Genomic DNA, 111,293 nt, shown 5'->3' on the forward strand with positions numbered 1-111,293 from the left:
CCGCCAACCGGGTCTTGCCCACCCCACCCGGACCCGTCAACGTCACCAACCGCGACACCGACAACAACCGCTTGACCTCGGCCACCTCATGCCGACGCCCCACGAAACTCGTCACCTCGGCCGGCAGGCGCACCGAATCCCGCCGGGTGAGCTGGTCGGAGTTCGTGACATCCATGGAAGCCTCGCATCGGCCTCCGCCCGGAGACCGGAGCGCGGCAGAGGCCGGGGACGCTGGGATCGCGACGGCGGGTTGCGTTTTAAACGCTACTCTACGCGGCAGACGCTCTGAATCGGCTTTTACGTCTGCAAATACCGCCGGATCACTTGCCGTCGACGGCGATCACATGAAACGTCCGCCGGCGATCTCCAGGACGGAGCCGGTCATGTAACTCGACAGGTCCGAGGCGAGGAAGAGCGCGACGTTCGCGACCTCGACCGGCTCTCCCGCCCGCCCCATCGGGATCTCCCGCATCTTCCCTTCCCACACGTCCGGCCGCATCGCCTCCGTCATCGCCGTCCTGATCAGCCCCGGCTGCACGGCGTTGACCCGCACGCCCAGGTGCGCGAGCTCCTTGGCGGCGGCCTTGGTCATGCCGACGATGCCCGCCTTCGCGGCGCTGTAGTTCGTCTGGCCGGCCATCCCGACCTTCCCCGAGATGGACGAGACGTTCACGATCGCGCCTCGGCCGCGTTCCCGCATGACCAGCGAGGCGGCGCGGATGCCGTGCCAGGTGCCCTTCAGGTGGACGTCGATCACGGCGTCGAAGTCCCCCTCCGTCATCTTCCGCATGGTGGCGTCCCGGGTGATCCCGGCGTTGTTCACCATGACGTCGAGCCCGCCGTACTCCGCCACGCACCGATCGACCAGCGCCGACACCTGCGCGGCCGACGTGACGTCGCACTCGACGGCGATGCCGCCGACCTCCTTGGCCGCCGCCCGGGCGGCGTCGAGGTCGCGGTCTCCGATCACCACCCGGGCGCCGTTCTCGGCGAACACCTGCGCCATGGCCAGCCCGATCCCCTGCGCCGCCCCGGTGATCACGGCGCTCCGTCCCTCCAGCAGACCCATGGCTCCTCCTGGGTTAGATCCGATCTCCGTGGTCATGCTCGCACGCGGGGTCAGGCGATCCGCTCGAAGACCGCCGCCAGGCCCTGCCCGCCGCCGATGCACATCGTCTCCAGGCCGTAGCGGGCGTCCCGGCGGCGCAGTTCGTACAAGAGGGTGGAGAGGATGCGCGCGCCGGTCGCGCCGACCGGGTGACCCAGCGAGATCCCGGAGCCGTTGACGTTCAACTTGGCCAGGCCGGCCTCGTCGAGCCCCCACTCGCGCAGCACGCCGATGACCTGCGCGGCGAACGCCTCGTTCAGCTCGATGAGGTCCATGTCGTCGAGGCTCAGCCGGGCGCGGGCGAGCGCCTTCTCCGTGGCGGGCACCGGGCCCAGCCCCATCAGGTGCGGCGGGACGCCGGCGACGGCCCAGGACACCAGCCGGGCCTGAGGGGTAAGGCCGAGCGCGTCGGCCCGCTTCCGCGTCGTGACCAGGCAGACGGCCGCGCCGTCGTTCTGGCCGCTGGAGTTGCCCGCGGTGACCGTGGCCCCCTCCACGCGCATGACCGGCTTGAGGGTGGCCAGCCGCTCCAGGGTCGTGTCCGCCCGCGGGTGCTCGTCACGGTCGACGACCCGCACGCCCTTACGGTCGCGAACCTCCACCGGCACGATCTCGTCGGCGAACAGCCCCTTGTCCTGTGCCCGCACCGCCCGTTCGTGGGAGCGCAGCGCCAGCTCATCCTGCTCCGTACGGCTGATCTCATAGCGCTCGCGGACGTTCTCGGCGGTCTCCAGCATGCCGCCCGGCACCGGGTGGTGCTCGCCGCCCGCCGTGACGCGGGCGCGGGCCAGCCGGTCCATCAGCTTGATCTCGGCTCCGGGCCGGTCCCAGCGCAGGCCGGTGGCGTAGTACTCGACGCCGCTCATACTCTCCGCGCCGCCCGCGATGATCGTGTCGCTCACGCCGGTCGCGACCTGCATCACCGCGTTCAGGACGGCCTGCAGCCCCGATCCGCATCGCCGGTCCACCTGGACGCCCGCGACCTCCACCGGCAGGCCCGCGTCAAGGGCGGCGACCCGGCCGATGGCGGGTGCCTCACCGTTCGGATTGCAGTTGCCGAGGATGACGTCGCCGATCTCGTGGGGGTCGACGCCGGTGCGCTCCACGAGCGCCCGGATCACCGTCGCCGCCAGCTCCTGCGCGCTGACGTCCTTCAACGCACCGCCGAAACGCCCAACCGGCGTACGAACCGGTGAACACACCACAACCTCGCGCATATCACCACTCCTCTCGCGCCAACCCTACGTTTCTGGCTCCGAGAGGAGTGGCTCGCCTTCCGCCAGACGGGAACGTCGCCGAGACGCCTCCCGACGCCTCGGCGATCTCGTGGAGGATCGTCGCGCCGCCGCGCGTCGCGGCTCGCAGGAAGCGGACCTGCCCGTCCGGGCAGGCGTCCAGCAGCAGCGCCGTCAGGGCGAGCCGGACGGATCCGCGCGATCTCGCCGGGAATTCCCGGGCGCATGTGCCGCCTCCACCAGCTCGATGGATTCCAGGACGAGACCGTCACCGCCCTCGATCGCCAGGTCGGTGCTGCCGCAGGCCGGGCACATCGCGAACAGGCCGTCCGAGGCCGTGGTCCGGTCGCACCGGCCGCACGTCATCCGCACCGGGTCGACGATCACCTCCAGGTGCGCCCCGTCGGCCACCGTCCCGTCGGAGACCAGGACGAACGCCTGGTTGAGCGCGGGTTCGCTGATCCGCAGCAGCGCCCCGGCCCGTACGCGCGCCCGGCGCACCGGGCGGCCGGCCGCGCGCCGCTCCACGGCGTGCAGGACCGCCTCCGCGATTCCGTATTCGTGCATGCGTGCTCCTCACATCCGCCGGATCTTCGGGTAGTGCCTGAGGCGTTTCACCATCGATCACCCCTCCTTCCGGTCCAGGGCCCCGCCTCCGGGTCCGCGAGCTCATACGAGATCAGGTCGAGGACGAGTTCGGTGGCCCTGGCGACGGCGCCGGCCACCGGCGGGCTCAGGTCCATGCCGGGGGAGGTGTCGGCCGGCTCGCAACCGACGATCAGGACCCGCCCGGTCGGGCCGCCCAGTGTCGCGGCGAGGGCCAGCACGGCCTCGGGCGTCATGTCGTGCGCGTCGACGAAGCCGCCCGTGACCTCGTCGGGGGCGGGTTCGAGCACGTACAGCGTCCCGGGGTCGCCGCCGCGCGGCATCGCGTCGAGCAGGATCGTCATGGCGTACCCGCCGGTCAGCTCGTACGCGAGGTGGATGCCGCCGATGCCGAAGTCGCTGACCTTCACGGTTTCGGGCAGATGCGCTGCGGCGAGCCGGCCGGCGACCACGCTGCCGAAGCCGTCGTCGCCGAGGGAGATGTTCCCGCAGCCCGCGACCAGGATCGTCATGGGCCGCCTCCCGGCCCGGCCTCCTCCAGCAGTCGTTCGACGGCCTCGTCCCAGGTCGCGACGGCGCGGGCGGACTTGTACCGCAGCAGGCTCCGCAGGGTCTCGTGGCGCAGGCGCAGCCAGCCGGTGCCGGGGAAGTACAGGTCGATCAGCTCCTGCCACAGCGCCACGGGCAGCCGGTAGCGCGCCTCGCGGTCCCAGGGCACCGGCGTGACCGCGAACCCGCGGTCCGCGCGGGCGAACACGGTGCCGCTGAACAGCAGCAGGAGCGGGATCTCGCCCTCGTCGAGCGCGGCGAAGTACTTGCCCGCGGCGACCTCCAGGTCGTACCCGCAGGGCACGGGCAGATCCACCTCGGTCGTCCCGGTGAACCCCGGCACCATGGTCGACAGGGTGGCGAGCTGGATCGCCTTGAGCGTCTCGCCCCAGCGGGCGACCGCGCCGAAGACGTCGGCGAGCAGCTCGGCCTCGGTCGCCGTGTACCGCCGCCGCGCCGGTTCGATCCGGATCTGGCAGCGCAGCGCGATGACATGCACGCCGCCCGGCGCGTCGTCGGTGATCCGCAGCCGCAGCACGAGCGTCGGGGAGGCGGCGTACGGGTCCACCCGCGCCCCGACGCATTCGAACCGCGGCTCAGCCATCGCCCGCCTCCTCTGCTGTTACCTCCTCAGACCGAGTTCCCGAGGGCGTGCTGCGTCAGATCCCACAGGACGTGGTAGACGGTCGTCTGCGCTTCCTGGATGCGGAGGACGGACGCTGACGGGATCACGAACAGGTAGTCGAGGGACGACAGCTCGGAGAGTCTGCCGCCCGGGTAGCCGACGAGCGCGATGGTGAGCATCCCGCGCCGGGCCGCCTCCTCGACCGCCCGGAGGACGTTGACCGATTCGCCGCTCACCGACAGGCCGAGCGCGATGTCGCCCGTGCCGCCCAGGGCGGCGAGCTGCCGGGCGAACACCACCTCGAAGCCCACGTCGTTGGACAGCGCGGTCAGCAGCGCGACGTCGGTGGTCAGGCAGAGCGCGGGCAGGGACTGCCCACGCGACGGGTAGGAGAACGCGGCGGCGACCTCTTCCGCGCCGGTGCTGCTGCCGCCGTTGCCGAACGTGAACAGCCGCCCGCCCATGGCGAACCTCTTGGCCATCGCCTCGGCGCACTCCGCGAGCAGGACCCCCGACCGCTCCGCGACCTCGCGCCGGAGCCGTACGATCTCCTCGGCCTTCTCCGCGGTGGACCGGCCGACCTCGCCCAGCACCGTCTCGATCTCGGACTCTCCCGAATACAGGAACGGGTACAACTCCCGCATCCCTTCCGGTGGCTCACTCCCGGTCATTGCCGCTCCCCCCGACCTAGCGCCGATCACCCCGCGCCACCACCGCGATGGCCTCTTTCGCGTGGACCAGGATCGTGTCGCCGACGGCCGCGTCGACCAGCGCGACGCTGACCTCCTCGTGCCTGCCGCCACCGACGTCGGCGACCGCCAGGTCGCCGTCGAGCAGGCGCACCACCGTGACAGGTACGGCCTCGTCGGAACAGGTGATGCACACCTCCTCCGAACACGGGCCGCGCTCGGTCACCCGATCACCTCGGGGCCGAGCAGGCCGGGCTGTTCGAAGAACACGTGTACGAGCTCCCACAGGACGTGGTACGTCGTCACGTGGACCTCCTTGACGATCGCCGGGTCGTCGCTCTGCGCGATCAGCAGGTGGTCGATCGCCGGGCTGTGGCCCAGCATCCCGCCGTCCCCGCCGGTCAGCGCGACGGTGAGCAGCCCCAGGTCGTGGCCTGCCTCCAGGCCGCGGAGCACGTCGACGCACTGACCGCCCGCGGAGATCCCCAGGGCGATGTCGTCCGGTGCCGCCCACTGGCGCACCTGGTGGGCGAAGACCTCGCAGAACCCCTCGCTGCACGCCACCCCCGTGATGGCCGCCGCGTCATTGCTCACCGCGATGGCGGGGAACGCCCGCTTGCCCACGATCACCGGATGCATGAACTCGACGGCGACGTGCGCCGCGTCCGTGCCGGCCATGCCGTTGCCGAAGGCGATCAGCTTGCCGCCGCGGTGAAAGCGGACCGCCATGTCCTGGCACGCGCGGGCCACCCGCCCGGAGTCTTCGGCGAGCATCCGGCCGGCGGTCTCACGCCTCGCGAACGCCTGACTGACCCGTTCCATGGGTGGCGTCACGGTCATGTGCACACTCCATTCCGGATCCGTACCGTCACGCTATGTCCATGTCGCTCTGGGAGAACACCCTGTCTCGCACAACCGGAGGTAAAGCATCCGCGCGGTCGTTAAGTTCTCGGCCACGGCGGTAGCGGGCAGGTCTCGGGGCTGCCACGCCGTGGGCAACATTCGACGTATGCGATCAACGTCCGCTCGGCTGCTGATCCGCGTCGAGGGGATCGTGCAAGGGGTCGGCTTCCGGCCGTACGTCCATTCCCTCGCCCGGCGGCTGGATCTGGCCGGATGGGTGGGCAACGACGCCCACGGCGTCTTCGTCGAGGTCGAGGGGCCACCCGATGCCCTGACGCGCTTCCAGGAGGGGCTGCGCGACGACCCGCCGCCCCTGGCGATGATCCGCCGGATGACCGCGACGCGGCTCCCGGTCCGCGGCGAGCGGGGGTTCCGCATCGCCCCGAGCCGCCGGGAGGACACTCGCGAGACGCTGATCTCCCCGGACGTCGCGACCTGCGCCGACTGCCTCGCCGAGCTGTTCGACCCCGCCGACCGGCGGTACCGCTACCCGTTCGTCAACTGCACGAACTGCGGGCCGCGGTTCACCATCATCCGCGACGTGCCGTACGACCGGCCGGTGACGACGATGGCCGGGTTCGCCTTGTGCGAGGACTGCGCGGCGGAGTACCACGACCCAGGGAACCGGCGGTTCCACGCCCAGCCGACCTGCTGCCCGGCCTGCGGCCCGACCCTGCGCGGCGCGTCGGCCTCCGGGGAGTGGGACGCGGTCGGCGATCCGATCGTGGCGGCGGTGGAGGTGCTGCGGGCGGGTGGGGTCCTGGCCGTGAAAGGGCTCGGCGGCTACCACCTGGCGGTCGACGCCCGGGACGAGCAGGCGGCCCGGCGGCTGCGTTCGCGCAAGCACCGTGAGGACAAGCCGTTCGCCGTCATGGTCCCCGATCTCGAGGCCGCCCGCCGGCTCTGCCTGCTCGACCCGGTCGCCGAACGCCTGCTCACCGGCCCGCGCCGCCCGATCGTGCTGCTTCCCCGGCGGCCCGGCGCGCCGCTCGCGGAGGCGGTCGCGCCGGGCAACCGCGAGCTCGGGATCATGCTGCCGTACACGCCGCTGCATCACCTGCTGGCGCGGGAGCTAGGCCGCCCGTACGTGCTGACCAGCGGCAACGTCTCGGATGAGCCGATCGCCTACCTCGACGCCGACGCGTACGAGCGGCTCGCCGGCATCGCCGACCGGTTCCTCACGCACGACCGGCCGATCCACATCCGCACCGATGACTCCGTCGTCCGCGTCGTACGAGGCCGGGAGCGACCCCTGCGGCGGTCGCGCGGGTACGCGCCGCAGCCGGTCTGGCTCGCCCGGCCGGTGCCGTCCCCGGTGCTGGGCTGCGGGGCCGAGCTGAAGAACACCTTCTGCCTCGCCAAGGGCGATCGCGCCTTCGTCTCCCACCACATCGGGGACCTGGAGAACTACGAGACGCTGCGCTCCTTCACCGAGGGGATCGCGCACTTCCGCCGGCTGTTCGACGTCACGCCGCGTGTCGTGGCCCACGACCTGCACCCGGAGTACCTGTCGACGAAGTACGCGCTGGCGCTGGACGACGTGGAGCTCGTGGGCGTGCAGCACCACCACGCGCACATCGCCTCCTGCCTCGCGGACAACCGGGAGGACGGCCCGGTGATCGGCGTCGCCTACGACGGCACCGGCTTCGGCGCCGACGGCACGATCTGGGGCGGTGAGCTCCTCGTCGCCGACCTGGCGGGGTTCTCCCGGGCCGGTCTCCTGGCCCCGGTGCCGCTGCCCGGCGGGACGACCGCGATCCGGCAGCCGTGGCGGATGGCCGCCGCCCACCTGGACGCGGCGTACGACGGCGCCCTCCCGCCGGACCTGGACGTCGAGGCCCGGCATCGGAGCGGCTGGGACGACGTGCTGGCCGTGGCGAGGTCCGGCGTGAACTCGCCGCTCACCTCGAGTGCCGGCCGCCTGTTCGACGCCGTCGCCGCGATCCTCGGCGTCCGTGACGCCATCAACTTCGAAGGGCAGGCGGCGATCGAGCTGGAGCAGCGCGCCGACCCCGCGGAGACGGCCGCCTATCCGGCCGCGATCGACGACGGAGACCCCCTGGTCATCCGGGTCGGTGACCTGGTCCGTGCCGTCGTCGCCGACCTGCGCGGCGGCGTTCCGGCCGCGACCGTCGCCGCGCGCTTCCACCACGGGCTCGCCGACGCCACCGTCACCGCGTGCCGACGGCTGTCCGCCGCGACGGGGATCGGCACGGTCGCCCTGTCCGGCGGCGTCTTCCAGAACCGGCTCCTGCTGGGCCGGGTCGCCGACGGCCTGGAACGCCACGGCCTGCGGGTGCTCACCCACCAGCGGGTGCCGCCGAACGACGGCGGGATCAGCCTCGGCCAGGTCGCCGTCGCCGCCGCCCGGCACGACCGGCGGCGCTGAGCGTCACGGCCGAAGGCGACTCCCCGGGGCACGCCGGAGAGGGGCGGGCCCGGCGGGCAGGCGCTGGACCACGATCGCCGCGGCGTCGTCGCTCAGGTTGCCGCCGACGTGACCGAGGAGATCGTCATGGAGCAGCCGGACGAGGGCCTCGGGATCCTGGCCCGCCCACATGGGCAGGCGCTCGGCGAGAGGATAGAACTCCCCCGAACCGTCGCGGGCCTCGATGACGCCGTCCGTGTAGAGCACCAGGATGTCGCCGGGTTCGAAGGCGAACGCCTGGGGGAGATGTTCACCGACACCGAGTTCGCCCAGCCCCAGCGGCGGCCCCGTCTGGTCCGGCTGGAGGGTCAGCACCTCGCCGCCGCGCAGCAGCAGTGGTGGCGGATGGCCGCAGTCGATCACGTGCACCACGGGTTCGGCGTCCGGGATCTCGGTGATGGCGGCGGTGACGAAGCACTCTGAACTGTTCGTGTTCGTCTCCGCGAGTTCGGTGAGGTTCCGGCACACGCTGCCTTCCAGGTGCGCCACGAGCCTTGGCAGGGTCGAATGGCGGTGCGACGCCTCGCGGAAGGCGCACAACAGGAGCGCGGCGTCGCCGACGGAGGCCAGGCCCTTGCCGCGTACGTCGCCGATGAGCAGGCGGGTGCCGCCCGCCGTGCGTGCGGCGGCGTACAGGTCACCGCCGATGTGGGCCTCCGCGGTGGCGGCGACGTACATCGACGTGATCCGCAGGGGGCCGATCCTGCCGGGCAGCGGGCGCAGGATGACCCGCTGTGCGGTCTCGGACACCGACCGGACCTGGATGAGCTGCCGCTCGTGACGCTCGCGCAGATAACGGAACACGACCACGAGCGACGAGACCGCCACCAGCGCGGCGATCTGCGCCTGGTGGTTGAGCGTGCCGATGCCGCCGTGCAGGAAGGCGATGACCACCTGCGCCACCACCGCCACGGCGCCGATCAACCCGGTCATCATCGGGCCCCCGAACGATGCCGTGAGCGCGGGTGCCACGACGAGGAGCGGCCCCAGGTGGACCGAGGGCGGGGTCAGGACGTCCGCCACCGTGATCACCAAGATGAACGCGAGGGGTATCACCACCAGTGCATGAGCCGGCTGCCATGCCGGGCGGAGATCGTGCAAGTGTTGCCCGACGCGCACCTTTCCTGCCTACCCCATGGGTAGGGAATCAGGCCAGTCACCGGATGCGCATCGCGCGCGGTGTCAGGCGCGGCCTCGGCGGGGCCGTCACCGGCGTGGGCGACTACGGCCGCGACGCGGCCCTATCCCAGAGCTCGGTCTCGCCGTTGACGTCCCACTCCTGGAAGGCAGCCGCGTAAGCGTGTTCGAGATCCGCCGAACCAGGCCTGTCCGGGGTGAGGGTGAAGTCGGGGTCGATCTGGGCGGCGAGGTCCTGGCCGGTGGCGGCGTTGGCCCAGGCGCGGGCGTTCTTGAGGTGGAACTCGACCGCTTGGCGGGTGAACTTCGGCCAGTCCTTGGGGCGGGCGTCGACGGCGGTCCGGAGTGTGGCGAGCGCGGCACGGTCGCGCTCGGTCAGGTCGTCGAGGTCGAACGGGCGGCCCTGCTCCATGGCGCGGACGGCGCCGGACTGCCCGACGCAGCACAGCAGGGCGTCGCCGACGTGCTCGCGCAGGAAGGCGACGTCCTCGGGGCCGTGGATCTTGTTGCCGATGACCCGGAGGGCGACGTCGTAGTCGGCGGCGTACTCCGTCCACTGCCGGTACACCGCGACGCCCTTCCGCGTGGGCTCGGCGACCAGGAAGGTCAGGTCGAAGCGGGTGAACATGCCGGAGGCGAAGGATTCGGCGCCGGCGGTGCAGTCGACGACGACGTACTCGCCGGGGCCGTCGAGGAGGTGGTTGAGGTACAGCTCGACCGCCCCGGTCTTGGAGTGGTAGCAGGAGACGCCCAGGTCCTCGTCGCTGAACGGCCCGGTCACCATGAGCCTGGCTCCGGCGGCCGGGACGGTCAGCCGGGAGTGGATCGGGTCGTCGCTGCCCAGGCGCAGCAGCCGGGATCCGCGGCCCGGCGGCGTGGTCTTCACCATCGCCGCCGCCGACGAGATCCGGGGGTTCTCACCCCGCAGGTACTCCTTGATCGCGGTCAGGTGCGCGCCCATGGCCGGGATCGCGGCGGCGGTCCGCTCGGGAAGGCCGAGGGCGACGCCGAGGTGCTGGTTGATGTCGGCGTCCACCGCCACGACCGGCGCGCCGGCGGCCGCCAGGTGACGGATGAACAGGGACGACAGGGTCGTCTTGCCGCTGCCGCCCTTGCCGACGAACGCGACCTTCATGCTTCCTCCCGGGTGCGGCCGATGCTGGTATCGCACAACGTAGCGATGTGAATACGATGTGCGATGGCGTTTCGACGGCACCGACTATAGAGGAAACGAAAACCGTTTTCACAATCTCGCGGCCGTCCCTGCCGCGCGGATCAGACGTGGCAGACCGTGCCGGCCGGAGGCGCCTGGCCGGTGATCAGGTAGTCGACCTCGTGCGTACGGGCGCAGGAGGAGTTGTACAGGGCGGTGTGCCCGTCCCCGTCGTACGTCAGCAGCCGGCCGCCGTCGATCTGCCGGGTCAGCGCCTGCGCCCAGACGTACGGGGTGGACGGGTCGTAGGTGTTGCCGACGACGAGGATCGTCGGGGCGCCGGTGACCCGCTCGGGGCGCGGCGGGTTCGCCGCCGGCACCGGCCAGCCGCTGCACCCGGCCGTTACGTCCCACATCTCCGAGTAGCGCCACGTGTGCGGCGCCACCTTCTTCACACGCGTCAGCCGGGCCCGCAGGTCCGCGAAGCCGCGCAGCCGCGGCGGGAAGTCGTGGCACCCGATCGCACGGTACGAGGTGTAGCTCGGGTCGTCCTGTATCCCCTGGGCCAGCGCCGCCGGATTCGACGGCGTCTTCTCGGCGTCGGCCAGGGCCGTCGCGAGCTGGGGCCACAGGAACTTCAAGATCAGGTACGAGTACGTGGCGGCGGTGACCTCCGCGGCGGTGATGGGGCGTCCGCGGGCCGGATCGACGATCTCGCCCTTGTCGGCCCGTGCCGTCAGGGCGTCGAAGTCGGCCACGATGTCCCGGCCGCGGAGCGGGCAGTCGGCCGTGGCCTGGCACCACTGTGCGAACCGGTGGAACTCCCGTTCGATCGCCGCCGACTCGTCCACGGTGTCCCGGGCGACCGAGCGCGTGTGGTCGACGGCGCCGTCCAGCACCATCGTCCGCACCCGACCGGGGAACAGCCGGGCGTACGCGGCGCCGAGCTCGGTGCCGTACGAGACGCCGAGCCAGGAGATCTGTGACTCGCCGAGCGCGGCGCGGATCGCGTCGACGTCGCGTGCGGCGCTGATCGTGTCGACGTGCCGGAGCAGCGGGCCCGTCGCCTGCAGGCAGTCGCTTCCGTGGCGGCGGTCGCTCTCCGTCAGCCGCCGGTACTCCGCCGCCGTCTTCGGAAGGGTGGGGGCGGCCGGGTCGTACACCGGCGTGGAGCAGCGTACGGGGGTGCTGTCCCCGACTCCGCGCGGGTCGAAGCCGATCAGGTCGAAACGCTCGCGCAGGGGCTTGAGCTGCGGCGTTCCGAGCAGCATCCCGCCCTGGGCGACCACCGCGGTGCCGGATCCGCCCGGGCCGCCGGGGTTGACCAGCAGCGACCCGAGACGGTGCGCCGGGTCGGTTGCCCGCAGGCGGTTCAGCGCCAGGGTGATCCGCTGCCCGCCCGGATGGGACCAGTCCAGCGGCACGGTGATGGTGGCGCACTCCAGCTGAGGCGGCGTGTTCTCGGTGTGACAGTCGCGCCAGGCGGGGGAAGGGACGGGGGCGCGTTCCGCCGCCACCGCGGCGGAACCCGAGGTCAGAACGGTGGTGGCGGCCATGGTCGCCGTCACGACGGACGAACGCTTCATCGAAACTCCGGTTTCACGGGGGAGCGGAGGACACGGGGCGCTCGCGGGCACGCGCACTCGCATGCCGCTACGGAGATCGTTACAGAACCCGGGCTCCTGGGGCATCGCTCGCCGGGAGTACCCGGGATCGGGGCGTGCTCCGACCTTCGGCTGAGGCCGCACGGCACCTCCGGCGGACGGATTCGATGCCCGATCGGGGAACCGCGTGTGCCGCTTCGGTCAAGAACGGGTCGGAAGGGGGCGTAACAACCGGGTGCGCCCGAAGCACTCCTTCGTGATCACTACCCGCTGCGGGGCCGGCACCGCGTCCTGCCGGGGCCTGTCGCGGAAAGGCGAGCGCGCATGCTGAAGGCCATCCTGGAGAGCATCGTGATCCTTCTCGGCCCCGAGCCGGATCTTCACCTGGGAGACGACGCCCACGCGCTCGATGCCGACGACTACGGCGATTCTTGGTAGAAACCGGAATTTTCGTGCGATGCGTGCCGTTCGATCACTCCGGGGACTTGGCGGCTTCTGCCGGGCGGTGACGTCGTGATGTCCGCACCAGCGGGGGGTTTGCGAACTCACGAAGCGGGCATGGTGCGTCATTAGCGCGCCGCGCTGTGGACGGTATCCGTCACCCTCTTGGAAACGATCAGTAATCGCGCGATGCTGTGATGGTCACGGGTGCCCCACGGTGTTCCGGACTGGAGGTCCCATGGACGTTGCCCTGGACATGTTCGCGTTGGAGTGTGAGGACTACACCCTCGCCATGCCGCGCGGTGAGGTCGATGCCTTCACCGGGCATATGTTCCGGGGGCGTCTGATCGAGCTCGTCACCACCGCAGACCGGCCGCTGTTGGTGGACATGAGCGGGGTGCCGTTCTTCTCCGCGGCCGGGCTCAACGCCGTGGTCGCGGCCGAGAAGCTGTCCAGGCGGCGGGGCGTCCCGATCGCCTACTTCGGCCTCGTGCCGTGCGTCGAGCGTCCGTTCCGCATCACGGGCGTCGACAAGGTCGCGCTGATCTGCCCGACGATGCAGGACGCCATCTGGTGCGTCGTCCCGCTCAGCGACGTGGAGATCGAAAGCTGGGACCTGCCCGAATAGGGATCACTCCGGGCGACCGCGACCCGCGCCCGGCATCTGTCGTGATCGACCGCTGACGCCGTGGCCCTCCAGGAGTCCCTGGAGGGCCACGGCGTTGGTCGTTACGGTTGGCCGACGTCGGTCGGCCAACGCGGGTGGGCCGGCGCGGTCAGCTCGGCCGGGACTGTTTCAGCGGGGATCGCCCGGGCGGCGGCGGTCGGGCGCCGCATCAAGTGGGCGTCCTCCTTGAGCGTCTCGACGGTCCGATGCGGGGTGGGGGAGACGGACCGCATCCGGCGGCGTCCCATGGCGTACATGACCGCTCCGGCGATCGCCCAGATCCCTGCGATGATCATGAAAGCCCAGGCGATGTCGAGCACGTGGCCGATTCCGAGTGCCGCAGCGAACGACAGCAGCACCACCACCATGTAGCCCGCGAATCCCGCCCCGCCGAACAGCCCGGCGGCCTTTCCGGCCTTGGTCGCCTCCTGGCGCATCTCCGCCTTCGCCAGCGCCATCTCCTGCCGCATCAGCTTCTGCAGGTCGGCGGTCGCCTCGCCGACGAGCCGGCCGATCGAGGTGTCCCCGGACACGGCGGTCCGTCGGATGCCGGTGTCGTGCACAGAGGTCGACATGTCAGCTCACCCGTCCCTTCGGTTCGCGGCCGATCGACTCGGTGCCTCCTCGAGGGTTCGCCATTGCTTCGGCCATACCCGCTGCGCGCCGTTCGACCCCTCGCGGCGTGTCACACGGAGGGGACCTGCCGCCGTGACGGCCAGGTCCCCTCCCGAGCACTCAGGGACGATTCGGTCCCGAGTTCGTCCACTCCGCGATCGCGTACACCTCGTACGAGGAGACCTCCCCGGGCCGGTGGAACCGGTCGGGCATGTCCTGGACCCTCAGGGTGCGGGGTTTGCCGTCGTCGCCCGGAGGGAGTCTCCGGCTGCCGTGCGGCGGCGTCGCCACGAGGTCCCGTACGGCGAGGAGGGTCCCGGTGCCCGGGTCGATGATCCACTGACGCCGGTACGTGCCGAGCTGCTTGGGCGCGGTGTAGATGCCGAGGGGGACCGTCGTCTCCAGCGGCAGGGAGATCACCGTTCCGGTGCGCCCCAGGGGATCGGTCGCCGTGCCGCCCGCCCGGACGCCGGGCTGTGCGGCGAGCATCCGGAACGCCGCCGCCCGTACCTTCGGCGGGGTGGGGGCGTCGGCCAGTAGGTCTCCGGCCACGTCGCTCAGCGCACGGACGCGCTCCTCGCCCCGCAGGGCACCCAGCCGCTCCTTCACGGCCGTCGAAGAGTACGCGTGCCAGTCGCCGCGCAGGGCGAGCAGCCTCTTCTCCAGCGCCTTCGGCTCGGTCGGCAGCTTGGCGATCTGCGCGGGTGTCATGCCGTAGAACCGTCGAACCTCGTTGCCCTTCATCGGTCGCGGATGCGGCGGCCCCACGGGGGACTTCGGGTTCAGGAACAGGACCCCCGGCCCGTCGGCGGTCGGAACTTGGACCGTCATCGGGGATCCCGCCCGCTGCCACTTCGCCTTGTCCTGGGCGGTCCACGGGCGGGCGGGCAGGTCGCTGTAGTTCCTGGATTCTCTGCCGTCGCGTCCGACCCAGCTGTCGTACTGCTGTTTCGACTCGATCTTGTAGTGATCGGCCCTGGTCCTGCCGACCGCGTAGATCGTTCCGTCGATGCGCCTGGTGTGCCAGTACGCGCCGCTCGGCGCCGCCTTCTCCGCGTTGGTCGCGGCGACCAGCAGTGCGTTGCCGCTGGTGCCCGTGCGAAGCGGGACCGTACGGTCGGGCGTGTGCCGGCCCGGGTCCGAGAGGACGGCCACGGATCCAGCGGCCACCGCGCCGGCCGCGACCAGGCCCATCAGCGGCACCATGAGCCGGCGACGGGCGCGCGAGTGCGGCATGGGGCCGGAGCGCCAGTTGGTGCGCAGGGCGAGCCGGTCCGGGTTCTCCTCGCGGGCCAGCGCCGGCCGCATCTGCCGCAGAGCGTCGATCTCATCCATCGTTCTTCGCCTCCGGGAGGGCCTTGCGGAGCTTCTTCCGAGCTCGGTGGATCTTGGCCTTGACGGTGCCGAGGGGCAGGTCCAGCGTTGCCGCGATCTCGGCGTACGAAAGATCGCCCCAGGCGAGGAGCAGGAGGGCGTTGCGGTCCTGGGCGTTCAGCGAGGCGAGGGCCTTGGCCAGCTGAGGGCCGAGTGCGGCGGCCGCCACACGATCGTCGGTCGCCTCGGCCACACCCGCCTCGGCGGGGTCGACACCGGTCCGGGCGAACGCCCGGTACATGCGGGTCTCCTGCCGGTGGTGATGGGCGATCAGTTTGCTGGCGATGCCCCACAGCCACGCGCCGAACTCCGCGCGCCCGTCGTCGAACCCCTCCCGGCGCCGGAACGCGGTGGCGAACGTCTCCGACACGACGTCGTCGGCCAGCGTGGGGCCGAGGCGCCGCTTGATGTAGGCGTGGAGTCGTGGCCCGTGGCGGCGGAACAGTTCGCCGAACGACTCGGGGTCCCTCAGGGAGGCGGCGACGAGTGCCGGATCGTCGGGCTCCTCCCTGGGTTGGCTCACTGCTCTCGCCGTGGCCATGGGCCGCTGTGTCCCTTCATGCGTCACTCTCCGTTTTCGGGTTTGCTGACGCCCTCTCTCTCCCGAAGGCCGGAGCCGGGTTGCGCGCGAACCGCCCGAATCATGCTCTCTATCGACGGCTGAGGCCTGTCCCGGGTCTGGCCGCAGGGCCGCGATCCGCGACCGGATCGTCACCTGTTCGCTCTGCCGGGTGCCGTACCGCTCGGGTACGGTGCCCGGCATGGTCGATGCGTTCGATGTGCGTGCGGAGTTGGCCGGTGTCGAGGACCGTACCGGTGCGTGGCGGTTCATCCAGGGGTTCGCGGCCGCGTGGGCGACACCGCTCACGGACGCGGACGGCTGGGACGACGCGGACCTGAACGCCGCCGAGACGCGGCTCGGCGTCACCCTGCCCGCCGCGGTGCGGGAGGCGTACGCGCTGTTCGGCCGGCGCGGGGATCTGACCAGCAACCAGGACGAGCTGCTCGAGCCGAAGCAGCTGTACGTCCACGACGGGCTGCTGGTGTTCCGCGACGAGAACCAGGGCGCGGCCCGGTGGGGCGTCCGGTTCGACGGCCCGGACCCCGCGGTGTTCATGCGGCCCGACCTGGCCGATGAGGACGCCGAGAGTTGGGAGCCGTGGCTGGACTCCTTCTCCCTCACCTGCGTTGAGATGGTGCTGTCGGAGACCCTGCACGCCGACGAGACGCTCGCCGACTATCGCGAGGTCGACGAGGACGACCTCGAGGTGCTCGAGCGGTACGCCCGCCTGCCCCTCCCCGAGTACCCGTCGGGGCAGCTGCCCGGCTCGCGGTGGTTCGCGGGCCTGGACGTCCTCGTACGGGAGGACCAGCGGGCCTGGATCACGATCCGCGCCCGTTCGGAAGAGGCTCTCGTGAACGCCTGCGAAGACTTCGGCGACGGCTGGCTGGCGTGACCTGGTCGGCTTGACCTGGCAGGGGTGACCTGGCCGGCGTGACCCGGTCGTCGTGACCTTTTCGGCGTGAAATGCCGAACGCCCCCGGCCGAATGACCGGGGGCGCGGACGTCGTGGCTCAGGCGGGGGCGGCCTCCGCGCGGGCCTTGCGCGGGAGCAGGAATCCGAGTCCGAAGGCCAGCGCGATCAGCCCGATGGTGACCAGCGCCGTGGTCTCGGCGGCGTCGAGCGAGTCGCGGCGGTGGGTGTCCAGGCCCGCCGTGGTCAGCGCCGTCACGACCGCCGGTGAGGCGGATCCGCCCGTGGCCCGGCAGCTGGCCGGCACGGTGTCCGGGTCCTTCTCGGCCTCGCGGTCGTGCACGCAGGTCCGGACGCCGGCGACGATCGGGGCCTGGGCCGGGGCGGGCACGCCCGCCCGGGTCAGCGCGGCGCGCAGCCGGGGCGCGGCCGAGGCGTCGAAGTTGTGGTGCGCCTGCGACCCGAGCAGCCCGAAGAACAGGGTGCCGATGACCGCGACGCCGAGCGACATGCCGAGCTGCTGGATGGCCTGCAGGGCGCTGGACGCCGAGCCGACCTCGTGGTCGGCGACCTCGCCGAGGATGATGTCGAACATCGGCACGAAGATCATGCCCATCCCGACGCCGCCGATCAGCAGCGGGGCGATGAAGTCGATGCTGGTGAGGCCGGGGCCGACGTACTGGAAGACGCCGTAGAGGACGGCCAGTCCGGTGCCCATGCCCGCCAGGCCGATGTGCAGGAGCCGGCGGCCGAGCTTGAGCATGAGCGTGCCGCTGATCGCCGAGCCGATCATCGCGCCGAATGCCCAGGGCGCCGTCGTGAGGCCGGCGCGCAGCGGGCTGTATCCGAGGCCGACCTGCATGAACACGCCGAGGGTGAGGAGCGTGCCGCCCATCGCCCCGGTGAAGGCGATCGCGAAGACGACTCCGGAGGCGTACGAGCGCCGGGCGAACACGCCGGGCTCGATCAGCGGCGTCGCGCCCACCCGCTTGCGGCGGATCTGGTACGCGGCGAACAGGGCGAGCACCGGAACCGAGCACGCCAGGAGGGCCTTGGTCCACAGCGGCCAGCCGAGCTCACGGCCCTGCACCAGCGGGAAGATCAGCATGAAGGTGCCGGAGGCGGCCAGGGCGACGCCGGGCAGGTCGAGCCGCGCCGAGCGCACCGCGGGCGGCGTCGCGGGCAGGAACCGCGCCGCGACGGCCAGCGCGAAGGCGCCGATCGGGACGTTCACCAGGAAGATCATCCGCCAGCCGGTGCCGAACAGGTCGGCGTGGATCAGCGTTCCGCCGATGATCGGGCCGAGCACCGCCGACAGCCCCATGACCGGCCCGAACGCGGTCCACGCCTTCTTCATCTCCTCCGGCGGGAACAGGTCCCGGATCAGCCCGAACCCCTGCGGCAGCATCACCGCCCCGAACGCGCCCTGCAGCACCCGCGACACGATCAGCATGGTGGGGGAGGTCGCCGTCGCGCAGGCCACGGAGGCGACCGTGAAGCCCGCGACGCCGATCAGCAGCATCCGCTTGCGGCCGAACATGTCGCCGAGCCGCCCGCCGATGAGCAGCATGACCGCGAGCGCCATCGTGTAGCCGGCCGCCATCCACTGCAGCGTCGCGTACGACCCGCCGAGGCTCGCCCGGATCGCCGGCGCCGCCGTGTTGATCACGGTGCTGTCCAGCAGGTCCATGACGCTCGAGGCGAGGACGGCGGAGAACGCGAGCCACCGCCAGCGGTACGGCGCGGTGGTCTTCTCGTCCGCCGCGAGCGGGGATTCGAGGATTTCGGTCAAGGCCATCTCCTGTGAACGAGGTCGATGGATAAGACGTTAGAGTCCATAGCGGCCACTTCCTGACCGCAATGACCGGAACCCTGAAAGACATGGCGAACACGAGCTCCCGCACCCTCCGGCTGCTGTCCCTCCTGCAGACGCACCGCTACTGGCCGGGCCCCGAGCTGTCCGATCGGCTCGGCGTCTCTCCCCGTACGCTCCGCCGCGACGTCGACCGGCTGCGCGAGCTGGGCTATCCGGTCGTCGCGCACCGGGGCGTGGACGGCGGCTACCAGCTGGCGCCCGGTGCCGCGCTGCCCCCGCTCGTGGTCGACGACGAGGAGGCCGTCGCCCTCGCCATCGGCCTGCGGATGGCCGCCCAGGGCGCCGTCGCCGGGATCGAGGAGTCGGCGGTCCGCGCCCTGACCAAGGTCGTCCAGGTGATGCCGCCCCGGCTGCGCCGCCGCATCGACGCGCTGCGCGCCGTCACCGTCCCCGCGGCCTGGGGCGCCGGCCCGACCATCGACGCGGACGTGCTCACCGCCGTCGCCCAGGCCTGCCGCGACGAGGAGCGGCTGCGATTCTCCTACCGGGCACGGGCCGGCGAGCAGTCCGCCCGCCACGTCGAGCCGCACCGCCTCGTCTCGCTCGGCCGCCGCTGGTACCTCGTGGCGTACGACCTGGGTCGGCACGACTGGCGGAGCTTCCGCCTCGACCGCCTCTCCGACCCGGGCAGCACGGGCGAGCGGTTCCGCCCCCGGGAGCTGCCCGCCGAGGACGCCGCGGACTTCGTCCGGGCGGGCATCGCCACCATGCCGCAGACGTACGCCGTCGAGGTCATCGTGCACGCCCCGGCGGCCAAGGTCCGCGCCACCGTTTCCCGCTGGGGCACGGTCGAGGAGATCGGCGACGACCGCTGCCGCCTGCTGATGACCGTCGACGGCCTGGAGTGGCCGACCATGCTGATCGGCGCGATCGGCGCCGACTTCGAGATCGTCGGCCCGCCGGAGCTCACCGACTTCGTCCGCGAGTGGGGCACCCGCTTCCTCCGCGTCACCGGCTGACGCGGAGGAAGCGCCGACCCGCTCTAGACGGTGGCCGCCCCGGAAAGTCCGGTTCCCGGAGTCTCCTCGGCGAGCGCTGCGGCCAAACGGTCACCGGCGGCCGGATCGTGGGCGGGGAGGACGACCAGCCCCGGGAACCGCGAGCGGAGCTCGTTCACCATCCCCGTCGCCGTGCGCATGTCACGCTTGTTTCCGACGCCCGGAAGCTTGCCGTCCATGAGCAGCCGGTCGTCGTAGGTGAGGTCGCCGACCATGAGAAGCGGTGCGTGCCCGGGCCGGCGGACCAGCATCGACAGGGAGCCGGGCGTGTGGCCGGGCGTTGGCAGCAGCATCAGGCTGCCGTCACCGAACAGGTCGTGCCCGCGGGTGAACGGCGCGAGCGTGGGTTCGCCGAGGCCCTCCATGTCGACCAGCTTCCACCGCAGGCCCGGCAGATCGATGTGGCCGGGCATCAGGCCACGGGCCTCCGGCAGCGGCTTGTGCAGTGACTCCCACTCCGGCCGGCTGACGACGATCTCGGAGCGGCCGAGGTGAGGCAGTCCGCCGATGTGGTCCTGGTGCAGGTGGGAGATGACGGAGGTGTGGACGTCCTCGATCCGGTGGCCGAGTCCCCGCAGCCCGGCCGCCAGGGTGTCCTCGGGGCCGATGTCGAACTTGGCGAGCCGCGAGTAGACGCGCCCGTTGAAGCCGCCGGGGAAGTAGTGCGGGTCCGTGACGGAAGCGCGGTCCTGGCCGGTGTCGAACAGGACGAGGCCTTCGCGGTGCTCGATGACGTAGACGTTGATCGGCCGGGGGGCGGTCCACCGGCGTGAGGAGAACAGCCAGACATAGGTGTTCTTCCGCGTCGGCCCGACGTGCTCGGGGCGGATGGCGACGGTGCCGGTGCTGATGACAGATACGGCGCTGATGGGGTCTGAGCCGCTCATGATGCTCTCCTTGAGGTCGATTACACGACATTAGATGACACGACATCTAGTCTCGTCAAGTGCCCTCAACGGATCAGTTGTCGTGTCATACGTGTCGTGTAACATGACTTGCCGGAGCCGGCGTACCGACAGCGAGGGGCGTGCACGACATGAAGCCGATCGAGGAGTTCCGCTACCTCATCCTCGCCGTTCAGCGGGAGGGGAACCGCCTCCTCGGCGCCGGCCTGCGGCCTCTCGGGCTCACCCCGTCCCAGGCCGAGGTGCTGCGGGTCCTGCACGATCACCAGCCGCTCACGCTGTCGGCCCTCGGGCGGCTCCTGGTGTGCGAGACCACCGCGAGTCCCAGCCGCCTGGTCGACCGGCTCGTGGCCCAGGGCCTCGTCGAGCGGACCACCGATCCGGATGACCGCAGGTTCGTCACGCTGACGCTGACGGCGGAAGGACGCCGACTCGAGCGGGAGATCGTGGCCATCGAGGATCAGCTGTACGCCAGCCTGGAAGAACTCATAGCAGGCCGGCCGCTCGAAGAGGCGCTGGCGTTGCTGCGCAGCGTGGCGAACGCCTTTCCGTCCGGTGAGGCCCTCGCTCGCCGCAAGGGTGACACCTCGCTCGCCGGCTGACTCGGCGGGCGCGGCAGCGAGCACGGCGATGCCGGCACCGCCCCTTGCGGGCGGTACCGGCAGCAGAGATCAGTTGATCGGGTTCGGGGTCCAGTTCGCCTGATCAGTGCCGAGAACGGTCATCCGCTGGTACAGGCCGACGACTCCACCGGTCTTGTTGAGCTTCGCCAGCACCGCGCCGGACGCGGTGATCTGAACGTCGAAGCCGTTGTCTCCGTAGACGTACAGGAGGCTCGGCGCCACGTAGGCGGGGTGCCCCTTCAGCTTCGTGTTGGGACGAGGAAGACCCTTCCACGGCATTCCGGGCTTGCCGGGGACGGCGGTCCCGATGGTGCCGTTCGACTTGGTGATGCTGATTCCGAAGTTGGACGACGGCCCCCCGGCGTTGTACCCCACGATGGCGCTGACCTCACCGTACGCGCCGTTGTTGAGCACCGTCCGATCCGGGCTCAACCCGGCGGGCACACCGCCGACGTGCAGGGGCATCTCGATCGGCCGGTCGTCGCCGAACTTCGCCGACTTGGCGATCTTGTACGCCGTCCTCGTCAGCTCGGCGCTGCTCCCGCTCAGCCCGTCACCCTCCAGGTCGGCCCAGCTGCTCGGGGCGTACTGCCAGCGCAGTTCGAACGACGACTGCCCGGACGGGTTCGGCTTGTAGATCCAGTAAGCGGGGTGGCCGTTGATGGATGCGGCGGGGATCCGCTTGGCCGGGACCTTACCGGGGAGGTAACCCAGGAACGGCTCCTTGCCGCGCTCGTACGCGGTGAGGGTCACCGAGGCCTCGCCCTTCCCCCCTTCCTGCGCGGTGACCTGGAAGAACTTCTCGTGCTGGTGATCGGCGACGTAGCCGTTGGCGTGCAGGCCGCGCGGGAGCCAGCCGAAGGTCGCGCGTGCCACCAGCGGGTCGCTGTACTTGGCCGCCTCCGCGGCGGGAGTGCCGTGCAGGGTGACGGGGGAGACGCCCGCCTGGGTGGCCACGATCGCGACGCCGGCGGCGGCCGCCGCCCCACCGGCGAGCAGCATGACCCGGACACCTCCGAAGCGCCGGCGGGTCCGTACGGCACGTCGTGCGCCGGAAGAGTCGGAGGAGATCACCTTCAGCAGCCGCTTCTCGCCGGTGTCGAGACGCTGCTGGGACGGTATCGGGGCGTCGGTGCGCATCGTGCGCATCAGATCGAGGTCGTTCACGGTCGGTACCTCAGCCTTCATCGGAAATGGTCATGGGGTTTCCGTCGCCGAGGGCGGCGCGGATCTTCTTTCGAGCCCGATGCAGCCGCGATCGGACCGTGCCCACGGAGATGCCCAGCGCCTGGGCCGTCTCCTCGTAGGACAGATCCGCCCAGGCGATCAGCAGCAGAACCTCCCGGTGCGCTCGGCTGAGACCGGCGAGGCCGGCCGCGAGCGCCTGGTGCATTCCAGCCGCCACGATCCGGTCGTCGGCACCCTCCAGCTGACCGCCGTAGGTCTGCACCACGGGGTCGGCGCCGCTGCGGGCGAACGCCCGCAGCATCCTGGTCTCCTTGCGGTGGTAGTGGGCCATCACGTTGGCGGCGATCCCGTACAGCCACGGCCTGGCGTCCGGCCGCCCGAGGTCGTACTTTCGGCGTTTCTCGAACGCCCGGTAGAACGTCTCGGCGGTGACGTCGTCGGCCATGTCGTCGCCGAGTCTTCGGGCGACGTAACGGCTGATGTGAGGGGCGTGCCGCCTGTAGAGCGCGGCGAAGGCCCCGGGCTCTTGCCAAGACTGCTCGATCACAGCGGCGTCGCTCACGCCCTGTCGGGTCGTCACAGTCATACGGCTCCTGTCTCGTGCAGCCGGTGCTCCGGCCGTGCGCGGTGTGCGCTTCACCCGCTTTTCCCCGACTCCGCGAAACGGGTTCCGTTCGGCGCGGACACTCATCGGCATCGCATGGCGATGTGGGCCTTGCCCTGCGCTGTCAGCCGTTGGTGCGGACCTGGTCAGCAAGCCCGAGGAGAGTGCAGGTGATCACGCGACACCCTGCACCACCGCCTTCGGAGGATTCGCCCATGAACAGCATCACCCCGGTCCGCGGCGAGATCGTCATCGACGAGCGTCACCTGTCCTACAGGGATTTCGGCGGCACCGGTCGGCCGCTGCTCGCTCTGCACGGGCACCTGTACGAGGGAGAGACCTGGGGCGCGCTGGCCGAGGCGCTCGCGCCGGATTGGCGCGTCATCGCCCCCGACCAGCGCGGTCACGGCGATTCGGATCGGGCTTCGTCCTACACCCGTGACGACTACGTCGCCGACGCCATCGCCCTGCTGGACCATCTGGGCCTCGACCAGGTCGTCGCCCTCGGCCACTCGGGCGGCGGCATCACCGCCTACCAGCTCGCCGCCCGCCATCCCGAGCGGGTCAGCGCGATCGTCAACGTCGAAGGCCCGGTCTGCGACCTCGACGACGGTCCGAGCGCTCTGTCATTCGTGCTGTCCATGCCCTACACCGCACCCTCGAAGGAAGAGCTGCTGGCGAGCATCGGGCCGCTGGCACCGATGCTCGGCGACAAGCTTCGCGCGACCGCGGACGGTGGCTGGCGGCTCCCCTTCCATCCGCAGGACACCGTCGATTCCGAGAGCGCCACTCGTGGCGACCACTGGGCCGACTGGACGGCCAGCACCTGCCCCGCCCTGTTCGTGCTCGGCCGCAACAGCCAGGTCATTCCCTTGGACGAGGGACGGGAGATCGTCGCCAAGCGCCCCAACACGCACCTCGCCGAACTCGATACCGACCACTTCGTCCACACCGCCGACCCTGAAGGTTTCGCCCTCGCGGTCAAGGGCTTCCTAGCGACCCTCTAACGTCAGACTTTGCCGTCGGTGTTGACGGATGAACCGCGTCAAAACGGACGCCGCACCGTCAACGCCGGAGGCAAGGCGTACATCCCGGCGGCAAAGACGGCATCGCCGCGGTGCCGTCGCCCTGAGCGCCGGTCACCGGGCAAGCGGGCCCGCGAGCCTTTCGAGCTGGTCGACCATGGTCGGTAGGTTCGCGGCGAGCGGATGGACGAGCACGTGGTCGGCGCCGGCGTCCAGGTGGGCGCGGATCCGGGACGCGATCGCCTTCTCGTCTCCCCAGGCGAGGATCGCGTCGATGAGCCGGTCACTCCGGTCGCCGGCGAGGTCTTCGTCGCCGTACCCGAGCCGCCGGTAGTGCCGCGTGTAAGGGGAGTCGACGCCACGCCGGCCGGCGCGGAGCATGGCGCGCAACCCGCCGCGGGCGGCAGCCGGGTCGGTGTCGAGGACGACGATCTGATGTGGGATCAGCAGTCCGCCGGAGCCCAGGGCGGCCCGAGCGTTCGCCGTGTGCTCGACCGGCTGGAGGAACGGGTGGACGCCGTCCGCGCGGTCGGCGGCCAGCCGGTGCGCCTTCGGGCCGAGGGCGGCGAGGACGCGCGGGTACCGGACGTCGGGCAGCAGCCGCTCGGCGGCGGCGTCCATCGCGTCGATGTACTCCCCGAGCCGGGTGAGCGGCCGGTCGCCGCTCTGGCCGCCGAGGCCGAGGATGAACCGGCCGGGGTACGCCTCCGCCAGCGTGGCCGCGCCCGTGTGCATGGCGACCGGGTCGCGCATCTCGATGTTGGCGATCCCCGTGCCGACGACGATCCGCTCCGTGGCGGCCAGCATCAGCCCGTGCTGGACGAGCGCGTCACGACCTGCGCCCGGGGAGGTCGACGGCGGCTCACCGCTCCACAGGGAGCCGTACCCGAGGCGTTCGATGCGGGCGAACTCCCGGCGCTGCACCGAGACGGGGGTCATGAGCAGGGTGGGCGGCGGGATCCACACGCCGAACCGGCCGAGCCGTCGCCGGGTCTCCTCCATGGTCATGACCGCCTCCTCGGGCTAATCGGAGGAAACCTCCGATTGCGGGCTCCACGATACGGAGGCTGCCTCCGATCGGCAACCCTGCCGGAGGTGGTGTTCACAGGGCGCGGCATCGACCCATGCCGCCGCGGTCACCGTTCTTTCGGCGGCTGGACCAGGTCGCCGGGGTCGGTGTTGGCCCCGCACAGGACGACGGCGGTCCGCTCGCCGTCCGCGGGCCGGTAAGCGCCGCCGATCAAGGCGGCCAGGGTGGCGGCCGAGCCGTGCTCGACGGCCAGTCGGTGGTGGTCCCACAGCAGTTGCCTGGCGCGGACGATCGCCGGATCGTCCACGAGGACGGATCGTACGTCGGCGGACCGCGCCCAGTGGAAGGCCGCGGGGAGGACGCGGAGCGAGCCGAGCGAGTCGGCGGCCACGGAGTCCATCGGGACGTCGACGATCCTGCCTGCCGCCAGTGCCGCGTGCAGGGCCGGGCAGCCCTGCGGCTCGGCGGCCACGACCCGGATCCCGTGCTGGTCGGCGGCGGCGGTGATGCCCGCGAACATGCCGCCGGCACCGACCGCGACCACGACCGTGTCCAGGCCCGGGACGGCGGCCGCGAGCTCCGGCAGGAGCGTGCCCGAGCCCGCCGCCGCCAGCAAGGCGTCGGCGGCGTACGCGTCGACCGCACCGGTCCGTTCGGCGAACTCCCCAGCCGCGGCCGTGTGGTCGGCGTCCACCCGTACGTCCGCGTCCAGGGCCCGCAGCCGGCCGACCATGACCGGCGCGGCGGTCTCGGGCAGGAACGAGGTCACCGGCACCCCGTACCGCCGGGCCGCCCAGGCGAACCCGAGGTCGGCGTTGCGGCCCGTGGAGGTGATGATCCCGGCTGCGGGCAGGGTGCCCGCAGCCAGGTGCGCGGCGACGAAGTTGGCCGCACCACGGGCCTTGAAGGAGCCGGTGTACTGCATGAACTCCAACGCCAGGTGCACTCCGCTGCCGAAGACGTCCGAGTCGGCGGGAACGACGGTGACCGGCCGGACCACGCCGGCGATCCGCTCTGCCGCCAGCTTGACATCGTCGTTCGTCAGCGAGTGCACGAGTCCTCCCAGGTAGAGCGGCCGGAGGAATACTGTAGGGCGCGCTCAGTCCCGCCACTGCTCCGCGGGGGACTTGCCCGGCAGCGGCCTGCCGATGAGGGCGAGGGGGACGAAGAAGCCGACCTGGCCGATCGCGATGGCCAGCGTGGCGAGAGCCTTCTCGTCGTAGTGCTTGGACGCCAGGGCGTAGAGCTCGTCGGAGACGCGCTCGCCGCGGGGGTTCGGGGTGTACACGGCCTCGACCAGCGCCAGCGCGGCACGCTCGGCTTCGGTGAAGTACGGCGCGTCCTTCCAGGTCGCCACGGCGGTGATGCGCTCTTCGGACTCCCCGGCTTTGCGCAGGCTGCCGGTGTGCAGGACGGTCAGGTAGGTGTTGCCCACGATCTGGCCGGCGCGCAGTTGCATCAGGCTGATGGTGGTCTGCGGGACCGTACCGTTCCCGGTGGCCTTGAACAGGGCTCCGGTGACCGGCCCGAACTCGGGGACGAGCTTGACGGGGTTGGGCAGCCGCGACTCGGTGGTCATGACGGGTTTCCTCTCTCGATCTTCGATCCGGTTCCGCTGCTATGACGGATCCGGTGGAAGGGATGTGACGGGTTTTTGAAGGAAGTACGAGGGAGAGCGGTCAGGCCCAGTTCTGGCCGGCCGGCTCCTTGATGGTGGCGTTGAGCCGGTTGAACATGTTGGTCACCGCGATGTTGAGGACGATGGCCGACAGCTGCTTCTCGTCGAAGTGGTCGGCGACCTGGTCCCACAGCTCGTCGGGCACCGCGTCACCGGAACGGTCGGCGATGTTGCGGGTCATCGCCTCGGCCAGCGCGAGCGCGGCCCGTTCGGCGTCGCTGTAGAACGGCGCCTCCTGCCAGGCGGCCACGGTGCCGACGCGCTCCTCGCTCTCCCCGGCCTTCTTCAGGTTCTGCACGTGGGCGTGGACGCACGCGCTGCATCCGTTGATCTGGCTGGCACGCAGCGCGGTCATCTCCAGCAGCTCGTTCGGGGCGCCACCGGAGTAGATCCCCTTGAAGATGGTCTGGATGCCCTTGAGACCGTCCGGCAGCACAAAGGCCGGGTTCTTCATTCGTGCCTGCATGTTCGTTCCTTTCAGCTGATTCGCAATCAGTCGGTGTGGCTGACCAGCGGCCAGTCGTTGTCGATGCGGCCCGCCTTGGTGAGAAGGCCACAGAGGACACCGAGCACCACCTGCGCGACGATCTCGACGCGCTGTCCCGGTGCCAGGTCCGCCAGGTCGGCCGCGGCCAGGTCGTCGTCGGTGACGTCCCCGCCGGTGCGCAGCAGCGCGGTCGCGAACGCCAACGCCGCGGCGGAGACCGGATCGTCGGACTCGCCGGCGCGGGCGCGAGCGGCTTCCGCGGCGCTCAGCCCGGTCAGGTTGACGCCCAGGTAGGTGTGGGCGGACAGGCAATAGTCCGATCCGTACTCCTGGGCGACCAGCAGCGCGATCCGCGCCCGTACCGGAGCGGGCAGGTCGCCGCCGTCGCGCAGCGCGACGATGAAGCCGAGGTAGCCCCGCAGCGTCGCCGGGCTGTTGGCCATTGCTTTGACCATGTTCGGCGTGACCCCGGCCGTACGCTGCATGGCGGCCATCAGGTCCGCGGTCTCAGCGTCGGCGGTCTCAGGCTCGATCAGCGGAAGTCGCATGCCGATGAGCATCCAGGGGCCGGTTGATACATTCGCGATGCGTTTGCGATGGATGCCCAGTTAGACGGGCTATGCCGCACGGGGGTGGGGGTTTGGGGCTGCGGTTCACGCTGCTCGGACCGGTGGAGGTGTCCGCCGACGGACTGCCCTTGCCCGGTCTGGCTCCCCGGCACCGTGCCGTGCTCGGCTATCTGCTGCTCAACGCCGGGAAGGTGCTGAGCGCCGACCGGCTCATCGACGCCGTCTGGGGCCTCACCCCGCCCGACACCGCCCGTGCGCAGATCCATGCCGCGATCACCGCGATCCGCCGTGTCCTGCGGGCGGCCGGTGCGGCCGACGTACTGACCACCCGCCCGTCGGGCTACGTGATCACCGCCGGTCCGGACCGGCTCGACCTGGCCGAGTTCACCGCTCGCGTCACCGCCGCGACGGTCGAGGAGATGCGAGCGGCGCTGGCACTGTGGCGAGGGGAGCCGTTCGCGGACGTCACCGCCGACTACGTACGCGAAGCACGCACCCTGCTGGAGGAACGGCGGCTGTCCGCCGTCGAGCGGCTGGTCGATCTGGAACTGGCGTCAGGCCGCCACGAGGATCTCATCCACGAACTGACCAGGCTGGTGGCGGCGCACCCGATACGGGCACGGCTCACCAGCCAGCTCATGCTCGCTCTGCACCGTTCGGGACGGCAGGCCGACGCGCTGGCGGTGGCGCGGAACTTCCGCACCACCCTGGCCGAGCAGCAAGGGCTCGATCCAAATCGCTCTTTCATCGCCCTCGAAGACGCGATCCTCCGCGACGACCTCCGGCTCTACCAGCCCGCCCAGCCGCAGCCCGGGGACGCTGCGCCCGCACCTGTACCGGAGCCGCCGGACTCTGCGCCCGCACCCGTGCCGGAGCTCCCGGTCACCGACTCCGCGCCCGCACCCGTGCCGGAGCTCCCGGTCACCGACTCCGCGCCCGCACCCGTGCCGGAGCTCCCGGTCACCGCCCTCGCCGACTCCGCGTTCACGCCACCCGGCGCCGGTCCGTCGCTCACCTCGCCCGCGCCCGAGGGACCCGCGCACCGATCGCCCGAACCGGACACTGCGGGCGCTCGGCGCGCGTATTACCTGCCGTACGACACCTCCGACTTCGCCGGGCGGACCGACGAACTCGACTGGCTCGCCCATGCCCGGCCGGGGGTGGTGACGCTCGCGGCTCTGGACGGAATGGCCGGCATCGGTAAGACGACGCTGGCCATCCGCGCCGCGCACCGGCTCGCCGACCGGTTTCCGGACGGGCAGCTGTTCGTCGACCTGTACGGACATACGGCGGGTCAGGAGCCGATGGACGCGGGCGCGGCGCTGGAGATCCTGCTGCGGCAGCTCGGGGTCCCGGGCGAGCGCATTCCGGTCTCGGTCACCGACCGGTCCGCGCTGTGGCGGGCGGAACTGGCCGGCCGCCGGGTGCTGGCCGTTCTCGACAACGCCGTCGGCACCGATCACGTACGGCCACTGCTGCCCGGCGCATCCGGCAGCCTGCTCCTCATCACCAGCCGACGGCGGCTGACCGATCTGGACGGCGCACAGACGCTGTCGGTCGACCTGCTGCCTCCCGCCGACGCGGTCGCGATGTTCACCCGCATCGTCGGCGCCCGGGCGGAGGCCGAGCCGGTAGCCGTGCTGGACGTGCTGCAACTGTGCGGATTCCTCCCGCTGGCGGTACGGATCGCCGCCGCCCGGCTGCGCCACCGGCCCCGGTGGACCGTCGCGTACCTGGCCGACCGGCTGCGCGACCAGCGCCGCAGGCTCGCCGAACTGGCCACCTCCGAGCGCGGTGTCGCCGCCGCGTTCAACCTGTCCTACGAGCAGCTCGACCCGGCCCGGCAGCGCATGTTCCGGCTCCTCGGCCTGCACCCGGGCCGCGACATCGACGCGAACGCCGCCGCCGCGCTCGCCGACCTGCCCCCGGAGACGGCCGAGGACCTGCTGGAAGATCTGCTGGACGCGCACGTCCTGCTGCAGCACGAGCCCGCCCGGTACACCTTCCACGATCTGCTGCGGGCCCACGCCCGTACGATCGTGCTCGCGACGGAGACGCGGGACGAGCAGCGGGCCGCGCTGGCCAGACTGTCCGAGCACTACCTGCACGGGGCGCGCCTGGCCGTGGACGTCCTCTTCGACTACGGGCGGAGCCGGTCGCCCCGGGTTCCCGCGCCGGACGGGTCGATCCTGTCGTTCTCCGGCGAGGCCGAGGCGACCGCCTGGCTGGAGGCCGAGCGGGCCAACCTGCTCGCGGTCGGCGCCCACACCGCGGAACACGGACCACCCATCACGGGCGACCTGGCGACGACGCTGCGGCCCTACCTCGACGCCCGTGGGCACCCCAGTGACGCCCTGACCCTGCACACCCACGCGCTGACCGCGAGTCGCCGGCTCGGCGACAAGGCGGGCGAGGCCACCGCACTGGTCGACCTGGGCTGGCTCAGCTACCGGCTCGGCGACCACGACGAGGCGCTGGCCCGCTCACGACGGGCTCTGGAACTGGCCCTCGAATGCGACGATCTGTATGCGGCCTCTCGTGCGCTCAACACCATCGGCAACGTCCACCTGCGCAGACGCGAATACGACCGGGTCCATGAGCACTTCGAGCACGGGCTCGCCCTGAGCCGCCGGATCGGCAACCAGGTCGGCGAGGCCCACATCCTGGGCAACCTGGCCCGCAGCTACCAACAGCAAGGCCGCTACAGCGAGGCCAGCGACCACCATCGGCAGGCCCTCGACCTGCATCGGCAGGTCGGCAACCGGGGCGGCGAGGCCCGCACTCTTGACCACTTGGGCGTCGTGTACCGAAGCCAAGGCCACTACGAGCAGGCGAGCGACCACCATCAGCAGGCATTGAAGCTCTACCGACTGCTCGGCAACCGGACCGAGGAGGCCTCCGCCCTCAACGGCCTGGGCGAGGTGGCCCGATCCATGGGCCGGCCCGACGAAGCGGTCTCCTGCCACGAGGTCGCCCTCAGCCACGCCGTCGAACAGGGCAACCGGCCCGAACAGGCCCGCGCCGAGCACGGGCTGGCACACGCCCACCGCGACCTCGGCCAGCCGGACACGGCACGCGTCCACGCCGAACGCGCCCTCTACGTCTACACCGGCATCGGCGTTCCCGAAGCCGACGAGGTACGCGCCCTCCTCACCGACCTGAGCTGACCGCTCACGCGGTAGGGACAGACACCGATAGGCGCCAGAGCCAGACGGGCCGTCCGGCTCGGTGTGGTCGATTTCATTCGACACCGCATCCGCGCTGCGGGAGGCTGCCCGCGATGACACGACGCACCGACACGCCTCCCGCCTGGGACGAGCGCACGCAACTGGCCACCTTCCTCGATTACGCCCGTGACACGGCCCGAGCCAAGTGCGAGGGACTGTCCGCGGAGGACGCCCGCAAGGCCCCGCTTCCGAACTCACCCTTGATGACGATGTGCGGCCTGATCGGCCATCTCCGCTGGGTCGAGTACCACTGGTTCCAGGTGATGTTCCTGGGCGAGGAGCCCGAAGGCCCCCTGACGGAGGCAACCGACGAGGACCCGGACCCCGAGATGCGACAGGCGATCGACATCCCGCTGCCCCGCCTTCTCGCCGAGTACGAGGAGCAGAGCGCCCGCTACCGCCGCCTGGTGTCCGACCATGACCTGAACACGACGGCGAGCCGCCCCTTCCGGGACGGCCGTCACGCGGACCTCCGCTGGATCGTCCTCCACCTCATCGAGGAGATCTCTCGCCACAACGGCCACCTCGACATCGTGCGCGAACTCGTCGACGGGCGGACCGGCGTCTGAGCACACGCTCGGGTGACAACGGCGGCGACCTCGACGCACTTGCCGCCGTTCGCACCGGAATCAAGGAGTCGGTGACCACACAAAGGGGGTCGTGGTGGTCACGGCCTGGAACCCGAGTGCGCGCAGAATGGGCGCGCTGGCGTCGGAGGCGTCCACCTGGAGGTAGGTGACCCCGCGGGCGGTGGCGAGCCGGGCACGGGCGGCCACCAGCGCGCGATAGATCCCCTGCCCTCGCCATGCGGGCAGCGTCGATCCGCCCCAGAGCGAAGCGAACTCCGTGCCCGCTCGAAACACGAGCCATGCGGCGGAAACGACCTCGCCGTCGGCCTCGGCGACCATGACCGCGATCTCAGCCGGCGCCGCGGAGATTCGCGCGATCAGGTCGTCGGCGAGCCAACTCTGGTTCTGGCCCCAGACGATGGACTCCATCGCCGCTATGCGGTGCATGTCAGCATCTGTGGTGACCTGGCGCAGGCGGACGCCGTCCGGCAGGACCGGCGCCCCGGCCATCTCGTCGGCGCGACCGATCATGACGGTCTCCTGCTCTTCGGGGACGAAACCGGCGGCCCTCAGGCGGTCGACGAGGTCGGCCGGTCGGTCATGCCCACGGGTCTTCCACTCCACCGCCTCTCCGCGTGCGGCGAAGTAGTCGCGTTGGCGCCGGATCAGCCCGTCGAGGTCAGAGCCACGTAGTCCCACGTCGCGCGGGCAGCTGATGAACCCGCGGAATTGGCCGACGATCCGCAGCAACGGCCCGTCCTGCTCGTATCGGACTCCCTTTGGAGGGGTGGGCGGTTCTCCTCGCATCTGGTCGTCATAGGCTGTGAGGAGATCGTCGATATCGGTCACGCGAATAGACCATACGGTCCACGTCAACCGGGTTTTTCCGTCCCGCCGCGATCGCCGGCGCTGAGCAGTCGGGAGGCGACTCATCCGGCGTACGCGACAACGCCATCACGATCCGCAAGGTCTGACCCCCGCCCCTCAGGCACCCCCTGGCGGTGTCTGAGGCGAAGGGGCCGCCTTTACGGTCGGGTGGCGACGACAGCGATTTCGACGTAGTCGCCGCCGTTGGCACCGGACCGGCTGGACTTATGCCATCCGCTGATGGTTGCCGTGAGCATGGCTCCGCCGATCACGGTCGGGTGGTGACGACGGCGACCTCGACGCACGTCCCGCCGTTGGCACCCGAGCGGCTGGACTTACGCCATTCGACGTTCTGCTGTTTCACAGCTCCTCCTGAACCTGCCGGATTAGATCCAACGACGCGGATACCGGCAACGCGACGACGCGTAGGGCCTCGTAGGTTTCGGACATCGTTTTGACTAGTTCTGGCTTCTCGTGGAGGTGATTGCTTGCCGGATCTTCACTGTAAGCCAGGTCTGGCGAGCCGTCGAAGCTAAGAATTAAGAAGCTTGAGGTGAGGCCCGCGTGCGCCCCGGTGGCATGAGGGATCATCTGTATGTTGATTCCTGGCCGGTTCGCCAGTTGGGCCAGTCTGTCGAGTTGGGCGTGCTGTGTTTCTTTGTCGCCGATTGCGCGGCGGATGACCGACTCGTCGATGATCGCCCACAGCATGGGTGGCTTATCGCGATTGAGGATTTCCTGGCGTTCGATCCGCGCGGTGACCAGATCGTCGATGACTTCGGGCCGGGCGGCCGGTAGACCCGCCGTGAGCAGGGCGCGGGCGTACTCCGGCGTCTGGAAGATGCCCGGAACCACGACGACATCCCACATATGGATGCCTGCGGCCTGCCGCTCCGCTTCGATGTAGTGAGCGAACGACTGGACGGGGTGGGTCTCGTGTTTGAGGAGGCCGTGGAGCACCATGAGTGCTCCGCCGGTGCTCAGGGCCTGGTCGCAGCGTTCGACGAAGTCGCGACGGGGGGCCTTCTGGGCGGTCTCGACGTTGCTGATCATCCCTTCTGAGTAGTTGATCAGCTTGGCCAGGTGGCCCTGGGTCATGTTGCCGGCGGCGAGTCGGTAGCGGCGTAGTTCGGAACCGAGCGCGATCAGCGTTGGACTGCGCATCTATGTCCCTTTCTGTACTGCTTTCCGGGGGGTTCACGGAGCCTCACTTCAGTGCGCGGCGAATTCATGAAGTGAAAGGCATTCCATGCTGGGTATCGATGCCAGCACCAAGCGTAGTTACCCGTGGTCAGGATGGTGGCGAATCGGCGGAATCGGAGAGATCACGAGGGGCGGTGCCGGTTGTGCGTCGAGTAGAAGAACGTCGTATCGCATGGGAGCGCGGGGAGATTAGAGGAGTGCTGCTGGGGGAGATACGACTCCCGATAAGACCCGAATCGGCGACGCCCGCCCGCCGTTTTCTCACGGCGGTCTCTCACGCGTGGGGGATTCCCGACGCCGCCGACACCGCCGAACTGCTCGGCTGCGAGCTCGTCACCAACGCGGTCCGCTACGCCGCCGCGATGCCGGGGTCGACGCTGCGGCTCCTGCTGATCCGGGACGGCGACCGGTTGCGCGTCGAGGTCCACGACCCGTCCGGCGCTCCACCGGCCGCCAAGGATCCGGCGCTCGACGCCACGAGCGGGCGCGGCCTCCTCATCGTCGGCGCGCTGTCCACCGACGCCGGCTGGCACCCCACCGCGCACGGAAAAGCGGTCTGGTTCGAGCTCCTGCCCCGCTGGCCATGACGGTGTTCCTAAGGCCACGCCGTGGATCGGATGCGGATACCAACCTCCTAACGGATACTTCGGTCATGACTGTGCTGGAGACGGATCGACTCATCATGCGACCGCTGACGGGCGACGACTTCGCCGATTACGCTGCGATGCTGGCCGATCCGGAGGTCGCGGGAGGGCTGGCGGAAAGTGTCGGCACCTCACCCGCCGACGCTTGGCGAAGTCTCGCCATGTTCATCGGCCACCGGGAGATCCGCGGCTACTCCCACTGGGCGCTCGTCGAGAAGGCCACCGGCCAGTTCGTAGGGCGCGCCGGGCCCTGGCAGCCCCACGGGTTTCCGGGGCTGGGAGTCGGCTGGTGCCTGGCACGAGAACACTGGGGAAAGGGCTACGCCACAGAGGCGGCCCGCGCTTCTCTGGACTATTGCCGCGAGGAGTTGGGCGCACAGGAAGTGATCTGCGTCATCCTGCCGGACAATCCCCGTTCCATAGCCGTCGCGGAGCGGATCGGCCACCGCCACCTGCGCGACATCCAATACCGCGGCCAGACCGTCCACGTTTACGGCCAGCACTTGGGCTCGGCCTCTCGATGAGCCGGGTCCGCTGACGCCGAGTGGCGGTTGTAAGGGCGACTACTTGTCTGACTGGGCGAGCTCGGCTCGGATCAGCTCGAGCAAACGCCCGACCCAGTTGCGTCCTTCGCCGGGACCGCGATCGGTCCAGAACGGTGACTCGGAGATGCCGGTGTAACTGATCCGCGCGTCCGCGGTGGACAGCAGAATCTCGGCCAGCTCGGGATGCTGGGTGAACTTGGCTCGGAGCAGGTCGGCCATGACGGCGGTACGGGCCATGGCCCAGTTCGGCCGCAGAGCGCAACGGCCGCCGGTCTCGTGCGCATCGTGGACGGTGGCGGCGTCCCGGATCCGGTCGTGATCGGAGCGGTCGGCGGCCGCGACAGCCCAATATCCATGGATGATCGTGGGGTAGGTCTGGCCGTTGTAGGAGAACGGGGCCGGGAACTCGTTGCGAAGCGCCCACAGGTCCGGATGTTCCGGCGGCTCGGTCGACGGATTGACGCGCTCATGCAACGTGATCGCCGCTGCCCCGGCCTTTACCGGATCGTCCGCGTACAGGACCGCGTAATGCTCACGGCTCTGTTCCACTCCTCGATCGCCGGCATTGAAGTACTCCAGGACCGTGCGATGCATCTCCGCGGTGGCGATCGGCCCGTCGCCGCCCACCGGCTCACCGATATCAGTGACCAGTTGCCGCAATGGGATGTCCTGCCGGTCCATGTCACCCAGCACGTACACCCGCTTGTGCGGTGGGATCGCCAGGTACGCCTCCCTGACCAGCAACCGGTTGTCCTCGGTAGGTTCCCGCTGGTAGCGCTTGATCGCCTCCCAGCACAGCTTCGAAGTGGTCGGCCGACCGTTCAGTGCTTCGATCTCGTCGCCGACCTCGCCCAGGAAACCCTCGTTCGTGATTGGCTCCGGATAGCGGGCCGACCACCGCGGCGTCTGCTTGGGGCGCTCCGGCACTGAACGTTCAGGATCTCTGAGAGCGACCTTTCCGGACTCGAGCCTCCGGCGGAGTTCCTCAAGGTCGAACGTCTCCCCGCACCTGATCAAACCGTCCGCGTAGGCGACGAGGTCGTCCATGTGGTAGCCGGAATAGCCCTTGACCCAGACGTGGCACCACGCCCCGTCGATACGCTCCCCATCCACCAACCGGTACGTCGGCCCCTTCCACGCCATCCACGTACGGTAGCGCTGGAATCGGTCCCGCTCGCACACAAACCCTCCGGCCGTACCATCGCCACCTGCGGAAACGCCCGCGTGGGCGAGAGTTTGTGTGCGAACGGGTCCAGGGACGTGGCTCGACGACTCCCCGCGCCGCCGCTTGTCCCGCCGCGGCACCGCCCGGTTCGCCGCTCCAGGCTCCGGCGCCCCGCCCGAGCCGCCCGCCCGAGCCGCTTGCCCGCGTAGCAGGCAGGCATAGGGCTGGGGGCCTAAGGGCGGTTAGGGCCGTGGCCACTGTCGACGGATGGGCACGGCGACGAGACTCCTTGATCACCCGAATTGAGGAGTCCCCCCATGAGTAGGTCTCGTCGTACGGCCATCGGCGTCGCTGTTCTCAGCGCCGCCCTGGTCGGGCCCCTCGGCGCCGCAGCCCAAGCGTCCGCCGCCCCCGCTCCCGCCAAGGTGTCCGCCGCCTCCGCTCCCGCACAGGTCCAGATCCAGGCGGGCAAGCAGCTGTCGATCAAGAGGCAGATGCAGCAGCGCGACTGGTGGTGCGTCCCGGCGGTCGTGCGGGCCATGCTGTCGATGCACCGCAGCGGTTCGAGGCTGCCGACCCAGTCCCAGCTCGCCGGCCACATGCACACCACGAAGAAGAACGGCACCACCTCCCGCGCCGCACTGCAGACGCTCAACCAGGTGGCAGGCCGGCACATCTACGATTTCAACACCGCCGGATCCTCCTCACGGCTCCTGTCTGAGATCAAGGCGTCCATCAACCGCAAGCACGGCGTCTACGCCTCGGTGTGGAGCAACCACACGCCGTGGCAGAAGGGTGGCAGCAAGGAGGGTCACGCGATCCTCGCCTACGGCTACTCGGGCAACACCATCTTCTGGTGGGACCCGGCCGACAACAGCAACCACAAGGCCTCGGCGGCCGCCTCCTACTCCGCGCTCAAGGCCCGCGGAATGACGTTCGTCACCGGCTGATCCGAGGACCGGCGACCCGCGTCTCACCCTTGGAGGTGAGCGGGTTACACGATCTCGTCGAGGTGGTCGGCGTAGTATCCGATCGCCCTGCGGTACGACTGGATGCGCGGGTCGCCGCTGGTCTCGGCCAGCACCTTGAGCAGGCTCCCCACCGCGTCGCGGGACTCGCCGAGGTTGTAGGAGGCCATGGCGAGGAAGGTGGTCAGCGCCGCGTCCCCCGGAAACTCCGCCAACCCTCGGCGGAACATCGCCGCCGACGACTCATAGCGGCCCAGCACCCGGTACGTGCTGCCCAGCCCCAAGAAGGCCCCGTGCCGGTCCTCGATCGACAGGCCGGAACCGTTCAGCGCCCGCTCGTAGAAGGGGACCGCCTCCGCCTCCAGTTCGAGCACGTCGTGCGCCCACGCGGTCTGATAGGCGATCTCGGCGTCTTCCGGGTATCGCTCGGCGAGTTCCAGCAGCCGCACGCGGGCCTGCTCGGCCTGCCCCTCTTCGCGGAGCAGCACGGCCTGCGACAGCGCGGAGTCGCGATCCTCATCCATGTAGACGCACGCTGCCAGCCGTCATCCGCCGACGCAAACCGCGCTCCGCCACCGAGCACGCCGTACGCGCCGGACCGCCTCGCCCGAGTTCGGCCCATTCGGCGGTCTCCGTACGGCACTCCTCCCGAGCACAGCGGCGCCATCAGCACTGGAGCGGTCCACGGTAGCCCCGGGCGCTGGCTATATTTACCGCCGTTCATGATCAAACCGGGGGGTAAGGGGCAATGCGGATGAGAGCGGTCACCAGGGACAGAGCGCGCGTCGCCATGGTGGCGGCGGCCGGGGTGGTGACCGCCGGGGTCGCGGTCGCGATCGGCGGGACCGGGTCGAGTCAGGCTGCCGCGGTCCGGTCGGCCGTGGTCGCCGGATCGGCCGCCGCGCAGCGTCACTCCGAGCGGGTCCTCTTCGACGGCGGGCGTGAGGCGGTCGGCGGGGTCAAATACCACTCGTTCCGCATCCCGGCGGTGGTGCGTACCAAGAAGAACACGGTCCTCGCCTTCGCCGAGGGCAGGGTGAAGGGCAGCGCCGACTACGGCGACATCGACCTGGTCTACAAGCGTTCCACCAACAGCGGCGCCTCCTGGTCCTCGCTGCGGCGGGTCGTCGGGTCGGGCGCCGGCACGTGGGGGAACCCCACTCCCGTGGCGGACTTGCGCACCGGCAGGATCTGGCTGTTCATGTCGTGGAACTCGGCCCACTACAGCGAGACCGGCGGGCACGGTACGACCAGGATCACGCAGTGGGGGCAGCGGAAGGTCTACCTGTCGAGCAGCCGCGACGACGGCCTCACCTGGAGCAAGCCCGTTGACATGACGGCGAAGCTCAAGCCGAAGAAGCTCGCGAACGGGAAGACCTGGGCGTGGGACGCCGTGGGCCCGGGGACGGGGATCCAGACGACGGTGAGCCACCCCGGGCGGCTGATCGCCCCGGCGCAGTTCCGCAACATCTACAGCGACGACAGCGGCCGGACCTGGAAGGTGCGGCGCATCGTCCACAGGTCCACCAAGGCGTACGAGGAGCAGACGGGCGAGTCCACGATCGCCGAGCTCGCCGACGGCACGCTGTACCGCAACGACCGGCCACTCAAGAAGTACTGGGCCACCACGAAGCGCCGAAGAGTGGCCCGCGGGACCATCGAGGGCGGATTCACGGCGTTCGCCCCCGACAAGGCGCTGCTGGAGCCGACGAACGGCTGCGGCGCGTCCACGCTGCGGTACAACGTCGGCAAACCGTCCCGGTTGGTGTTCCTGAACTCGGCCAGCACGAAGACCCGGACGCGGATGACGGTGCGCATCAGCTACAACGCCGGCCGAACCTGGCCGATCGCCCGTGCCTTCGGTGACGCGCCGTTGCCCGGGCAGAGCAGTTCCTACCAGGAAGGCGGCTACTCCAGCATGGCGACGCTCGCGAACCACCGCATCGGCGCCCTGGTCGAGGTCAACGAGAACGTGAACAGCGCCTCATCACACCGCTCGATCGCGTTCCGTACGGTCGACCTGAGCTGGATCCTCAATGGCAAGCGTGAACCGTCGTCCTGACGGGCGACCGCCACGCGTACGCTCCCACCGGCCGTGACCCGGGGGCCTGAAACCGGTCAGGCCGGCAGGGAGTCCAGTTGCTCCAGGAGCCGGGCCTTGCCCGATCGGTCCAGCCAGGTGGCGAAGTTCATGAGGCCTGGGTGGGCCTTCCGCAGGGGCGCGACGTCGGTGTCGAAGTAGCGTTCGTTCGCCCAGGTGAACACCTTGGCGGCCTCAGGGGCGTGCTCCCACAGGGTGTCGAGCGGCACCCGGGTGTGCGGTACCGGGCGGCCGGCCGCCGTGCTCAGCGCCGCGGCGATCTGCGGGGCGGTCAGCCTGTCTCCGGTGATCTCGATGGCCCTGCCCACGTATTCGTCCGGGTTCGCGAAGGCCAGCGCGGCGAACGCACCGATGTCGTCGATGGCGATGAGCTGCATCACCACGCCGTCGTGCCAGAAGACGTTGAGCGAGCCGTTCTGGAAGAACCGGGCCGGGCTGGTGAAGTCCTCCATGAACCCGGCGGGGCGCAGGATCGTCGCGGGGAGGCCCAGGTCGCGGATGTGCCCTTCGACCTGCCATTTTTCGATCGGTCCCCAGCCTCGCTCCAGGTAGAAGCCGTTCTGGCTTTCGGCGCCGCCGACCGAGGAGTAGACCAGGTGCCGTACGTTCGCGGCCTTGGCGGCGTCCGCGACGTTCTTGCCCTGGGCCAGTTCGTTGGGGTTGGCGGACTGGACGCTGTAGATGCCGTACGCGCCGCGTGCCGCCGCGTCGAGGGAGGTGCGGTCGTCCAGGTCGCCGCGGACGAGTTCGGCGCCGGCGGCGGCGAGTGCGATGGCCGTCGGCGCGGTGTCGTCTCGGACGAGGGCGCGGACCCGCCAACCGGCGGCGAGCAGGTGGCGGGCGGTGGCGCCGCCCTGGTTCCCGGTGGCGCCGGTGACCAGGACGGTCTTGTCGCGAGTGTCGATGGCGGTGTTCATGGATCGCTCCTGTTCGCACGGGGTGCCGCTGTGTCGACGTGACCATATGACTATTTTTGAAATTTGGTCAACTACTAACCGAAGATTGACTAGATTCGCCATCTGGTCATATGGTCCGCGTGTGAGCGCCTCTTCCGAACGACTCCGGGACCCCCGGCAGCGAGCCGAACGAGCCGCGAGGATCCTTGACGCGGCGGCCGATTTGCTGCTGCGCCACGGCTACCGGCGGGTGACCATCGACGACGTGGCCGCCGGAGCCGGCATCGGTAAGGGCACCGTCTATCTGCACTGGAAAGCGCGGGAACAGCTGTTCGGTGCGGTGTTCGCGCGCGAGGTGCTCCACGCGGTGGACGAGCTATGCCAGGCCCTGCGGCAGGACCCGCGGACGTGCCTGCTGCACCGCTTCGCCCACACCTACTTCCTGGCCATCGTGAACCGGCCGCTGCTGCGCAGTTTCCTGCTGGGCGACCCCGAGTTGCTCGGCAAGCTGACCGCCTCACCCGACACCGCACGCGATGACCGGCACAGCAGCGTGATGCGCGGATACTTCGCGTTGCTCGCCGAGCACGGCCTGCTGCGCGACGACCTGAGCGTCGATGAGGTCGGTTACGCCTACCAGGCGACCTTCGAGGGCTTCCTGCGGGCCGAGGGCGCTTCGCCGGTGGACGGCCCCGAGCAGCGGGCCGACCTCCTCGCGCGAACCGTTCGGCGCGCGTTCGAAAGCGAGTCACAGGCCTCCGACGCCGCCGTGGCGGACCTGGCCGCCGCCACCATCGCGCTTCTGGGAGACCTGATCGACGCCGACCGCGCCGAGTTCGGCATCCCCGAGGCCTGACGACGGCGGAGGCAAGCCGGATTTCGGGCGGTGAACCCGAACCGTTCTGACAGCGAACCCCGTACGCACCCCCGCCGCTCGCGACGGTCGCGCGCCCGCCGTGACCCTCGCGCGGTGGCCGGAAACGGCTCTATCGGTGATCGCTTCCGTTCATTAGACTCACGCGCCATACAGGGTCCTGGGAGGCGATCATGAGTCAGTCCCCCGACGAACCGGAACCGCGCGAAGAGCCCACTTCCGTTCCTCCCGACCGGCCGGCCCCCGGATCGCCGCCCTCGCCCGGGGCGCAGCATCCCCCCGCCGGATCCCAGCAGCCCCCGCCCGGATCGCCGCAGCCGCCCGCCGGATCCCAGCAGCCCCCACCGGGACCGCCGCAGCCGCCCGCCGGACCGTACGCCGGTCCGCCGCCCTGGTCGTACGGGCAGGGACCGTGGGGCAATCCGCCGGGGCCATGGCCCGCCCCACCGGAACCCCCCGGACCGCCGGGAGCCCCCGGACCGCCGCCCCTGCCGGGAACCTGGCCGCCTTTCGCCGATCCCGCCGAGCGGGATCGCCTCGCCGTCCACCTGATCTGGGAGGGCGTGCTCGCCCTCATCGCCGTCGTGCTCATCGCCGCCACTCTGGTGATGACGCCCCATCAGAATCTCACCGCCGCGTTCTCCCAGGCCGGGTACCTCGGGCTGGCCGCCGCCGGGCTCGCGTTCTCGATGCGGACGGCCTCGCCCAACCTCGCCGTCGGCCCCATCGCCGGGTTCACTGGCGTGCTGACCGCCTCACTCGTGACCCAGCACGGGTGGGGGAAACCGGTCGCCATGATCACGGCGGTCCTGCTCGCGACCGTCATCGGGTTCGTCCTCGGCCTGCTGGTCGCCGTCTTCTTGGTGCCGGGATGGGCGGCGACGTTCGGCGCGGCGACCGTCATCCAGGCGGCGATCCTCGGGTTGACCTCCAACCGCGGGATGATCCCGCTGCGCCTGGGGAGCGGAAGTTACCCCACCGCCCTGTGGTTCGCCCTGTTCGCCCTGGTGTCGGTCGGCGGCGGCGCGCTGTGGCTGGTCCCTGCCGTGCGCACACGGCTCGGTGCCGGCCGGGACCCCGGCGGCCTGCGCGTGTGGGACGGTCTGGGGGCCATCGCCGGCCTCACCGGATCGAGCTTCCTCGCCGGACTGGGCGGTATCGCCCTGGTCATGCGCCTTCAGGCGGCCGACGCCGCGAACGGCGCGAACCTCACCGTGTCGGCGTTCGCGGTCGTGCTGCTCGGCGGTACGAGCGTGTTCGGGCGGCGGGCCGGCGTCTTCGGCACTCTTCTCGGCTTCATGGTCGTCGCGCTCATCGGCACCCTGATCGTCTACAACAACGTCTCCTTCTGGGTGACGAGCCTCGTCACCGGTCTGATCGTCCTGGCCGGTCTCGGCGTCAACCGTGGGCTCGAGAGCATCACCGACGCTTGGAACAGACCGCGTCCCACGTCGCCGTCGCCGCCCACTCCGCCGCCGCCGCCCACTCCGCCGCCGATGGGCGCTCCGGTCGCCTGACCGCGCCGGGGGCGGTCAGGAGGAGCCGGCGACGATGAGGCCGGACTCGTACGCGGCGATGACGGCCTGGACGCGGTCGCGTAGGCCCAGCTTGGCGAGCACGTTGCTCACGTGCGTCTTCACCGTGTGCTCGCTGACGACCATGGCCGTGGCGATCTCGGAGTTCGACAGGCCACGGCCTAGGAGTACGAGCGTCTCCTTCTCCCGGCTCGTGAGCGCGTCGAGGCCGGTCGCGGGGGAGACGTCCGAGCGGGGCCGCCGCGCGACCAGGTCGGAGATCAACCGGCGGGTCACCGTCGGGGCCAGCAGGGACTCGCCCACCGCGACCACGCGGACGGCGTGGACGAGGTCGTCCCGGCGTACGTCCTTGAGCAGGAACCCGCTCGCGCCGGCGTACAGCGCGTCGTACACGTAGTCGTCCTGGTCGAACGTCGTCAGCATCAGCACCCGGCTGGAGGAACCGGCGCAGATCCGCCGCGCCGCCTCGATGCCGTCCATGCGCGGCATCCGGATGTCGAGCAGCACCACGTCCGGGGCGTACTCGGTCACCGCGGCGACCGCCTCCGCGCCGTCGGATGCCTCGGCCACCACCGTGAAGTCGGGCTGGGAGTCCAGGATCATCGCGAAGCCGCTGCGCACGAGCTCCTGGTCGTCGGCGATGACGATGCTGACGGTCACGGGGCCACCACCGGCAGGGTCGCGGTGACGGTGAAGCCGCCCGTGCCGCCGTGCGCGGAGGCGGTGCCGCCGCAGGCCAGGGCGCGCTCCCGGATCCCGATGAGCCCGTGGCCGGAGCCGCCGAGCGTGCCCGAGCCGGTTCCGTCGTCCCGAACAGTGATCACGAGTGACTCTCCCCAGTCCAGAGTGACCGCGACCTTGGTGGCGGCCGCGTGCTTGAGCGTGTTGGTGAGCGCCTCCTGCACGATCCGGAACGCGGCCACCTCGGCGTCGGCCGTCAGCCGGCCCGCGTCGCCGGTCACCGCGTAGGACGCGGCCAGCCCGGTTTCCTTGACCTGGGCCACCAGCGAGGGGATGGCCGCGGCGGTCGGCTGCGGGGCACGGATGCCGGTGTCCTGCTCCTCCTTGAGGACGCCGAGCGTACGGCGGAGCTGCGTCATCGCGTCCCGGCCGGCGGCGGCGATCGCGTCGAACGCCTTCTCCGCCCGGTCCGGCATCGTACGCACCGCGACCGGCCCCGCCTCGGCCTGAACGATCATCAGACTGACGGCGTGGGCCAGCACGTCGTGCATGTCCCGGGCGATGCGGGCGCGTTCGGTGGCCACCGCGCGGGCGGCCTCGGCCGCACGGTCGCGTTCCAGCTGGCCGGCACGGTAGGCGAGGTCCTGCAGCCGCTGCTCCCGGCGCTGCGCGAGCGTGCCGAGGACCAGGGCGGCCGAGCCGGTGAGCAGCCCGATCAGTGCCGTCGTCGGGCTCTTCATGGTGGCCACGCTGGTCACGGTGACCAGCACGACGGCGAAGATCCGATGCCACTTCCGCCCCACCCAGGCGAGCGAGTAGAGGGCCACCAGGATTCCCCAGGCGATCGGCTCCGACGGCCCGTCGTTCCGGATGTTGTACGCCATCAGCGACACGAAGATGGCGAGCAGGCAGAGGATGGGGAACCGCCGCCGGAGGACGAGCGGCAACGAGGCGCCCGCCATGAGCACCCAGACCCACGGTGAGAACGGACCCGGCTGCTCCGGCCGCGGGATCACCAGCGGGGCGTACAGCACGGCGAGCACGAGCAGGGCGACCCCCGCATCCGCGACGTACGGCCGCACGCCAGGGGACAGGCGGTCCCACGCCTTGAGCGCACTCACGTGAGCATCTTCCCAGTGTCCGGCTTCATACATTCTGTCGGTGAAAGCCGTTGGCTCGTCACACGAGTGCGTGGGCGGCGCGGTGCGAACCGCGGACGGCCGGCGGTGCGAGCGCGAGGACGTAGAGGACGCCGGTCGCGGGAATGTAGTCCAGGCTCGCCGCCGCGGCGACCGTGCCGGCCAGGATGAGGATGGGCGTCCACCAGGGAACGACCCGCGCGTTCACCACGGCCGCCACGATCGTGAGCCCGAGCAGCCCGACGTAGAACAGGATCGGCACGATGGTGTAGACGACCGGCATCACGCCGGGGACGTCCTGGATCTGGTCGAACATCCGGCTCTTGTCGGCGGCGTCGCGGGCGAGCAGGCCGACGACGATGTCGATGCCGATCTGCGTGATCGAGGCGGCCAGCCCGATCAGGCCGATCGCGGCGAACGCCGTGGCGGTCCGGCCCGGAGCGAGCCGGCGCAATCCGAGGATGACCGAGCCGAACAGCACGAGACCGGTCAGCATCAGCACGTGGCCGAACGTCCAGCCGAAGCGGCTCTGGCGGTCGATCAGACGGGCCACGCCGTACGCGCCCACGAGCGCTGGTGCGGCGACGAAAGAGATCCTGCTGATGTTCACGGCGACTCCCGAGGACGTGGGGTGATGCCGCAATCCTCGGGATCTCCGGCCGCCGGGGGATCGCCGGTGCGAGCCATCTTCCGGCCTCCCCCGTACGACCGATCCGCCTCCCTCGCGTGCCGGAGGAAGGCGGATCGGCCCGTACGAGCGCGTCAGATCCAGTGGTTGTCGTGGCGCAGGTAGAACGCGGCGCGTTCCTCGTCGCTCATCCCGTCCAGCCCCGCGGCGAGGCCCTCGAAGTAGCCTTCGCGCGGCGCGCCCGGGGAGAAATGCAGCAGCATCGAGGCGGGTTCCCCGGACTCATTGCGAAAGGCGTGGATGCCGCCCGCGGGCACGTGCACGAAATCGCCGGGAACCGTGTCGATCCAGCGCTCGCCGTTGTAGATGCGGACCGTTCCACTGAGGATGTAGAACGACTCGGAGATCGACCGGTGGAAGTGCGCGCTCGGTCCGCTCGGCTTCGGCCCGAACTCCCAGCGATACATGCCGAACAGCCCGCCCGTCGACGCACCGGTCGCCAGATAGTGCACGGTGTTGCCGGACCGGTAGGTGACCTCGGGCTCGTGGTCGGCCGGCCGGTAGGTGGCGCTGACCTCGCCGTGCTCGCCCTCGTAGCGCGCCGGTGGATAACTCACATCGTCTCCTTCACGTTCGAGCCGACATCGCTGGATGATCGATCAGGGCCCAGCCCATCGTGACACAGCGGCGTTCAGCCCAGGCGAGACGCTTACCCGGCGCGCCAGCGGCGAGGGGCTGTGGTGCTGGCGCGGAGGACGACCTCGCCGGTGATGCGCTCGACGCGGCTGCGGCGGGCGGGCTCGCGGAGGGCGAGGTTCATGACGCGCTCGCCGAGCTCTTCGAGCGGCAGGGCGACGGTGGTCAGCGGCGGGACCAGGTCGCGGACGATGGGGATGTCGTCGAAGCCGGCCAGAGAGACCTGGCTCGGCACGTCGACGCCGTGGTCGCGGAAGGCCGACAGGGCGCCGATCGCCATGACGTCGGTGAGGGCGAACACGCAGGTCGCCCGCAAGCCGCGGCGGAGCAGCTCGGTCGCGGCGGCGTAGCCGCCGTCGCGGGTGAAGGACTCCCCGATGATCTGGTCGTCGGGGAGGTCGACCCCGGCCTCGGCGAGGGCGTCGCGGAAGCCGCCCAGCCGGTCGGACACGGTCGTGAGCGTGTGGGGCCCGGTGAGCACGGCGAAGTCGCGGTGGCCCAGGTCGAGGAGGGCGCGGGCGAGGGCGGCGGCGCCCTCCCGGTTCTCCGGCTGGACGGTGTCGACGCGGAGGCTGCGGTGGCGGCTGAGGACCGCCACGCGGCCTCCGGTCCGCAGGTACGGGTCGAGCTCGGCGCTCATCGCCCGCTCCCACTCGCGGTCCTCGAAGCCGGAGCCGATCAGCAGGATCGCGCGGGCGCGCTGGGCGCGGAGCATGGCGACGTAGTCGACCTCCCGCGCCGGGTCGCGGAACGTGCTGGCGAGCATGACGAGCAGGCCGTGCTCGGCCGCCGTGCGGGTGACGCCGCGGGCGATCGCCGCGAAGTACGGGTCGCTGACGTCGTGGCAGATCAGGCCGATCGACTGGCTGGAGGCGCGGGCGAGCGCTTGCGCGTGCGCGTTGGGCGCGTAGGCGAGCGCGGAGGCGGCGGCCAGCACGCGTTCGCGCAGGTCGGCGCGGACCTGGGTGGTGCCGTTGAGCACGCGGGAGGCGGTCGCGAGGGAGACCTCGGCCCGCCGGGCGACGTCCTGCAGTGTGACGTGCGCGCCTCCGGCGCCCACTCCTGGGTTCAGGGTGCCGCCGGCCCCGGCCCCTGCCGCGCCACTTCCGCCGCTCGCGATGCCGCCTGCGCCTCCCGTGCCATCGGCGCCTATTGCGCTGCTTCCGTCGCCTGTCACGCCATCCCCTGAGTCGCTGCTGTCGGCCGTGCCGTCGGGGCTCACGTCGGGGGTCGGACCACGGGCGGCTCGGCTCGGCGCGCGCGTCGTCGCTCGGGTGCTTCTGGTCGGCCGCTCCGGCCTTTCGTCCCCCATTGTGCGCCCTCCTGGCTCCAGCATGCCGTGAGCGTGCGACCCAGATCGGGATCGGGACCCCTCTTGACCGCACCGTACGCCGTCCCTACGGTAGCAGAAAGCGCTTTCAGAATGCGCTTTCTGAGCCCGAGCGCGGGTCCGAGCACGGAGGAGCTCATGGTGAGTCAGAGCACCACGTCCAGTGTTCCGGTGGCCGGAGTCGCCGAGCGTGACAGACCCGGGCCGGGCGAGCGGTTCCGCGAGGCGGTCCTGCGGTCGTGGCGGCCCGTGGCCCTGCTCGTCGCCTGTTTCGTCGCCTGGTGGGTGATCACCGCCGCCAAGCTGGTCGAGGCCTACCTGGTGCCGTCGCCGGCCAAGACGTTCCAGGTGATGAGCGACAAGGCGGGCTACATCTGGCACCACACCTGGGTCACCACGTACGAGACGCTGCTCGGCTTCGTCATCGCCGCCATCATCGGCGTCCTCGCCGCCGTCGTCATGGTGTACTCCACGGCGATCGAGAAGACGCTCTATCCCGTCCTGCTGTTCGCGCAGGTCATCCCGAAGGTCGCGATCGCGCCGCTGCTCGTCGTCTGGCTCGGCTTCGGCCTCGCTCCGAAGGTCGTCGTCGCGGTGCTCATCGCGTTCTTCCCCGTCGTCATCTCGATGGTGACCGGGCTGAAGGCGGTCGACCCGGAGATGATCCAGCTGTCGGCGACGATGGGCGCGGGCCCGCTGCAGACCTTCGCCAAGATCCGTTTCCCGGCGTCGCTGCCGCACCTGTTCTCCGGGCTGAAGGTCGCCGTGACGCTCGCCGTCACGGGTGCCGTCGTCGGCGAGTTCGTCGGGGCCAACGAGGGCCTCGGATACGTGATCCAGCAGGCCAACGGCAACCTCGACACCCCCATGCTCTTCGCCGGTCTGCTCGTCATGTCCCTGATCGGCGTCGTCCTGTTCGTGCTCGTGGAGTTCGCCGAGAAGCTGCTCCTGCCGTGGCACGCGAGCCGTCGCGGCTCCGCCGTGACCACCACTTACTGACCCACCGCGTACGACGCCCCGCGACCTGCCTGACGGAGACCTGACCAACCCGACGGAGACGATATGAAACTGCGCAGCCTCGCCCTCGCCCTGGTCCCCATCGTGGCGCTCACCGCCGCGTGCGGGGGAGGGGGCGGCAAGTCCAAGAGCGCCTCGGGCAAGGAGCTCGACAAGGTCACGCTGACCCTCAACTGGTACCCCTACGGCGAGCACGCGCCGTTCTACTACGGCAAGAAGCAGGGCATCTTCGAGAAGCACGGCATCGACCTGGAGATCAAGGCGGGGCAGGGCTCGCAGAAGACGGTGCAGGCGACCGGCGCGGGCCAGACCGACTTCGGCTGGGCGGACACCCCGGCGCTGCTGGCGGGCGTCAGCCAGGGTCTGCCGGTCAAGAGCATCGGCGTCTACATGCAGACCACCCCCGCCGCGGTGCAGTTCTTCTCGGCCAAGGCGATCAAGACGCCCGCGGATCTGAAGGGCAAGACCATCGCGGCGACGGCCGGCGACGCCCCGTCGCGGACGTTCCCGGCGTTCCTGAAGAAGAACGGCCTGAGCGATTCGGACGTCCACCTGCAGAACACCGACCCGGCGGGCAAGATGGCCGCGGTCATCTCCGGCAAGACGGACGGCCTCATCGGCTATGCCAACGACCAGGGCCCGACGATGGCCGCCAAGTCCGGCAAGCAGGTGTCGGTCCTGAAGTTCGCCGACTTCGGGCTCAACTTCTACTCCAACGGCCTGCTCGTCGGTGACCGGAAGCTGAAGAGCAGCGCGGACCTGGTCAAGCGGATGTCCGCGGCCACGAGCGAGGCGTGGGCGGCGGCCGAGAAGGACCCGGCGAACGCCGTCGCCGCCATGCAGGGCGCGTCCCAGCAGCTCCCGTCGCCGACGGTGCTGACCCAGCAGTTCCAGACCACGCTGTCACTCCTGCACACGAACGCCACCAAGGGCAAGGCCCCGGGCGTCAACACCGACGCCGACTGGCAGCAGACCATCGGCGTCTTCACCCAGGCCGGTCTGATCACCAAGGCGCAGCCGCCGTCGGCGTACTGGGACTCATCCGCCGCCCCGCAGGGCTGACCGACCACGGAAGAGGTGACGACGATGGCCGGGCCCGGGAGCACACGGGAACGAGGATCAGTGACCGAAAAGGAAGCGAGCCGCGGCGGCAGTGTCCGGCTCGAGGACGTGGCCGTACGGTTCCGTACGAAGAAGAAGGACGTCACGGCGCTGCGCGACGTGTCGCTCGACGTGGCCGAGGGCGAGTTCGTCGCGATCGTCGGCCCGTCGGGCTGCGGCAAGTCGACGCTGCTCAAGCTGGTCGCGGGACTGCTCAAGCCGTCGTCCGGCGACGTACGGCTCCGGGGCGAGGCCGTCACGGGTCCGCGCCATGACATCGGGTACGTCTTCCAGCGGGCCGCGCTGCTGGAGTGGCGCAGCGCCCGGCGCAACATCCTGCTGCAGGCCGAGATGCGTCGCATGCCCGCCGCGCGGGCTCGCGAGCGCACCGCGGAGCTGATCGCGATGACCGGGCTCACCGGGTTCGAGGACGCCTACCCGCACGAGTTGTCCGGCGGCATGCAGCAGCGGGTCGCGCTGTGCCGGGCGCTCCTGCACGAGCCGCCGGTCCTGCTGATGGACGAGCCGTTCGGCGCGCTGGACGCGCTCACCCGCGAACAGCTGAACATCGAGCTCAACCGCATCTGGCGGGAGACGCGGACGACCGTGCTGCTGGTCACGCACTCGATCGCGGAGGCCGCGTACCTCGCCAACCGCATCGTCGTGATGACCGACCGGCCGGGCACGATCGCCGAGATCATCGATGTGGACCTGCCGGACGAGCGCGACTACGCCGAGACGATGGCGCGGCCGGAGTTCGCCCGCGCCACCGGCCGTATCCGCGACCTGCTCGGCGCCGCGTCGGCCGCCGACTGACCGGACCGACCACCCCGGCCACCGACCGAGCCCTCGGCCGTCGGACCGGCGACGCCGGTCCGACGGACACCGAGGCACCCGCAGAGAGGAACACACAGGGATGGCACGCAGGTCCATCGGGATCGTCCTGAACGGCGTGACCGGCCGGATGGGGTACCGCCAGCACCTCGTCCGCTCGATTCTGGCGATCCGCGACCAGGGCGGGCTGACGACCGCCGACGGCACCGTGCTGTGGCCGGAGCCCATCCTGGTCGGCCGCAGCGAGGCCAAGCTGCGCGCCATCGCCGAGCGGCACGGGCTCACGGAGTGGTCCACCGACCTCGGCCAGGCCCTCGCCCGGCCGGACGTCGACGTCTACTTCGACACGCAGATCACCAGCGCCCGGGCGCCGGCCATCCGGACGGCGATCGAGGCGGGCAAGCACATCTACACCGAGAAGCCGCTCGCCGAGGACGTCGAGGAGGCCCTCGCACTGGCCCGGCTCGCGGACGAGGCGGGCATCAAGCACGGCGTCGTGCAGGACAAGCTGTTCCTGCCGGGCCTGCTGAAGCTGAAGCGGCTCGTCGACGGCGGCTTCTTCGGCCGCATCCTGTCGGTGCGCGGGGAGTTCGGGTACTGGGTGTTCGAGGGCGACTGGCAGGAGGCGCAGCGCCCGAGCTGGAACTACCGGGTGGAGGACGGCGGCGGCATCATCGCCGACATGTTCTGCCACTGGCGGTACGTCCTCGACAACATCATCGCGCCCGTACGGTCGGTGCAGGCCCTCGGTGCGATCCACATCCCCGAGCGGGTCGACGAGGAGGGCAAGCCGTACGCCGCGACGGCGGACGACGCCGCGTACGGGATCTTCGAGCTCGAGGGCGGCGTCATCGCGCAGATCAACTCCTCGTGGACGACTCGGGTGTTCCGCGACGAGCTGGTGGAGTTCCAGGTCGACGGCACCGAGGGCAGCGCCGTCGCCGGGCTGCGCCGCTGCCGCGTGCAGCACCGGTCGATGACGCCGAAGCCGGTGTGGAACCCCGACCTGCCCGCCACCGAGGACTTCCGCTCCCAGTGGCAGGAGGTCCCGGACAACGCCGAGTTCGACAACGGGTTCAAGGCGCAGTGGGAGCTGTTCCTGCGGCACGTCGCCGACGACGGCGAGTTCCCGTGGGACTTCTACGCGGGCGTGCGCGGCGTCCAGCTCGCCGAGCTGGGCCTGCGCTCCTGGAAGGAAGGCCGCCGCGTCGAGGTCCCGGAGATCGCGAAGTGAAGATCGACCTGCCTCGCGCGGACGGCTCGATCGTCCCGTACACGCTCGGCGAGCCGCGCGCCCATCCGCGGCCGACGGCCCCGGCCACGTCGCGCGTCGCGTACGCCGCCGCGCACGTCGTCGTTGACCCCCTCGCCGACCCGGAGGCGATCGACTGGGAGACGACGCTGAGCTTCCGCCGCCACCTGTGGTCGTACGGGCTGGGCGTCGCGGAGGCCATGGACACCGCGCAGCGCGGCATGGGCCTCGACTGGCCGGCGACGCGTGAGCTCATCGAGCGCAGCGGCGCTGAGGCGCGGGCCTGCGGCGGGCGGATCGTCTGCGGCGCGGGCACCGACCAGCTGCCGCCCGGCCCGGCGCCGCTGGACCGGATCGTCGCGGCGTACGAGGAGCAGCTCGGCGTGATCGAGGCGGCCGGCGGGACGCCGGTCATCATGGCGAGCCGCCAGCTCGCCGCCTCGGCCGAGGGCCCGGACGACTACGCCGACGTGTACGGACGGCTGCTCGGCCAGGTCGCGCGGCCTGCCGTGCTGCACTGGCTCGGCCCGATGTTCGACCCGGCTCTGGAGGGCTACTGGGGCTCGGCCGACCTGGACGCCGCCGCGCACAGCGTCCTGGCGATCATCATCGAGCATGCCGACCGGGTCGACGGGATCAAGGTGTCGCTGCTCGACGCCGACCGCGAGATCGCGCTGCGCCGCAGCCTGCCCGACGGTGTGCGCCTCTACACCGGCGACGACTTCAACTACCCGGAGCTGATCCGCGGCGACGACGTCGGGCACAGCGACGCGCTGCTCGGCATCTTCGACCCGATCGCGCCCGCCGCGGCGGCGGCGCTCGGCGCGCTCGACGCCGGGGACCTGGAGGCGTACGAGCGGATCTTCGGGCCGACCGTGCCGCTGGCCCGGCACATCTTCGCGACCCCGACGTACTACTACAAGACCGGTGTGGTGTTCCTCGCCTGGCTGGCTGGCCATCAGACGCACTTCCGGATGGTCGGCGGTCTGGAGAGCGCCCGCTCCGTCCCGCACCTGGTCCGCCTCTTCGAGCTGGCCGACCAGGCCGGGCTGCTGCCCGACCCGGAGCTCGCCGTGGCCCGCATGCGCGCATGGCTCACCGTCCAGGGGGTGCCCTCATGAGCGAGCGAATCGAAAGCAGAGCGTGCCCGGTCACTCCTCCGACGCCGGGAGGTCGGCCGGGGCCGGGAGGTCGGTCGGGGCCGGTTGGTCGGGAAGAACAGGCTGGTCGGGCAAGGAGCGAGGCCGCATGACTGTCGAACGGTTCAGCCTGAACCAGTGGACGACGCGGTACTGGCCGCTTCCGGACCTCGTCGCGGGCTGCGTCGCCGCCGGGGTCACCGGCGTCGGGCTCTGGCGCGAACCGGTCGCCGAGTACGGCCTGGCCCGTACGGCCAAGCTGGTCCGCGACGCCGGGCTGACCGTCACGTCGCTGTGCCGTGGCGGGTTCTTCCAGCTCCCGGGCGCGATCGCCGACAACCGGCAGGCCATCGAGGAGGCCGCCGAGCTGGGCGCGCCCTCCCTCGCGCTGGTGAGCGGCGGGCTCCCCGAGGGCTCCCGGGACCTCGACGGCGCGCGGGTGCGGGTGGCCGAGGCGCTCGCCGAGCTCGCCCCGTACGCCGGGCGGTACGGCGTGCGGCTGGCGCTCGAGCCGCTGCACCCCATGTACTGCTCCGACCGGTGCGTCGTGTCGACCCTCGACCAGGCCCTCGACCTCGCCGCGCCGCTCCCTTCCGACCAGGTCGGCGTCATGATCGACACCTACCACCTGTGGTGGGACCCGGGCGCGTACGCCGCCATCGCGCGGGCCGGGGCGGAGGACCGGATCGCGCTGTTCCAGGTCGCCGACTGGATCACCCCGCTGCCCGAGGGCGTCCTGACCGGGCGCGGCATGCTCGGGGACGGCTGCGTCGAACTGCGCCGGTTCCGTACGGCCGTGGACGAGGCCGGCTACACGGGGCCGATCGAAGTGGAGATCTTCAACGAGGAGCTGTGGGCGATGCCCGGAGCCGACTCCCTGTCCCTGTGCCTCGACCGCTTCACCGAGCACGTCACCTGACATTTCTCGACCTCGCGCGTCAGCGCATCCTCCGCCGAAACCGCCCCAGACCCCCCGGAGGAAACATCGGATCTCTGACCCTTGACGCTCGATAAAACCTCATCTACGTTCGGGAAAGCGCTTCCAGAAAGCGCTTTCACCCCACGACCCCATGGGTGGCAGGATGACGAAGTTCAGATGGTGCCTTCTGACCGTCGTCGCTGTTCTCGCGGCCCTCATCATGCCGCAAACAGCTGCGCAAGCCGATGACCTACAACCCGTCAAAGACCCGATCCCCGAACGCCCGATAACCTCCGACCTGGGACTGGTCCTCCAGGAGTACGCCCAGTTCCCGAAGTCCGAGCCGACCCCCGCGCCCGTCGACCCCCGCCTGGTGCGCTGGGCGCGGATCAACTACATCGGCGAGGTTCCGGACGGTTCCGGCCGTATGTACGTGCCGGACCTCAACGGCAACATGTACATCGTCAAGAACGGCCAGCCGCACGTCTACCTCGACGTCAAGGCGGCCTTCGACCCGTACTTCTTCTCCGGGCGCGGCCTCGGCCAGGGCTTCGGGATCGTCGCCTTCGACCCGGATTTCAAGAAGAACGGCAAGTTCTACACGGTCCACAGCGAGCTGGCCTCCAGCACCACCAAGGTCCCGGACCTGACGCCGCAGCCGAACACTATCTACCACGGTGTCATCGACGAGTGGACGGCCGACGACCCGTCGGCGGACACCTTCCACGGGACCCACCGTGAGGTGCTGCGGCTCGGCTTCGCCGGGCAGATCCACGGCATCCAGGAGATCGGGTTCAACCCGAACGCCCGGCCGGGGTCGAAGGACTACGGCAAGCTGTACGTCGCCGCCGGTGACGGCGGGCAGGGCCAGGCCGCGGGCAACAACGACCCGCAGAACCTCGGGGTCCCGCAGGGCAAGCTCCTGCGCATCGACCCGCACGGCAACAACAGCGCCAACGGCAAGTACGGCATCCCGGCCGACAACCCGTTCGTCGGCAAGCCCGGTGACCTCGGTGAGATCTACGCGTACGGCTTCCGCGACCCGCATCGCTTCGGCTGGGACACCGGCGGCAGCCATCAGCTGTTCCTCGGGCACATCGGCGAGCACACCATCGAGGGCGTCTGGGACATCCGCGCCGGTGACAACGCGGGCTGGCCGAACCGCGAGGGCCCGTTCAGCTTCGTGAAGAACGACCGCTGCGACCTGTACACGCTGCCCGCGGACGACGCGAAGTACGGCTACGACTACCCGGTGGCCGCCTACGACCACGACCCGCCGGCCGGCTGGAACTGCAGCAGTGACATCGGCAAGGCGATCTCCGGCGGCTACGTCTACCGCGGCCACAAGCTGCCCGAGCTGTACGGCAAGTACATCTTCGGCGACCTGGTCGACGGCAGCGTCTACTACACCGAGCAGAGCCAGATGCGCCGCGGCGGGCCGCGCGCGCCGATCCACCAGCTGCAGACGTTCGACACGAACGGCAACCGCCTGACGATGCAGCAGTTCGCCGGCGACAAGCGGGTCGACCTCCGCTTCGGTCGCGACAGCCACGGCGAGCTCTACATGATCTCCAAGGCGAACGGCAAGATCTGGAAGGTCGTCGGCACGAAGCACTTCGCCTCGGGTCCGGTCGGCCACACCCACGTGGGCGGCACGGCGGGCGCAAAGAACTGGGCGCCGATCACCCCGTCGAAGTGGAAGTTCGAGGGCAACCAGGTGATCCTGGCCGAGGCCGGCGAGCAGCGCCCCGGCCCGCGTCGTCCGTTCGAGTACGCGGTCCTCACCAAGGGCCCGAAGTTCGGCACGGAGCGGATCGACGCGGACGTGCGGATCGACACTCCGACCGATATCAGCAACCGCGATGTGATCATCGTGTTCGGCTATCAGTCGGACACGCAGTTCTACTACGCCCATCTGTCGCAGAGCAACGACATCTACCCGCACAACGGGATCTTCGTTGTGAACAACGCCGACCGGCTGCGGATCGAGGACCAGTGGGACCCGCTTCGGTCGCGCGGTGCCGATCCGTCGATCACCGACATGAACTGGCACCACGTGACGATCATCCGCCACGTGGACACCGGTGAGATCGCGGTGTACCTCGACCACTCGAAGAACCCGCGGATGACGGCGGTCGACAAGACCTTCGCGTCCGGCCGGGTCGGATTCGGGTCGTTCGACAACATCGGCCGGGTCCGGAACTTCCAGGTCACCGGCACGGCGGTAGGCGACTGATCCCGGGCCCGGGCCGCCGTCCGACCGGTCCGGCGGCGGCCGCGGCCCGGGCCCCCTCTGCATCCCGGCGGTCACCTGCCCCTTGGCGGTGGCCGCCGGGATCCCCAGACACACGTGGAGGGAACGATGACAGATCTCAGCGAGGCGGCGGCCGCCGGCCGCCGTCGGCCCGTACGATCCCGGCGCCTCGGCGCGGCCCTCGCGGCCGTCGCGCTGTGCGCGCCGCTCGCCGCGGCCGCGAGCGCGGCCCAGGCGGATACCGGTACGACGGCCCAGGTCCGAGGACACCACGGCGACGGCAAGGTGCTGCCGAGCCTGCGCCAGAACCTGGTCGCCTACTACGACTTCGAGCATCCCGTACGGGGCAACCCCGCGCAGGAGCGCGACCAGGGGTCGTCCGGCACGACGATCAACCTGATCAACGGCGGCGGCGCGATGCGGGTCCGGGACAGCGCCTATCCCGGTGCCGGGCATGCGATCCAGACCCAGCAGATCAACCCGACGACGTTCGGCAATGACGACTGGAAGGCCGGGCTCTACTCCACGACCGGGGTGCCGACGCTACGCGCGTTCAACCACACCACGGCAATGTCGATCATGGGCTGGTTCAAGACGACCGGCACGAACCCGAGCCCGAACACCAACACCGCGGACCCGTCGGACTCCTTCGGCGCCGTCGCGCTGACCGGTGTGCTCAGCGGAGACTCCCAGGGCCACAACGTACGGGGTCTGCTCGAGATCATCGACGTGTCGGGGACCAAGCGCCTCGTCGCCCTCGGCCGTCGCGTCGACGGCAGCAGCTCCCAGACGTTCGCCGCGAACGAGGACTGGCACAGCATCCTGCCGATCGGCAAGTGGGTCTTCCTCGCCGCGTCGTTCGACTACGACAACGGCACCATGAAGCTGTACAAGAACGGCAAGCCCATCGACGGCTTCTACGTGCTGCCAGGAGACCCCTGGGGCGTCGAGGGGCCGCCGGAGCCGGACTACACCTCCGCGACCGACCCGCGCGGGATCAAGATCGGCGGCGGTTACCCGCAGAACACGCAGGAGGACAACCCCTGCAACTGCCGGTTCGACAGCCTGATGTACCTGAACAAGGTCGTCACCGACAAGGAGGTCTGGCAGCAGTACCGCCGGGCCGTCTCAGGTCGGCACTGACCACCATCCCCCGCCAGAACCGCGCGGTGAGCCCTTCCCCCCGGGGGCTCACCGCGCGGTTTGCGTCGTCAGGGACGGCCGAAGCCGACGAGATGTGCCTGCCAGTAGCCGGCGACGGAGCTGATCATCACGTTCTCCCCGGTCCGGGGGGCGTGGATGAAGCGGCCGCTGTCGACCATCATCCCGACGTGCCCCAGACCGTCGAGGAAGATGAGGTCGCCGGGCTGCACGTCGCCCTGCGCGACGTGGTGGACCGCGTTGTACTGGTCGGGAACGACCCGGGGGATGCTGACCCCGGCGGCGCGCCAGGACATCATCGTGAGACCGGAGCAGTCATACCCCTGGGGGCCGGTGCCACCGGAGATGTAGGGCTTGCCGAGCTGTGCGTAGGCGTAGTTCAGGGCCGCGCGCGCCGAGCCGGACGCCGGACCGGTGTACGACCCGCCTATCTTGCCCTTCGGAGCGCTCGTGGACTGGCCGAGCTTCTTCAGGAGGGCCTTCTGCTTGGCGATGGCCTGGTTGACCGCCGTCTTCTGCGCCTTGAGCTTCGCGACCTTCTGCTGGACCTCCTGGGCAGTGGTCTGCGCCTCGGCCTGGTCGCGCCGGAGCCGCTGCGTCGAGGCGAGGAACGCGGTGAGCTCCTGACCCCGGTTGCTGGCCAGGTGCGTGAAGGTCGACATCTGGTCGAGTGCGGCATCCGGGTTCTTGGAGGCCAGGACCGCGGTGGCCGGGTCGGACGTGCCGGTCTTGTACTGGTCGGCGGCGAGCTGTGCGACCCGCGCGTGCAACTGGTTGAAGCGGGTCTGCTCGGCCTTCGTCTCGGCGTTCATCGACTTGAGTCGCTTCTTGGCGGCGTCGAGCTCGGTCTGCGCCTTGTTGCACTGGTCAACGATCTTGTCGACCTTCGCGTTGAGCTTGTCCAGCTCCTTCTGCGCGGCGGCAGCCGACGGTTTGGCAGGCGCGGCGTGGGCGGTGCCGACCGTCGTCAGCGAGACGGCCACCGCGAGCGACGCGGCCGCGCAGACGCGGAGCGATCGCCGCAACCGCGAGCGGCCGGTGGCGCGAGCATGCGTCAGGGGGTGGGAGGGCGCCACAGAGTCCTACTCCTCTCCTTGCCGCCTTCCGGGTCGGCGATCGAGGCTCGGGCCGGAGCCACCCCGCCGGAACCTCATCGGTTCCGGACGCGCCTCGACGACTGTGATTTCCCGGGTTCCCAAGGGGATTCGGCGGACGGCTGTGCTTCCTGTGAAGCCGGGGGCAGCCGGGCATTCGGTAGTTTAGAGCTGATGAGGTGCCGTTTGCCAATCAATGTTTCGTTAACCTTTTGCGACGACGATGCCGCTCATTCCATGACTCTTGCCGACAAAGCCCGTCCGCGCGTATCCGGGGAACCCGGACGAAACCATCAGGCAGCGCTCAGCTTCGCCCCACCATGGAACGGGAGGACTCGGACCGGTCCACGGCGGCGGGCGCCCGGCGCCACCGGGTGAACGACAGGCGGACCAGCACGGGTGCCAGGGTGACGACGGCGAACAGCCGCACGCTCTGCACGCTCGACACGAGCCCGACGTCGGCGTTGGTCGCGACCGAGGTGGCGAGGACCGCGTTGATCCCGCCGGGGGTCGTCGCGAGGTACGCGTCGGCGTACGACAGGTTCGTCAGGCGGGCCAGCAGCCATGCGAGCAGTGCCGAGACGACGCTGATGACGATCGTTCCGCCCAGCATCCAGGGGAGGAGCCGGCGCGCGTGCCGGAGAGAGTCCGGGCGGAACCGCAACCCGATCTCCAGGCCGATGCAGGTGAACACGAGCGTCTGCAGCAGCCCGGCCGGCCGGAATCCGTGGGCCGCTCCGGAGAAGGTCGCCACGACGGTCACCAGCATCGGGCCGAGCACCATCGGTGCCGGCAGCGACAGGCGCCGCCCCACCTGGCCCCCCAGGACCGCCACGGCGCACAGCACCAGGAGCCCGGCCGGCTGATGAGCCCCGGCCACCAGGTGCAGCATCTGCGGGCTGACGGGCGAGTGCGGCTCGGCCGACCCGGCGCCGCCGTGCAGCAGGGGCCCGGCCAGGGGGACGACCACCGGCGCGGTCACCGCGATCATGGCGACCCGGGAGTACTGGGCGATGGCGACGAGCCGGGTGTCGGCCCCGAGCTCGTCCGCCGCGACCAGCATGGCGGCCGCGCCGCCCGGCACGGTGGCCAGCGTCGCCGTCCGCCGGTCGAGCAGACCGGTCCGCTCGATCCGCCGGGCCACCCCCACGCTGAGCAGGACGGTCACGGCGGTCACGATGGTGAGCGGGAGCATCGCCGGCGCGGCCGCACGCAGCGCCGCCGGTTGGATGTAGCCGCCCATCAGCACCCCGGCCATGGCCTGGGATATGCGGTATGCGCGGCGCGGCAGGGTGGCGGTGACGAGCCCGGACAACGCGAGGAGCATGCCCAGCAGCAGCCCGGCGAGCATGTACGGCCCCGGCACCCCCGCCGTGTGCGCTCCCGCGCCGATCAGGAAGGCGGCGGCGACGACGACGCACCAGCCCCAGGCCGGCAGCGGACGTCTCACCCGGGCGCTCGGCGGGCCGACCGTTCCGGACGGCCGGGCCTGTACCTTCCCCATCGACGACACATGTTCACTGTGTCCATCGACGCGGCCGTTGATGGTTATGACGGCGAACGCAATGGCCTATGAAGATGTCGCGCTAGGCCAAGATAAGCCCGCTTACACCGTGTTCCGTCTTAAAAACGGAGGGAATTCGACCGGGGTGGCGGCGCTTCGGCCCTCAAAGCGCGGTTCTTCGGCTTTCGGGGTATTCGGCTAGTGATGGTCGTGGGCCGCGTGGTCGTGGCCGGCGTGCTCGGCGTCGGGTGAGCCGCCCATCATCTTCAGCATCGGGATGCCGCCGGTCCGGACGAAGCGGACCAGCAGGACGGCGGTGAGGAGAAGGAAGGCGATGTTCAGCCACGTCGTGTAGTTCCACGAGACGCCCGCCTCCATCACCACCGCGTGGCGCTTGCCGGGAACGAGGCCGGTCACGCCGAAGACCAACTCGATGAGATAGCCGGCGACCACCATGGCCACGTAGAAGGTCCCGGTGATGAACAGGGCCATCCGGGTGCCGTAGTACTTCCGGTAGATCATGATGATCGGCAGGATGATCAGGTCGGCGAAGATGAAGGCGACGACGCCGCCGAAGCTGATGCCGCCGTTCCACAGCACCGCGGCCAGCGGGACGTTGCCGATCGAGCAGACGAAGCTGACCACCGCCACGAGCGGACCGACCAGCGGTCCCCAGATCTTCGCCGCGAGCGGGTGATCGACGAGGAAGAAGTGCTGCCAGAACGAGTCGGGCACCCATGCGGCGATCGCCCCCGCGATCAGCAGCCCGATGACGAGGTCTCGCAGGATCGCCGCCCACTCCATGACGAACACGTGCGCCACCGAGGTGAAGCCCTCGCCCGACAGGAGCCGCTGCCAGAACGAGCCCTCCCGCTGAACGGACATGTCCATCGCGGCGTGGCCCTCCATCGAGCCGGCCACGCCGCGTTCGGCCTGCTCCCGGGCCGCGCGTAGCAGCCGCTCGCGCAGGAACAGCCGGAACAGCACCGCCAGGACCACGATCATGATCGGGCCGCCGACGAACTCGGCGGCGGTGAACCGCCAGCCCATGAGCAGCGCCAGGATGATGCCGAGCTCGATCACGAGGTTGGTCGAGGCGATCTCGAAGGCCATCGCGGCGATGAAGCTCGCGCCCTTGCGGAACAGCGAGCGCGCCAGCGCCACTGCCGCGTACGAGCACGACGACGACGCGACGCCCAGGCCGGCGGCGATCGTGAGCGTACGGGGCCGCCCGTCGCCGAGCAGCCGGACGACCGTGGACCGTCGCACCACCGCCTGGACGATCGCCGACAGCAGGAATCCCAGGATCAGCGCCCAGAGGATCTCCCAGGTCATCGACCCGGCGATCGCCAGCGCGTGACGGATCGCTCCCATGCTCTCCCTCTTTTCGCCGGAGGTTACGGCCCATCCAGATTCCGTACCATATACCCCTATGGGGTTTATTGCCATACCGGCCGGGGGCCGACAGTGATTGGGACGTACCACGCCTCCGGCCGGATATGCCCGCCGCCTGTCGGCGGATCAGCAGTCCGGGCTCGACAGCAGGAGGGAGGCCACGCGTTCCGGGTCGTCGGGCATGGGAACGTGGCCGCAGCCAGGCAGGATGACGTGCCGGGCCGCGGGGAGGATCTCCCGCGCGCGGAGCGCCTGCCGCGGCGGCAGCAACCGGTCGTCCTCGCCCCAGCCGATGGTGACGGGCACGCGTGGCCGCGGATCGGGGGCGAACCGGTAGTGGCGCGTGTAGGGCAGCGTGGCGGGAAGGGCGGCCGACGCCGCGAACGCCTCGGCGGCGGCGCGGGCGTCGGCCGGGGACAGCCGGGCCGGGCGACCGTAGTACGGGCGGAAGAGCAGCATCCGGAAGGCCGCGACGCTCGCGAGCGCGGGCCCGACCGGCCCGGACAGGCGGGCGAGCCCCCGGCTCAGCCGCAGGGACGCCATCGTGGAACGGATTTCCCGGGTGTTCCAGAAACCGATCGGCGACAGCGCCACCGCCGACGCGACCTCTCCGGTACGTGCCAGCTCCAGGGCGATCGCGCCGCCGAGGGAGTTGCCCGCGACATGGGGGCGGTCGAGGCCGAGCGCCCCGATCGCCTCCCGTACCGCGTCGACGTACCCCGCGACGTCGTAGCGCGCGCCGGCCGGCAGCGACGGCGACTCCCCGTGCCCGGGCAGGTCCAGGGCGATCACCTCCCGTTCCTCGGCGAGAAGGTCGCGGACCGGACGCCAGGTCCGGCGGTCGAGGCCGACTCCGTGCAGGAGCACGAGCGGCGGGCCCGTGCCGGAACGGTCGTGCGCGAGCATGGGACTCCTCTCGGGAGCGGTGGTCGGGCTCAGTGGGCGTGCGGCATGCCGGTCGACCGGGGCCTGCCGGGCGGGACGAGCCACAGCGCGAGCACCGCGGCGATCGCGGCCGCGACGGCGAACACCGCGTACGCGTCGGTGAAGCCGCCGATCACGGGGACGGCGGACAGGCCGGCCGCGGCGATCGTGGAGGCGACGGCGACGCCGACGGCGGCACCCAGCTCGTGGAAGGTGTTGATCACCCCGGAGGCGAGCCCGGCCTCCTCGTGCGTCACGTGGGCCAGCGCGGAACTCGTCGCGGCGACGAAGACCGGCCCGACCCCCACGGTCGCGATGACGATCCCCGGGAGCAGGCCGGTGAAGACGCTGCCGTGCCCCGAGAGCCCGGTGAGCAGCCCGGTCCCGAGGGCGATCAGGCCGAGGCCGCCGACCGCGACCGGCCGGGTCCCGACCGTGCCGACCAGCCGTCCGCCCAGGTGCGCCCCCAGCCCTGTCCCGAGGGCCGCGGGCAGGAAGAGCAGGCCCGTCTCCAGGGCCCCGATGTGCCGCGCGTGCTGCAGGTACTGCGAGCCGAGGAAGAACATCGAGATCAACAGGCCGGAGGCGACGAGCATCAGGAACGCGCCCGCGGCGACCGGACGGCGGGCGAGCATGCCGACGTGCATCAGCGGGTGCCGTACGGTCCGCTCGACGAGGGCGAAGACCGCGTAGAGCACGACCGCGGCGGCCAGCGCCGCCAGCGTGCCGGCAGCGGACCAGCCGGCGTCACCGGCGTGGATCATCCCGTAGATGAAGGAGGCGGTCGCGGCGGTGACCGTGAGGGCGCCCAGCACGTCGAGCCGTCGTGCGCCGCCGCCGGAGCCCTGGGCGGGGACGGTGGCCGGGAGGGCGCCCAGCACGGCCACGCCGACCGGGACATTGACGAAGAACGCCCAGCGCCAGCCGGGCCCGGCGGTGAGCACGCCGCCGGCCAGCACGCCCGCCGCGAACCCGATGCCGCCGAGCGAGGCCCAGACGCTCAGCGCCTTGGTGCGCTCGGCGCCGTGGAAGGTGGTGGTGATGGTCGACAGCGCGGCGGGTGACAGCAGCGCCGCGCCGATCCCTTGGGCGACGCGGCCGCCGAGCAGGGACGCCTCGTTCTGCGCGAGACCCGTGACCAGCGAGGCCACCGTGAAGACCACCAGCCCGGTCAGCATCATCCGGCGGCCGCCGAAGGCGTCGGCGAGCCGTCCGCCCAGGAGCATCAGGCCGCCGAAGAACAGCGTGTACGCGGTGACGGTCCACGTCAGCGCCGTACGGCCGAGCGCGAGGTCGCGGCCGATGTCGGGGAGTGCGACGTTCACCACGGTGACGTCGAGGATCAGCATGAACTGGGCGACGCTGATCAGCGCGAGCGCCGCCCAGCGGCGGGGAGCGACCGGCGCCGGGGGACTGGCGTGGGCCGGGTGCGGGGAGTGCGTCGGATGTGCCATCGAGGGCCCTTCTAACGGTCGGACGTACCGCGGCGCGCGGCGAACAGGGCGACGAGCAGGCTGAGGACGGCGACGCCGGCGGCCGTGAAGAATTAACTCGAACATCTATGTTCGAGTTAACGTACCCCTGACGGGTATGCAAACACAACACCCCTGTACGACTTCCGCTAATCTCCTCGCATGGGGCCGAGCACGCGGCGCGAAGCCGCCGAGGGCCGGGCGGGCGGTCCTCGCCGCCGGGCCGACGCCGAGCGCAACATCGCGGCGATCGTGGCCGCCGCCACCGACCTGCTCGCCCGCGACCCGGACGCGAGCATGACCGACATCGCCCGCGCGGCCGGCGTCGGGCGGGTGACGCTGTACGCCCACTTCCCGTCCCGGGAGGAGCTGATCCGGACGGTGCTCGCCGCGGCGATCGGTCACAGCATGGGAGCCGTCGAGGCGGCGGCACCCGAGGAAGGGTCACCCGCCGAGGCATTCGCCCGGCTCATCCGTACGTGCTGGCCGATCCTCGACCGGTTCGGCGGCCTGCACGAAGCGGCCCGGCGTGCGCTGCCCGCCGAGGAGGTGCGCCGCCACCACGACCTGCCGATGGGGCGTGTCGAGCGGCTGATCGTGCGCGGTCAGGAGGCCGGGTCCTTCCGCGCCGACCTGCCGGCCGAGTGGCTCGTGACGACGGTGTACGCCCTACTGCACGCGGCGGGCGACGAGGTCCAGGCGGGACGCCGCACCGCCGAGGAGGCGGGGGACCTGCTGGAACGGACCCTGTCAGCCCTCCTGCGCGCCGACGCCTCCTCGTAAGCGGGTGTGTCCTCCCCCGCACAGGCACTCAGCAGTCGATTCGCGTCACCAAAGCCGGGGAGACGCCGGGCTGCAGGTCGGACTTGGCGACACTCTTAACCCAAGGGCGGATTCCAGGCGAAGGCGGTCCCCGTCGCCCTCATGAGGAACGGTGTGGGAATGGCGGACGCGATCGTGTCGCGCAGGCCCGCTGCCGTGCGGTTGCGGGTCTGCAGGAGGCGTCCGAGCCTGCCCGATGTCCGCGCCATCCGCTGGGTGCGAGGGCGGCGGAACGCGTCGTAGGCGCTCAATCCATCGACGACTCCTGATCGTTCAATGGTGGCGGCAAGGGTCACGGCGTCCTCGATCGCGAGGCAGGCTCCTTGACCGATGTCGGGTGTGACCGCGTGAGCGGCGTCACCGAGCAGGGCCACGCGGCCGTGGACGAAAGTGCGCAGCCTGGCATGCAGGTAGTACACGTCGTGGCGCAGCAGGGTGTGTTCCGGGGTTGCTGCGAGCAGCTGGGGGATCGGGTCATGCCAGTCCCGGAATCGGCTGGCCAGCCGGCCCAGGTCGTGTTGGGGGGCGGCGTGCTCCGGGACGCTCTCGCAGGCGAACCAGTAGACCTGGCCGTCGTTGATCGCGGCGATGCCGAATCGGGCGCCGCGTCCCCATGTCTCGGTCAGGATCGGTGGTATGCCCAGGGCTGTAGCCCGCTCGGCGGGGACAATGCCGCGCCAGACGGTATAGCCCGCGTAGTCGGGCCCTGGATAGCCGGGCAGCAGTGCCGCGCGTAGTGCGCTGCCGACGCCGTCGGCGGCCACGACCAGGTCGGCCGTTTCCGAGACCGGGCCGTGTGGGGTGTGGAAGGTGACCGTGGTCGCGTCGGCCGCGTTGGTGATCCGCGTGGCACGGTGGTCGGTGCGCAGGTCGGAGGGGTCGAGGCCCGTCATGAGCAGGCGGTGCGCCTCGGCGCGGTGCAGGGCGTAGAACGGTGCACCGTAACGTCGTTCGATGCCGGTGGCGGGAATGCGCGCCACGCGCCTGCCCGGTCGTAGACGGATCTCCAGCCCGTCCTGCTGCATGCCGCGATCACGCAGGGCCGCTCCCAGACCGAGATGGTTCAGGGCTTTGACGGCGTTAGGTGCGATGCCGAGGCCGGCCCCGACGGGCCCGATGGCCGGCGCCTGCTCATAGACCGCAACGCGCCATCCGATGCGCTGAAGGGCCTGGGCCGCCGCCAGGCCGCCGATCCCCGCGCCGACGACGATCGCCTTGCTCGTCCTCATGCTCGCTACCTCTCGCCGATTCAAACAGTCGTTTCAAACGATCGTTTCAATCGACTGTTATAGCATGTGCCTTCTTCCGGTGACACGAGGAGGCGCGGTGGCCGGATCTGACCAGGAGCACACGGCGCGGCAGTCGGCATCCACGCGAGAGCGGCTGCTCGAGTCGGCGACTCGGCTGTTCGGCGAACGCGGGATCGAGGCGACGTCGCTGCGGGCATTGACCGACGCAGCCGGAAGCAACATCGCCGCGGTCAACTACCACTTCGGGTCGAAGGAGGGACTCCTGCGCGCGGTCGTCGACCAGACGATGCGAGCCGTCAACGATGAGCGTGCCCTGCGGCTGGACGAACTCGAATCAGCCGCTCGGCCAATGTCGATAGCCGCCCTCGTGCGTGCCTTCGTCGAACCAGGCATCGGTCTGGTGGAGGGCCACGGCCATCGCGGATCCGATGTCGCGCGCTTCATCGGCCGCGTGATGAGCGAGCCGGACGCGCGGGTCCGACAGATCTTCGCCGAACAGGTCGAACCGGTCGAGGGGCGCTACCTGGCCGCGTTCGGCCGAGCCCTTCCCGATCTCGACGAGGATGGTGTTCGGTTCGTCTACACCAGCATGCTCGGGCTGCTCAGCGTCCACCAGTCAGGCTCGTTCACAACGCTTTGGGCGCCAGAGGAAGGCAGCGGTACGGCGGCGAGCGGACTCGGGATCGTCGATCGAGAGCGACTGGTGGCGTTCATCACGGGCGGGATTCTCGCCACCCTTACGGCTAGAGCCACCACCGTCCCGTGAGGAGGGCGGGTTTCTCGTTCAACAGGGCGGCTCTACCGCGTCCAGCCAACCCTGCGTCAGAGCCGGGCCACTGGTCAGCAGAAGAACCGCATCGCGGCGAGCCGGCCGCCCGCCGTGCGACGCGGGACGGGCGGGATGAAGGTCAGGCTCTCCGACCGGCGGTCGTACGACGCGGGACGGGTCCCGACCCCTGCGGAGGCGGGACCCGTCGCGGATGTGTCAGCGGGTGGGCTGGAAGCGGCGCAGGCGCAGGCTGTTGCTGACGACGAAGACGCTGGAGAACGCCATCGCGGCGCTGGCCAGCATCGGGTTGAGCAGACCTGCGGCGGCCAGCGGCAGGGCGGCCACGTTGTAGGCGAACGCCCAGAACAGGTTGCCCTTGATGGTGCCCAGCGTCCGGCGGGACAGGCGGATGGCGTCGGCCGCGGCCCGCAGGTCGCCGCGGACCAGCGTGAGGTCGGCGGCCTCGATCGCCACGTCGGTGCCCGTGCCCATCGCCAGGCCCAGGTCGGCCTGGGCGAGGGCCGCGGCGTCGTTGACGCCGTCCCCGACCATCGCCACGGTCTTGCCCTCGCCCTGCAGCCGCTTGACGACGTCGACCTTGTCGGCGGGCAGCACCTCCGCGATGACCTCGTCGATCCCGGCCTCGGCCGCGACCGCGCGGGCCGCCGCCTCGTTGTCGCCGGTCAGCAGCACCGGCGTCAGGCCGAGCGCGCGCAGCCGGGTGATCGCCTCCGCGCTGGTGTCCTTGATGGTGTCCGCGACGACCAGCACCGCGCGCGCCTCGCCGTCCCAGCCGACCGCGACGGCCGTCCTGCCCTCCGCCTCGGCCGCGGCCTTGGCGCGCTCCAGCGCGGCGGGCAGGTGCTGCGACCACTCCTCCAGCAGGCGCGTACGGCCGACCAGGACCGCGTGGGCGTCGACGATGCCCTGCACGCCGAGGCCCTCGACGTTCGCGAAGTCCTCCGGCCGGGGCAGCGCGCCGACCCGCTGGACGGCGCCCTTGGCGATGGCCTGGGCGACGGGGTGTTCCGAGGCGTCCTCCAGCGCGCCGGCCAGCCGCAGCACCTCGTCGGCGTCCTGACCGTCGGCGGTGACCACGTCGACCAGGCTCATCTTCCCCGTGGTGACCGTGCCGGTCTTGTCCAGCACGATCGTGTCGATCCGGCGGGTCGACTCCAGAACCTCGGGACCCTTGATGAGGATGCCGAGCTGTGCGCCGCGTCCCGTACCGACCAGGAGCGCGGTCGGGGTGGCCAGGCCCAGGGCGCACGGGCAGGCGATGATGAGCACCGCGACGGCCGCGGTGAAGGCGGCGGCGACGCTGCCGCCGGTGCCGAGCCAGAACCCGAGCGTGGCCACCGCGAGCGTGATCACGATCGGCACGAAGATCCCGCTGATCCGGTCGGCGAGGCGCTGCACCTGCGCCTTGCCGCTCTGCGCCTCCTCGACCAGGCGGGCCATCTGCGCCAGCTGCGTGTCGGAGCCCACCTTGGTGGCCTCGACGACCAGGCGGCCGCCCGCGTTGACGGTGGCGCCGACGACCGTGTCGCCGACCCCGACCTCCACGGGCACGGACTCGCCGGTGAGCATGCTCGCGTCGACCGCCGAGCTCCCCTCGACGACGACCCCGTCCGTGGCGATCTTCTCGCCCGGCCGTACGACGAACCGGTCCCCGGCCTTGAGCTGCTCGACCGGGACGCGCTCCTCGCGCTCGCCGCGCAGCACGGCGACGTCCTTGGCGCCCATCTCCAGCAGCGCCCGCAGCGCGGCGCCGGCACGCCGCTTCGACCGCGCCTCGAAGTAGCGCCCGGCCAGGATGAACACCGTCACCCCGGCGGCCACCTCCAGGTAGATGTTCCCGGCTCCGGAGGCGCGCTCAACGGTGAAGGTGAACGGGTGCCGCATGCCCGGTTCTCCGGCGGTGCCGAAGAACAGCGCGTACAGCGACCAGCCGAACGCCGCGAGCGCGCCCAGCGACACGAGCGTGTCCATCGTCGCCGCGCCGAGCTTGAGGTTCTTGTACGCCGCGCGGTGGAACGGCAGGCCGCCCCACACCAGCACCGGGGCGGCGAGGGCCAGCGACGCCCACTGCCAGTTCCGGAACTGCAGCGCCGGGACCATCGCGAGCAGGATGACCGGGACGGCCAGGGCGGTACTGACGGCGAGCCGGTCGCGCAGGGCCCGTACGGGGGCGTCGTCGGAGTCGGCTTCTTCCTCGGCCGGCTCTGGCGTGGGGAGTTCGGCGGTGTAGCCGGCCTTCTCCACCTGGGCGATCAGGTCGTCGGGGGTGATCTCGGGGCCGAAGCTGACGCTGGCCTTCTCGGTGGCGTAGTTGACGGTCGCGGTGACGCCCTCGAGTTTGTTGAGCCGCTTCTCGATGCGGTTCGCGCACGACGCGCAGGTCATGCCGCCGATCGCCAGCTCGACACGATCGGGTGTCGTGTGCGTGGTGGTGCTCATCACCCCTCCTAGCCTTCGTGGTGCTGGTGATCGCCGGAGGATTTCGAGTGCTCCGTACCCGCGCCGGCCGCGACGGTGAACTCCGCGGTGTGGACGGTCCCCTGGTGCTGGAAGTCCAGGTAGAGACGGTAGGTGCCGGCGGACGGTGCCTCGGCGTAGAAGGTCACGGTCGGGCCCGGCTTGGTCTTCCCGTCACCCGGCTCGCCGTCCGGGTGGACGTGGAGGTACGCGAGGTCGCCCTGGCGCAGCGCCACGAGGTGCCCGTACGCGGCGAGGTAGGGCTGCAGGTCGGTGACCGGCCGGCCGTCCCGGGAGATCGTCAGATCGAGCCGGCTCGCGCGCCCCGCCGTCAGCGCCCCCTTGAGGGTGACGGTGTAGCCGTCGACGGTGGCGGTCGTGGCCGGTGCGGGCAGCGGCCTTGGCGCGGCGTCGCCCGCGACCGCGGTGTCGATCCCGAGGGTCAGCGGGTCGGCGCCGGCGGGCTTGAAATCGGCGAACGCCCGGTACGTGCCCGGACCGCTCAGCGGAGAGGCGACCCGCCACGTGCCGTCGGCGCCCATCGTCGGGTGCACGTGCCGGAAACCGGACAGGTCGCGGCGGACGACGATGAGGTGCATCCGCTTGTCGTGCTGCGTGTCGAACGCGGTGACCGCCCGGCCGTTCGGCCCGATGATCCGGAATGCGAACGCGCCGGTCGCGTCGGGCACCGTGGTCAGGGTGTAGCCCCGGTCGGACACCAGCAGGCCGCCCGGCAACGCGCTCCGGTGGCCGCTTCCGTGATCCATGCCGCCGTGCGCGGCGTGCGGTTTCTCCTCGGCCCCGACGGGGCCGGCCAGCCGGCCGGCCCCCAGCGCCGTGCCGAACACCGCCGCCAGCCCGAGGCCGAAGATGCCGAGCCTGGCCGGTGTGTTCATCGCTGTCTCCTCTTGCTCCGGTCGTCTCCGGAGCCGCTCGCTTCGATCAGGAATCGACGACTTCGTAACCGGCCTCGTCCACCGCGTCGCGTACCGCCTTGTCGTCGAGGGGGGCGGTGCTGGCGACGGTGACCACGCCGGAGGCCAGATCCACCGTGACGTCGGTGACGCCGTCGATGGCGCCGACCTCGGCGGTGACGGCCGAGACGCAGTGGCCGCACGTCATTCCCTTGACCGCGTACTCGGTGGTGGTCATTCCGTTCTCCTCACGTGTCGTTCGAGGCCGGGGTTCCGGCCGAATCCCAAACCTATACCCATCGGGGGTAGGGCATGGCAGCGACCATAACATACCCCCCAGGGGTGTCAAGGAGTGATGCGTTCGCGAGGAGGCGGTGCTGGGAGGACGTCAGCCCATCTTCGTGATCACGCCGACCCGGGTGAACAACGTCTGGTTCGCATCGCCCTTGTAGCCGGTGAGGGAGAACCACATCTGGGTCGACGACTGGAGCACCAACTGGGCGTTGCTGCCATTGGGGCAGTCACCCTTGGTGACGCCCTCGACCAGGTTGACCGTGCTGGGATTGGGGACCGCCTGCGGGGCCCAGGCGTTGCTGACCTGCAGCCGCGTGGTGCACCGGTAGGCCGCGTAGTCGGCGGTCGCGGACGTCGCGCCCGCCGCGATGGTGATCCGTACGCTGCTCTTGCCGCCGGGGGACTCGGTGACGGTGCCGGACCAGGTGCCCGCCATGGTCGCCGGGAACGCGCTGGGCAGCGGCGCGGACGACGACGGCGAGGGTGTCGGGGTGTGGTCCGCCGCGTGGCCGGTCTGATGCGTGGTGAGCACGATCGGGACGGCGACAGCGGCGGCGGCCAGGACGACACCGGCCGGAATGCCGTACACGACGGCCGGTCGCCGCGAACGCGGCCGCTGATCCGGCGGCATCGCGACGGTCGGGGGCAGGTACGGGGTAGGGGTACCCGGCTGCCATGACGGCAGCGGCGCGAGAATCGCCGGCCCGCCGGGTGCCTGCGGCGTCCGGCGGCCGAGGAGCCGGAGCAGGACATCCTGCGCACCGGGGCGCGCCGCCGGATCCTTCGCGAGGCAGTCGGCGACGATCCCGCGCAGCGGCTCGGCGAGGTCCGCGAGGTCCGGTGGCTCGTGGATGATCCGCCTGATCACCTGCATCACGCTGTCCTGCCCGAACGGGGAGCGCCCGGTCGCGGCGAAGACGATCACACAGCCCCACGCGAAGACGTCCATCGGCGCCGCGGCCGGCGCACCGCTGATCTGCTCCGGCGCCATGTAGGCGGGCGTACCGACGACATGCCCCGTGAGCGTCCCCGCGGCGTCCAGCGCCCGGGCGATCCCGAAGTCGATCACGCGTGCGCCGTCGGGGCCCATCATCACGTTGCTCGGCTTGAAATCCCGGTGGACGACGCCTGCCTCGTGGATCGCGGCGAGCGCCGTCGCGGTCGCAACCGCCAGCCGGTGCAGCGCCGAGCCGACGCGCGGCCCCTGCTCGGCGACCAGCCGCTGCAGCGAGGGCCCCGGGATGAACTCGCTCGCGACGTACGGCGGGGTCCCGTTGAAATCGACCTCGATGACCTCGGCCGTACAGAACGCCTCGACCCGCTGGGTCGTCTGGATCTCCTTGACGAAGCGGCCGAGCTGGGAGACATCGTCCGGCCGTGAGTGCAGGACCTTCACCGCCGCACGCCTGCCGGTATCGTCCTCGCCGAGGAAGACGACCCCTTGCCCGCCCTCACCGAGCCGGCCGATCAGGGTGAACCGTCCAATGGTCGCCGGATCGCCCGGCCGCAGCGCGTCAACGTCGGACATCGCCCCGCCCTCCCGCTCCACGCCCCGGCGACGCGGCCGGAGCAGCGAAAGCCGGAGCACCGCGATTTTATCGATCAGCGGCCGGATAGGGCATACCACCGCGTCCCCCGACACACGCCACATCCGAGGAATTGACCTTCATGGCGTCGCATCCCATCACTCGCCCGAATCGCGGGACACCGCCCGTCTCTGGGATGTCGGGTTTTTCGGGGTGAGCCGCACTCCGAGGCGTGTGCTGGGCTCCTGTGGCAGGTGTGATGAGTGTGGTTAGACTCGGCTGCTCTTTGGCGATCGAAGGACACTTATCGGCAGGAAGAGGGACCTTGGTGGTCGAGGCGTCTGGTTCGCGAGCCGGTTCTGACTCTCTGTGTCTGGTCGCAGCGGCACCGTCGGTGACGCCCTGGTCGTTGCGGAGCGATCACGAGGAACTGGCCGCGGGCGGGGTGGACGCGGTGTTCGCCACGGTCGCCTCCCTGGAGGACACTGCGACGGCGGTGACCCGTGTCGGACAGTGGCTGGGCGTACACGACGATCCGCGCCATCCGGCACGTGTTGTGACCAGCGCGGCGGAGATCGTCGCGGCCAAAGCGGCGGGGCAGACGGCGGTGGTGCTGCATTTCCAGGGTACCGAGCCGTTGGGCGGTGATGCCGGGTTGGTCGGGGTGTTCGCGCGGCTGGGGGTTCAGGTGATGCAGTTGACCTACAACTACCGCGCCCAGGCCGGGGACGGCTGCTGCGAGCCGGGGGACGCCGGGCTGAGCCGTTATGGCGGCATGCTGGTCGACCGGATGAACGAACACCGGGTCGCGGTGGACGTCGCGCACGCCGGCGTGCGCACCGCTTTGGACGCGGTCGATCGAAGTAGCCGCCCGGTGATCGCCTCGCATGCGAACGCCCGTGCGGTGTGTGACAGCCCTCGCAACCTGCCGGACGAGCTGATCACCGCGATCGCCGCCACCGGTGGTGTGGTCGGGCTGTGCGCGTTCCAGTCGTTCATCACCGCCGCCGGGAAACCCTCCCTGGAGCAGTTGGTCGACCACGCGGTACACATCGCCGAACTGGTCGGGCCGGAGCATGTCGGGCTGGGCCTGGACTTCGCCGACGAAAGCGAAGAGGAGTACGACTTCTTCGGGTACGACGAGCGGTACTACCCGCGCCCGCCGTGGGTGTGGCCGGACGGTCTGGAATGGCTGCACCACGCCCGCAATATCGGGCCGGTGCTGGCATCCCGCGGGTTTACTCCCGCTGAGGTCAACGGAGTCCTCGGCGGGAACTTCCTGCGGGCACTCGCCGCAATCTGGGGCAACTGAACCACCGGACGCCCTACCCCGACGACCTCACGGATGATGGCCTCGCCCGCCGCCCTGACCGCCGAGCCGTGATGAGCGACCGGCGCAAGGAGCCGGATGTGCCGCCGTGATCGCCGAGGATTACCGGTGCCAGAGCACCAGAGACCCTCGGCGATCAAGCGATGACTGCCAGAAAACGGCTATTCGCTGCGGCCGACGGTGAGTGTTGCGACCTGCACGCAGTTGCCGCCGCCGGTGCCGCCGCCACCGGAGAAGCTGCTTTTTCGCCATTCCATGCGTGCGAGCGGCGGGGGGTTCGCCATCCGCGTCTCCCTTCGTGATCAAGCGATAACTGTGTAGCTCTGAGGGCTACTCGCCGGCTTCGTCTTCGTGGATGAGTGCTGCGACTTCAACGCACTGACCGCCGCCTTCACCGCCGCCGCCGGAGTGGCTGCTCTTGAGCCAGCGGATCCGGGACGGTCGGTTACTGTCAGCCATCCTGATTCCTTCCTGCTCAAGCGAACCTCTCTGCGGCTGACGCCAACAGATCCACCGATTCGCTGGGGGAGAGGGCCCGGTGGATGAGGCTTCCGAATCTGAGGGTACAGCGCCGTACGCCTTCCACACTTTCTACGTATATCGAGCCTCCTATTCCCTCGGTGTAACCGATGTCGGGGATGGGCTCGGGTAGTGAAAGGATTGTGAACGGTCCTCCGAGGCCAGGGCTCGCTCCCGCTGCTTTGGGAAGCACCTGCACGGTGAGGCTTGGCGATTCTTGAGCCTCGACGAGACGGCGAAGCTGACCACGCATGATCTTCGTGCTGCCGACAGGACGTTCCAGAATCGCCTCCTCCAGGATGACGTGAAACTCCGGAGGGGTCGTCTTGGAGAGAATCTGTTGCCGCGCCAGCCGAGCGGCGACACGCCGATCGATCTCGTCCGAGTTGAGGTCCGGCTCGAGGCTGGTGATCACCGCGCGAGCGTAGTCGCCGGTTTGGAGGAGGCCGGGGATGAGCAGCGTTTCGAATTCCCGCATCTCAGTGGCGGCGATCTCCAGGCTGAAGAGGGGATGGAAGTCCTGCGGGAGGTCGCGGCGGTAGGTGAGCCACCAGCCACGTTCGTTGGCGGTTTGGGTGAGGTCGAGGAGCTGCTTCCGGGTCTTCTCGTCGGCCTCATATAGATCGAGGAGTTGTTCGACGTCGCGGGGCTTGACCCCTTGATGGCGGTTCTCGATGCGGGAGAGCTTCGGTCGGGACCAGCGGGCGTGTTTCTGGCTGAGTTCGGTGACGGCCTGCTCGATCGTCAGGCCGGCCTGCTCCCGGAGCTGCTTGAGCGATTCCGTGAGCTGCCACCGGCGGACCGTCGCGCTGACCAGGTCGTCATTGTGATGGCTCATCCGATTTCTCCCTTTCGATCGGGGCTCGCGCTACCGCCCGTCATCACCGTTCGTGAGAATCCGTTGACAATCTGTAATTCCACTCTATGGTTAGGCGATGCGTAGCGAAGTCGTTACGCACAGTAGAGGGTGATCGCTGATCGTTTCAGTCGATCATTGGAAGCCGGGCACCGGGGACGTATCTGCCGGTCAGCGACTCCGCCCTCGGATGACGCAACGGCGTATCACTGGAGGTGGCGCCCATGTCCGTGACCGACACGGCGAACGAGCCGCATGACGCGGAGCCCTATCTGCGCACCCTCGGCGCACGCCTCCGCGCATTCGGCTGGCAGGAGGAACTCACCCTGCCGCAGGGCGGCAGCCCGTACCTCTGTGTCATCAACCCCACCGCTCCCGTGCTCAACGAAGAGATCACCGCAGCACCGACCGTGCCGGGGCTGTGGTGGTTCTGGTGGAGCTGGGGCGAACGCATCGCGTGCGTGGAGAACCTCGACCTCGTCATCGCCCGGATCGCCACGGTCCTGCGTGCAGGCGGTCGCTGACCAGCCCGCGGCCACTCCCCCTGAGAGGGCTCAATGTTCAAAGACTTCCGGCCCTGGCGCTGGAGCACTGTCATTCGAGGCATGGCCAAAGCCCATCCGAGAGGCTGCCATCAATCGGGCTCGACAGGCGGACTGCCCGTACGGCGGGTGAGCCTAGAGTCTCCGCCCGGCCAGCCGCTGGCGAGCGACGACCGTCATCGATGGTGTCGGCTCGACGGCGAGCAGGAGGCCGTACGAACCGCGCGCGCACTGGTAGGCAACGCACTTCGGGCGTGGGGGCACACCGACCTGCTCGACGACGCGACGCTGGTGGTCTCCGAACTCGTCACGAATGCGCTTGTCCACGCGTCGCCGCCGGTCACGCTGACCGTCACGTACGACGGCAGGCTCGTCGTCGAGGTCGCCGACGCCTGCCGGGACCTGCCGGTTGCGGGGCGTCCCGGCAGTAGCGGACGTTTCGGCCTGTGGATCGCCGAGGAACTCTGCGATCTCAGCGTCCTGCCCGGTCCCGATGGCAAGGTCGTCCGAGCCGTATTCGCTTCGGAGCCGGTTCCGGCCGACGAGGGACCGGGGCGATGAATGTCTTTCGGGGTTACCGTCAGGACATGCGAGCCGACGGCCGTGACTCATCGGGGGCAGGCGACCGGGAAAGTCCTCGGCCGGAAGACGAATATCCACAACATGTGGATGATGTCGCGGTGTTGGGTCGAAACGGCCCCCAGGCCGAATCATGGGCGGCCGTCGACTACAGACCGGGCGCGCCACGCTTCGAGGTGGAGCAGTACGGTCCCCGGCGGCTGTGGGATGAGGCTGAAACGGCGTATCTCGGCTGGCTGCGTGCCGGCCGTCCCGGTCTCGAACGTCTCGGAGTCTCCGTCACGACCAGCGGAGACCAGCGGTTCTGGCTCGATTCACCTGACCATCCGATCGGCTGATCGCCGTCGGCGTGATGTCAGCCGAAAAGGCGGACGAGGGCCCCTGCCCAGGTGTTCAGGAAGCCGACGGAGCTGTGCACGGCCCAATGCTGGGTGAGGTAGCCGACGGCCTCGATCAGCGGGGTCCACACGACGGCGCAGAACAGACTCGCCACGATGGCGGCGCCCCAGGACGGGCTGGGATCCGGCTTCAGGCCGCCCGCGCCGTACGCGATGCCGACCGCGCCGAGGATCAGCGCGCCGATCACTGCTCCCGCGAAGAGGTCTCCGACGAGCGCTCCCACGATCAGTCCGACGAAGACGCCGATGAGGGTCGTTATCGTCCCCATGGCCAAGGAGACGCCGGTCACCATCTCATACCGCGTGATCGCGAACCTGACGATGGAGAAGACGGTGACCACGCTCAGGGGCAGGAGAAAGGCCGCGGCGTAGTAAGGGGCGTGCACCGCCGGATGGGCGAAGCCCATGCCGAGGACCAGTGGGGTTCCGACCAGCGACAGCCCGGTCAGGACGAGGGCGATGTTGCGCCACAGCTTGGAAGCACGGCTCCGATCGTCCTGTCCGGCCTTGGGCATCCCGCCGTTCAGGGGCGAGTCGGCCTGCAACGTGCTGGACTGCGGTGAGGCGTCACCCGGTCCCGCCGTCGGGGCCTCGGAGAGGCGTTCTCGCCCGGATGTGGGCGGTGGCGTGCCGGCCGTGGCTTGACCGCCGTCGGGTTCGGGCCCGGTGCCTGCGGCCTCCGCGGTGACGGTCGGCGTTCCGACGGCTCGTAGTCGTTGCAGCGCTTCTTCCGCCGGCGGTCGTTTCGTCGCGTCGGGAGCCAGCATGTCCTCGATGAGTTCGCGCAGTGCCGCCGCGCGGTGCATCGAGATCGGCCGTTCGTACAGCGTGGCGTGGACCGTCGCGGCCGGATTGTCGCGGTGGAAAGGCGCCTTTCCCTCGACGGCGTAATAGAGGGTGGCGGCGAGGGAGAACAGGTCCGACGCCTCGGTGGGGCGTTGTCCCCGAAGGCGTTCCGGGTCGATGTAGCCCGGTGTCCCGATCAGTGCGCCGCTGCCGGTGAGCGTCGTGTCGTCCGCGTGCACAGCGATGCCGAAGTCCACCAGCGTCGCCTCGCCGGTGGCGTCGATCAGGATGTTTCCCGGTTTCAGATCGCGGTGCAGCACGCCATGACCGTGTACGAAGCGGAGTGCTCTCAGCAACTGTTCGGCGAGATCGGCGGTGCGCTCCTCGGTCAGTGGACCGTCCTCCCAGACGATCTGTTTCAGGGGGCGTCCTTCGACGAGGTCCATCACCAGCCACGGAAGGCCGTCCACGGTGATCAGGTCGCGTACGGAGACGATGCCCGGATGCGGCGGCATTCTGGCGAGGGTCCGCCCTTCGCGGCGAGCGCGCATCAACAGGTCCTCGGGGATCGCACCCCCCGCCGGGATGATCATCTGCTTCAGGGCGACATCGATCTCCAGGTGCTCGTGATGGGCGCGCCAGACCGTTCCCATCCCGCCGGTGCCGAGCCGTTCCTTCAGGAGGAACCGGCCGTCGATGACATCACCGGCGCGATGTTCCCCGCCCACCTGCGCTCCTTTTCTCCTCGCACCGCGCCTTGGCGGCCCGCTCCGCCGGAGTGTGCTCCTGAACCTTGCATCAGCCCCGTACGGAGCGCAAGGGAATGCCCGCCCTTGCCCCGATCAGCCGAGGAGGTGAGCCAGTCCTCCGGCCCAGCCGTTGAGGAAACCGGCGGCGCTGTGGCGTGCCCAGTGTTGCGTGAGGGCGCCCATGATCTCGAACCCGACGATCCACAGGGTGGCGATTGCGAGCGCGGCGATCACGCTGGTGGCCCGGGAGTCGGAGTCGCCCGGATCGAAGAACACGCGCCCTCCGATGAAGACACCGAACACTCCGGACACCACCGAGCCGACCACCGCGCATGCGAAGAGGTCCCCGGCGAGCGCTCCCACGATCAACCCGAGGGGAAGGCCGGCGATGTTCGTCAGCGCCGCCGCGAACAGCGGCCTCGCGAGCTCGCCTTCGAAGCGGGTGATCGTGATCCCTGCGCTCGTCAGGACGGCCGTGAGGCTCAACGGGACCAGATAGGCCGCCATGAGATAGGACGCGCTTCCGTCGAGCACGTAGCCCATGCCCAGCGTCAACGGCAAGAGGAATGCCACGGCGCCGAGTGCGGACAGGACGACGGGGTGCCACGACCGTCGTGCATCAGATGGCTCCGTCATTGCGGCGGCTTCGCCGGTGGTGGCGGAAGCCGTCGGAGACCGGGTCGATCGGTCGGCGGGTTCTGGGCCGGACCGGCCGCGGGGAACGTCCTCTGTCGTTTTGAGGGCTCCGGACTCCGCCGTCCCGTCTTCGACGCTCGGCGAAACCCGGTGATCGGAGATCGGCGACGCCCGTACGACACGTAGCCGGTCCAGAGCCTCTTCCGCCGAGGGGCGGTCGGCGACGGCGGGTGCCAGCAGGTGCTCGATGAGTTCGCGAAGTGGCCCTGGATCCGGCGCGAACAACGGCCGTTCGTAGAGCGTGGCGTGGAGCGTGGCCTCCGGATTGTCGCGACGGAACGGAGCCTTTCCCTCGACGGCGTAGTAGAGGGTGGCGGCCAGGCAGAACAGGTCGGACGCCTCGGTCGGGGGTTGCCCGCGCAGGCGTTCGGGATCGATGTAGCCGGGTGTCCCGATCACCGCGCCGCTGCCGGTGAGCGTCGTGTCATCGGGGTGTACGGCGATGCCGAAGTCGACGAGCTTCGCGTCGCCGCGCGCGTCGATCAGGATGTTGCCCGGTTTTAGATCACGGTGCAGCACGCCGTGGCCGTGCACGAACCGGAGGGCCGTCAGCAGTTGCTCGGCGAGTTCGGCGGTGCGTTCCTCGGTGAGCGGGCCGTCCTGCCAGACGACCTCTTTGAGCGAACGGCCCTCGATGAGCGCCATCACCAGCCAGGGAAGGCCGTCCACGGTGATCAGGTCGTGCACGGTAACGATGCCCGGATGGGGGGTCAGTGACAGCCGGGCGAGTGTCCGGCCCTCTCTGCGGGCGCGTACCGACAGTTCCTCGCGGATTCCGGCGCTGTCGTCCGCCGGGAGGATCGTCTGCTTGAGGGCGACGTCGATGTCCAGATCGCGGTGATAGGCGCGCCATACCGTTCCCATCCCGCCGGAGCCGAGCTGTTCTCTGAGGACGAATCGGCCGTGGACCACATCTCCGGCGCGATACTCGCCTCCCACTCGCGTTCCCTTCACGCGGCCCCGACCCGCTGCGCCGGAGATCACTACCGACCTTGCATGAGCGCCTGACCGAGCGCAAGCGCGAGAGCCGGTCGCGTATGTGGCACCGGTGGCCGGTTCCCCGGGCGCCGGCATTCGCCACCCGGGCGAGGTCCCCGCCGCAATGGCCGCGCCCGCCGACGGGTATCCGGCCGTGGCTCGCCTGCTGCGCTCCGAATAGGGTCTGCGGTCCTAACGGGATATGGGTCCACAGGATCAATGCGATGCGCGGGACGGGGACTTCGGGTTCATACCGCTTCCGCGTAGGCGGCGATATCGTGTCGCGACGGTAATCGCCGTTAAAGCGGGCCGATTGTGTGTTTCCTCGAACGAATCGGGTGATCTCCCGCCGGTCGAGCGTTTTCCCGGTCAGTCGGCCGGCACCCATTGGGAGGAAATCGTGAAGCGTCGGTGGATCGTCCCTGTCGGGCTCGCGGTCGGAGCCTCGACGCTCCTCTCCGTTCCCGCGGCGGAAGCGGCGAGCTGGGGAGCGCAGAGCAGCAGTGGCGTCAAATACGAGACGTGCACGAGTGCGCGCAGTTACAAGAACGTCGCCTACGTGACCTGCATCCAGCACTCGTCGGGCTTCAACAAAGCGCGCGTCGTGATCCGGGTTTCGGTATCGGCGAAGCGCTCCGTCAAGGGCAACCCTTATCTGAGGGTCATCGGCCGTTCGCACAATGTCAGCGCGCCGAGCTGTTCGGGAACTCTGGCGAAAGGCGCCAAGAAGCAGTGCGCGACGGCCTGGCTGAACGCGACGCGCATCGTCCAGTTCGGTGAGGGCACGATCTGGATCTCGGGCAGCAGGCGGCCCGGGATACGCGTCCGGGGAATGCACTTCTGGGGCAAGAAGCAGGAGAACGCCGAGAAGTACTGCGGCCCGGCCTCGGTCCAGGCGGCCATCCACACGATGAAGGGCTCGGCCCCGTCCCAGTCGACGCTGGCGGGCAAGCTGAAGACCAACACGTACGGGTTCACGCCGCCGAACAAGCTCGCTCCGGCGCTCAACGCCTACAAGCCGAGTGCGATCGCCTCGTACCACCTGTACGACTTCGGCTCGACCGGCCAGTCGACCGAGTACGCTTTCCGCCAGCTCTGGCGGTCGGTCGAGTCGGGCAACCCGGTGGTGTACCTCGTCGACCCGAGCAAGCTGCCCTGGTCGAGCGCGTCGGGCACCCGGGTGCGCCACTACATCGAGTTGCACGGGTACTCGGCGGTCCAGGACACGGTCGACTCCAACGTCACCGGCGGGTGGAAGGTCGACCGTTTCCAGGCGTTCGACCCCGCGAGCGGCTCGGTGCACAACATCACGCCGATCCAGCTGCTGAACGCCTCGGTGGCCTCGGACTACATCGACGACGACATGGTCTTCGCCGCCAAGTAACGGGTCGGCCCGTGGCCGCCGTGGTGTCACGGTGGCCACGGGCCCTCGCCGGAGTGATCGCCGAGCATCTCCGGTGTCAGGACACCGATACCTCTCGGCGATCAACCACCCTCGTCAGCGGTACGTCCACGGCTCCTGCCGGTGGCCGGCCGGGTTGCCCTCCCGGTAGGCCTGGTGCCGGTGGTGGCGTACGGCGGTACGCGAGACGCCGAGCAGCGGCGAGATGATCGCAACGCCGATCAGGAGGTAGAACGCCGCGGTCTCCACCTGGGTGAGGAGCTTCTCGTTGCCGAGGAACACCTGCAGGACGACGAGGACCATCGCGAGTGAGGCGATCCAGGTGAAGAACTGCGAGGCGCTCGGAGTGGTCGCCATCAGCAGGTGAAGGAGGCCGGTCGCGATCAGTGTGACCAGTGCCGCCGCGATCGGGAACGCGACCATCGCGTAGTCGGCGGACTGCCGCAATCCTCCGGGGCTGATCACGGGAGCCTGGAGCACGCGGTGCAGCACCAGCACCCCGACCAGCGCGACTCCGGCGGCGACCAGCGCCGTCGCCGCGCCGCCCGCCCAGAGCCGACCTGCGTCGGCGCGGGTCTGCTCGTCCCACGAATAGTCCGTCGAACTCATCGTTCACTCCTCGTCGGAGCGACGGCCGGGGGGCGGCCGCGCCCCTCGTCGGGGTCCGGGGAACCTCGCCAGGTTGTCGAAACGTCACGCTGCGTGTCAACACAGAAGGCTCTTCTCGGCACAATCCGCCCAAAAGTCACACTGGTAACGGCAAGATCATGGGGTCCTCCGCCGTCGACGCTTGTCTTCACGGCGTCCCGCGGACCGTACCGCCAGGGCCACGACCAGGATCGGGACGGCGGCCAGGGCGAACAGGCTCCCCGGGCCCATCCAGGTGGAGCCGAGCGCGTACGCGGCGTAGGTCAGCACGGCGACGATCTCCGAGCCGAAGCCGGCGACCGAGGTGACCGTGGCACGGGACTCGTCGCCGATCTGCTCTTGTAGGCGCGCGTCGGCGTTGCTCATCGCCCATTCGAAGACGCCGAAGGCGAGGGCGACGGGCAGCAGCCCCGCCGCCCGGCCGCTCGCCGCGCCGGCGGCCAGGCATCCGGCGGCGAGGACCAGCAGGCCGGCCGTCCACCGCGTGCCGCGTCCGGCGAGCCAGCCGCCCGCCGTCATCCCCGCCGTCACCAGCAGGACGAGGAGCGGGACGACGGAGGCCGGGGCGCCGGTCGACCCGGCGAGCAGCGGGACGTACTCGTCGAGGGCGCCGGCGGTTCCCATCAGCACCGAGACGATCAGCAGCGACCGGCGGACCGCGGGCGTACGGCGGACCTCGGCGAGGCCGGCGCGGAGCACCTCCCGATACCCGGGGCCGCGCTCGGTGCGGCCCCGCGAGCCGGGCAGCGAGCGGGCGGCCGTCGCGCAGAGCAGGCAGGCGGCGACGCTCGCGATCCCCGCGGCGCGGTGGCCGCCCAGGGCGACGACCGGCCCGGCCAGGCCGGTCGCGGCCATGACCGCCAGCATGCCCATGGCGTGCGTACGGCCGAGGATCCGCGGAAAGGCGTCGGCCGCGCCGTGGCGCGTGAGTTCCTCGTACACGAGGGCCTGCAGCGTCCCCGAGCGCAACGCGCCGCCCGCGCCCCAGAGCACGAAGCCGAGCGCGAAGGAGAGGTACGACGGGGCGAAGGTCCACAACGCGAAGCCCGTACCGGTGAGGAGCGGGGCGATCGTGAGCAGTGACCTGCGGGAGAAGACGTCGGCCCACAGGCCCGCCGGGATCTCCAGGACGAACGAGGTCACCGACCAGATGACGAACAGCGACGAGATCGCGGCGGGAGACAGCCCGGCCTTGGCGAACAGCACCGCGTAGACCGGATACAGGAGGACGAAGTCCTCGAGGAACGCGTAGGCGTACAGCCGGCGCGCGATTCTCGACTCAGGTGAAGATCAATGTCGTCGTCGCATGGCCGTAGCGTACGACAGCGTCGTCCGCGCGGCCATCGGGTTTACGCGCGCCGCGACCGTAGATATCGGGCACATTATTGACGACGATCAGAGGAACGCCTAAGGTTAGTTTGACCTTTCGAATCGCAGGTGAGTCGGCGATGAACCTGGACGACGAGCGCCGCGTATCCCCCGAGCCTTGGACGCTCACCCCGCGGGGATGACGGTATGGGACGCCCCGATGCCCGCGCGCCGCGGCGGGCCGCCGTGGCGGCCGACGACCGCGGATTCACGACGATGTTCCCCGAGGCAGAGCGGCTGCGCCCGGAGATAGCGCAGTCGTGGCGGCGCTCGTCGCTGTCCGGGCTCCGGCCGGACGCGCCGGCCGACCGGTTCACCGTCCTCGACGTCGACCTCCGCAGCAGGCTACTCGTGGCGGCCACGCCGGTACTCGACGCGATGGCCGAGGAACTGGCCGGAACCGGCTTCTTCGTCGCCCTCGTCGACCAGGAGTCGCGGGTGGCCGCGCTGCGGTTCGGCGAGCCGTCCGTGCGGGCGACGATGGAGGGGCTCGGCGCCGCCGTGGGGCGCTCGTTCCGCGAGGAGACCACGGGCACGAACTCCATCGCCACCGCCTTCGAACTCCGCCAGGGCATCGCCGTACGCGGCCGGGAGCACTACCTCGAGGCGTTCAAGCGGCTGAGCTGTTACGGACATCCGCTGATCGACCCGGCGAGCCGGCGGATGATCGGCGTCCTCGACATCACCTGCCAGACCAAGGACGACAGCCCACTGCTCGCCCCGTTCCTCCTGCGCGCCGTACGGGACATCGAGCGCCGCCTGCTGAACGGCGCGCGGGAGGCCGAACGCCGCATGCTGGCCGCGTTCCAGGCGGCCGCGCTGCACAAGCCCCACCCGGTGCTGATGCTCGGCAACGGCATCGTGCTGGCGAACCCGGCGGCGATCGAGACGCTGGACGGCGCCGACCACGCGCTGCTGTTCGGCCTGGCCGCCGACGGGCCGTCCGGCCGGCCGGCGACGCGGGAGCTGGCGCTGTCCTCCGGGCGTACGGCCCGGGTCGCCTGGTCGCGTGACGGCGACAGCGGGGGAACGCTGTTCGAGCTGTCCTTCCCCGATGACGGCGGGGAGCACGTGCCGCGTTCGGCGCCGCGCCGCGACCGGTCGGACCGGGAGCTCGAACGCCACCGTGAGCGACGGCTGCCCGTGCTCGTCCGCGGTGAGCCGGGCTCGGGACGCAGCACCGCCCTCCGGTCGCTGGCGGGACCCGCCGCACCGGCCGTCCTGGACGCCGCCGACATCGATCGGCGCGGCGAGCGCGCCTGGCTGGCCGACCTGGAGCGCCTGGCGGGCGAGCACGACGGGCTGGTCGCGATCGAGGCCGTGGAGCTGCTGCCGGAGCCCGTCGCCGCGAAGGCGGCCCGCCTGTTGCGCACCGCCAGGGCGTGGTTCGCCCTGACCGCGTCGTCCGCGGCCGAACTGGGCGGCGAGCGAGCCGCCCTCGCGGCGCACTGCATCGCGCGCGTGGATCTGCCGCCGCTGCGCGCTCGGCGCGACGAACTCCCCGAACTGGCCCGGGTGATCCTGGCCCGGCACACGGGAGGGAGACTGCGGCTGACGCCGACGGCCCTGGAGGTCCTCGCCGGTCACTCCTGGCCGGGCAACCTCCGGGAGCTGGAGGAGGTCCTCCGGGACGTCGCCGCGCGGCGCTCCACCGGGGACGTCACCGTACGGGACCTGCCGCCCGCCTATCAGGGCAGCCGCCGGTCACGCCGGCTGACCCCGCTGGAGCAGGCCGAACACGACGCGATCGTCGCGGCGCTGCGGGCCGGCGAGGGCAACAAGGCGCACGCGGCCCGGCAGCTCGGCATCAGCCGGACGACGCTCTACAACCGGATCCGCGCACTCGGCGTCGCGCTCTGAACGCCTCGGCCGGAGTGATGAACGGCCCGGCGGGGGTGACTTCCCTTACTCGGCAATGGAGATCACGGTTACCGGACCTCCAGGACGATCTTGCCGTCGACGCGCTGGCCGGTGAGGCGTTCGGTGGCCTTGCCGACCTCGGTCCAGGGCAGCACGTCGTCGATCGGGGAACGCAGCCGACCCTGGCTCACGAGGCCCACGAGCCGGGCCAGCATCGGACCGCAGTCGGTGCCGGCGGCCATGAAGCTGCCGAGCCACAGCCCCTGCAGGCGAGCACCGGGCGTGTGGTAGAAGTCCACGGGGTCGAAGCCGGCCCCGCGATCGAGGCGGTGACCCCGCCAAGAGTGCGTCGTCACATCAGGACGACGGGCTTGACCGTGACGCCCTTCTCGGAGTCCTCGGCGGCGCGGTTGATCTCCTCGAACGGGTACGTCCGGATCAGCCGGTCGAACGGGAACCGGCCGCGTCCGTACAGGTCGATGAGCTGCGGGATGAACAGCCTGGGGACGCTGCCGCCTTCGACGATGCCCCGCACGGACTTGTCGAACAGCAGTGCCGACATGTCCAGCGACACCTCGGTGCCCATCGGGGCGGCGCCGATGACCCCGCAGGTGCCGCCGAAGTTCAGGACGTCGACGGCCGTGCGCAGCACCGCCGGACTGGCCGTGGTCTCCACCGTGAAGTCGGCGCCGCCCCCGGTGATCTCCATGATCTGCTCGACGAGTCCGTCGGCCGCGCCGTGGAGGCCGTGCGTGGCGCCGAGCTCGGCGGCGAGCGCCAGCCGCTCGGGGACCAGGTCCACCGCGACGATCGGGCCGCAGTGCGCGACGTCGGCCGCCATGATCGCGCTCAGCCCGACCCCGCCGGCGCCGAAGACGACGATGGAGCTGCCGGGCGACGGGGCGAGCGAGTTCAGCACCGCGCCCGCTCCTGTCTGGACGCCGCAGCCGAGCGGAGCGGCGAGCTCCAGCGGCAGGTCCCTGGGCAGCGGCACCACCGCGTGCTCGGGCGCCAGCGCGTAGGTGCTGAACGACGACTGGCCGAAGAAGTTCGCGTTGATCGGCGAGCCGTCGCCCAGACGTACGGTCGCGGAGCCGTCGGCGCGGCGGCCGCCGAAGTTCCGGGGGAAGAAGTCCGTGCAGTACGAGGGCCGCCCGCGCAGGCAGTTGCGGCAGGTCCGGCAGAAGTTGAAGGACATCGCGACCCGGTCGCCGGGCCGTACGGAGATGACGTCGGAGCCGACCTGCTCCACGATGCCCGCGCCTTCGTGGCCGAGCACGACCGGGGGCTCCGGCGGATACCACTGGTCCCGGACGATGAGGTCGGTGTGGCAGATCCCGGAGGCCACGACCCGGACGACGACCTCATCCGGCCGTGGCTCGTCGAGGACGACCTCGCGCAGCTGGAACGGTGAGCCCTTGCCGGGCATCACGGCTGCGGTGGCGTACATGACATTGCCCCCTATCCCGCCAGGTAGACGGACTTGAGCTGCTGGTAGGCGGTGAGCCCTTCCGGGCCGAGTTCGCGGCCGATGCCGCTGTCCTTGACGCCGCCGAACGGCGCCACCGGCTCGGGCAGGTAACCGTTGACGCCGATGGTCCCGGTCCGGACCCGCGCGGCGACCGCGACGCCCCGGTCGGGGTCGGAGGTCCACACCGAGCCGCCGAGGCCGTAGTCGGAGTCGTTGGCGATCGCCACGGCCTCGTCGACGTCGGCGTACGGGGTGATCGCCAGCACCGGGCCGAAGATCTCCTCCTGGGCGATCGTGGCGCGGTTGTCGACGTCGGCGAACACCGTCGGCTCGACGAACCATCCCCGGTCGCGGCCGGCCGGCCGCCCGCCGCCCGCGGTGAGCCGGGCGCCGTCGCTGCGGCCCTTGGCGATGTAGGACTCCACCCGGTCGCGCTGCCGGGCGCTGACCATCGGGCCGATCTGCGTCTCCGGGTCGAGGGAGTCGCCGACCCGCAGGGCCCTGGCCAACTCGGTGACGGTGTCCACGACCTGGTCATACCTGCTGCGCGGGGCGAGGACACGCGTGCCGAGATAACAGGTCTGGCCGTTGTTGAGCAGGCACGCCCCGAACAGCTCCCGCAGGTGCCCGTCGAGGTCGGCGTCGTCCAGCACGATCGCCGCGGACTTGCCGCCGAGTTCGAGCGTGACCGGCCGCAGCAGCCGGCCGCAGGTCTCGGCGATCGACCGGCCGGCCGCCGTCGACCCGGTGAAGGCGACCTTGTCGACGCCCGGGTGCGCCACCAGGTGGGCGCCCAGCTCCCGCCCGCCCGTGACGATGTTGACGACGCCGGGCGGGAGCTGCGCGTGGATCACCGCCTGCGCCAGCAGGTAGGCGTCGAGCACGGTCTCCGGAGACGGTTTGATCACCATGGCGCATCCGGCGGCGAGCGCCGGCGCGATCTTGAAGGATGCGAGCGTCTGCGGATAGTTCCACGGCACGATCGCCGCCACGACCCCGATCGGCTCCCGCCGGACCAGTGCGGACCCGCCGAGCAGCCCCGTCCGGGTCTCCTGCGTGGGGGTCCGCCGGATCAGGTCGGCGTAGTAACGGAGCACCAGGGCGGGCATGCCCGCCTCGATCTGCCGGGCGATCGCGATCGGCATGCCGTTCTGGCCGCTCACCCGGGCGGCCATGTCCTCCGCCCGCGTGTCGAGCGCGTCGGCGAGGCGCTCCATGGCCTCGGCCCGCGCCTCGGGCGGCCACGCGGCCCAGCCCGACGGGTCCTCGAACGCCCGGCGCGCCGCGGCCACCGCGTCGTCGGCGTCGGCCTCGACGGCCTCGGGGACGTCCCCGATCTCGTCCTCGCTGTTGGGGGACCGGACGACGATCCGCCCGGTGCCGTGAGGCTCGGCCCATTCGCCGCCGATGAACAGGGAGTCGTATCGCAGTCGCATGGCGTCCTCCGTTTCGCCGGGAGAGGCCGGGCCGTCGGTGACGGCCCGGCCGGCTTCCGCCCGAAGCCATGGTCAGGCCGTCGGCGGCCCGCTAACTGTCCAATTTCTGGACACCGCCGCACCCGGTCGCGTCAGGGGAGAATGCCGGTCATGCCCAGGTCCACGACGACGGTGACGCCCCCTGCGGCGGCCCTTCCCGCGAACGAGACGAACCGCTACCTCGCCAAGGTCAAGACGTCCCTGGCCCGCCGGTGGTCGCACACCCGTATGAAGGAGCTGTACGACCAGGCCGACCTCGCCAGGTACCTGTGGGCGCTGGAACGGGAGGCGGAGGCGCTCGACGTGCTGCGCTCCGTCACGGCGGCGGTGCCACCGCCGAGCGGGGATCCGAACTACAACGTCTGGAGCCCGGTCGTCACGATGAACGCGCTGGAGGCGCGGATCCGCCGCCTCGCGGGCGACGAGACGGGGGCCGGGACGGCGGCCGCGCGGATCCTGGCCGACCCCGGGCTCGCACCGAACCGCGACTTCATCACGGGGGAGATCGCCGACGCCCCGGCCGCGCTGGACGAGGCGAACGCGGAGACGTCGGTGAAGTGGGCGTGCCACAAGCTGTCGCGGCGAACCGGCTCGCTCATCCACCTCCACGAACTGGCCGTCGCCGGCCACCCGTACGGCCAGTGGTACGACGCCAAGGAGGTGGACCGGCTGATCGTCGAAGGGCGCGCGCTGCTGGCCGCCCGGCTGCGGGCGGCGGCCTGACCCTCAGGTGACCAGGTCGTGGGCCGCCTCGGCGAACGCGCGGACGCGAGCGGTGGCGCCGTCGGCCCGCCACAGCAGACCCCAGAGCAGCGGTGGGGCGTCGCTGAACGGGACGTAGACGACGTCGGGGCGCGCGTAGTAGCGCCTGGCGTGCGCGCCGACCGGAAAGACGCCCTGGCCCGCGCCGATGAGGGTGAGCACCTCGTTGAACGTGGATGCCGAGGGACCGGGTTCGATCGGCCGTCCAGAGGGCGTGGTGCGCGGGGTGCGGTCCTCGCGCAGGGCCCCGGGCAGCGTGCCGGGGAGCTGGAGCAGCTTCACCCGGGCCAGGTCCTCCAGGGAGACCGACGCGCGGCCGGCGAAGGGGTGTTGGGAGGGGACGGCGAGAATGCGCGCCTCGGAGACCAGGACCGGGCCGGTGGCGATGTCCGGCTCGTCGATGGGGAACGTGCCCATGGCGAGGTCGACCTCTCCGGCCCGCAGCCAGGGCATCAGGTCGATCATCTGCGCTTCGCGAAGCTGAACGTCGCAGTCGGGATGGCGTCCCCGGAAGAGCTCGGTCGCGCCGACGAGCAGCTGCCCGCTCGCGGCGCCGACGAAGGCCACCCGGAGCATCCCGGTGAGGCCGCGGCCCGCGACGACGGCCTGCTCGAACGCCGCGGTGATCTGGTCCCAGGCGGGCCGTACCCCCTCGTACAACCGCTGTCCCGCCGCGGTGAGCTCCACCCGGCGGCTGGTGCGGTTGAACAGGGGCACTCCGACGCGGCGTTCCAGCTTGGCGATGGTCTGGCTGATCCGGGCAGTGGACACGCGCAGGCGCTCGGCGGTGCGGCCGAAGTGCAGCTCCTCGGCGAGGGTGAGGAACGCCTCCAGCTCGTGTCGCTCCATCATGACCGTTAAGTCTAGCTTGACGATCCTTGCGCAGAGCCGCGTTGATCGCGCCCTTCCCGCAGACGAGGGTGGAACCGCTCGACCACCCCTCTGACCTGCATGGGAGTCAACGATGTTCGTCACCGACGAGTACGCCGTGTCCGCCCGGCCCGGCGATGCGGACGCGACCGTCAAGGAGTTGCGGGATCGCGCCGAGATCCTGGACGCGCTGTACCGGTTCGGCCTCGGCCAGGACCTCAAGGACAAGGAGCTGTTCGCCTCGGCCTTCGCCGCCGACGCCGAACTGGACTTCCGCCCCGCGGCCGCCAGATGGGGCGGACGGCCGCCGGTGATGTCCGGCCGGGACACGATCGTCACCACCATCCTCGCCATGTTCACCGGCCGGGTGGACACCACCCACCAGGTCACCAACCCCCGCGTCGCCGTCGACGGCGACACCGCCCGGCTGACCGCCCTGGTGGAGGCCCAGCACCTGCTCACCGCCGACCACGGCACGTTCGCCCTGCTGAAGAACCCCTACGACGTCGAGCTGGTCCGCGACGGGGACCGCTGGGTCATCCGCCGGATGCGCATCGAGAACGCCTGGTACACCGGCGACCCCACCGCCATCTTCGGCTGACCGGACCGGTTCTCGCTGACCTCTCCTTCGAGTCCTACGGAGGCATCTCCTCATGCCCGAATCTCACGAGACCGGCTTCCGCCGCCCGGGTGCGGCACTGGCGCTGCTGGCCTCCGCTCAGCTGATCATTTCTCTCGACTACAACATCGTGTACGTAGCGCTACCGGAGATCGGCTCGGCGCTCGGATTCTCGGCGCAGACGCTGCAGTGGGTGGTGAGCGCCTACGCCGTCGCCTTCGGCGGGTTCCTGCTGCTCGGCGGACGGGCCGTGGACCTGATCGGGCCGCGCCGGATCTTCGTGCTGGGGCTGGTCCTGTACGCGGTGTCGTCGCTGGCGGGCGGCCTGGCCACCGCGCCCCTGCCACTGGTGACGGCCCGCGCGGTGCAAGGGCTCGGCGGCGCGCTGCTGTTCCCAGCGACGCTCACCCTGGTCTCCACCGGCTTCGCCGAGGGGCGCGAACGGAACCGCGCCTTCGCGGTGTGGGGTACGGCCGGCGGCAGTGGCATGATCCTCGGCTCGCTGCTGGGCGGGGTGCTGACCGACACGTTCGGCTGGGCCGCCGTCTTCTTCGTCAACGTGCCGCTGGCCGGCGTCGCGGCCCTGCTGGCCCTGCCGCTGGTCCCGCGCGGCGCCGTGCGGAGGACCGGCCGCCGGTTCGACCTGGCCGGGGCCCTCACCGCGACGGCAGGGACCACGCTGGTGGTGTTCGCCCTCGTGCAGGGACCGGAGTCCGGCTGGGGCGCGCCGGCCGTGGCGGGTGCGGCCGTGCTCGGCGTGGTGCTGCTGGCGCTGTTCGTCGCGATCGAGGCCCGCAGCACCGACCCGTTGCTGCCCCTGCGGCTCCTGCGCGGCCGCGACCTCGGCACCGGTGTACTGGTCACCTTCCTCTACATGGCGACCTTCGGCACTCTGCTGTACTTCCTGACCGTCTACTTCCAAGTGGTCCACGGATACGACGCATTGCGCACCGGCCTGGCCTTCCTGGTGCCGATGGCCGCGATCGTCGCCGGATCGCAGCTCGGCGGGCGGCTGGCGACTTCCCGCGGCACCCGAACCGCCATGATCGCCAGCCTGGTCGCCGGCGGCATCGGGACCGTCATCGTGGGTGCGAGCCTGACCACCGACGGCTCCTACCTGGCGCTGCTGCCCGGCCTGATCGTCCTCGGCGTCGGCCAGGGCGCCGGCTACACGCTGATGTTCGGCGCCGCGACCGCCGGGACCCCCGCCGACCAGCAGGGCGTCGCCTCCGGGGTGGCGTCCACCGCGCAGCAGGTCGGCGGGGCGGTCGGCCTCGCCGTCCTGGTCGCGATCGCGGGTGCCCACACCGGAGGACAGGTCGGGCCCGCGCTGCGTGCGGCCACCACCGACGGCCTGCGCACCGCCGTCTTCGTCGCGTCCACCGGGATCGCGCTCACCGCCCTGGTCGCCCTCGGCTTCACCCCCACTCGCCGCCGGACGGAGCACGCCGACGTGCTCGAACACGTCGCGGCCTGATCCACCACGAGAGAAGGAACATCATGAATTCCCTGATCGCCCTGCGCTCGGTCGTCCGCGGCCGGGTCCTGCTGTCCGGCGACCCCGGCTTCGACGCCGCCCGCCGTCCCTGGAACCTGGCCGTCGAGCAGCCGGTGGCGGCCGTGGTCGAAGCCGTCGACGCCGACGACGTCGCCGCGCTCGTCCGCCACGCCCACTCCGCCGGACTGGGCGTCGCCACCCAGCCGAACGGGCACGGCGCCACCGGCCGCACCGACGGCACGATCCTGCTGCGCACCCGGATGCTGGACACCCTGGAGATCGATCCGGCCGCCCGCCGCGCCCGCGTCGGGGCGGGCGTGCCGTCGGGCCGGGTGCAGGCCGCCGCCGCACCGTACGGCCTGACCGGCCTGCCCGGCAGCTCCCCGGTCGTCAGCGTCACCGGCGTCGCCCTCGGCGGCGGACTGAGCTGGTTCGGCCGCAAGCACGGCTGGGTCGCCGACAGCGTCACCGCCTTCGACATCGTCGACGCCGAGGGTCGGCGGCGGCACGTCACCGCCGACACCGACGCCGACCTGTTCTGGGCACTGCGCGGGGGAGGCGGCGACTTCGCCATCGTCACCGCCCTGGAGCTGGCCCTGCACCCGGCCCCGCACCTGTACGGCGGCCGGATCCTGTGGACGGCCGAGCACGCCCCGGACGTGCTGGACGCCTACCGGCGGATCGCCGCCACCGCCCCCGACGAGCTGACCGTCTGGCTGGACCTGCTGCACTTCCCCGGCGCGGACCCCATGGTCGCCGTCGACGCGACCTACCTCGGCGACGCGGACGAGGCGCGCGACCTGCTGAGCCCGCTGGACGGCCTCCCCGGACCGCTGTCGGACGGCAGGCGGGTCATGCCGGTCTCCGAACTCGGGACCATCACCGCCGAACCCACCGACCCGGGGGCGGGCCTGTCGCGCGGCGAGCTGCTGACCGAACTCGACGACGTCGCGGCCAAGGCGCTGCTCGCCGACCCGATCGCCCCGCTGCTGAGCGTGCAGATCCGGCATCTTGGCGGTGCGTTCACCCAGCCGTCGGACAGCCCGCACGGCCCGCTGACCGAGCCCTACGCGCTCTATCTGTTCGGCATCCCGACCGACCCGGCGACGGCCCAGGCCGTCGCGGACCGGCAGCGCGTACTCGCCGAGGCCCTCCCGGTGAGCGGCCGCAAGCCCCTCACCTTCCTGAACCCAGGGGAGACCGTGGCCGACGCGTTCGCCCCCGCCTCGCTCGCCCGGCTGCGCGACGTCAAGCACCGGCACGATCCGCACAACGTGTTCCGCAGCAACTTCCCCGTGCTGCCCTGACGGCCGGCGGCTCCCGTCAGGCGGTGGCGGCACCACGTGGCGGGACGTCGGTCACGCCGAGACGACGGTGCTCGATGTGACTGACCGCCTCGTCCAGCAGCGTGGCGACGTGGTTGTCGTACAGCTGGTAGACGACGCTGCGGCCGTGCCGGTCCCCGGTGACGAGGCCGAGATGGCGCAGGTAGCGCAGCTGGTGGGAGACGGCCGAGCGCTCCATGGCGATCGAGTCGGCGAGCTCGCCGACGGCGCACGGGCCCTGCCGCAGGCGGCTGAGGATGCGCAGTCGGCTGGGCCCACGCCGCCCGGCCCGCGACCCCCGTTCCCGCCGGCTCCGGCTGACGCGTCCTTGCGCGCGTCAGCCGCAGGGTGCCGGCCGGCACGTGTCAGGCCCGGACGGTCCTGAGGGCGCGGGCCCAGGATTCCAGCTGCTCGAACAGGACGACCGCCGCGTCGTCGTGCTGCTCACCGGGCTTGAACACCGAGAAGTTCTCGAAGTCGGTGAAGAGCGAGAACGACAGCTGCTGGCGTACGTGGGCCAGCTGCAGTTCGCTGGCGACGGCCCGCAGGTGTTCGATGGCCCGGGCGCCGCCGAGGGATCCATAGGAGACGAAGGCGGCGGCCTTGTTGTTCCACTCCCCATAGAGGTAGTCGATGGCGTTCTTCAGGACGCCCGAGGTGGAGTGGTTGTACTCCGGGGTGACGAAGATGTACCCGTCGAACTCGGCGATCTTCGCGGCCCAGGCCTTGGTGTGCTCGCCCTGGTACTGGCCCATGGAAGGCGGGATGGCCTCGTCCAGGTGCGGCAGCGGGTAGTCGGCCAGATCGACCAGCTCGTACTCGGCGCCGGTGCGGGCGCCGGCCCGGTCCACCACCCAGTCGGCGACGGCCTTGCCGTTACGGCCGGGCCGGGTGCTGCCGAGGATGACGGCGATCTTGAGGTCACTCATGTGATGTTCTCCTTCACGAGCCGGTCGGCCGGGTGGCGGGCCGGCGGGTGTACGGCGGGCGCGAATCGCGGCGTCGACCTGCAGGTCACGGCCTGCCAGGCCGTTGAGCGCGATGATGTTGTCGACTCACTTGAACTTTCAATCGTCACCCTAGGGAGCCTCGCATGAAATTTCAAGTGTCGTTGTTTGAAGTTTCAAGTGAGCTAGACTCGCGGGCATGTCCGAACGCCTGCCCGCCTCGAACGATCAGCCGCGCTGGCTGAGTTCGGACGAGTTGGACACCTGGCGATGGTTCACTTTCCTGCTGTACCGGCTGCCCACCGCGTTGGAGGCCCAGCTGCGCTGCGACGCACAGCTCAGCTTCGTCGAGTACTACGTCCTCGCCGCGCTGTCGGAGCGGCCGGAGCGCCGGATGCGCATGAGCGACCTGGCGGTTCTCGCCTACTCCGAGCTGTCTCGTCTCTCCCATCTGATCAGCAGACTGGAAAAGCGGGGCTTCGTCCGGCGTGAGCCGGACCCCACCAATGGCCGGTACACCCACGCGGTCCTGACGGACGCCGGCTACGCCCACCTCGTCGAGGCCGCACCGGGACACGTGGCCGAGGTGCGCGAACTTGTCTACGACGTCCTTGACCCGGCCGAACTGCAGGGTCTGCGCACCGCTGCCCAGAAGATCATCGACCGCATCGACTCCCGGCAGTAGGGCGACCGTTCATCGCAGGGCGGGTCGACGTGTGATGCGCCTCTACGTCGGACCTGCTGGTCTCTCTGGGGTGAGTTCCCGAAGCGTGCCGAAGAAGACCGCCGCGCTGTCCTCCCAGGTGGGGAACTCCTCCGCCCGCAGCCGGGCCGCCGCGGCGAGCCGGTCGCGCAGCCCGGCGTCGGCGCACAGCCTCGCCAGGGCGGCCGTCAGGGCGGGGACGTCGCCCGGTTCGACGATGAGGCCTTCGCGCCCGTCCCGGGCCAGGTGGGGGAGGTTGCCCGCGCGCCATCCGACGACGGACAGCCCGGCGGCCATGGCCTCCCCGTACACCGTGCCGTACGGCTCGCGCAGGCTCGGCAGGACGAAGACGTCGGCGTCCCGGTAGAGGCGGGCGACCTCCTCCTTCGGCAGGCGCCCGTGGCGGATGACCCGTCCGGCCAGGTCCCGCTCGCCGAGCCGTCGCCGGACCCGCGCGGCGTACGCGGGGTCGGCGTCCTCGTCGCCGGCCAGGTGCAGGCGGGCGGCGCCGTCGGGGAGGGCCGCCACCGCGTCGAGCAGGTCGAGGACGCCCTTGCGGGGCAGCCAGTTCGCCACGCACAGCAGCGCGGCGCCGGTCCCGGCGCGCAGGTCCGCGGCCGGACCCGGGGGTGGCTCGGGAACGTCGCGGCCCGGCGGGACGACGACGAGGCGGTCGCCGAAGCCCTGCCGGGCGAGCTCCGCGCCGAGCGGTTCGCTGGCGACGAGTAGCCGGGCGGCCCGCCGGTACGTCCACCGGTCCAGCACGGCCTGCGCGAGCGCGCGCGGCCGGCCGTGGTCGATGCCGCCGGGCGGCTGGTGCAGGATCGCGGCGACGGGCAGGCCCGGCGGCATGCGCACCGGTGCGAGGAACGCCGCGCAGATGCTGTCGATCAGCATCACGTCGGGGCGCTGATCGCGGACCGTCCGCAGGACCCGGCGCGCGGCGAGGGCCGGGAGCGGGAACGCCACGGACGGGAAGGAAGCGAACGTGAGCCGGGCGTCGTACGCCGGCGCGAGCTCGGCCATCCGCCGGTGGTAAAGGTAACCGCCCGTCATCGCCAGCGGATCGCCCAGAGTGACGAGGGAGATCGAGACGGTGCGGGTCATTCACGTGGCTCCGGCCGCTTTCGGGGCCGACGGTGTGTACGGCGGTGGTGAACGGTATCCGCTGATGCTGGCCCGGGCCCTCGCGAGCGGCGTCGACTGCGAGCTGGTGACGTTCGGGCCGTACGCTCGCCTGATCCGGGAGCCGGGCGGCCTGCGGATCCGGGTGCTTCGCCGGCGGGGGTGCTGGCGCGGGCATCCCGCGCACCCCCTCGCCCTGGGCCTACCATCGGCGCTGGCCGGCGCCGACGTCGTCCACACGCATCAGCTGCGCAGCGCGCCCAGCCGGCTGGCGGCTCTCGTCCGGCGACGGCATCTCGCGGTGACCGACCACGGGCTGGGCGGCGGCGGATGGTGCGGGCTGCTGCCGCGCCTGTTCGAGCGGTTCCTCGTCGTGTCGCGGTTCTCCGCGCGGACGCTGAACGCCCCGCCCGGCCGCACCGACGTCCTGTACGGCGGCGCGGACCCGGCCTGCTACCGCCCGGACCCGCGCGCCGACCGCGCCGGGGTGCTGTTCGTCGGGCGGATCACCCCGCACAAGGGGCTCGACCGGCTGATCCGGGCGCTGCCCGACGACGCCGAGCTGACCGTCGTGGGCAGCGGCGGGCACGATCCGCGCCCGCCCGAGTCCGGCTATCCCGCCCTGCTCGTCCGGCTCGCCGCCGGGAAGCGCGTACGGTTCACCGGTCCCGTCGACGACGCGGAGGCGGCCCGGCTGTACCGGGAGGCCGCCGTCCTGGTGCTGCCGTCGGTGCACCGGACCTGCTACGGGCGGACGGTGGCGATCTCCGAGCTGCTCGGCCTGACCGCCCTGGAGGCGATGGCGAGCGGCACACCGGTGATCTGCAGTCGGCTCGGCGGGCTGCCCGAGGTCGTCCGCGACGGAGAGACCGGGTTCCTCACCGAGCCGGGCGACGTCGGCGAGTTGCGGGACCGCATCCGCACGCTGCTCGCGGACCGCCCGCTCGCCCGCAGGCTCGGCGACGACGCCCGGCAGCTCGTCCTCGAACGCTTCACGTGGGACCACTGCGCGCAACGCTGCCTGACCGCCTACGCCACGATGCTCGAGTAGCCGCCGAACGCCTCCGGCGACTCCCAGACCCGTACGGACAGGGTCTCCGCGCCGGCCTTGCGCACCGTCTCGGCGAGCGTGTCGTGCGCCCAGCGCGCCAGCACCTCGACGGTGACCGCCGCCGCCTCGGGCGGGCGGATCATCTCCAGGTCCCGGTCCTCGATCCCCCCGAGCATGTCGGTGAGCGCCGCCTCCAGGACGTCCAGGTCGCAGACCATGTCCTGCTCGTCCAGGCGTTCGCGGCCCACGACGACCTCGAACCGGTAGTCGTGGGAGTGCGGCTCACCCTCCGGCGGCGGTTTGCCGGGCATCTGGTGGATCGCCCGTACCGTCTTGTTCAGCCCGACCTCGTACCCCATCAGCCTTCCCTTCCGTACGACAGCGCGGCGTGCATCAGGCCCTCCTCGCCGCGGTCCAGGGCCGCGAACGCATCGGCGACCCGTTCGACCGGGAAGGTGTGGGTGGCGAGCGCGTCCAGCGGCAGCCCGGCCAGCAGCGCGGCGGCCTCCCGGCGGCGGCGCTCGATCGTCCAGCCGACACTGAGCGCGGCCGGGATCGTCGAGACCTGCGTGCTGCGGATCGTCAGCCGGCGGCGGTGGAAGTGGCGGCCGAGCGGGAGCGTCGCGTCCTTGGTGCCGAGCCACGAGGCGATCAGCAGGGTGCCCTCGTGCGCGAGGAGGGCGAGCGCCGGTCCGGGCGCGTCCGGGCTCCCGGTGGCGTCGACCACCGTACGGGCGCCCGCGCCGCCGGTCTCGCGCCGGAGCACCTCGGCCAGTTCCTCCGGCGCCACGGCGCGCAGGCCCAGCGACGCGGCGAGCTTCCGGCGCCAGGGGAGCGGATCGGCGACCACGACGCGCGCGCCGGTCCGCTCGAGCAGGAGGGCCGTGAGCGTGCCGAGAACGCCGAGGCCGAGCACGACGACGGTGTCGCCGTAGCCGGGGGCGGCGTCCAGAGTGACCTGCAGGGCCGTCTCCACCAGCGGGAACAGCGTGGCCACGCGCGGGTCCACCGCGGGCAGGCGGATCAGGGAGTCCTCCGACGCGGTGAACACGTCCTGGTGCGGATGGAAGGCGAAGACCAGGTCGCCGTCGTCGGAACGGCCGACGCAGCTGTAGCCGTAGACGAACGGATAGCCGAAGGTGCCCGAGAGGGCGTCGATGCTCTCGTCGAGGGCCGTCTCCGGCGGGACCTCCCCGCGGTAGGCGAGCAGTTCGGTGCCCGAGCTGATCCCGGAGAAGATCGTCTCGACCGTGACCTGCCCGGGTTCCGGGGACTCGACCTCGCGTTCGCGGAGCTCCACGCGCCGGGGACCGACATGCAGAACGAACCGGGCTTTCACGGCGCGAGCCTACCCTTCCGCGGACTCTGGAAAACAGAGACCTCCGGCTGACCCTTTGGGGCGTCACCTCCCGTGATCGCTAAGGTGGGGCGGAATGGGTGGATGGTCCGGTGCGTAGGGGGATGTGGTGGAGTCACTCGCGCCCGGAGATCCTGCGCAGATCGGCCCGTACGAGCTGATTGGTCGTCTGGGGGCCGGCGGCATGGGACGGGTCTATCTCGGCCGTGCCGCCGACGGGAGGCAGGCGGCGATCAAGGTCGTCCGGCCTGAGCTGGCCGATGAACGAGACTTCCGCCGCCGGTTCGCCCGGGAGATCAAGGCGGCCCGCGCGGTCGACGGCCGTTACACCGCCTCGGTCCTTGACGCCGACCCAGATGCCGAGTCGCCGTGGCTGGCGACCGCCTACATTCCCGGACCGTCATTGGCCGATCACGTCGCCGACGGCGGGCCGATGGGTGAGGAGGACCTGCGCCGGCTGGCCACCGGCCTTTCGTACGCGCTCAGCGCGATCCACGCCGCCGGCCTCGTCCACCGGGACCTGAAACCCTCGAACATCCTGCTGGCCACCGACGGGCCGCGGGTCATCGACTTCGGCATCGCGCGGGCGGCCGAGGCCAGCGCGCTGACCCGCACCGGCGTGACGATCGGATCCCCGGGCTACATGTCACCCGAGCAGATCAACGGCGAGGCGGTGGAGACACCGAGCGACGTGTTCTCCCTCGGCGCGGTACTGGCGTACGCGGCGACCGGCCGGTCCCCGTTCGGGGCGGGCGCAACCCCGGCGTTGCTGTACCGCGTCGTGCACAATGCCCCGGATTTGACCGGAACGCCGGACGCCCTGATGCCGCTGATCGCCGCATGCCTGGACAAGAACCCTGCCGCCCGGCCGACCGTCCGCCAGATCCTGGCCACGGTGGCGCCACCGGTGATGGTCGCCCCGACCATCGTCGAGCAGGCCGACACTCGTGTCGCGACCAGGACGCTGCCCGTGACCCCGGCCGTCAGCCGGCGGCGGATCCTTGCCGCCGGCGGCGCGGCCGCGGTCGCCGTGACCGCCGCAATCACCGCCCCAGCGCTCTTGACCGGCCCCCGCAAGCACCTCCGTAAGAAGAGCCCCAGCCCGGCTCCGGTCGACACCCACCCGGTCAACCCGCCACGGACCCTGTGGCAGCGGCCCATCCCCTCCGAAAGTGAGGTGGCCGCCACCCGCGACGCCATCGTGGTGACCGAAGGTGAATCCGATGGGCTTCTGCTCGGCCTGAACCCGGCGACCGGCGCGCAACGCTGGAAGTGGACCGTCTCCAACAACAGCGCCATCGGCGGGGTCGTCGTGGTCCAGAACACGCTCTATGTGGCCATGGGGTGGCGGACCTACGCGCTCGAGGGCTCCAGCAGGAAGCGGTTGTGGTCTCCCGAGGTGGACTTCTCCGAGTTCGGCGTCTCGAACACGGCCGTGGTGGGCTGGGCTGATGACGGCTCTGGCTCCGGCTCCTCGACGCTGACCTGTCTGGACGTGGCCAACGGCCACCGGCGGTGGACATACGGCGGGGGCACCGCCGACAAGCTCTGGATCAGCGTCTCCGACAAGGTCGTGGCCTTCGCCGACGAGCCGAATGTGAGCGCTCCGAACGTCTACGCCGTCGATACGGCCACGGGTAAGGAGCGGTGGCGGTTCGCCGCCGGCAGGGTCCTCGGCCAGCCGCTCGCCACCGACAGGGCCGTGTACGTGGGCGGTCAGGAATCAACGCCCTTCTACGCGCTGGATGCCGAGACCGGTCAGGTCCGCTGGAAGGCCGCGTGCGGGCAGAACATGCCGGCGCCGGTGGCCGACCAGTCGACGGTTTACGTCATCGATGGCAGCGCCAACACTCTGCACGCGTTCAATGTCACCGACGGCTCCGAGCGGTGGAGATTCGACGGCAAAGAGTTCCGGGGCCTGTGGGGCCCGTTCAACGGCGTCGTCTACCTGACCAGCCTCTACGACATGACCTACGCCCTGAACGCCCAAACCGGACGTCTCCTGTGGAGCCACCACGCCACCAAGCCACAGCGGGTCGACGTCACCGGCGATGGCACCATCGCCCTCACCTGCTACACAGCCATGGATAAGAACACGGTGTACGCCCTGCGCGCTTAGCAGACCCATCGCGTATCACCAGGGGACCTGAACCACGGGCCGCCGGCGGGCGTCTGTTCTGTCGGAACACGACGGCGAGAGGCGGTTTCCATGGTGTCGAGGCGTGCCTTCCTGTTCGGCGGCGCGGGCGTCGGGGCGGTCGCGGTCGCCGGAGGGGTCGGGGCGGTCCTTGTGGAGGAGGACGTGCTGCCGGGCAAGGTGGCGTTCGACCGGGCCATCGGGCGTTGCGGGTCCGTGCCGAGCCCTCCGCCCACCCCCGGCGTGGTCCAGACGCAGACCTTCTCCTCGCGTCGGCGGGGCACCGACGTCACGGCCGTCGTCGTGCTCCCGGCGGGCGTCACGTCGCTGCGAGGACTGCCGGTCGCGGTGGCACTGCACGGCAACGGCGGCAGTGGGGCCTCGGCCGCCGCCGGTCTCCGGCTCGACCGGTACCTGACCGAGGCCGTGCGCACCGGCAAGGTACCGCCGTTCGCGCTCGTCGCGGTGGACGGCGGGCCGAGCACGTACTGGCACCGGCGCGCGAGCGGCGAGGACCCTCTCGGGATGATCGTCGATGAGCTGCTGCCCCGGCTGCGCCGGCAGGGGGCGTCGACGGACCGGTTCGGGGTGATCGGCTGGTCGATGGGCGGCTACGGCGCGCTGCTCCTGGCCGAGACGGTCGGCGCGCCCCGGATGGCCGCCGCCGTCGCCTCCTCGCCCGCGCTGTTCCCGTCCTATGACAACGCGCGCCGGACGAACCACCAGGCGTTCGACGACGCGGCCGACTTCGCGCGCAATGACGTGTTCGCGGGCCTGGATCGGCTGAGGGGCGTTCCGACCAGGGTCGACTGCGGCACCAGCGACCCGTTCGCGCCGATGGTCCGCCGGCTGCGGGCGCGGCTGCACCCAGAAGGGGCGATGAGCGGCGGATGCCACGACGGCGCGTTCTGGCAGCCGCACCTGCCGGACCAACTGGCCTTCCTCGGCGGTCACCTGCACGCCCGCTGACCGGGCGGTGGCCGTAGGCAGGTTTTATGGCTTCACGACTCCAGCGTGCGGGCGACGGCGTGGGCGACCACCTGGGACAGGTCGCCGGTCCGCTGGTGGATCTCCCACTGCTGTTCCGCGCCGTTACCCCGCTTGAGGACGCCGAGCAGGAGTCCTTCGACCGGGACGAGGTCGCCCGTGTCGGCGAGCACAGGCGTCGTGTGGTCGAGCAGTGCCCGTACGACGGTCTCGGCGGGGGCGGGGTGGCCGGTGACCGGATGGACGAGCTCGTGCCGGAGACCGGAGCGGGCCGCCCGCCAGGTGGCGAGCTTGAGCTGTGAGGTGCGCACCGGCGAGGCCGCCTCGCCCGCCCGCCAGGCGCGCGCGGCGGTCTCCACGAGCGCGGCGACGAGGGTGGCGACCAGCACGGCGTCGTCGATCAGGAGGCAGACGTCGGCGATGCGGATCTCGATCGTGGGGTATCGGCAGGACAGCCGCGCGTCGAAGTAGACCATGCCCTCGTCGAGGATCGCGCCGCTGTCCAGCATCGCCGCGATCGCCGCCCGGTAGGCGGCCGCCGTACCGAACAGCTCGGTCGGGCCGGAGGACGGCCAGCGGCCCACGACCTGCCGGCGGTAGCTGGCGTAGCCGCTGTCGGTGCCCTGCCAGAACGGGGAGTTCGCGCTCAGCGCCAGCAGGGGCGGCAGCCAGGGGCGGATCCGGTCGAGGACGGCGACGCCCTCGTCGGCGGACTCGACCCCCACGTGAACGTGACATCCGTTGATCAGGTGCTCGTCGGCGGTGAGGGAGTACTCCTCGGCCATCCGCAGGTAGCGCGCCTTGGGCGTGACCGTGGGCCGGACCGGCAGCGGGGAGGTCGCGAGCGCGGCGAGCGCCACGCCCTGACGCCGTGCGGCGGTCGCCGCGAGGTGGCGTTGCAGGCGGATCTGGTCGGCGAGCTCGGTCATGGACGAGCACGGGCGGGTGCCGGTCTCGAGCTGTTCGCACTGGAACTCGTTCTGGAGCAGGCCGCCATCACCTCCGTGGGGCTCCCGCCGGATTATGGCGTCGGCCGCGGCACGGGGCCGTCCACTGATCGGGTCGACGAGGAGGAATTCCTCCTCCACTCCCACGGTGCGAATATTCACTATGTCCTACTCTGCTGGTTTTCAGCGATGGAAAAGTAAAGGCATGGCAGTTCCAGTTCAGGCCGCACCAAAAAGATCCCCCGTGATCGTCGATCAGCGCCCCCGTGACAACGTCAGAGTAAAACGGCGGAACGCTCCAATTAACGGAAATCCTTGGATTAGCAGCTAAATAGCACTGATCGGCCATTGATTGGCGAACAGGAGTGGCGGGAGGGGCGGAAGCGACTAGGCGGACGGTCCCGAGTGCACCGGTTTGCCGGGACAATCGGCGGCATGTGGTTCGGCATCCTCGGTCCCCTGGACGTCCGGTCGGCCGAAGGGGAGACGATCTCCGTGGGCGGTCCCCGGCCGCGTGCGCTGCTCGCGATGCTGCTCCTGCACGCGGGCCGGGCGGTCGGCGTGGAGCAACTGGTCGACGGCCAGTACGGCGACGAGCCCCCGGCCGGGGCTCTCAACGCCGTCCAGGCGCAGGTGTCCCGGGTGCGGCGTCACCTGCCGCCTGGAATGCTCGAGTTCGACGGGATCGGATACCGGCTCGCGGTCGACCCCGACGACGTCGACGTCCACCGCTTCGAGCGGCTGGCCGGGGAAGGGCGGAGGCTGCTGGGCGCGGGCGGCCACGCGGACGCCGCCGCGATCCTCCGCCGGGCGCTCGGGCTGTGGCGCGGCCCGGCACTGGCCGACCTGCCCTTCGCGGACGCGGACAAGGCCCGCCTGGAAGAGCTCCGGCTGGCCGCGACCGAGGACCTCGTCGAGGCGCAGCTGGCCCTGCCCGACGGGTCACCGGTCGCGGAGCTGCGGCGGCTGGTGGCCGAGCACCCGCTGCGGGAGCGGCTCCGCGGTCAGCTCATGCGTGCGCTGAACGCCGCAGGTCGGCCCGCCGAGGCGCTCGCGGTGTACGAGGAGACCCGGCACGTGCTCGCCGAGGAACTCGGCGTCGACCCCTCCCCGGAGCTGGCCGCCATCCAGCTGGCCCTGCTGCGCGCCCAGGAGCCGGAGCCGGTGCCGCACCGGCGGCCGACGGCCCAGCTGACGAGCTTCGTCGGACGCGAGCGCGAGCTCGCGCGCATTGAGGAGCTGCGGGACGCGCGGCTCATCACGATCCTCGGGCCCGGCGGCGCCGGCAAGACCCGGCTGGCGATCGAGGCGGCGAGCCGCGGCCCGCGCGAGGCGGTCTTCGCGGACCTGTCCCCGCTGGAGGACGGTGACCAGGTCCCGCAGGCGGTCCTCGGCGCGCTCGGCCTGCGCGAGACCGGATTCCAGTCGCTCGAGGCGCCCGATCCGATCGCACGCCTCGTGGCGGCGATCGCGGACCGGGACCTGCTGCTCGTCCTCGACAACTGCGAGCACGTCATCACCGCCGCCGCGGCGCTGGCCCGCCGGCTGCTGGGCGAGTGCCCGGGGCTGCGGATCCTGGCCACCAGCCGGGAGCCTCTCGGGATCACCGGCGAGACGCTGGTGCCGCTCGCGCCGCTGGACGTCCCGCCGCCGAACTCCACGCCCGCCGACGCCCCGGACTACCCGGCCGTGCGGTTGTTCGCCGACCGGGCGGCGGCCGTACGGCCCGGCTTCGAGGTCGGACCCGACAACGCCGAGGCCGTCACGCGGATCTGCGCGGCGCTCGACGGGCTGCCGCTCGCCATCGAGCTGGCCGCGGCCCGGTTGCGCACTTTCCCCGTGGAGGAGATCGCCCGCCGCCTCGCCGAACACGACCGCTTCCGCCTGTTGTCGCGGGGCGACCGTACGGCCGCGTCCCGGCACCAGACCCTGCGCGCGGTCGTCGAGTGGAGCTGGGACCTGCTCGGCCCCGACGAGCGGGTGGCGGCCCGGCGCTTCTCCGTCTTCGCCGGAGGCGCGTCGTTCGAGGCGATCGAGGCGGTCTGCGGCATGGACGCGGCGGACACCGTGGTCGACCTGGTGGACAAGTCGCTGATCGAGACGGACGGCACCCGCTACCGGATGTTCGACACGATCGCCCTGTTCTGCGCCGAGCGCCTGGCCGAGACCGACGAGCCGGAGCGCGTGCGTGCCGCCCACGCGCGCTACTTCCTTGACCTGGCCCAGCGCGCCGACCCTCAGCTGCGCCGGGCCGAGCAGCTGGACTGGCTGGCCCGGCTCTCCGCCGATCATGACAACCTGATGGCCGCCCTGCGCTGGTCCGTACGCCATGACCGGGAGACGGCGCTGCGGCTCGTCGCCGCACTCGGCGCGTACGGCTGGCTGAGCGGGCGGCGCGGCGAGGCGGGGAAGGCCGCGGCCAGACTCCTCGAGACGCCCGTCGAAGGGCTGGACGAGGAGTACATCGCGTGCGTCGTCCAGGCCATGCCCCGGCCCGGTCCGGAGCACTGGAAACGGGCGGAGACGATCATAGGGACGATGGACCGGCCCCTACGGCACCCGTTCACCGCGGCCCTGTGGGCGATGACCGCCGGGCCGCCGGGGCCGGCCGGGCGCAGCGACCGCCTGCTGGAGGGCGACCCGTGGATCCAGACGCTGGAACAGCTCGGCGTGACCCTGATGATCCTGCTCGGCGGCGATCCGGCCGAAGGGGAACGCCGGCTCGCGGACGTGCTGACCCGCTTCCGTGCGATCGGCGAGCGATGGGGGACCGCCCAGGCGCTGGACTGGCTCGCGGTGATCGCGGGCCGGCGCGGTGAGTGGCCGCGCGCACGCGACCTCTGGCACGAGGCGCTCACGCTGCTCGACGAACTCGGTGCGTACGAAGAGACCGTCGACGTCCTCGTACGCCGGGCCGAGGCGCTGATCCGGGAGGGCGACCTTCCCGCCGCGACCGACGATCTCCGGCGGGCCGAAGAACTGTCCCGAAAGGCCGGCCGTGCGGACGCGCCGGCGTCGGTGCATCTCGGGTTCGCGGAGATCGCCCGGTTCGGCGGCGACCTCGCCGAGGCCAGGCGACGGCTCGATGAAGGCCTGCGCGTCTCCGGAAACGTGAGCTTCGGCGCCGAGACGACACAGCCGTGGATGTTCACCGCGCTCGGCCGGCTCGCCGAGGCCGAAGGGGACGACGACGCGGCCCGGACCTGGCATCACCGCGCCGTCGCCGCCGCACGGGAGTCCCCGATGGCCGTCGACCTCGCCGACGCCGTCGAGGGACTCGCCGGGATCGTCGTACGGGGCGGGGCAGGGGAACGCGCCGCGGTCCTGCTGGGGGCGGCGGTCGCGCTGCGCGGGACGGCCGTGGCCCGCGACCGGGACGTCGACCAGGTCGCCGCCCGCGCCCGCGACCTCGTCGGCGCGGAGGCGTTCGCCGCGGCGTTCGCGCGCGGTGCCGCGATGTCCCGCGCGGAGGCGCTGACAGTCGTCGACGAGGCTGTCAGCGGATAGCGGACGGACTGTCAACGCCCCCGGCGAGAGTCGGGGACATGAAGAACACGACAGTCCTGATCTCCGGCGCGAGCATCGCCGGCCCCGCCCTCGCCTACTGGCTCGAGCGCTACGGCTGCACCGTCACGGTCGTCGAGAAGGCCCCCGCCCTGCGCGCCGGAGGCCAGGCCGTCGACTTCAAGGGCCCGACCCACATGAAGGTCCTCGAGCGCATGGGGATCCTCGAGGAGGTCCGCCGCCGTCAGACCGGCTCGCACGACACCACCTTCATCGACGCGGACGGGCGGCCGCAGGCGGTCATGCCCGCCGAGTTCACCGGTGGTGCGATCGAGATCCAGCGCGGCGCCCTGGCCGCCCTCCTGTACGAGCGGACGGCGGCGCGGTGCGAGTACATCTTCGGCGACTCGATCACCTCGCTGACCGAGACGGCGGCCGGCGTGCACGTCACCTTCGAACGCGGCGCGCCGCGCACCTTCGACCTCGTGGTCGGCGCGGACGGCATCCACTCCAACGTCCGCCGCCTGGCCTTCGGCCCCGAGGATGACTACGTGCGCTTTCTCGGGCACTACTACGCGCTCGCCGACATCTCCGCCGGGGGCGCCGCGGCGCAGAGCGTGATGTACAACGAGCCGGGCCGCATGGTCTCGCTCTGGGGCAACAAGGCGTCAGCGTTCTTCGTCTTCGCCTCCGAGCGGCTCGAGTACGACCGCTGGAACACCGACCAGCAGAAGCAGCTCCTCGCCCGCGCCTACGAGGCTGCGAAGTGGAAGACCCCGGAGATCGTCGCCGCGCTGCCGAACGCCTCCGACTTCTACCTCGACTCGATCAGCCGTGTCGAGATGGACCACTACGCCAAGGGCCGGGTCGTCCTGCTCGGCGACGCCGCGTACGGCAACACCCTGGGCGGCTTCGGTACCGGCCTGGCCATCGTCGGCGCGTACGTGCTCGCCGGGGAGCTCGCGGCGGCCGGCGGCGACCACCGCGTGGCGTTCCAGCGGTACGAGGAGGAGTTCCGCGGCTACGCCAAGATCGCGCGGAAGGGCAACGCCGGTCCGTTCCTCGCCCCGCCGACCCAGGCCCGTATCACCATGCGGAACCAGATGTTCAAGCGCCGGTTCCTGCTCAAGTCGATGCTGTGGATGACCGACAGGTTCGCCTCGAACATCGACCTCAAGGACTACCCGGCCCCTCCCCCTGGTCACCGGCGCATGGCCCCGGCACACCAGGTATGACGACGGACCACGTCAGGCCGGGAAGGCGGCAGAACGGTCGCCGTCCCGGCCTGATGACCAGCGCGCGACGCCTATGTGGGGAGCTCGGCGATCCGGCGGCGCAGGTGGTCGGCCTGGGGGTCGTTCATCCCGATCGCGAGCGCTCGCTCGTAGGCGGTGCGCGCCTCGGCGGGCCGGCTGAGGCGGTGCAGCAGTTCGGCGCGGGTGGCGTGCCACCACGGATACTCGTCCAGGCCCGGGATCGCGTCGACCAGGGCCAGGCCGGCCGCCGGTCCGTCCAGCTCGGCCACGGCCACCGCCCGGTTCAGCCGTACGACGCCGGTGTCCTGGACGGTGAGCAGCACGTCGTACCAGGAGATCACGGCGTCCCAGTCGGTCGCGGCGTACGAGGGGGCGAGCGCGTGGCACGCGGCGATCGCGGCCTGCACGACGTACGCGTCCGGCCGTTCCGGGGTGCGCCGCAACGCCGCGCCGACCAGCTCGACCCCCTCCTTGATCTCCGTGAAGTCCCAGCGGCCGCGGTCCTGGTCGGCGAGCAGGACCGGGCGGCCCTCGGCGTCGACGCGGGCCGCGCGCCGGGCGTCCTGAAGCAGCAACAGCGCCAGCAGGCCGAGGACGGTCGGCTCGTCGGGCATCAGCTCCGCCAGGAGGCGGGCGAGCCGGATCGCCTCGGCCGTCAGCGGGGCGCGGACCAGGTCGCCGCCGGAGCCCGCCGTGTACCCCGCGGTGAAGATGAGGTAGACGGTGGCCGCGACTCCCGACAGCCGCGCGGGGAGCTCCTCGGCGGGCGGCACCCGGTACGGGATGCGGGCCCGCGCGATCTTCTGTTTCGCTCGGGTGAGGCGCTTGGCCATCGTCGCCTCGGGCACCAGCAGTCCGCGGGCGACCTCCGCGGTGGACAGTCCGCCGAGGGTCCGCAGCGCGAGCGCGACCTGTGCCTCCACCGCCAGGCAGGGATGGCAGCAGGTGAAGACCAACCGGAGGAGGTCGTCGCGGACGACCTCGGGAGGCTCGGGATCCGGAGGGATGAACGCCACCGCCTCCGCCTCCTTCCCGGCCCGGCGCGCCTCGCGGCGGATGACGTCGATCGCCCGGCGTTTCGCGGCGACCACCAGCCAGGCGCGCGGGTCGTCCGGCACGCCGTCCCGCGGCCACGTCTCCAGCGCGCGGACCACGGCGTCCTGCACCGCGTCCTCGGCCAGGTCCACGCTGCCGGTGACGCGGATCAGCGTGGCCAGCACGCGGGCACCCTCCTCGCGTACCAGCCTCGCCGCCGCGCCACCGGCCTCCATCGGTCAGAACTGGATGACCGGACGGACCTCGACCGCGCCGTCCCAGGCCGCCGGGATCTTGGCCGCGACCGCGACCGCCTCGTCCAGATCGGCGCATTCGAGCACGTAGAAGCCGGTCAGGGCCTCCTTCGTCTCGGCGTACGGCCCATCACTCGTGATCACGTCGCCGCCCTTGCCGCCGGAGACCCGCACGGTCGTCGCCGTGGCGGTCGGGTACAGCGCGTGGCCGCCCTTGATCACATCGGCGGCCGCCTTGCCGAACTCGTTGTAGTCCTTCGTCTCCTCGGCGTGCTCCGGCTGCGTCCAGTCGACGTCGCGCGTGTAGGTGAGGGCGATGTACGTAGGCATGACCGACTCCTTCGGGTTCTGGGCCGACTCCGGTCGCCGGCCTTCACTCTAAGGACGTACGGCCGGATCCCGGCAGGACACCTCGCGACGACGAATTCCCCGGGATCGCCGGGCCGGTCCTCAACCCGCCGCCGCGTCGCCTGATCCCGGTGCCGGGGAGGACAGGACGCGGTCGACGAGCGCGTCGACGTAGGCGGCACTGAGCGGGCCGACGCCGAACAGGACGCGGACGTACATCGGGGCCAGGATGTGGTCGAGGATGTCCAGGCCGTCGGGGGCGTGTTCGCCGCGTGCGCGGGCGCGGGCGAGCATGCCCTCGAGTTGGCGGCCGCGCTCGGCGAGGAAGCGGCCCCTGGCCTGGACGCCCGCCTCGCCGGCCGTCGACAGGGCGATGACCAGGCGCAGCACCGCCAGGCCGTCGGGGCCGGTGACGTCACGCGCCACGTTGGCGGCGTAGGAGCGCAGATCGCCCTCCAGGGTGCCGGTGTCGGGAATCGGGGAGGTGTCGGTGAGCCAGGTGATCGCCACGTCCGTGAGCAGGGCCTCGAGGGTGCCCCAGCGGCGGTAGACGCTCGTGTCGGCCACACCGGCGCGGGCCGCGACGTCGCCGACGGTGAAGTTGCCGTGGCCGCGCTCGGCGACCAGGTCGGTGACCGCCTGGTGTACGGCCGCGCGGACCCGGGCGCTGCGCCCCCCGGGTCGGCGGGCCCGCTGCTGTTCCGTCACGCCCTTCAGTTTAACGCAGCTGCAACTTGCGTTAAGAGTCGGACGAGACCTATCGTGCTGCTAACGCAGCCACCGACTGCTTTAGTGGGCGACCGTGGGAACCCCTCTTCCGCAACCCCTGGAGAACGCCATGACCAGCGTGATCGACCAGATCGACCGGGCCGTCACCATGACCGCCGCCATCGTCGAGGGCATCGGCCCCGACCGGCTCGCGGCCTCGACGCCCTGCGAGAAGTGGGACGTGCGCACCGAGCTGAACCACCTGGTCGGCGGCATGCGGATCTTCGCCGCCGAGCTCACCGGGACCGACGCCGGCGGCGCCCACGAGGACGACTGGCTCGGCGCCGACCCGCAGGCCGCCTACGCCACCGCCGCAGGCCTCGACCGGGCGGCGTGGCATCGCCCGGGTGTCCTCGAGGCGACGGTACGGCTGGGGTTCGGCGCCGTCCCCGCCCCGATGGCCGCGCTCATCCACCTGACCGAGGTCCTCGTCCACGGCGCCGACCTGGCGGTCGCCACCGGCCAGGAGGCGCTCATCGACGAGCCGGCCTGCGAGGAACTGCTCACCGTCATGTGCGGCATGGACTTCAGCGCCTTCCGCCGCCCCGACATGTTCGGCCCGGAGGTCCCCGCTCCCGCCGACGCCCCCGCGCACCGGCGGCTTCTCGCCTTCCTCGGCCGGCCGCTTTGACGCCCCGGATCAGCCGGGGTCGGCGGGATCGAGGACGCGGTAGCCCACGCCAGGCGAGGTGACGACCACGGGCGGGTCGCCGAGCTTGCGGCGCAGCCGGCCGATGGTCACCGGGACGGTGTTGGTGAACGGATCGGCGTGCTCGTCCCAGACCTGTTCGAGCAGGTCCTCCGCGCTGAGGTACGCGGGCGCGGCGCGCAGCAGCGCCTCGAGGACCCCGAACTCCTTGAGGGACAGGTCGAGCCGGCGGCCGTCGCGGACGACGGTGCGCCGTACCGGATCCAGTTCGATCCCAGCCGCGCGAAGCGTACGGGCCCGAGCGGCGGGCCGGCGGCGCGCGAGGGCGCGGACGCGCAGGACGAGCTCGGGGAAGTGGAACGGCTTGGCGAGGTAGTCGTCGGCCCCCAGGCTCAGCCCGCTGACCCGGTCGCCGGGCGCGCCGGCGGCGGTCAGCATGAGGACCATCGCCCGGTCGTCGTTCTCGGTGATCATCTGGCAGAGCACGTCACCGTGGATCCCCGGCAGGTCCCGGTCGAGGACGACCACGTCGTACGCGTTGCGGTCGAGCTTGGCCGCGGCCTCCAGCCCGTCGTGGGCGACGTCCACCGCCATGCCCTGGTCGCGCAGGCCCTCGGCCAGGACGTCGGCGAGGGACCGGGCGTCCTCGACCACCAGCACCCTCACGCCGGCCCGTCCGTCCGCTTCGCCATCAGCGTTCTCACGGCGGCCCGCCGATTCGCCCTGCCACCATGCGCTCTCACGCCGGCCCGTCCGTTCGCTTCGCCGCCGGCACTCTCACGTCGGCCCATCCGTCCGCTTCGCCACCAGCACCCTCACGCGGGCCCGTTCGCTTCGCCGCCGGCGTTCTCGCGCCGGCCCGCCGATTCGCTCTGCCACCATGCGATCTCACGCCGGGACGCCCGCCCGCTCCGCGCCGACCACCGACGGCAGCGAGACGCCGACGCGCAGGCCGCCGTCGGGGCGGGCGCGCAGGTCCAGAGTGCCGCCGTGCGCGGTGGCGACCGCCGCGACGATCGACAGCCCGAGCCCGGTCCCGTCGCCCGTGCCGGTCCGGTCGGCGCCGAGCCGCCGGAACGGCCGGGTCAGCCCGGCGACCTGCCCTGGGTCGAGCACCGCGCCGCCCGTCTCGACCACCAGGCGCGCGTTCTCGCCGTCGGCTGCGGTGGTGACGCGGATCCAGCCGCCGTCCTCGTTGTGGCGAATCGCGTTGTCGATGAGGTTGTCGACCATGCGGCGCAGGAGCGCCCGGCTGCCCCGTACCGGTGTGTCGCCGTCCGCGGTCTCGTGGACGGTCAATCGCCGGGCGGTGATTTCCGAGGACCGGGCGGCCACCGCTTCGGAGGCCACATGGGCGAGCGAGAGGATCGCGCGATCCGGGAGGTCGCCGTGCTGCGTCCGGGCGAGCACGAGGAGACCCTCCAGCAGGCGGTCGACCTGGTCGAGCTCGCCGCGTAGCCGGTCGGCGAGGGCGACCGTCTGGGGCGGCGCGGGCTCCGGCTTGGCCACCGCCACGTCCAGCGACGCCCGCATGGTGGTGAGCGGAGTGCGCAGCTCGTGGGAGGCGTCGGCGACGAAGCGCCGCTGGGCCGCGAAGGCGTCCTCCAGCCGTTCGAGCAGCTCGTCGATGGTGTCGGCGAGGTCCTTGACCTCGTCGGCGGGACCGGACACGGCCAGCCGCTCGTGCAGGCTGTCCGCGGTGATCCGCCGCGTCGCCGCCGTGATCGTCCGCAGCGGGCGCAGCACGCGGCCCGCGATCAGGCGTCCCAGCACGATCGACACCACGGCCATGACGGCCAGCGCGATCGCCGACCCCGCGAGCACCTGGCGGCCCTGGGCCGCGTGCTGCTCGGCCAGCTGATTCTGCAGCCAGTCGATCTGTTTCCGGGCCTCGGCCAGCGCGGCCTCCTGGGGCACCGGCTCCGGGCCGGGCACATGTGTGCTGACCTGTCTCGACCCGAGGGTCACGACGTTGGCGATCACCAGCAGCCCCACGCCGGACAGGAAGAACACGACGCCGTACAGGGCGGTGAACCGTGACCGTACGGTGCGGTCCGGCAGGCGGAACGACCGGGTGAGGCGGCGGACCGGCCCCATCGACATCACCATCTCCTCCGTCCGTGCGGGCACTCAGCATGCCCGGCCCGCCCTAACAGCGGGATAACAGCGCCCGTTCGGCCCGCGTTACGGCGTCCGCTCCAGGATCGGCCCGGTTCCCTCACAGCCGAGCGAAGAGGACGGGACAGTGCACAGGGAAGCAACCATCGAGGTCAACGGCCTGCGAAAACGCTTCGGGCCGACCGTGGCGCTGGACGGGATGTCGTTCACGGTGCGGCCGGGGCGGGTCACCGGGTTCGTCGGGCCCAACGGCGCCGGGAAGTCCACGACCATGCGCGTGATCCTCGGCCTGGACGCGGCCGACACGGGCACCGCGCTGGTCGGCGGCCGACCGTACGGGGGTCTGCGTGATCCCCTGCGCCACGTCGGGGCGCTGCTGGACGCCGCCGCGCTCCAGCCGAGCCGTACCGCCCGCAACCATCTGCTGTGGCTGGCCCACTCCCAGGGCCTGGGCACCAGGCGGGTCGACGAGGTGATCGAGCAGGTCGGGCTGCGGTCCGTGGCGCGGCGCCGGGCGGGCGGCTTCTCGCTGGGCATGCGGCAGCGGCTGGGGATCGCCGCGGCGTTGCTCGGCGACCCGCCGGTGCTGATGCTCGA

109 protein-coding genes (1 of these 109 running past the window's edge) are annotated in these 111,293 nt (G+C 71.0%); 42 read left to right on the top strand and 67 right to left on the bottom strand.

Annotation, left to right across the window (positions count from 1 at the left end):
- Positions 1-340: 340 nt before the first annotated feature.
- The 8 genes from fabG to ABEA24_RS00040 all read right to left on the bottom strand — a co-directional run bounded on the left by fabG (position 341) and on the right by ABEA24_RS00040 (position 5,652).
- A complete protein-coding gene (gene fabG, locus ABEA24_RS00005) occupies positions 341-1,069 on the bottom strand; it encodes a 3-oxoacyl-ACP reductase FabG (protein WP_345427947.1) in 729 nt (242 codons plus the stop codon).
- A gap of 50 nt (positions 1,070-1,119) precedes the next feature.
- Entirely contained in the window at positions 1,120-2,325 is a 1,206-nt protein-coding gene (locus tag ABEA24_RS00010; RefSeq protein WP_345427949.1) for an acetyl-CoA C-acetyltransferase, read from the bottom strand.
- A 192-nt stretch (positions 2,326-2,517) separates the two neighbouring features.
- Positions 2,518-2,910, bottom strand: coding sequence for a hydrogenase maturation nickel metallochaperone HypA/HybF (locus tag ABEA24_RS00015; protein WP_345427951.1), 393 nt, complete (start codon positions 2,908-2,910; stop codon positions 2,518-2,520).
- A gap of 47 nt (positions 2,911-2,957) precedes the next feature.
- Complete coding sequence (locus ABEA24_RS00020; protein WP_345427953.1) at positions 2,958-3,461, bottom strand: hydrogenase maturation protease; 504 nt, start codon at positions 3,459-3,461, stop codon at positions 2,958-2,960.
- Positions 3,458-4,102, bottom strand: coding sequence for a DUF6084 family protein (locus tag ABEA24_RS00025; protein ID WP_345427955.1), 645 nt, complete (start codon positions 4,100-4,102; stop codon positions 3,458-3,460). Before ABEA24_RS00025 ends, ABEA24_RS00020 begins: the two co-directional genes overlap by 4 nt.
- 26 nt (positions 4,103-4,128) lie before the next feature.
- On the bottom strand, positions 4,129-4,794 hold the full coding sequence (locus tag ABEA24_RS00030; RefSeq protein ID WP_345427957.1) for a D-sedoheptulose-7-phosphate isomerase: 666 nt from the start codon (positions 4,792-4,794) through the stop codon (positions 4,129-4,131).
- 16 nt (positions 4,795-4,810) lie between these two features.
- Complete coding sequence (locus ABEA24_RS00035; protein ID WP_345427959.1) at positions 4,811-5,038, bottom strand: HypC/HybG/HupF family hydrogenase formation chaperone; 228 nt, start codon at positions 5,036-5,038, stop codon at positions 4,811-4,813.
- A complete protein-coding gene (locus tag ABEA24_RS00040) occupies positions 5,035-5,652 on the bottom strand; it encodes a D-sedoheptulose-7-phosphate isomerase (RefSeq protein ID WP_345427961.1) in 618 nt (205 codons plus the stop codon). Before ABEA24_RS00040 ends, ABEA24_RS00035 begins: the two co-directional genes overlap by 4 nt.
- Before the next feature lie 169 nt (positions 5,653-5,821).
- Between ABEA24_RS00040 and hypF the strand changes: the two genes are divergently transcribed.
- Positions 5,822-8,104 (top strand): carbamoyltransferase HypF, encoded by a 2,283-nt coding sequence (hypF, locus tag ABEA24_RS00045; protein WP_345427963.1) that lies wholly within the window; start codon positions 5,822-5,824, stop codon positions 8,102-8,104.
- 3 nt (positions 8,105-8,107) lie between these two features.
- On the opposite strand, the gene ABEA24_RS00050 is transcribed toward hypF, so the two are convergent.
- The 3 genes from ABEA24_RS00050 to ABEA24_RS00060 form a co-directional block, all read right to left on the bottom strand.
- Positions 8,108-9,202: a PP2C family protein-serine/threonine phosphatase gene (locus ABEA24_RS00050; RefSeq protein WP_345427965.1), complete on the bottom strand. Its 1,095-nt coding sequence runs from the start codon at positions 9,200-9,202 to the stop codon at positions 8,108-8,110.
- Positions 9,203-9,365: 163 nt separating this feature from the next.
- Positions 9,366-10,415: an ATP-binding protein gene (locus ABEA24_RS00055; protein ID WP_345427967.1), complete on the bottom strand. Its 1,050-nt coding sequence runs from the start codon at positions 10,413-10,415 to the stop codon at positions 9,366-9,368.
- 140 nt (positions 10,416-10,555) lie between these two features.
- On the bottom strand, positions 10,556-12,019 hold the full coding sequence (locus ABEA24_RS00060; protein ID WP_345427969.1) for an alpha/beta hydrolase: 1,464 nt from the start codon (positions 12,017-12,019) through the stop codon (positions 10,556-10,558).
- A 697-nt stretch (positions 12,020-12,716) separates the two neighbouring features.
- Between ABEA24_RS00060 and ABEA24_RS00065 the strand changes: the two genes are divergently transcribed.
- On the top strand, positions 12,717-13,106 hold the full coding sequence (locus tag ABEA24_RS00065; protein WP_345427971.1) for an STAS domain-containing protein: 390 nt from the start codon (positions 12,717-12,719) through the stop codon (positions 13,104-13,106).
- A gap of 101 nt (positions 13,107-13,207) precedes the next feature.
- Here ABEA24_RS00065 and ABEA24_RS00070 read toward each other — a convergent pair whose 3' ends face one another.
- The 3 genes from ABEA24_RS00070 to ABEA24_RS00080 all read right to left on the bottom strand — a co-directional run bounded on the left by ABEA24_RS00070 (position 13,208) and on the right by ABEA24_RS00080 (position 15,657).
- Positions 13,208-13,720, bottom strand: a complete 513-nt coding sequence (locus tag ABEA24_RS00070) for a phage holin family protein (RefSeq protein WP_345427974.1) — start codon at positions 13,718-13,720, stop codon at positions 13,208-13,210.
- 160 nt (positions 13,721-13,880) lie between these two features.
- Positions 13,881-15,095, bottom strand: coding sequence for a CU044_5270 family protein (locus ABEA24_RS00075; protein ID WP_345427976.1), 1,215 nt, complete (start codon positions 15,093-15,095; stop codon positions 13,881-13,883).
- A complete protein-coding gene (locus tag ABEA24_RS00080) occupies positions 15,088-15,657 on the bottom strand; it encodes an RNA polymerase sigma factor (protein ID WP_345427978.1) in 570 nt (189 codons plus the stop codon). Before ABEA24_RS00080 ends, ABEA24_RS00075 begins: the two co-directional genes overlap by 8 nt.
- Before the next feature lie 238 nt (positions 15,658-15,895).
- Between ABEA24_RS00080 and ABEA24_RS00085 the strand changes: the two genes are divergently transcribed.
- Positions 15,896-16,591, top strand: a complete 696-nt coding sequence (locus tag ABEA24_RS00085) for a hypothetical protein (RefSeq protein ID WP_345427980.1) — start codon at positions 15,896-15,898, stop codon at positions 16,589-16,591.
- Between the two features lie 118 nt (positions 16,592-16,709).
- Here the strand turns inward: ABEA24_RS00085 and ABEA24_RS00090 are convergent, their stop codons facing one another.
- Positions 16,710-18,401: a DHA2 family efflux MFS transporter permease subunit gene (locus ABEA24_RS00090; RefSeq protein ID WP_345427982.1), complete on the bottom strand. Its 1,692-nt coding sequence runs from the start codon at positions 18,399-18,401 to the stop codon at positions 16,710-16,712.
- A gap of 89 nt (positions 18,402-18,490) precedes the next feature.
- On the opposite strand from ABEA24_RS00090, the gene ABEA24_RS00095 reads away from it, so the two are divergent.
- Positions 18,491-19,444, top strand: coding sequence for a helix-turn-helix transcriptional regulator (locus ABEA24_RS00095; protein WP_345427985.1), 954 nt, complete (start codon positions 18,491-18,493; stop codon positions 19,442-19,444).
- A 23-nt stretch (positions 19,445-19,467) separates the two neighbouring features.
- Here the strand turns inward: ABEA24_RS00095 and ABEA24_RS00100 are convergent, their stop codons facing one another.
- On the bottom strand, positions 19,468-20,370 hold the full coding sequence (locus ABEA24_RS00100) for an N-acyl homoserine lactonase family protein (protein WP_345427987.1): 903 nt from the start codon (positions 20,368-20,370) through the stop codon (positions 19,468-19,470).
- 149 nt (positions 20,371-20,519) lie between these two features.
- On the opposite strand from ABEA24_RS00100, the gene ABEA24_RS00105 reads away from it, so the two are divergent.
- Entirely contained in the window at positions 20,520-20,990 is a 471-nt protein-coding gene (locus ABEA24_RS00105) for a MarR family winged helix-turn-helix transcriptional regulator (RefSeq protein ID WP_345429589.1), read from the top strand.
- A gap of 69 nt (positions 20,991-21,059) precedes the next feature.
- Here ABEA24_RS00105 and ABEA24_RS00110 read toward each other — a convergent pair whose 3' ends face one another.
- The gene (locus ABEA24_RS00110; RefSeq protein WP_345427989.1) at positions 21,060-22,178 is read right to left on the bottom strand and encodes a hypothetical protein; all 1,119 of its coding nucleotides are present in this window, start codon (positions 22,176-22,178) and stop codon (positions 21,060-21,062) included.
- A gap of 10 nt (positions 22,179-22,188) precedes the next feature.
- Positions 22,189-22,785, bottom strand: coding sequence for an RNA polymerase sigma factor (locus ABEA24_RS00115; RefSeq protein WP_345427991.1), 597 nt, complete (start codon positions 22,783-22,785; stop codon positions 22,189-22,191).
- A gap of 233 nt (positions 22,786-23,018) precedes the next feature.
- Here ABEA24_RS00115 and ABEA24_RS00120 point away from each other — a divergent pair, with 233 nt between their 5' ends.
- Positions 23,019-23,810: an alpha/beta fold hydrolase gene (locus tag ABEA24_RS00120; protein WP_345427993.1), complete on the top strand. Its 792-nt coding sequence runs from the start codon at positions 23,019-23,021 to the stop codon at positions 23,808-23,810.
- A 132-nt stretch (positions 23,811-23,942) separates the two neighbouring features.
- Here ABEA24_RS00120 and ABEA24_RS00125 read toward each other — a convergent pair whose 3' ends face one another.
- The 5 genes from ABEA24_RS00125 to ABEA24_RS00145 form a co-directional block, all read right to left on the bottom strand.
- On the bottom strand, positions 23,943-24,836 hold the full coding sequence (locus tag ABEA24_RS00125) for a TIGR03620 family F420-dependent LLM class oxidoreductase (RefSeq protein WP_345427996.1): 894 nt from the start codon (positions 24,834-24,836) through the stop codon (positions 23,943-23,945).
- Between the two features lie 128 nt (positions 24,837-24,964).
- A complete protein-coding gene (locus ABEA24_RS00130; RefSeq protein ID WP_345427998.1) occupies positions 24,965-25,912 on the bottom strand; it encodes a pyridoxal-phosphate dependent enzyme in 948 nt (315 codons plus the stop codon).
- A gap of 45 nt (positions 25,913-25,957) precedes the next feature.
- Complete coding sequence (locus tag ABEA24_RS00135) at positions 25,958-26,437, bottom strand: carboxymuconolactone decarboxylase family protein (RefSeq protein WP_345428000.1); 480 nt, start codon at positions 26,435-26,437, stop codon at positions 25,958-25,960.
- 100 nt (positions 26,438-26,537) lie between these two features.
- The gene (locus ABEA24_RS00140; RefSeq protein WP_345428002.1) at positions 26,538-27,002 is read right to left on the bottom strand and encodes a carboxymuconolactone decarboxylase family protein; all 465 of its coding nucleotides are present in this window, start codon (positions 27,000-27,002) and stop codon (positions 26,538-26,540) included.
- Between the two features lie 26 nt (positions 27,003-27,028).
- A complete protein-coding gene (locus ABEA24_RS00145) occupies positions 27,029-27,571 on the bottom strand; it encodes a carboxymuconolactone decarboxylase family protein (RefSeq protein ID WP_345428004.1) in 543 nt (180 codons plus the stop codon).
- A 92-nt stretch (positions 27,572-27,663) separates the two neighbouring features.
- On the opposite strand from ABEA24_RS00145, the gene ABEA24_RS00150 reads away from it, so the two are divergent.
- Positions 27,664-30,759, top strand: a complete 3,096-nt coding sequence (locus ABEA24_RS00150) for an AfsR/SARP family transcriptional regulator (RefSeq protein ID WP_345428006.1) — start codon at positions 27,664-27,666, stop codon at positions 30,757-30,759.
- Between the two features lie 113 nt (positions 30,760-30,872).
- Positions 30,873-31,388 carry a DinB family protein gene (locus ABEA24_RS00155; protein WP_345428007.1) on the top strand — a complete coding sequence of 172 codons (516 nt, stop codon included), beginning with the start codon at positions 30,873-30,875 and terminating at the stop codon, positions 31,386-31,388.
- Positions 31,389-31,448: 60 nt separating this feature from the next.
- Here the strand turns inward: ABEA24_RS00155 and ABEA24_RS00160 are convergent, their stop codons facing one another.
- The 4 genes from ABEA24_RS00160 to ABEA24_RS00170 all read right to left on the bottom strand — a co-directional run bounded on the left by ABEA24_RS00160 (position 31,449) and on the right by ABEA24_RS00170 (position 33,419).
- On the bottom strand, positions 31,449-32,237 hold the full coding sequence (locus ABEA24_RS00160; protein WP_345428008.1) for a GNAT family N-acetyltransferase: 789 nt from the start codon (positions 32,235-32,237) through the stop codon (positions 31,449-31,451).
- A gap of 176 nt (positions 32,238-32,413) precedes the next feature.
- Positions 32,414-32,512, bottom strand: a complete 99-nt coding sequence (locus ABEA24_RS53360) for a DUF397 domain-containing protein (protein WP_425551122.1) — start codon at positions 32,510-32,512, stop codon at positions 32,414-32,416.
- 11 nt (positions 32,513-32,523) lie between these two features.
- Positions 32,524-32,619, bottom strand: a complete 96-nt coding sequence (locus tag ABEA24_RS00165; RefSeq protein ID WP_345428010.1) for a DUF397 domain-containing protein — start codon at positions 32,617-32,619, stop codon at positions 32,524-32,526.
- Complete coding sequence (locus ABEA24_RS00170) at positions 32,616-33,419, bottom strand: helix-turn-helix domain-containing protein (RefSeq protein ID WP_345428011.1); 804 nt, start codon at positions 33,417-33,419, stop codon at positions 32,616-32,618. Before ABEA24_RS00170 ends, ABEA24_RS00165 begins: the two co-directional genes overlap by 4 nt.
- A 236-nt stretch (positions 33,420-33,655) precedes the next feature.
- Here ABEA24_RS00170 and ABEA24_RS00175 point away from each other — a divergent pair, with 236 nt between their 5' ends.
- Complete coding sequence (locus tag ABEA24_RS00175; protein WP_345428013.1) at positions 33,656-34,045, top strand: ATP-binding protein; 390 nt, start codon at positions 33,656-33,658, stop codon at positions 34,043-34,045.
- A 65-nt stretch (positions 34,046-34,110) separates the two neighbouring features.
- Positions 34,111-34,626: a GNAT family N-acetyltransferase gene (locus tag ABEA24_RS00180; RefSeq protein ID WP_345428016.1), complete on the top strand. Its 516-nt coding sequence runs from the start codon at positions 34,111-34,113 to the stop codon at positions 34,624-34,626.
- Positions 34,627-34,665: 39 nt separating this feature from the next.
- Here the strand turns inward: ABEA24_RS00180 and ABEA24_RS00185 are convergent, their stop codons facing one another.
- Positions 34,666-35,790, bottom strand: coding sequence for an NADAR family protein (locus ABEA24_RS00185; protein WP_345428018.1), 1,125 nt, complete (start codon positions 35,788-35,790; stop codon positions 34,666-34,668).
- 339 nt (positions 35,791-36,129) lie between these two features.
- Here ABEA24_RS00185 and ABEA24_RS00190 point away from each other — a divergent pair, with 339 nt between their 5' ends.
- On the top strand, positions 36,130-36,762 hold the full coding sequence (locus tag ABEA24_RS00190) for a C39 family peptidase (RefSeq protein ID WP_345428020.1): 633 nt from the start codon (positions 36,130-36,132) through the stop codon (positions 36,760-36,762).
- Between the two features lie 44 nt (positions 36,763-36,806).
- Here ABEA24_RS00190 and ABEA24_RS00195 read toward each other — a convergent pair whose 3' ends face one another.
- Complete coding sequence (locus ABEA24_RS00195) at positions 36,807-37,304, bottom strand: tetratricopeptide repeat protein (RefSeq protein ID WP_345428022.1); 498 nt, start codon at positions 37,302-37,304, stop codon at positions 36,807-36,809.
- A gap of 230 nt (positions 37,305-37,534) precedes the next feature.
- Between ABEA24_RS00195 and ABEA24_RS00200 the strand changes: the two genes are divergently transcribed.
- Positions 37,535-38,842 carry a sialidase family protein gene (locus tag ABEA24_RS00200; RefSeq protein ID WP_345428024.1) on the top strand — a complete coding sequence of 436 codons (1,308 nt, stop codon included), beginning with the start codon at positions 37,535-37,537 and terminating at the stop codon, positions 38,840-38,842.
- Positions 38,843-38,898: 56 nt separating this feature from the next.
- On the opposite strand, the gene ABEA24_RS00205 is transcribed toward ABEA24_RS00200, so the two are convergent.
- Complete coding sequence (locus ABEA24_RS00205; RefSeq protein ID WP_345428027.1) at positions 38,899-39,798, bottom strand: NmrA/HSCARG family protein; 900 nt, start codon at positions 39,796-39,798, stop codon at positions 38,899-38,901.
- Between the two features lie 121 nt (positions 39,799-39,919).
- On the opposite strand from ABEA24_RS00205, the gene ABEA24_RS00210 reads away from it, so the two are divergent.
- A complete protein-coding gene (locus ABEA24_RS00210; RefSeq protein ID WP_345428029.1) occupies positions 39,920-40,633 on the top strand; it encodes a TetR/AcrR family transcriptional regulator in 714 nt (237 codons plus the stop codon).
- A 191-nt stretch (positions 40,634-40,824) separates the two neighbouring features.
- On the top strand, positions 40,825-42,168 hold the full coding sequence (locus ABEA24_RS00215) for an ABC transporter permease (protein ID WP_345428031.1): 1,344 nt from the start codon (positions 40,825-40,827) through the stop codon (positions 42,166-42,168).
- A 15-nt stretch (positions 42,169-42,183) separates the two neighbouring features.
- Here the strand turns inward: ABEA24_RS00215 and ABEA24_RS00220 are convergent, their stop codons facing one another.
- The 5 genes from ABEA24_RS00220 to ABEA24_RS00240 all read right to left on the bottom strand — a co-directional run bounded on the left by ABEA24_RS00220 (position 42,184) and on the right by ABEA24_RS00240 (position 46,507).
- A complete protein-coding gene (locus tag ABEA24_RS00220) occupies positions 42,184-42,846 on the bottom strand; it encodes a response regulator (RefSeq protein ID WP_345428033.1) in 663 nt (220 codons plus the stop codon).
- Positions 42,843-43,988 (bottom strand): sensor histidine kinase, encoded by a 1,146-nt coding sequence (locus ABEA24_RS00225; RefSeq protein WP_345428036.1) that lies wholly within the window; start codon positions 43,986-43,988, stop codon positions 42,843-42,845. The genes ABEA24_RS00220 and ABEA24_RS00225 overlap by 4 nt, the downstream gene beginning before the upstream one ends.
- A gap of 58 nt (positions 43,989-44,046) precedes the next feature.
- Positions 44,047-44,616, bottom strand: coding sequence for a hypothetical protein (locus ABEA24_RS00230; RefSeq protein WP_345428038.1), 570 nt, complete (start codon positions 44,614-44,616; stop codon positions 44,047-44,049).
- 152 nt (positions 44,617-44,768) lie between these two features.
- Positions 44,769-45,251 (bottom strand): cupin domain-containing protein, encoded by a 483-nt coding sequence (locus ABEA24_RS00235; RefSeq protein WP_345428040.1) that lies wholly within the window; start codon positions 45,249-45,251, stop codon positions 44,769-44,771.
- A gap of 92 nt (positions 45,252-45,343) precedes the next feature.
- Positions 45,344-46,507, bottom strand: a complete 1,164-nt coding sequence (locus tag ABEA24_RS00240) for a LacI family DNA-binding transcriptional regulator (protein ID WP_425551123.1) — start codon at positions 46,505-46,507, stop codon at positions 45,344-45,346.
- A gap of 291 nt (positions 46,508-46,798) precedes the next feature.
- On the opposite strand from ABEA24_RS00240, the gene ABEA24_RS00245 reads away from it, so the two are divergent.
- The 8 genes from ABEA24_RS00245 (at position 46,799) to ABEA24_RS00280 (ending at position 56,319) form a co-directional block, all read left to right on the top strand.
- The gene (locus ABEA24_RS00245; protein WP_345428042.1) at positions 46,799-47,659 is read left to right on the top strand and encodes an ABC transporter permease; all 861 of its coding nucleotides are present in this window, start codon (positions 46,799-46,801) and stop codon (positions 47,657-47,659) included.
- A gap of 63 nt (positions 47,660-47,722) precedes the next feature.
- Positions 47,723-48,739 carry an ABC transporter substrate-binding protein gene (locus ABEA24_RS00250; RefSeq protein WP_345428044.1) on the top strand — a complete coding sequence of 339 codons (1,017 nt, stop codon included), beginning with the start codon at positions 47,723-47,725 and terminating at the stop codon, positions 48,737-48,739.
- Between the two features lie 60 nt (positions 48,740-48,799).
- Positions 48,800-49,594: an ABC transporter ATP-binding protein gene (locus ABEA24_RS00255; RefSeq protein ID WP_345428047.1), complete on the top strand. Its 795-nt coding sequence runs from the start codon at positions 48,800-48,802 to the stop codon at positions 49,592-49,594.
- A gap of 100 nt (positions 49,595-49,694) precedes the next feature.
- Positions 49,695-50,846, top strand: coding sequence for a Gfo/Idh/MocA family protein (locus ABEA24_RS00260; protein ID WP_345428049.1), 1,152 nt, complete (start codon positions 49,695-49,697; stop codon positions 50,844-50,846).
- Positions 50,843-51,985, top strand: a complete 1,143-nt coding sequence (locus ABEA24_RS00265; protein WP_345428051.1) for a dihydrodipicolinate synthase family protein — start codon at positions 50,843-50,845, stop codon at positions 51,983-51,985. Before ABEA24_RS00260 ends, ABEA24_RS00265 begins: the two co-directional genes overlap by 4 nt.
- Before the next feature lie 127 nt (positions 51,986-52,112).
- Positions 52,113-52,922, top strand: a complete 810-nt coding sequence (locus ABEA24_RS00270) for a sugar phosphate isomerase/epimerase family protein (protein ID WP_345428053.1) — start codon at positions 52,113-52,115, stop codon at positions 52,920-52,922.
- Between the two features lie 163 nt (positions 52,923-53,085).
- The gene (locus tag ABEA24_RS00275) at positions 53,086-55,158 is read left to right on the top strand and encodes a PQQ-dependent sugar dehydrogenase (protein WP_345428055.1); all 2,073 of its coding nucleotides are present in this window, start codon (positions 53,086-53,088) and stop codon (positions 55,156-55,158) included.
- Positions 55,159-55,284: 126 nt separating this feature from the next.
- On the top strand, positions 55,285-56,319 hold the full coding sequence (locus ABEA24_RS00280) for a hypothetical protein (protein WP_345428058.1): 1,035 nt from the start codon (positions 55,285-55,287) through the stop codon (positions 56,317-56,319).
- 68 nt (positions 56,320-56,387) lie between these two features.
- On the opposite strand, the gene ABEA24_RS00285 is transcribed toward ABEA24_RS00280, so the two are convergent.
- From ABEA24_RS00285 to ABEA24_RS00305, 5 genes are all read right to left on the bottom strand, one after another.
- The gene (locus ABEA24_RS00285; RefSeq protein WP_345428060.1) at positions 56,388-57,413 is read right to left on the bottom strand and encodes a C40 family peptidase; all 1,026 of its coding nucleotides are present in this window, start codon (positions 57,411-57,413) and stop codon (positions 56,388-56,390) included.
- A 322-nt stretch (positions 57,414-57,735) separates the two neighbouring features.
- Complete coding sequence (locus tag ABEA24_RS00290; RefSeq protein ID WP_345428062.1) at positions 57,736-58,935, bottom strand: AbrB family transcriptional regulator; 1,200 nt, start codon at positions 58,933-58,935, stop codon at positions 57,736-57,738.
- 198 nt (positions 58,936-59,133) lie between these two features.
- The gene (locus ABEA24_RS00295) at positions 59,134-60,309 is read right to left on the bottom strand and encodes a permease (protein WP_345428064.1); all 1,176 of its coding nucleotides are present in this window, start codon (positions 60,307-60,309) and stop codon (positions 59,134-59,136) included.
- A gap of 147 nt (positions 60,310-60,456) precedes the next feature.
- Positions 60,457-61,236 carry an alpha/beta fold hydrolase gene (locus ABEA24_RS00300; RefSeq protein ID WP_345428066.1) on the bottom strand — a complete coding sequence of 260 codons (780 nt, stop codon included), beginning with the start codon at positions 61,234-61,236 and terminating at the stop codon, positions 60,457-60,459.
- 29 nt (positions 61,237-61,265) lie between these two features.
- A complete protein-coding gene (locus ABEA24_RS00305) occupies positions 61,266-62,708 on the bottom strand; it encodes an MFS transporter (protein WP_345428069.1) in 1,443 nt (480 codons plus the stop codon).
- A gap of 180 nt (positions 62,709-62,888) precedes the next feature.
- Here ABEA24_RS00305 and ABEA24_RS00310 point away from each other — a divergent pair, with 180 nt between their 5' ends.
- Positions 62,889-63,509, top strand: coding sequence for a TetR/AcrR family transcriptional regulator (locus ABEA24_RS00310; protein WP_345428071.1), 621 nt, complete (start codon positions 62,889-62,891; stop codon positions 63,507-63,509).
- Between the two features lie 95 nt (positions 63,510-63,604).
- On the opposite strand, the gene ABEA24_RS00315 is transcribed toward ABEA24_RS00310, so the two are convergent.
- Positions 63,605-64,777: an FAD-dependent monooxygenase gene (locus ABEA24_RS00315; protein ID WP_345428073.1), complete on the bottom strand. Its 1,173-nt coding sequence runs from the start codon at positions 64,775-64,777 to the stop codon at positions 63,605-63,607.
- Between ABEA24_RS00315 and ABEA24_RS00320 the strand changes: the two genes are divergently transcribed.
- On the top strand, positions 64,764-65,564 hold the full coding sequence (locus ABEA24_RS00320) for a TetR/AcrR family transcriptional regulator (RefSeq protein ID WP_345428076.1): 801 nt from the start codon (positions 64,764-64,766) through the stop codon (positions 65,562-65,564). The genes ABEA24_RS00315 and ABEA24_RS00320 overlap by 14 nt on opposite strands.
- A gap of 219 nt (positions 65,565-65,783) precedes the next feature.
- On the opposite strand, the gene ABEA24_RS00325 is transcribed toward ABEA24_RS00320, so the two are convergent.
- The 4 genes from ABEA24_RS00325 to ABEA24_RS00340 all read right to left on the bottom strand — a co-directional run bounded on the left by ABEA24_RS00325 (position 65,784) and on the right by ABEA24_RS00340 (position 70,781).
- Positions 65,784-68,027 carry a heavy metal translocating P-type ATPase gene (locus ABEA24_RS00325; RefSeq protein ID WP_345428079.1) on the bottom strand — a complete coding sequence of 748 codons (2,244 nt, stop codon included), beginning with the start codon at positions 68,025-68,027 and terminating at the stop codon, positions 65,784-65,786.
- 8 nt (positions 68,028-68,035) lie between these two features.
- On the bottom strand, positions 68,036-68,941 hold the full coding sequence (locus tag ABEA24_RS00330; protein WP_345428081.1) for a hypothetical protein: 906 nt from the start codon (positions 68,939-68,941) through the stop codon (positions 68,036-68,038).
- 46 nt (positions 68,942-68,987) lie between these two features.
- On the bottom strand, positions 68,988-69,197 hold the full coding sequence (locus ABEA24_RS00335) for a heavy-metal-associated domain-containing protein (protein ID WP_345428083.1): 210 nt from the start codon (positions 69,195-69,197) through the stop codon (positions 68,988-68,990).
- A 150-nt stretch (positions 69,198-69,347) separates the two neighbouring features.
- Entirely contained in the window at positions 69,348-70,781 is a 1,434-nt protein-coding gene (locus tag ABEA24_RS00340; protein ID WP_345428085.1) for a serine/threonine protein kinase, read from the bottom strand.
- A gap of 326 nt (positions 70,782-71,107) precedes the next feature.
- Between ABEA24_RS00340 and ABEA24_RS00345 the strand changes: the two genes are divergently transcribed.
- Positions 71,108-72,091 carry a dipeptidase gene (locus ABEA24_RS00345; protein ID WP_345429591.1) on the top strand — a complete coding sequence of 328 codons (984 nt, stop codon included), beginning with the start codon at positions 71,108-71,110 and terminating at the stop codon, positions 72,089-72,091.
- Positions 72,092-72,270: 179 nt separating this feature from the next.
- On the opposite strand, the gene ABEA24_RS00350 is transcribed toward ABEA24_RS00345, so the two are convergent.
- From ABEA24_RS00350 to ABEA24_RS00355, 3 genes are read right to left on the bottom strand one after another with little or no spacing between them, the layout of a single operon-like run.
- Positions 72,271-72,393: a DUF397 domain-containing protein gene (locus ABEA24_RS00350; RefSeq protein ID WP_345428088.1), complete on the bottom strand. Its 123-nt coding sequence runs from the start codon at positions 72,391-72,393 to the stop codon at positions 72,271-72,273.
- A 46-nt stretch (positions 72,394-72,439) separates the two neighbouring features.
- Positions 72,440-72,568 carry a DUF397 domain-containing protein gene (locus tag ABEA24_RS53365; RefSeq protein WP_425551124.1) on the bottom strand — a complete coding sequence of 43 codons (129 nt, stop codon included), beginning with the start codon at positions 72,566-72,568 and terminating at the stop codon, positions 72,440-72,442.
- Between the two features lie 16 nt (positions 72,569-72,584).
- A complete protein-coding gene (locus ABEA24_RS00355; RefSeq protein WP_345428090.1) occupies positions 72,585-73,466 on the bottom strand; it encodes a helix-turn-helix domain-containing protein in 882 nt (293 codons plus the stop codon).
- Between the two features lie 242 nt (positions 73,467-73,708).
- On the opposite strand from ABEA24_RS00355, the gene ABEA24_RS00360 reads away from it, so the two are divergent.
- From ABEA24_RS00360 to ABEA24_RS00370, 3 genes are all read left to right on the top strand, one after another.
- Positions 73,709-74,008 carry a hypothetical protein gene (locus ABEA24_RS00360; RefSeq protein WP_345428092.1) on the top strand — a complete coding sequence of 100 codons (300 nt, stop codon included), beginning with the start codon at positions 73,709-73,711 and terminating at the stop codon, positions 74,006-74,008.
- A gap of 147 nt (positions 74,009-74,155) precedes the next feature.
- Positions 74,156-74,587 (top strand): ATP-binding protein, encoded by a 432-nt coding sequence (locus ABEA24_RS00365; protein ID WP_345428094.1) that lies wholly within the window; start codon positions 74,156-74,158, stop codon positions 74,585-74,587.
- Between the two features lie 26 nt (positions 74,588-74,613).
- On the top strand, positions 74,614-74,943 hold the full coding sequence (locus tag ABEA24_RS00370) for a hypothetical protein (protein ID WP_345428097.1): 330 nt from the start codon (positions 74,614-74,616) through the stop codon (positions 74,941-74,943).
- A gap of 17 nt (positions 74,944-74,960) precedes the next feature.
- Here ABEA24_RS00370 and ABEA24_RS00375 read toward each other — a convergent pair whose 3' ends face one another.
- Both ABEA24_RS00375 and ABEA24_RS00380 read right to left on the bottom strand, forming a co-directional pair.
- Positions 74,961-76,517, bottom strand: coding sequence for a serine/threonine-protein kinase (locus tag ABEA24_RS00375; RefSeq protein ID WP_345428101.1), 1,557 nt, complete (start codon positions 76,515-76,517; stop codon positions 74,961-74,963).
- A 114-nt stretch (positions 76,518-76,631) separates the two neighbouring features.
- Positions 76,632-78,173 carry a serine/threonine-protein kinase gene (locus ABEA24_RS00380; protein WP_345428103.1) on the bottom strand — a complete coding sequence of 514 codons (1,542 nt, stop codon included), beginning with the start codon at positions 78,171-78,173 and terminating at the stop codon, positions 76,632-76,634.
- A 439-nt stretch (positions 78,174-78,612) separates the two neighbouring features.
- Between ABEA24_RS00380 and ABEA24_RS00385 the strand changes: the two genes are divergently transcribed.
- Positions 78,613-79,596, top strand: a complete 984-nt coding sequence (locus tag ABEA24_RS00385; RefSeq protein ID WP_345428105.1) for a C39 family peptidase — start codon at positions 78,613-78,615, stop codon at positions 79,594-79,596.
- Positions 79,597-79,710: 114 nt separating this feature from the next.
- On the opposite strand, the gene ABEA24_RS00390 is transcribed toward ABEA24_RS00385, so the two are convergent.
- Complete coding sequence (locus ABEA24_RS00390; protein ID WP_345428107.1) at positions 79,711-80,223, bottom strand: DUF6069 family protein; 513 nt, start codon at positions 80,221-80,223, stop codon at positions 79,711-79,713.
- Between the two features lie 156 nt (positions 80,224-80,379).
- Complete coding sequence (locus ABEA24_RS00395) at positions 80,380-81,534, bottom strand: MFS transporter (protein WP_345429592.1); 1,155 nt, start codon at positions 81,532-81,534, stop codon at positions 80,380-80,382.
- Between the two features lie 243 nt (positions 81,535-81,777).
- Here ABEA24_RS00395 and ABEA24_RS00400 point away from each other — a divergent pair, with 243 nt between their 5' ends.
- Positions 81,778-83,490, top strand: coding sequence for a sigma-54-dependent Fis family transcriptional regulator (locus ABEA24_RS00400; RefSeq protein ID WP_345428110.1), 1,713 nt, complete (start codon positions 81,778-81,780; stop codon positions 83,488-83,490).
- A gap of 68 nt (positions 83,491-83,558) precedes the next feature.
- Here ABEA24_RS00400 and ABEA24_RS00405 read toward each other — a convergent pair whose 3' ends face one another.
- From ABEA24_RS00405 to ABEA24_RS00415, 3 genes are read right to left on the bottom strand one after another with little or no spacing between them, the layout of a single operon-like run.
- A complete protein-coding gene (locus tag ABEA24_RS00405; protein WP_345428112.1) occupies positions 83,559-83,846 on the bottom strand; it encodes a zinc-binding dehydrogenase in 288 nt (95 codons plus the stop codon).
- Positions 83,843-84,940 (bottom strand): NAD(P)-dependent alcohol dehydrogenase, encoded by a 1,098-nt coding sequence (locus ABEA24_RS00410; protein ID WP_345428114.1) that lies wholly within the window; start codon positions 84,938-84,940, stop codon positions 83,843-83,845. Before ABEA24_RS00410 ends, ABEA24_RS00405 begins: the two co-directional genes overlap by 4 nt.
- Before the next feature lie 11 nt (positions 84,941-84,951).
- Positions 84,952-86,397 carry an aldehyde dehydrogenase gene (locus ABEA24_RS00415; protein ID WP_345428116.1) on the bottom strand — a complete coding sequence of 482 codons (1,446 nt, stop codon included), beginning with the start codon at positions 86,395-86,397 and terminating at the stop codon, positions 84,952-84,954.
- A gap of 150 nt (positions 86,398-86,547) precedes the next feature.
- Between ABEA24_RS00415 and ABEA24_RS00420 the strand changes: the two genes are divergently transcribed.
- A complete protein-coding gene (locus ABEA24_RS00420) occupies positions 86,548-87,159 on the top strand; it encodes a hypothetical protein (RefSeq protein ID WP_345428119.1) in 612 nt (203 codons plus the stop codon).
- A gap of 3 nt (positions 87,160-87,162) precedes the next feature.
- On the opposite strand, the gene ABEA24_RS00425 is transcribed toward ABEA24_RS00420, so the two are convergent.
- Complete coding sequence (locus ABEA24_RS00425; protein WP_345428121.1) at positions 87,163-88,050, bottom strand: LysR family transcriptional regulator; 888 nt, start codon at positions 88,048-88,050, stop codon at positions 87,163-87,165.
- Between the two features lie 112 nt (positions 88,051-88,162).
- On the opposite strand from ABEA24_RS00425, the gene ABEA24_RS00430 reads away from it, so the two are divergent.
- Genes ABEA24_RS00430 through ABEA24_RS00440 form a run of 3 tightly spaced genes read left to right on the top strand, consistent with a single transcriptional unit; the run spans position 88,163 to position 91,492 of the window.
- Positions 88,163-88,669, top strand: a complete 507-nt coding sequence (locus ABEA24_RS00430) for a nuclear transport factor 2 family protein (RefSeq protein WP_345428123.1) — start codon at positions 88,163-88,165, stop codon at positions 88,667-88,669.
- A 52-nt stretch (positions 88,670-88,721) separates the two neighbouring features.
- Positions 88,722-90,164 (top strand): MFS transporter, encoded by a 1,443-nt coding sequence (locus tag ABEA24_RS00435; RefSeq protein ID WP_345428125.1) that lies wholly within the window; start codon positions 88,722-88,724, stop codon positions 90,162-90,164.
- A 23-nt stretch (positions 90,165-90,187) separates the two neighbouring features.
- Positions 90,188-91,492: an FAD-binding oxidoreductase gene (locus ABEA24_RS00440; RefSeq protein WP_345428127.1), complete on the top strand. Its 1,305-nt coding sequence runs from the start codon at positions 90,188-90,190 to the stop codon at positions 91,490-91,492.
- 16 nt (positions 91,493-91,508) lie between these two features.
- Here the strand turns inward: ABEA24_RS00440 and ABEA24_RS00445 are convergent, their stop codons facing one another.
- Together ABEA24_RS00445 and ABEA24_RS00450 are read right to left on the bottom strand one after the other, a co-directional pair.
- Positions 91,509-91,775, bottom strand: a complete 267-nt coding sequence (locus ABEA24_RS00445) for an ArsR/SmtB family transcription factor (RefSeq protein WP_345429593.1) — start codon at positions 91,773-91,775, stop codon at positions 91,509-91,511.
- A 100-nt stretch (positions 91,776-91,875) separates the two neighbouring features.
- Positions 91,876-92,439 carry an NADPH-dependent FMN reductase gene (locus ABEA24_RS00450; RefSeq protein WP_345428130.1) on the bottom strand — a complete coding sequence of 188 codons (564 nt, stop codon included), beginning with the start codon at positions 92,437-92,439 and terminating at the stop codon, positions 91,876-91,878.
- Positions 92,440-92,656: 217 nt separating this feature from the next.
- Here ABEA24_RS00450 and ABEA24_RS00455 point away from each other — a divergent pair, with 217 nt between their 5' ends.
- Positions 92,657-93,142, top strand: coding sequence for a MarR family winged helix-turn-helix transcriptional regulator (locus ABEA24_RS00455; protein ID WP_345428132.1), 486 nt, complete (start codon positions 92,657-92,659; stop codon positions 93,140-93,142).
- Between the two features lie 42 nt (positions 93,143-93,184).
- Here ABEA24_RS00455 and ABEA24_RS00460 read toward each other — a convergent pair whose 3' ends face one another.
- Positions 93,185-94,267, bottom strand: a complete 1,083-nt coding sequence (locus ABEA24_RS00460) for a glycosyltransferase (RefSeq protein WP_345428134.1) — start codon at positions 94,265-94,267, stop codon at positions 93,185-93,187.
- On the opposite strand from ABEA24_RS00460, the gene ABEA24_RS00465 reads away from it, so the two are divergent.
- On the top strand, positions 94,257-95,336 hold the full coding sequence (locus tag ABEA24_RS00465) for a glycosyltransferase family 4 protein (RefSeq protein WP_345428136.1): 1,080 nt from the start codon (positions 94,257-94,259) through the stop codon (positions 95,334-95,336). The two genes, ABEA24_RS00460 and ABEA24_RS00465, sit on opposite strands and share 11 nt — an antisense overlap.
- On the opposite strand, the gene ABEA24_RS00470 is transcribed toward ABEA24_RS00465, so the two are convergent.
- Together ABEA24_RS00470 and ABEA24_RS00475 are read right to left on the bottom strand one after the other, a co-directional pair.
- Entirely contained in the window at positions 95,315-95,695 is a 381-nt protein-coding gene (locus tag ABEA24_RS00470; RefSeq protein ID WP_345428138.1) for a 6-pyruvoyl trahydropterin synthase family protein, read from the bottom strand. The two genes, ABEA24_RS00465 and ABEA24_RS00470, sit on opposite strands and share 22 nt — an antisense overlap.
- Positions 95,695-96,675, bottom strand: a complete 981-nt coding sequence (locus tag ABEA24_RS00475) for a zinc-dependent alcohol dehydrogenase (protein ID WP_345428141.1) — start codon at positions 96,673-96,675, stop codon at positions 95,695-95,697. The genes ABEA24_RS00470 and ABEA24_RS00475 overlap by 1 nt, the downstream gene beginning before the upstream one ends.
- 127 nt (positions 96,676-96,802) lie before the next feature.
- Here ABEA24_RS00475 and ABEA24_RS00480 point away from each other — a divergent pair, with 127 nt between their 5' ends.
- Both ABEA24_RS00480 and ABEA24_RS00485 read left to right on the top strand, forming a co-directional pair.
- Positions 96,803-98,812: a serine/threonine-protein kinase gene (locus tag ABEA24_RS00480; RefSeq protein ID WP_345428143.1), complete on the top strand. Its 2,010-nt coding sequence runs from the start codon at positions 96,803-96,805 to the stop codon at positions 98,810-98,812.
- Positions 98,813-98,902: 90 nt separating this feature from the next.
- Entirely contained in the window at positions 98,903-99,799 is an 897-nt protein-coding gene (locus ABEA24_RS00485; protein ID WP_345428145.1) for an alpha/beta hydrolase, read from the top strand.
- Positions 99,800-99,831: 32 nt separating this feature from the next.
- Here ABEA24_RS00485 and ABEA24_RS00490 read toward each other — a convergent pair whose 3' ends face one another.
- Entirely contained in the window at positions 99,832-100,926 is a 1,095-nt protein-coding gene (locus tag ABEA24_RS00490) for a carboxylate-amine ligase (RefSeq protein ID WP_345428147.1), read from the bottom strand.
- Between the two features lie 273 nt (positions 100,927-101,199).
- Here ABEA24_RS00490 and ABEA24_RS00495 point away from each other — a divergent pair, with 273 nt between their 5' ends.
- On the top strand, positions 101,200-104,271 hold the full coding sequence (locus ABEA24_RS00495) for an ATP-binding protein (RefSeq protein WP_345428149.1): 3,072 nt from the start codon (positions 101,200-101,202) through the stop codon (positions 104,269-104,271).
- A 38-nt stretch (positions 104,272-104,309) separates the two neighbouring features.
- Positions 104,310-105,503 carry an FAD-dependent monooxygenase gene (locus ABEA24_RS00500; RefSeq protein WP_345428152.1) on the top strand — a complete coding sequence of 398 codons (1,194 nt, stop codon included), beginning with the start codon at positions 104,310-104,312 and terminating at the stop codon, positions 105,501-105,503.
- A 71-nt stretch (positions 105,504-105,574) separates the two neighbouring features.
- Here the strand turns inward: ABEA24_RS00500 and ABEA24_RS00505 are convergent, their stop codons facing one another.
- The 3 genes from ABEA24_RS00505 to ABEA24_RS00515 all read right to left on the bottom strand — a co-directional run bounded on the left by ABEA24_RS00505 (position 105,575) and on the right by ABEA24_RS00515 (position 107,869).
- Positions 105,575-106,795: an RNA polymerase sigma factor gene (locus tag ABEA24_RS00505; RefSeq protein ID WP_345428154.1), complete on the bottom strand. Its 1,221-nt coding sequence runs from the start codon at positions 106,793-106,795 to the stop codon at positions 105,575-105,577.
- A 3-nt stretch (positions 106,796-106,798) separates the two neighbouring features.
- Positions 106,799-107,143, bottom strand: coding sequence for a YciI family protein (locus ABEA24_RS00510; protein ID WP_345428156.1), 345 nt, complete (start codon positions 107,141-107,143; stop codon positions 106,799-106,801).
- 120 nt (positions 107,144-107,263) lie between these two features.
- A complete protein-coding gene (locus tag ABEA24_RS00515; RefSeq protein ID WP_345428158.1) occupies positions 107,264-107,869 on the bottom strand; it encodes a TetR/AcrR family transcriptional regulator in 606 nt (201 codons plus the stop codon).
- Between the two features lie 130 nt (positions 107,870-107,999).
- Between ABEA24_RS00515 and ABEA24_RS00520 the strand changes: the two genes are divergently transcribed.
- Positions 108,000-108,560, top strand: a complete 561-nt coding sequence (locus ABEA24_RS00520) for a TIGR03086 family metal-binding protein (protein WP_345428160.1) — start codon at positions 108,000-108,002, stop codon at positions 108,558-108,560.
- 9 nt (positions 108,561-108,569) lie between these two features.
- Here ABEA24_RS00520 and ABEA24_RS00525 read toward each other — a convergent pair whose 3' ends face one another.
- Both ABEA24_RS00525 and ABEA24_RS00530 read right to left on the bottom strand, forming a co-directional pair.
- On the bottom strand, positions 108,570-109,244 hold the full coding sequence (locus ABEA24_RS00525) for a response regulator transcription factor (RefSeq protein WP_345428162.1): 675 nt from the start codon (positions 109,242-109,244) through the stop codon (positions 108,570-108,572).
- Between the two features lie 222 nt (positions 109,245-109,466).
- The gene (locus ABEA24_RS00530; RefSeq protein ID WP_345428164.1) at positions 109,467-110,681 is read right to left on the bottom strand and encodes a sensor histidine kinase; all 1,215 of its coding nucleotides are present in this window, start codon (positions 110,679-110,681) and stop codon (positions 109,467-109,469) included.
- A 214-nt stretch (positions 110,682-110,895) separates the two neighbouring features.
- On the opposite strand from ABEA24_RS00530, the gene ABEA24_RS00535 reads away from it, so the two are divergent.
- A protein-coding gene (locus ABEA24_RS00535) for an ATP-binding cassette domain-containing protein (protein WP_345429594.1) crosses the window boundary here: on the top strand, positions 110,896-111,293 show its 5' end (the start). 463 nt of this gene lie beyond the right edge of the window; only the first 398 of its 861 coding nucleotides appear in the window; its start codon is at positions 110,896-110,898; its stop codon lies beyond the right edge, outside the window.

Origin of the sequence: Actinoallomurus vinaceus (genome assembly GCF_039542055.1) — a bacterium.
Lineage (GTDB): Bacteria > Actinomycetota > Actinomycetes > Streptosporangiales > Streptosporangiaceae > Actinoallomurus > Actinoallomurus vinaceus.

Bases quoted from the DNA above. Each gene is read 5' to 3' on its own strand.
- fabG (WP_345427947.1), bottom strand. From the start codon at position 1,069: ATGGGTCTGCTGGAGGGACGGAGCGCCGTGATCACCGGGGCGGCGCAG.
- ABEA24_RS00010 (WP_345427949.1), bottom strand. From the start codon at position 2,325: ATGCGCGAGGTTGTGGTGTGTTCACCGGTTCGTACGCCGGTTGGGCGT.
- ABEA24_RS00015 (WP_345427951.1), bottom strand. From the start codon at position 2,910: ATGCACGAATACGGAATCGCGGAGGCGGTCCTGCACGCCGTGGAGCGG.
- ABEA24_RS00020 (WP_345427953.1), bottom strand. From the start codon at position 3,461: ATGACGATCCTGGTCGCGGGCTGCGGGAACATCTCCCTCGGCGACGAC.
- ABEA24_RS00025 (WP_345427955.1), bottom strand. From the start codon at position 4,102: ATGGCTGAGCCGCGGTTCGAATGCGTCGGGGCGCGGGTGGACCCGTAC.
- ABEA24_RS00030 (WP_345427957.1), bottom strand. From the start codon at position 4,794: ATGACCGGGAGTGAGCCACCGGAAGGGATGCGGGAGTTGTACCCGTTC.
- ABEA24_RS00040 (WP_345427961.1), bottom strand. From the start codon at position 5,652: ATGACCGTGACGCCACCCATGGAACGGGTCAGTCAGGCGTTCGCGAGG.
- hypF (WP_345427963.1), top strand. From the start codon at position 5,822: ATGCGATCAACGTCCGCTCGGCTGCTGATCCGCGTCGAGGGGATCGTG.
- ABEA24_RS00055 (WP_345427967.1), bottom strand. From the start codon at position 10,415: ATGAAGGTCGCGTTCGTCGGCAAGGGCGGCAGCGGCAAGACGACCCTG.
- ABEA24_RS00060 (WP_345427969.1), bottom strand. From the start codon at position 12,019: ATGAAGCGTTCGTCCGTCGTGACGGCGACCATGGCCGCCACCACCGTT.
- ABEA24_RS00065 (WP_345427971.1), top strand. From the start codon at position 12,717: ATGGACGTTGCCCTGGACATGTTCGCGTTGGAGTGTGAGGACTACACC.
- ABEA24_RS00070 (WP_345427974.1), bottom strand. From the start codon at position 13,720: ATGTCGACCTCTGTGCACGACACCGGCATCCGACGGACCGCCGTGTCC.
- ABEA24_RS00075 (WP_345427976.1), bottom strand. From the start codon at position 15,095: ATGGATGAGATCGACGCTCTGCGGCAGATGCGGCCGGCGCTGGCCCGC.
- ABEA24_RS00085 (WP_345427980.1), top strand. From the start codon at position 15,896: ATGGTCGATGCGTTCGATGTGCGTGCGGAGTTGGCCGGTGTCGAGGAC.
- ABEA24_RS00095 (WP_345427985.1), top strand. From the start codon at position 18,491: ATGGCGAACACGAGCTCCCGCACCCTCCGGCTGCTGTCCCTCCTGCAG.
- ABEA24_RS00100 (WP_345427987.1), bottom strand. From the start codon at position 20,370: ATGAGCGGCTCAGACCCCATCAGCGCCGTATCTGTCATCAGCACCGGC.
- ABEA24_RS00105 (WP_345429589.1), top strand. From the start codon at position 20,520: ATGAAGCCGATCGAGGAGTTCCGCTACCTCATCCTCGCCGTTCAGCGG.
- ABEA24_RS00115 (WP_345427991.1), bottom strand. From the start codon at position 22,785: ATGACTGTGACGACCCGACAGGGCGTGAGCGACGCCGCTGTGATCGAG.
- ABEA24_RS00120 (WP_345427993.1), top strand. From the start codon at position 23,019: ATGAACAGCATCACCCCGGTCCGCGGCGAGATCGTCATCGACGAGCGT.
- ABEA24_RS00125 (WP_345427996.1), bottom strand. From the start codon at position 24,836: ATGACCATGGAGGAGACCCGGCGACGGCTCGGCCGGTTCGGCGTGTGG.
- ABEA24_RS00135 (WP_345428000.1), bottom strand. From the start codon at position 26,437: ATGACCACCGAGTCGCGGCTGCCCAACCCCGTCAAGCTCGTCCCCGAG.
- ABEA24_RS00140 (WP_345428002.1), bottom strand. From the start codon at position 27,002: ATGCAGGCACGAATGAAGAACCCGGCCTTTGTGCTGCCGGACGGTCTC.
- ABEA24_RS00145 (WP_345428004.1), bottom strand. From the start codon at position 27,571: ATGCGACTTCCGCTGATCGAGCCTGAGACCGCCGACGCTGAGACCGCG.
- ABEA24_RS00155 (WP_345428007.1), top strand. From the start codon at position 30,873: ATGACACGACGCACCGACACGCCTCCCGCCTGGGACGAGCGCACGCAA.
- ABEA24_RS53360 (WP_425551122.1), bottom strand. From the start codon at position 32,512: ATGCTCACGGCAACCATCAGCGGATGGCATAAGTCCAGCCGGTCCGGT.
- ABEA24_RS00170 (WP_345428011.1), bottom strand. From the start codon at position 33,419: ATGCGCAGTCCAACGCTGATCGCGCTCGGTTCCGAACTACGCCGCTAC.
- ABEA24_RS00180 (WP_345428016.1), top strand. From the start codon at position 34,111: ATGACTGTGCTGGAGACGGATCGACTCATCATGCGACCGCTGACGGGC.
- ABEA24_RS00185 (WP_345428018.1), bottom strand. From the start codon at position 35,790: ATGGCGTGGAAGGGGCCGACGTACCGGTTGGTGGATGGGGAGCGTATC.
- ABEA24_RS00190 (WP_345428020.1), top strand. From the start codon at position 36,130: ATGAGTAGGTCTCGTCGTACGGCCATCGGCGTCGCTGTTCTCAGCGCC.
- ABEA24_RS00195 (WP_345428022.1), bottom strand. From the start codon at position 37,304: ATGGATGAGGATCGCGACTCCGCGCTGTCGCAGGCCGTGCTGCTCCGC.
- ABEA24_RS00200 (WP_345428024.1), top strand. From the start codon at position 37,535: ATGAGAGCGGTCACCAGGGACAGAGCGCGCGTCGCCATGGTGGCGGCG.
- ABEA24_RS00205 (WP_345428027.1), bottom strand. From the start codon at position 39,798: ATGAACACCGCCATCGACACTCGCGACAAGACCGTCCTGGTCACCGGC.
- ABEA24_RS00215 (WP_345428031.1), top strand. From the start codon at position 40,825: ATGAGTCAGTCCCCCGACGAACCGGAACCGCGCGAAGAGCCCACTTCC.
- ABEA24_RS00245 (WP_345428042.1), top strand. From the start codon at position 46,799: ATGGTGAGTCAGAGCACCACGTCCAGTGTTCCGGTGGCCGGAGTCGCC.
- ABEA24_RS00250 (WP_345428044.1), top strand. From the start codon at position 47,723: ATGAAACTGCGCAGCCTCGCCCTCGCCCTGGTCCCCATCGTGGCGCTC.
- ABEA24_RS00260 (WP_345428049.1), top strand. From the start codon at position 49,695: ATGGCACGCAGGTCCATCGGGATCGTCCTGAACGGCGTGACCGGCCGG.
- ABEA24_RS00270 (WP_345428053.1), top strand. From the start codon at position 52,113: ATGACTGTCGAACGGTTCAGCCTGAACCAGTGGACGACGCGGTACTGG.
- ABEA24_RS00275 (WP_345428055.1), top strand. From the start codon at position 53,086: ATGACGAAGTTCAGATGGTGCCTTCTGACCGTCGTCGCTGTTCTCGCG.
- ABEA24_RS00280 (WP_345428058.1), top strand. From the start codon at position 55,285: ATGACAGATCTCAGCGAGGCGGCGGCCGCCGGCCGCCGTCGGCCCGTA.
- ABEA24_RS00290 (WP_345428062.1), bottom strand. From the start codon at position 58,935: ATGGGGAAGGTACAGGCCCGGCCGTCCGGAACGGTCGGCCCGCCGAGC.
- ABEA24_RS00295 (WP_345428064.1), bottom strand. From the start codon at position 60,309: ATGGGAGCGATCCGTCACGCGCTGGCGATCGCCGGGTCGATGACCTGG.
- ABEA24_RS00300 (WP_345428066.1), bottom strand. From the start codon at position 61,236: ATGCTCGCGCACGACCGTTCCGGCACGGGCCCGCCGCTCGTGCTCCTG.
- ABEA24_RS00305 (WP_345428069.1), bottom strand. From the start codon at position 62,708: ATGGCACATCCGACGCACTCCCCGCACCCGGCCCACGCCAGTCCCCCG.
- ABEA24_RS00310 (WP_345428071.1), top strand. From the start codon at position 62,889: ATGGGGCCGAGCACGCGGCGCGAAGCCGCCGAGGGCCGGGCGGGCGGT.
- ABEA24_RS00315 (WP_345428073.1), bottom strand. From the start codon at position 64,777: ATGAGGACGAGCAAGGCGATCGTCGTCGGCGCGGGGATCGGCGGCCTG.
- ABEA24_RS00325 (WP_345428079.1), bottom strand. From the start codon at position 68,027: ATGAGCACCACCACGCACACGACACCCGATCGTGTCGAGCTGGCGATC.
- ABEA24_RS00330 (WP_345428081.1), bottom strand. From the start codon at position 68,941: ATGAACACACCGGCCAGGCTCGGCATCTTCGGCCTCGGGCTGGCGGCG.
- ABEA24_RS00335 (WP_345428083.1), bottom strand. From the start codon at position 69,197: ATGACCACCACCGAGTACGCGGTCAAGGGAATGACGTGCGGCCACTGC.
- ABEA24_RS00340 (WP_345428085.1), bottom strand. From the start codon at position 70,781: ATGTCCGACGTTGACGCGCTGCGGCCGGGCGATCCGGCGACCATTGGA.
- ABEA24_RS00350 (WP_345428088.1), bottom strand. From the start codon at position 72,393: ATGGCGAACCCCCCGCCGCTCGCACGCATGGAATGGCGAAAAAGCAGC.
- ABEA24_RS53365 (WP_425551124.1), bottom strand. From the start codon at position 72,568: ATGGCTGACAGTAACCGACCGTCCCGGATCCGCTGGCTCAAGAGCAGC.
- ABEA24_RS00355 (WP_345428090.1), bottom strand. From the start codon at position 73,466: ATGAGCCATCACAATGACGACCTGGTCAGCGCGACGGTCCGCCGGTGG.
- ABEA24_RS00360 (WP_345428092.1), top strand. From the start codon at position 73,709: ATGTCCGTGACCGACACGGCGAACGAGCCGCATGACGCGGAGCCCTAT.
- ABEA24_RS00370 (WP_345428097.1), top strand. From the start codon at position 74,614: ATGCGAGCCGACGGCCGTGACTCATCGGGGGCAGGCGACCGGGAAAGT.
- ABEA24_RS00390 (WP_345428107.1), bottom strand. From the start codon at position 80,223: ATGAGTTCGACGGACTATTCGTGGGACGAGCAGACCCGCGCCGACGCA.
- ABEA24_RS00400 (WP_345428110.1), top strand. From the start codon at position 81,778: ATGGGACGCCCCGATGCCCGCGCGCCGCGGCGGGCCGCCGTGGCGGCC.
- ABEA24_RS00410 (WP_345428114.1), bottom strand. From the start codon at position 84,940: ATGTACGCCACCGCAGCCGTGATGCCCGGCAAGGGCTCACCGTTCCAG.
- ABEA24_RS00415 (WP_345428116.1), bottom strand. From the start codon at position 86,397: ATGCGACTGCGATACGACTCCCTGTTCATCGGCGGCGAATGGGCCGAG.
- ABEA24_RS00420 (WP_345428119.1), top strand. From the start codon at position 86,548: ATGCCCAGGTCCACGACGACGGTGACGCCCCCTGCGGCGGCCCTTCCC.
- ABEA24_RS00425 (WP_345428121.1), bottom strand. From the start codon at position 88,050: ATGATGGAGCGACACGAGCTGGAGGCGTTCCTCACCCTCGCCGAGGAG.
- ABEA24_RS00430 (WP_345428123.1), top strand. From the start codon at position 88,163: ATGTTCGTCACCGACGAGTACGCCGTGTCCGCCCGGCCCGGCGATGCG.
- ABEA24_RS00435 (WP_345428125.1), top strand. From the start codon at position 88,722: ATGCCCGAATCTCACGAGACCGGCTTCCGCCGCCCGGGTGCGGCACTG.
- ABEA24_RS00440 (WP_345428127.1), top strand. From the start codon at position 90,188: ATGAATTCCCTGATCGCCCTGCGCTCGGTCGTCCGCGGCCGGGTCCTG.
- ABEA24_RS00450 (WP_345428130.1), bottom strand. From the start codon at position 92,439: ATGAGTGACCTCAAGATCGCCGTCATCCTCGGCAGCACCCGGCCCGGC.
- ABEA24_RS00455 (WP_345428132.1), top strand. From the start codon at position 92,657: ATGTCCGAACGCCTGCCCGCCTCGAACGATCAGCCGCGCTGGCTGAGT.
- ABEA24_RS00460 (WP_345428134.1), bottom strand. From the start codon at position 94,267: ATGACCCGCACCGTCTCGATCTCCCTCGTCACTCTGGGCGATCCGCTG.
- ABEA24_RS00470 (WP_345428138.1), bottom strand. From the start codon at position 95,695: ATGGGGTACGAGGTCGGGCTGAACAAGACGGTACGGGCGATCCACCAG.
- ABEA24_RS00485 (WP_345428145.1), top strand. From the start codon at position 98,903: ATGGTGTCGAGGCGTGCCTTCCTGTTCGGCGGCGCGGGCGTCGGGGCG.
- ABEA24_RS00495 (WP_345428149.1), top strand. From the start codon at position 101,200: ATGTGGTTCGGCATCCTCGGTCCCCTGGACGTCCGGTCGGCCGAAGGG.
- ABEA24_RS00500 (WP_345428152.1), top strand. From the start codon at position 104,310: ATGAAGAACACGACAGTCCTGATCTCCGGCGCGAGCATCGCCGGCCCC.
- ABEA24_RS00505 (WP_345428154.1), bottom strand. From the start codon at position 106,795: ATGGAGGCCGGTGGCGCGGCGGCGAGGCTGGTACGCGAGGAGGGTGCC.
- ABEA24_RS00510 (WP_345428156.1), bottom strand. From the start codon at position 107,143: ATGCCTACGTACATCGCCCTCACCTACACGCGCGACGTCGACTGGACG.
- ABEA24_RS00520 (WP_345428160.1), top strand. From the start codon at position 108,000: ATGACCAGCGTGATCGACCAGATCGACCGGGCCGTCACCATGACCGCC.
- ABEA24_RS00530 (WP_345428164.1), bottom strand. From the start codon at position 110,681: ATGTCGATGGGGCCGGTCCGCCGCCTCACCCGGTCGTTCCGCCTGCCG.